This window comes from Pseudomonas sp. SWRI154 (genome assembly GCF_014268645.1).
GTDB classification, from domain to species: domain Bacteria; phylum Pseudomonadota; class Gammaproteobacteria; order Pseudomonadales; family Pseudomonadaceae; genus Aquipseudomonas; species Aquipseudomonas marvdashtae.
In genome coordinates this window covers 1-99,976 of record NZ_JABWQW010000024.1, presented here as the reverse complement: position 1 = coordinate 99,976, position 99,976 = coordinate 1, and the positions used below count along the sequence as shown (strand labels likewise).

Below are 99,976 nucleotides of genomic sequence, written 5' to 3'. Positions count from 1 at the left end.
GGATATAGCGCATAAGAAAAATGCCCGTATCTTGCGATACGGGCATTTTCTTCAACCGACCAACAGATTGCTAGGTTTTCACACAGTCTGAGAAGGCCGTTTTTTTCTATCGCGACAGACTCAACCGCCCAAATAAGCCTCGCGTACTTTCGGGTCGGTCAGCAGCGCTTCACCGGTGCCTTGCATCACCACGCGACCGTTCTCCAGCACATACGCCCGGTCGGCGATCTTCAGCGCCTGGTTGGCGTTCTGCTCCACCAGGAACACCGTCACGCCATCCTTGCGCAGCTGTTCGATGATGTCGAAGATCTGCTGGATGATGATCGGCGCCAGGCCCAGTGAGGGCTCGTCGAGCAACAGCAGCTTGGGCTTGCTCATCAGCGCGCGGCCGATGGCGAGCATTTGCTGTTCGCCACCGGACATGGTGCCGCCGCGCTGGGTAAAACGCTCTTTCAGGCGTGGGAAAAGGTGCAAGACCTTGTCCATCTGTTCCTGGAAATCGCCTTTGTCGGTGAAGAATCCGCCCATGGCGAGGTTTTCTTCCACGGTCAGCCGGGCAAACACGCGACGGCCTTCCGGCACCACGGCGATGCTCTTGCGCATGATCTGCGCCGAGTCCTGGCCCACCAATTCCTCGCCCATGTAGCGGATGCTGCCGCTGTGGGCCTGTGGCGAACCGCAAAGCGTCATCAGCAGGGTGGATTTACCGGCACCGTTGGCGCCGATCAACGTGACGATTTCGCCCTGGCGGACTTCGACGTTGACGCTGTGCAGGGCCTGGATCTTGCCGTAGAAGGTGGAAACGTTTTCGAACTGCAGCATTTACGCTTCCCCCAGGTAGGCTTTGATCACTTCAGGATTATCGCGGATCTGTTCCGGCGTGCCGTCGGCCAGGGGCGTGCCCTGGTTGATCACGACGATGTGGTCGGAAATGCTCATGACCAGCTTCATGTCGTGCTCGATCAACAGCACGGTGACGTTGTGCTCTTCGCGCAGCACACTGATCAACGCCTTCAGGTCTTCGGTTTCCTTCGGGTTCAGGCCGGCCGCCGGTTCGTCGAGCATGAGGATCCGCGGGCGGGTCATCATGCAGCGGGCGATTTCCAGGCGCCGTTGCTGACCGTAGGCCAGGGTCCCGGCGGTACGGTTGGCGAACTCGGTGAGGTTGACCTTGTCCAGCCAGTACTCGGCGTACTCCATGGCCTCGCGTTCGCTCTTGCGGAACGCCGGGGTCTTGAACAGGCCGGCAAAGAAGTTGGTGTTCAAGTGACGGTGCTGGGCGATCAACAAATTCTCGACCGCCGTCATGTCCTTGAACAGCCGCACGTTCTGGAAGGTCCGCACCACGCCCTTGCGAGCAATGTGGTGGCCGGGCAGGCCCTGGATTGGCTCGCCGTCCAACAGGATGGTGCCGCCAGTTGGCTGGTAGAAGCCGGTCAGGCAGTTGAATACGGTGGTCTTGCCCGCGCCGTTCGGCCCGATCAGCGCAACCACTTGTTTTTCCTTGACGGTCAGGGCCACGCCGTTGACCGCCAGCAAGCCGCCGAAGCGCATGCTTAGATTTTCAACCTTGAGTATCTCGCGGCTCATTTGCGCAGCTCCATGTGTGGGCGTTGCATAGGCAGCAGACCTTGAGGACGCCAGATCATCATCAGCACCATCAAGGCGCCGAACATCAACATGCGGTATTCACTGAATTCACGCATCATTTCGGGCAGCAGGATCATCACGATCGCCGCGAGGATCACGCCCAGCTGCGAGCCCATCCCGCCCAGCACCACGATGGCGAGGATGATCGCCGACTCGATGAAGGTGAAGGATTCGGGCGTCACCAGGCCTTGGCGAGCGGCGAAGAAGCTACCGGCGAAACCGGCGAACGCAGCGCCCAGGGTGAAGGCCGACAGCTTGATCACGGTCGGGTTGAGCCCCAGCGCACGGCAGGCGATTTCGTCTTCACGCAGCGCTTCCCACGCACGGCCAATCGGCATGCGCAGCAGGCGGTTGATGACGAACAGCGCGGCCAGGGCCAGCAGCAACGCCACCAGGTAGAGGAAGATCACCTTGTTGATCGAGTTGTATTGCAGGCCGAAGAACTCGTGGAAGGTCTGCAGGCCTTCGGCGGCTTTGCGCTCGAAGGTCAGGCCGAAGAACGTCGGTTTCTCGATGTTGCTGATGCCGTTCGGGCCACCGGTGATGTCGGTCAGGTTACGCAGGAACAGGCGGATGATCTCGCCGAAACCCAGGGTCACGATTGCCAGGTAGTCACCGCGTAAGCGCAGGACCGGGAAGCCCAGCAGGAAACCGAAGGTAGCGGCCATCATCCCGGCAATCGGCAGGCAGATCCAGAAGCTCAGGCCGAAGTAATGGGACAGCAGCGCGTAGCTGTAGGCGCCGACGGCATAGAAACCCACGTAGCCCAAGTCCAGAAGACCGGCCAGGCCTACGACGATGTTCAGGCCGAGGCCGAGCATCACGTAGATCAGGATCAGCGTGGCGATGTCCACCGCACCGCGCGAACCGAAGAACGGCCACACCAATGCCACGACGACCAGGCCCAGGACGATCCAGCGTTGGGTCGACGGTAGGGTCAGGAAGTTGCTGGCCTTGGCCGGGATCACCGGCACGCCGGGAGATGCCTTCCAGGCGGCGCTGATTTGCGTGCTGAACAAGACCCGCAGGAACATCAGGACGGAACACACGGCGATAGTCGCCAGGATGGCCGGGCTGGTGCCGTGCACTTCCAGGTTGATGCCGACGATGGTCAGTTTGAGACCGAGTACCGGGTAGGCCACGGCCCAGACCAGCAGGGCGCTGAAGAGCGCCGATTTGAGATGCCTAGTCATACTTTCTCAACCTCCGGACGGCCCAGGATGCCGGTCGGCCGGAATAACAGAACCAGAACCAACAAGCCGAACGCCACGACGTCCTTGTACTGGTCGCCGAAGATGTCGGCGCCAAAGGCTTCCGCTACGCCCAGCACCAGCCCGCCGAGCATTGCGCCGGGGATGCTGCCGATACCGCCCAGTACCGCGGCGGTGAATGCTTTCAGGCCCACGAGGAAGCCGGCGTTGGGGTTGATCACGCCGTATTGCATGCTCAGCAGCACCGCGGCGATGGCCGCCAGGGCCGCACCGATGACAAAGGTCAACGCGATGATGTTATTGGTGTTGATGCCCAGCAGGTTGGCCATCTTGATGTCCTCGGCACAGGCGCGGCAGGCGCGGCCCAGGCGGGAACGGGAGATGAACAGCGTCAGGCCGAGCATGGCGACCAGGGTCACCACGAACACCACGATTTGCATGTAGGAAATCATCACTTCCTGTGCCCCGCCTGGCCCGATGGCAAAGTTGCCCGGGATCAGGTTGGGAATGGATTTGTCCTTGGAGTCTTGCGAAAGCAGAACCGTGTTCTGCAGGAAGATCGACATGCCGATGGCGGAAATCAGCGGGATCAGACGGTTGCTGCCGCGCAACGGGCGGTAGGCAATCCGTTCGATGCTGTAGCCATAGGAACTGGTCACCACGATGCTCGCGATAAAAGCAGCGGTCATCAACAGCGGGACACTGTCGAGTCCCATCATGGCCAGCCCGGCGATGGCGATGAACGCCACGTAGGAGCCAATCATGTACACCTCGCCGTGGGCGAAGTTGATCATTCCAATGATGCCGTAGACCATCGTATAGCCGATGGCGATCAGGGCATACGTGCTGCCAACGGTCAGGCCGTTAACCAGCTGTTGGAAGAAGTGATAGATGTCAGGCATTACAGCGCTCCTAAAAACCTGATACGCATTTCACTGGTGGAGTCATTTTCCCGCCCGGGCCCCGTGGATCTTCATCCACTTCGAACACGAGGTTTGCCAGCGAACCGCTGATGACGGTTTTGAGATTTTCAGGTGGGGAGACTGGCGGATCACGCCAGCGCGGCCCAATACATTTAAAACAAAGCCCACGGCACGCCGTGGGCTTTATTGGCAGTCAGTCAGGCCAGGCCTTACTGAGGCGAAGCTTCGGTTTTGGATTTGCCGAAATGCCACTCGTAAACCACGAACTTGAAGTCCTTCAGGTCGCCCTTCGCGTCGAAGCTCAAGTCACCGGTTGGGGTCTTGAAGGTGCCGGCGTGGATGGCTTCAGCCACTTTTTCCGGGTCTTCGCTCTTGGTGGAAGTGATGGCCTGGGCGATCACTTGCACAGCCGAGTAGGACGGGAATACGAACGGACCGCTCGGGTCTTCTTTCTTGGCCTTGAACGCGTCAGCCAGGGCGACGTTGGCTGGGTCCTGGTCGAAGGATTTCGGCAGGGTCACCAGCAGGCCTTCGGAAGCTTCCTTGGCGATCTGCGAGATCGAGTCGTTGCCCACGCCTTCCGGCCCCATGAACTTGGCTTTCAGGCCTTTTTCCTGGGCTTGACGCAGGATCAGGCCCAGCTCCGGGTGGTAGCCGCCGTAGTAGACGAAGTCGACGTTGGCTTGCTTGAGCTTGGCGATCATCGAAGAGAAGTCCTTGTCGCCGGCGTTCACGCCTTCGAACACGGCAACCTTGGTGCCTTTCTTCTCAAGGGTGGCTTTTACCGCGCTGGCGATGCCTTCGCCGTACTGCTGCTTGTCGTGCAGGACCGCAACGACTTTCGGCTTGACGTGGTCGGCGATGTAGTTGCCGGCCGCTGGGCCTTGGGCGCTGTCCAGGCCGATGGTGCGGAAGATCATCTTGTAGCCGCGCGCGGTGATGTCCGGGCTGGTGGCGGCCGGGGTGATCATGATCACGCCTTCGTCTTCGTAGATGTCCGACGCTGGCTGGGTGGAGCTGGAGCACAGGTGGCCGACCACGAACTTGACGCCGTCGTTGACCACTTTGTTCGCAACCGCGACCGCTTGTTTCGGATCGCAGGCGTCATCGTATTCAACGGCGACCAGTTGCTTGCCGTTGACGCCACCCTTGGCGTTGATCTGTTCGATGGCCATTTTCGAGCCACTGAACTGCATGTCACCGTATTGGGCTACGGGGCCGGTCTTAGGGCCGGCGATGCCAATCTTGATGGTGTCGGCGGCCAACGAATGGCTGGCAACCCCGGCCAGAACCATAGCGGCAAACAGTTTGGAAATCTGCTTAGTAGCCTTAGTCATAGTGCTCCACTCATGCTGTTGTAATTTTTATAGTCCTGGCGCCGTAGCAGCAGAACCGGGTCAGATATCTTGGATATCCTTGCGGAAAATGCCCCCGGCAACTGTACCGGTACAGTGTAGAGCGCCGATTGTTGGCAAGGGAAGCTGGCGCTTGGGGGCAAAACCCGAAGGTGTCGCTTTATTGAAAGAAAAAGACAGATTGGCGGCGGGGTTGGACCGGTCAAATCGGCAATCCTTGGCTTTGCTGCGCTTTTCAATCGGTACTGCAATTGCAACCGGGTTTTTCTGCCAGACCACCGACGTTATCATTCGCGCCGATTTCTTTTCCGGACAGCTCCCATGAATCAAGAACCTAGCACCCTCTATGCCAAACTGCTTGGTGAAACCGCATCCATCACCTGGAAAGAGCTGGAGCCGTTCTTTGCCAAGGGTGCCCTATTGTGGGTCGATCCGGCACTGGATTTGATCGCCGCCGCCGAGGCCGTCGCCCAGGACGAAGGTACCAAAGTCGCTGCCTGGCTGGCCGCCGACCAGCTCGCCAAGCTGTCTGAAACGCGGGCGCTGGATTTTCTCGAACGCGATCCGCAGCTTTGGGCCGTCGTGGTTTCACCGTGGATTTTGATCCAGGAAAGGGCGTCGAATTGATCGACGCACCAAGTTGGTTCGTGTTTTTGCGCTTGAGAAAGTGTGTACGTGAGTAGCGTGATGACAGCCCGCCGTGGCGAAACGCCACAGGGGAGGGTGACGTATACGTAACGGGAACAGTTTATTGAGCAGCCTTTGGGCTGCTCAATTGTTTCTGAATGCCTCAGTAACTCTTGCCAGTATGGTTATTCAGAGAAATAACCTTGGTCTTGCCGATCCGGTGACGGTAGATCTCGCGCAGGTACTTGATCGACTTCTTCACGCAGTCGCGGGACAGGCGGATGTCATTGATCGAGACAAACTTGTCCTTGTCACTGATCAGCTCGCGGTACTTCTTCTCGTACATCGGCTTGATCGCGTACCAGTTGGTGTCGAGGATCTTCGCCGGGTTCTCGAATTCATTGAGCAACTCATCGATGCGTCCTTCATCGAACTCTTCATTGATGATGAAGTCCAGGATCGAGTTGTCCAGGGTGTCGTCGAAGCGGTACGGGTTGCGGGCGAAGCAGCGCTTGATGAAGGCCACGATCAGCGTCAGGAAGTCGTCCGACAGGCACGGGCTCTTGGCGATCAAGGTGGTCAGCGACAGGTTGGCCGAGGCGCCGATCACCAAGGCGTAACGCTTGAGCGTGGTGTTGGGGAACAGGCTGTTGAGGTGGGTCTTGAGCCGGTTCAGGTCCATGTAGGACAGCTTGTAGTCTTTAGGCAGCGAGACGATCGACACCACCGACGAGCAGTTCTTGAAGAAGTGCAGGTCGTGCAGGGCGGCGGCGTCGTAGCCGGAATTCTTGTATTGCTCCAGCGAGGCCCGGTAGCGCTTGGATTCGATGGGCAGCAGGCTGATGCCTTCGATGGCCTGGGTGACTTTGTTGAAGTGCGGCAGGTCGATGGAGCGGAAGAACAGGTCGTCGATGTTCAGGCGCGGCGGCTCTTTCTCGAATACCTTGAACTTGTCGCCGCTCGGCGCCGGGGTTTCCGGGACCACGGATTCGGCGTAGGCAATCGCCACGGGGCCGGCCAGGCTCATGAACAGGTCGTTGGCGTCCAGGCGAATGGTTTCGCCAATGTCGATGCCGGCGCGACGGAAGTAGTTCTGGTCGTAGTCGGTGGTAACGGCCTGGGCCGTCAGGATGTTGAAGATCTGCTGGGAAATGTACTGGTTGGCGTGTTTTTCCATCGCATTGACATCAATGTTCTGGATGTTGCCGTCATCGCTTTCCTCGGCGTAACGCATGATGTCGTTGGAGATCAGCATCATCGCGTTCCATGGACGGATACGGCCCATGACGCTGGCTTCGCTGCTGTCTTCATTGGCGAAGTTGTAGGAGAAATCCCATTCTTCCGAGAGGTATTTGCACAGCAGGCGTCCGGCGTTGATGTGCAGCGCCTCGGACATTTCACTGCGGTGATCGGAAATGTTCGGCAGCACGCAGATGCCGCTGGTGAAGATCGGCTCGAAGACGAAGGAGTGACCGCTCTTGCTGTCGTGCTCGTCCATCGGCTTGGTGTCGAACGTCTTGTTCATGTACGAGTACTGCTGGGCCAGGCCGAACTCCGAGGCCATGCCCGAACCGGTACCGCCGCCGGCGCTGAAGATCGAGAAATACAGGCGCGACTGGTTGGCCTTGATGCCGCAGCTGTCGATCAGGTACGAGTGGATCATTTTCCAGTCGGGGCTGGAGAAACGCTGGGTGTCCTTGTTCAGGATGATCTTGGCCAGGTACTGGCCGAGGATCGGCGCGTTACCGGCGCCGCCGGCATGGACTTCCGACAGGTCCATGATTTTCATTTTGCTGTAGTCGCGCAGGAAACCGCTTTTCTCACCCTTGCGCGAGAAGCGGATGCGTCCGGCGATGTCCTTGTCCAAGTCACCGAGCATGACCAGCGGTTCTACCAAAAACACCGGTTTGCTGGCCTTGCCATGGCCCAGGCGCAGGTTGCGCATCCATTGTGCGGGGCGATAGCCCTTGTCGCCGTAGTTCTTGTCTTCGGCGTTGAATTCGTTGAGGTAGAACTTGCGGGCGTTATAGACCAACTCCGCGACGTCCAGGGCGATGTTTGAGCCGCAGCGCCCCAGCCCGATCAGGCACACCGACGGGAATTCCTGCTGGCCACGCTCGCTCTCGTCGTCCACCAGGTGGGGCGGGCGGGGGAACACGGCATCGCGCAGACCATCGAGGTTATCGAGGATGCGGTCGGTGTTGGTCTCGGTGAAATACAGGTATTGCTGGGTCGCCAGGGATCGCGAGCTGCTCGAAAGCGTAGTGGCTTCGGGGCCATTGGCGGTCGGGCTCAGGGTCAGATCGGAAACCGCAGTGGCTGTTTTTTTGGAGGTCATTGTGCGCCGTATGCCTGACTGGTCGGTCCGACGACCTCTGTCATCGAACCATCGCGGATGGGAACTCGCGTCCTGACGGTCGCGAATGTCGGCCCAAGCATTCAGGGCTGCAACCTGATTAGCGCTCGGGGGAATCTTTTCCTGATCATCTTGGATCGGCCATCGCGCGGCGTTCTTTAATCAAAAAGAGGCTAAATGATGGCAGCGACGGTGTACGTTCGCTTGCGCTGGTCGATTTCGGCCAGCACTGGCCGCAACTCAGCCAACGGTACCGGACGACTGAGCAGGTAGCCTTGAACCAAATCGCAGCCATGGCGCTCGAGGAAGTCGTATTGCTCGAACGTTTCGACGCCTTCGGTGACGACCCGTAAATGCAGCGTATGGGCCATGATGATAATGGCCTGGACGATGTCCATGTCTTGAATGGCCTGGGGAATGTCTTGAATGAACGAGCGGTCGATCTTCAAGGTGTTCAATGGCAGGCGCCTGAGGTAGGCCAGGGATGAATAACCGGTGCCGAAGTCGTCGATTGACAATGAAACACCGAGGTCGCGAATCTGCTGCAGTAATCCCAGGGTCTTGGAAATGTTGCCCATCAGCGCATTTTCGGTCACTTCCAGCTCGAGCCGCTCTGGCGCCACCCCGCTGACGCGCAAGATGTGTTCGATTTCGTTGGCCAGTTCGCCTCTTGCCAGGTTCAAGGGTGAGCAATTCACGGCGACTGTGAGCGTTTCGCAATTGTGGCGGGACAATTCGCCCAAGTCTTCGCAGGCCTTGCGCAGCACCCAGTTGTCCAGCTCGGCAATCAAGTCATTGGCTTCGGCGATGGCGATGAACTGATCAGGCATCAACAGTCCGTGCACCGGGTGTTGCCAGCGAATCAGTGCTTCAAGTTTCGTGACCCGGCCGAGTTTCAGGTCATAGATCGGTTGGTAATAAAGCATTAGCCCGGTGCCTTCGCGCAGGGCATAGCGCAGTTCCTCCTCGAGTTGCAGCTCCAGCATGGCGCGGATTTTCAGGTCCGCGTTGAAAAAATGCAGCCCGTTACGGCCGCTATCTTTGGACTGGTATAGCGCTAGGTCCGCATTTTTCAGCAGTTCCTCGCAGGTCTTGCCGTCACTCGGAAACAAGCTGACTCCGATGCTGGTAGTCATCACCATGCGTCGTCCGGACAACTCGATGGGATCTTTCATTTTGTGCATGATGCGCTGGGCTATTTGCCGCGCTTCTTCACGGTCGTCAAGGCAAATCAGGAGGCAGAACTCATCGCCTCCGAATCGCGCCACCACGGCTTCGTGGCCGACCACCGAAGCCTTGATATAAGTGGAAAGGACCTTGAGCAGTTCGTCGCCGGCGTCATGCCCGAGACTGTCATTGATGCGCTTGAAGTGATCGATGTCGAGGAACATCACCGCGAGCATGCCGCCTTCGTGAGTCTTCTCAATGAGTTTCTCGGCGAAAATCTGGTTGAAACCGCGACGGTTGATCAGGTCTGTCAAGGGGTCATGGTGGGCCACCTGTTGCAGCGACATGCGTGCTTGATCCAGTTCACTGAGCAGGACGTTGACCCGCTGCAGGTCGTGTTCCTTGCGCTGCAGCATCTTGTTCGCCAGTGCGGCGCCAATGCTGCTGCCGATAATCAGCAGGGTCACCACTGCGATCGTAGACCCCAGTTGCAAGTGATAATTAACGCTGGGCTGCGATTGCAGGCTGCCAACCGGCGATACCAGGCTAAGCGCCGCCATCCCGGTGAAATGCATGCTGACGATGCCAGCGCCAAGCACCAGGCTGGCCATGTATTTGAGCAGTTGGTGAACGATGCCGCTGCCGTCGCGCAAGTGCCTGAAAATCAACAGGGCAGCCAGGCTGGCACCGATGGCGATTATTATGGAAAGGACGAACAGGCCGGGTTGGTAGTAGATCGTTGCGTTCGATCGCAGGGCGGCCATGCCCACGTAATGCATGATCGCGATGCCCAAGCCGATCCAGACTGCGGCCTGTAGGTATTGCCAAAAATTTTGATAAGAACGGCTGAGAGTATGCATTGCCAACCATGAAGCGGTCAGCGCGAATAACAGCGAGAGCAGGGTCGTGGGCAGGTGGTAATGGATATCAATCGGCACCTGGAATGCCAACATACTGATGAAATGCATGGACCAGATGCCGCCCGCCAGACTGCCGGCTCCGACCCAGCGCCAGAGTCGCCGGGAGGCGGGTTTTTCCACGTTTCCGACTCGTTCGGTAATGTCTAGCGTGGCGAAGCTGGCCGTGCAGGCCACCAGATAGGCCAGCACCACCAGAAAGGAGTTATGGGAGCAATCGAGTATGACTTGGCCGCTTTCCGGTAGCCCATCCATGAAACGTAAACCAAGCCACTCCATAGCAATATCCTGTCCGTAAGTAATCCAGGCCTGCGAGCTGCATGTTGGTGGACGACGGCGGTTTCAGCCTTCCACAGAATGCGAGGCTGTCTAATAGCACACTAATGCCAACCTTGTGGATGGGTGTGAGAAAGATGAAAAAGCCATTGTGTGGAGGGCCTTCCTTTCATGGGTGGATATCAGCCCTACGAATAGTTACAGACAGCGCCGGCGGGCATGACTAGATTGTCGGTTCCGGGCTCGAACGCGTTGGCATTGAAGCCCAAAAACAATAAAAAGAGACGGACCCATGCAGAACTCGACCCAAGCGGCGAATGCCTGGCGCATTCTGTTCCTGTTGTTCCTGGCCAACCTGTTCAACTTCTTCGACCGCACCATCCCGGCGATCATCATCGAGCCGATCCGCATGGAATGGAGCCTCAGCGACTTCCAGATCGGCATCATCGGTACCGCTTTCACCATCGTCTACGCCATTGCCGGCTTGCCGTTGGGGCGCATGGCCGATACCGGTTCGCGCAGCAAGCTGATGGGCTGGGGCCTCGCGGCCTGGAGCGGGCTGACGGCGGTCAACGGCCTGGTGGGCAGTTTCTGGGCGTTCCTGGTGGTGCGCATGGGCGTGGGCATCGGTGAAGCCAGTTATGCACCGGCGGCCAACTCGTTGATTGGCGATCTGTTCCCGGCCCACCGCCGGGCTCGGGCGATGGGCATCTTCATGCTCGGCCTGCCGCTGGGCCTGCTGCTGGCGTTCTTCACCATTGGCGCGATGGTCAAGGCGTTCGACAGCTGGCGTGCGCCGTTCTTTATCGCGGCGGTGCCGGGATTGGTGCTGGCGGTGTTCATGTTTTTCATCAAGGAGCCCAAGCGCGGCGCGGCGGAAGCCGTGCAGGTGTCTCAGGAAAAGGTCGATCGGCCGGTTCGCCGGGTGTTGGCGGTCCCTACATTCCTGTGGCTGGTGATGGCGGGGCTGTGTTTCAACTTCGCCACTTATGCCTGCAACTCATTCCTGGTGCCTATGTTGCAGCGTTATTTCCTGATGCCGCTGCATGAGGCCGCCGTGGCGACCGGGATCATGGTCGGCGTGACCGGGTTGTTCGGGTTGACCCTCGGGGGCTGGGTGGCCGACAAGATTCACCAGCGCGTGCCCAACGGTCGCTTGTTGTTCGCGGCGTTCAGCCTGGCTATTTCGACGGTCACCACCGCGTGGGCGCTGCATGCCGGGCGCATCGAAATCGGTGTGTTCGTGGCGGTGTTCAGCGTGGGTTGGCTGTTTGCCTACAACTTCTACACCTGCGTCTACACCGCGATCCAGGACGTCGTCGAACCGCGCCTGCGCGCCACCGCGATGGCCTTGTATTTTGCCGGGCTGTATCTGCTCGGCGGCGGCCTGGGGCCGGTGGTGGTTGGCGGCTTGTCGGACTATTTCGCCCACACCGCCATGGCCGCCGCAGGCGTCGACCAGATGACCGAAGCGTTCAAGGCCATCGGCTTGCATGACGCGATGTACCTGATCCCGGTAGCGCTGTTGTTGACCATGGTGTTCTTGTTCCTGGCGTCTCGCTGCTTCGTGCGTGATGCCAAGCGGATGAAAGAGGGAATGAGCGTGGTGGAGGCGCCGGGGGCCGTGGCGGCGACGGCCTAAAGGGATTTTGGGGCGACGATGCTTTTGTGGCGAGGGAGCTTGCTCCCGCTGGACTGCGCAGCAGGCCCAAAAAATCTGAGTCAGACGGTGAAAGATGGGGCCGCTTCACGGCCCAGCGGGAGCAAGCTCCCTCGCCACGGGTTCAGTGTCGTCTTTGCTACCGAGCCTTCTCTTCGCGCCCACGCAACAGGTGATCAGGCATCGCTACCGCTGCCGCCAACCCCAGCAGTGATATAGCCGCGCTGATCATCAACAAGTGCCGGAACGTTGCCTGCAATTCCTCATGCAAGGCGCCCAAGGTCTGGCCCGGTGCGGCGCTGAGGCCGTCCAGCAGGACGTTGCCGGAGTGCCCTTCGCCTATCAGCGCCGAACCGGCGAGCTGGGCCAGGCCCGCCCCCTGCAGCAGGGCCAGCAGCAAGGCCGACATCAGTGCCACGCCCACTGCCCCGCCGAGGGAACGGAACAGGTTGGTAGTGCTGGTGGCCACGCCGATGTCCCGTTGTTCCACTGAATTCTGCGAGCCCACCAGCGACGTGGGAAATTGCATGCCGGACGCAATGCCGCTGAGCAGCATGAACAGGCCGCTGAGCCAGAATGCATCCGGCGGGGTGAATGCCATGCCGAGGATGGCGAGCGGGAAGAGCAGGGCGCCGCTGAGGATCATCGGTTTGTAGCGACCGGTGATCGAGGTGCGGCGCCCGGCGAAATAGGCGCCCATCGGCAAGCCCATCGCCAGCGGCAGCAGATGCAGCGCGGCGCTGTCGGCACCGGCGCCGGTCACGCTCTGGAAGCGCAATGGCACCAGCACCGTCAACGAGATCGCCTGGAAACTGGTGAAGAACACCGTGCACCAGCACAACACCGCGCTGCGGTTGACGAACAGGTGCATGGGCAGCAACGGCTCCCGGGCACGACGTTCGTGCCAGACGAAACTCCCCAGCACGAGCAGCGCACAAGCCAGCAACCCGAGCACCTGGCGGCTGTGCCAGGCATGGCCCTGGCCGATCTGGGTAATGCCCAGCAGCAGCGCGGTCAGGCCGATGATCAGCAAAACGGTGCCCAGGTAGTCGATGATCGGTGTGCGTTGCGGCACGGGCAGCCCCACCAGGCTGCGGCGGGCCACCCACCACGCGCCCAGGCCCAGCGGCAGGTTGATCCAGAACACCCAGCGCCACGACAGGTACTCGGTCATGTAGCCGCCCAACACCGGCCCGGCGACGCTGGCCACTGCATACATGCTGCTGAAATAACCCTGGTAACGACCCCGCTCCCGGGGTGGGATGATGTCGCCGATGATCGCCTGGCTCACGGAAATCATCCCGCCAGCGCCGATGCCCTGGACGATCCGCGCCAGTACCAGTTGCTCCATGTTTTGCGCCAGGCCGCAGAACAGCGAGGCCACGGTGAACAGACCCATGCCGAACAGCATCAGCGGTCGGCGACCGTACAGATCGCCAAGCTTGCCGTAGATCGGCACCGCAACGGTCATGGCGACCATGTAGCCAGAGATCACCCAGGCCAACAGACTCACATCCTTGAATTGCGCGGAAATGGCCGGCATCGAGACCGCGACGATGGTCTGGTCCAGCGCCCCGAGAAAAATCGCCATCATCAGCGCAACCAGTACGCTGCGGATCACGGGTTGCGGGGCTTGGGACGTGTCGAGCTGAGTCAAGGTGAGACCTGCGGGCATCGCGCCGGGGCGGCGAATGGACGGGAGCCCGCAGTTTAAATCGATAGTCGGCTATTCGATAGCCTCATAAGGAAGACCCACATAATTTTCCGCGATGGTTTTTCGGCCCGCCTCGGAGTCGACGAAATACTCCAGCTCCGCTTCGCTGATGCGCTGGTTGAACGCATCGTCCTCGAAGCGGTGCAGCATCGACGTCATCCACCAGGAGAATCGCTCGGCTTTCCACACGCGCCGCAGGCAGATCGCCGAGTAGCGTTCCAACAGATCGACGCGGCCGTCGCGGTAGACCTTCAGCAGAATGTTGTACAAGGTGCTGACATCACTGGCGGCCAGGTTCAAGCCTTTTGCGCCGGTGGGCGGAACGATGTGAGCGGCGTCGCCCACCAGGAACATCCGCCCGTACTGCATCGGTTCGACGACGAAACTGCGCAGCGGCGCGATGCTTTTCTCGATGGACGGACCGGTCACCAGCGTTTGCGCCAGGTCGGCGGGCAGGCGGTTTTTCAGCTCGGCCCAGAAACGCTCGTCCGGCCAGTCGGCCACTTGCTCTTCGGCGGGCACTTGCAGGTAGTAACGCGTTCGAGTCCGCGAGCGCATGCTGCACAGGGCGAAGCCGCGCTCGTGGCGGGCGTAAACCAGTTCCTCGTGGACCGGCGGGGTGTCGGCGAGAATGCCGAGCCAGCCGAACGGGTAGACACGCTCGAAAACCTTGAGTTTTTCCGTCGGGATCGACTGCCGCGCGACACCGTGGAAACCGTCACAGCCGGCCACGTAGTCGCAGTCCAGGCGCCAGGTTTCCCCGGCGTGTTCGAAGGTCACGAAGGGGCGTTCGGTTTGCAAGTCGTGGGGCTGGGCGTTATCGACTTGATACAGCGTTTGGGCGCCGGATGCCTGGCGGGCGGTCATCAGATCGCGGGTGACTTCGGTCTGGCCGTAGACCATGACGTTCTGGCCGCCGGTCAGGCCCTTGAGATCGATGTGCACGCGCCGGCCGCTGAGCACCAGTTCGAAACCGTCATGGGGCAGGCCCTCGGCGTCCATGCGTTGGCCAACGCCGGCCTGGCGCAGCAGATCGACCATGCCTTGCTCGAGCACGCCGGCGCGGATGCGACCAAGGACGTAGTCGGGTGTCTGGCGTTCAAGTATCAGGGTGTCGATGCCGGCGTTGTGCAACAGCTGCCCGAGCAGCAGTCCAGAGGGGCCGGCGCCGATAATGGCGACTTGGGTCTTGAGTGTTTTCATTGTTGTTATGACTCGCAAGGAGCACGCGACCAGGGTCGGTGTTTATTATTAGTAATCCTGGCCTGCATTTTTCGCTTGCGAACCTGTCAATTGAAGGGGAAAACTGCGCTGATACCTGTACTTTCTGCCAATCGGTGCGATTATCGCCCGTAACCCGAGGCCGAACCTCGTTATGAATAAAACTGAGCTGCCTTCGATCCCGGTGTTCAAGCTTTATGGCGAGAGCCAGGATTGGCCGACGCCGGACCTGCTGCACTGCGAAACCATTTCCTCGCGCAGCAGCGAGCACCAATGGGAAATCAAGCCTCATCGGCATGCCGACCTGTGCCAGTTGCTGTTTGTCTTCAAAGGCCAGGCAGAGCTGGAAATCGAAGGTCAGCGCACCCGCCTCGAGGAGCCAGCCGTGCAGATCCTGCCGCCGCTGTCGGTGCATGGCTTTCGCTTTTCCGAGGATGTGCAAGGCTATGTGGTGACCCTGGCGGCGCCGCTGGTGACGCACCTGCAGGCGCAGCTCGGCCATTCGGTGAATGTCCTGGCCCAGGCCGAAGCCTACCCGGCCGGTGAAAATGCCGATTATCTCAACAGCCTGTTCAGTGCCTTGCAGGCGGAGTACGTCGGCCACCAACCGGCCCGGGAAATGCTGATGCATGCGCTGGTCAGCGTGATCATGGTCTGGGTCAGTCGGCAAGTGATGCACCGGCGCACCTCCAGCCAGCGTCCGCAACGGGCCCGGGAATACCTCAACGGGTTCATTCAGTTGGTGGAAGAAACTTATCGCCAGCACGTCAAGGTAGAGGACCTGGCCCATCGCCTGGGCATCTCGGTGTCACACCTCAACGGCACCTGTCGCGAGCTGGCGGGGCAGCCGGCGTTGCAGATCATGCATGAGCGTCAGTTGCTGGAAGCCAAGCGGCTGCTGACTTATACCGGCATGACCATCTACGAGATCTCCGAGGCGCTCGGCTTTTCTGATCCGACCAACTTCACCCGACTGTTCCGCCGGCGCGTCGGCATCTCGCCCAAGGCCTTCCGCGACCGGCTCAAGACCGACCCGCAGGACGACTGAAACCGCCTCAGCGCAGCGCGTTCAGGGTGGCGTTGTGCGGTATGCAGCGTTCGAAGTTGCAACTGGCGTAATCACGGGGCAATTGCCTGGCCTGCTCGACCCGATAAGCCGCGGTGCCATACAGCGCAAGCGTGGCGGTGCAGGTGACAAAAATGGCGAGGCGTCTTCTTGTTTTGATGTTCATGGCGATGACCTCTGAACGAATACCCGGGGGTACTGTTTTCAGCATAGGTCAGCCGTGGCGGGTTGCCAGTGAGCAAGGTGTTGTGTGTAACCCGATATTCAGGACACTGATGTCTTCAGGGATCCGCAACTCTTCATGTGGCGAGGGAGCTTGCTCCCGCTGGGCTGCGTAGCGGCCCCAAAATCTTGCGGTCGCTGCGCAACCGAGCGGGAGCAAGCTCCCTCGCCACAGGTTCATCTCATGCCAGCAAGCCTGGGCGATTACGCCAAATGCTCAGGCTTCATCGGATCCCCCGGCTTGACGTCCAACTGGTGGCGAACGTCTTCGAACATCTCGTCGTAATACTTGTGCATCGAGCCGATGTTGGCGCTCTTGGGCATGCCGTACTGCTGGGCGATGCGCGTGGCGTGGCGGGCGAAGTCGAAAGCCTGGTCCTTGGCCAGGAAAAACGTCTCGTCCACGCTCTTGTCTTCCACCGTGCCGTGCAGTCGGAATGACATGCCCGTTCCTTCCTCAGGGTCCTGCGCGACTTCGTAGTCGATGCACAGGTTGTAGCTGTAGTCGTCCTTGTTCAGCGCATGGCGCTCTATGTGCAGGTGACCGGGTTCGAACATGGCCATAAGCGTCTCTCCTTCGAAGGCGTGGAGAACGGCAGACACCGCGCCTGCCGCATAAGTTTTGCCTTAACGATAAACAATGCCCGGCGTTGCCGTGCTGATGCGCGTTTGCTCGCGATAGCGCTCGTGCTGTTACCACTGCGGGCGATGAGCGCCCAATTCGGCCGCCGGCAAGGTCCATTGCAGCGGCGTCCCGGTGATCTTCAATGGCACCTGCAAGCGATGGGCGGGTCCCCATGGCGTCTGTTCGACCAACAATCCCTGATCATCGTTGGCCTCGGCTCGCAAGGGACTCGCGTCGCCCGCGCCGCGCTCGATCAACAGCTTCGCCGTGCGCGCCAGCGACAAGCGTGCGCAACCGCCACGGCCATCGACCAAGCGGCGGGAGAGCAATACGATCGCACTGGCTGCCATCAGGTAGCCAGTGCCATGGTCCAGTGCCTGGACGGGGAGCGGCGTCGGTTTGTCGGCCTGTTTCCACACCATGCCGGCCTCGGCGATGCCGCTGCTCATCTGCACCAGGCTGTCGAAGCCACGGCGATGCTGCCATGGCCCGCTCCAGCCGTAGGCGTTGAGGCTGACATCGATCAGCCCAGGCGCCACTTGCCGGCGTTGCTCGACGCCGTAGCCCAGACGCTCCAGCGCGTCGGCGCGATAGCCGTGCAGCAGGACATCGGCGTCTTTGAGCAGCGCCTCGAACACCGCGCGGTCAGCGGATTGATGCAAGTCGAGGCGGGCACACCGTTTGCCGAGGGTGACTTCCGGCACCACGCCGGGTTCGTTCCACGTCGGCGGGTCGATGCGCAGTACATCGGCGCCCAGGCCAGCGAGGAAGCGACTGGCAATCGGGCCGGCCAGTACGCGGGTCAGGTCCAGTACCTTGAGGCCGGCCAATGGCTGGGCGACGGAGCCAAGCCAGGGCTTGAGCGGACCTTGCCCATCGTCGTGCCGGTGGACGAGGGGCTCGGCGTTCACGGCCATGCCCTGTGGATGAGCCTGCCATGCTTGCCAGGATCGCATCTGCGCGGCGCAACCACCGGCGTCGACCACGGCCTGTTCCAGATCCGTCTTGTGCCAACGGACAACTTTGCGCGCCATGTCGGCGCGGTCGGTGCAGGTGCCAAGGACTTTTTCCGCGGCAAGGCGATGGTGCGGTGCATTGGTGTGCAGGCGAATCCAGCCGTCGACGGTGGCATAGTCGCCGGCCACCGGATCCCACATCGGCGGTACGCTCCAGCCGATCGGGCGCAGGGAGGTCGAGAACCAGAACGAGGCCAGGCGCCGGTCGACTTCGAGCGTCGGCAAGCGGCCAGTCTGCTGGCGGATGAGTTCGGCGATCGCTTGACCGGCCGTGGCGATGCTGGCGCTGGCCAGTTCCGTGACAGCGAAGGCCGAGGGCAGGGCGCCGTCGCTTGTGAATGGGATCGGGGTCGAGGGCAAGCCGAGGGCGGCTTGCATGGACATGAGTAGATCTGACATCGAAAGCCCTCCACTACGAGAGGGCGATCATAGTTCAAAACCGCGTTTGAGGTCGTTCGTAGCCCCGCACGAGCAAGCGCCCTGCGTCTGTTAGATGACCGTCAGGCCAATTCTGTCGCATACGCTTGTTCCAACAGCACCGTAAACCGGTTGAAGGCGTCCAGCGCGCCTTTGTCCGCTTCGGCTTCCTGCTGTTCGGTGAAGGGCAGGTTGTCGAGGGTGCGCGTGAAGCTTTTCCAGCCTTCGGCGCGTCCGCCCGCCGGTTCCGCCAGGTGACGGGCGCCAAAGGTTTCATTCATTCCCAAGGCCACGGCGCGCTTGATCAGAAACGCAGCGCCGAGCTTGGATCCTTCGGAAACGAACAGCCAACCGAGGGCTTCGGCCTGGGTCGGTTGTTTTACCGCGCCAGCCACGGGCGCGGGTACTTCGGTGTCCAGGTCGGCGAGATCCGCCTTGGCCGCTTCGGCGCGGCAGCGGGCCGGTAGATCAGGGATCAGGGCGGTCAGTTGCGCGTCGTTGTACAGCGCCACCAGTTCTGATTGGAACAGGTACTGGGCGACGACGAAGCGGGCGTAGCTGGCCTGGGTTTCGAAGGGCGCGTGGGCCTTGACCAACGCATCGAGCTTGCCGTGGGGCTCGTGGGTGATCTGGTTCAAGCGTTGGGAGCGTGAAGCGGGGCGTTGGATGGTCATGTAAATTCCTTCGAGGTGAATACAGTGTGGCGAGGGAGCTTGCTCCCGCTGGACTGCGTAGCAGGCTCCCAGGACTTGCGGCCGCTGCGCAGCCGAGCGGGAGCAAGCTCCCTCGCCACGGGGTCATCTTTTGTCAGGCGACCGATCAGATATCCCAGATCAGATTGACCGCGAAGTTGCGCCCAGGCGCGGTCAGGCGATCGAGGTTGGCCGGGCTCAGCACCGCTGCTTCGCCAACGCTGTCGTAGCCGCGCACGTCATCCCACAACCAGTACTTTTTGTCGGTGAGGTTGTAGAGGCCGCCGCTGACCGTGACGTCCTCGGTAACCTTGTAGTAGCCGCTCAGGTCGAGGATGCCGAAGCCGGGCGTCTTGAACTGGCTGGTCACGCCGTCGGGCGAATTGAAATTGCTGTCGTCGACGCGGTTTTTCTTCTTTACCAGGGTCCAGCTGAGCAAGGTGCCGAACTGTTCCTGGTCGTAGCCAAGCCCGAACACGCCGGTGAGCGGGTTGATGCTGTTGAGCGGTTCGCCGGTGTCGTTGTTGCGGCCATGGAGATAGCTGACCGAACCTTGGGTGTAGAGGCCCTGTGGTGCGCCGAACACGTCCAGGTCGAGGCGTCCCTTGGCCTCGACGCCCTTGATGGTGGCGTGCTTGATGTTATTGCTCTGGAAGGTCAACTGGTCGGCGCCAGGGGTAATGGCGTCTTCGTTGATGAAGTCGCGGTACTTGTTGTAGAACACCGCCACGTCGAACGAGCCCGAATCGAAACGACCGCGTAGGCCGGTCTCATAGCCTTGGCTTTTTTCCGGTTCCAGATCGGGATTGGGCTTCACGCTGTAGCCCACCCCTGCGTTATCGAAACGACCGTACAAGGCCTTGGCGGTCGGGGTGCGGAACCCTTCGGCATACTGGCCGTACCAGGTGTATTGGTCGGTGAGGGCATAGGTCAGGCCGAATTTGGGCGAGACGCGATGCCAGGTCTTGTTGTCGTCGCTGACCGTGCCGCCAGCGGTAGGGGCCACAGTGCGGAGGAACTCATCGGTCAGGTGCGGCTTGAGCCGGGTGTAGTCGTAGCGCAGCGCTGGCGTAAAGGTCCATTTGTCCCAGCTGATCTGGTCCTGGGCGAACAGGCTGTAGGTGTTGATGGTCGGGTCCGGGAAGTCACTGGCTTTTGCCAATACGTCTCGCGTGCTGATTGCGCCGACGGCGGAACAACCCACGCCGACCGCCAGGCACACGCCGTTGCCGCTGCGCGAACCGGTGACCTTTTGTTGCTTGAGGGTAGTGCCGTAGGTCAGCGTGTGATCAATGTCGGCAATTCTGAAAGCCTTGTCCAACTGAGCGTCGAAAACCCACTGCTTTTCTTCATAGAGTGTCTCCCGGGTGCGCAATACCTGGCGGGTGATCGGGAAATAGAATTCGGCGGTGCTCTGGTCGGTCTTGGCGACCTGGTGGTTCAGGCTCCACTTGATACTATCGGCGAACAGGCTATCCAAGGCGAAGCTGTGTTCCAGGCCGAAACGCTCGCGGGTAATGGTGTCGTTGCCGGTGCGCCATTGGTACATGCCGCCGGGCAGGATCGACCCGGGAATGGCCGGTTGGCCGTTGGCGTAGGGGCCGCCGTAGGCGCTCTTCAAGTCGATATCGCGATCATCCTTGTACTTTTCATAGACCAGGGACAGGCGCGCATCATCGCTGTAGTTCCAACCGAGTTTGGCCAGCACGTTGTTGGCGCGCACGTCTTCCGGGTTGGCCGCGGTGCGGTCCAGGCCCGTGCCGTTGTTGCTGCCGTAGGATTCGGTTTCGTGACCGTCGCGCTGGCTGTAGTGGAGCAGGCCATCAAACGGTCCGCTGCGACCGGCGACGGTGCCGGATTTAAGCCAGCTTTCATCGACGGAGCTGTAGCCGGTCTTGAGTCGGGCGCCGACGTCCTTGCCGGGCTTGATGATGTCGTCCGGATCGAGCGTGAAATAACTGACGACGCCACCGATGGCATTGCTGCCATACAGCACCGAGGCCGGCCCGCGCAGGATCTCCACGCGCTTGATGATTTCCGGGTCGACGTAGTTGCGCTGGGTCTTGGCGTAGGGACCGTTGAAAAATCCGCCGGGGACTTCCACGCCATCGATCTGGGTCAGGATCCGATTGCCGTCGATGCCACGGATGTTGTAGCCGCTGATGCCGCCACGCTGGCCCGCGCCGCCCACTGACACACCGGGCTCGTAGCGCACCAGGTCCTTGATGGTATTGACGTTGTTGCGGTCCAGCTCCTGGCGAGCATGAATCGAAACGGTGCTCGGCACGCTGGTGATGTCCTGTTCCTGGCGGGTGGCGCTGATGGTCACCTGCTGCAAGTCCAACACGTTGGCGGCGCTGCGCTTTTCCAGAACGATGTTGTTATTGCCCAGTTTGCGGTAGCTCAGGTTGGTCCCCACCAACAGGAGCTCCAGGGCTTTTTCCGGTGGCAGCGAGCCATTGACGCCTGGCGACGCGACCCCCTCGGCCAATTCGGCGGGCAGCCCAACCTGCCAGCCCGTGACGGCGGTAAAGGCATTCAAGGCCGAGACCAGCGGCTGCCGGGCAATCGAAAACGTGTAGTCGCCCATGTTGCGCGCCGGCGGTTGCTCGGCGTTGGCGGCCAGGGCGGCCGGTGCTATGCCGGCTATCAAGATGGCGGCGGTCAGCAGTGATAGCGTGCTAGGGGCAAGGAATCGGCAAGTAAAGCGAGAGGACATCGATAGTGCTCCGTGTCGCATCTGTTATAGGTGCAGATCGGCATCGAGAGATGCGAATCAATTGCATTGGCTATAACGAGACGAACCAGCGAAGCCTATCGAGTAAAAATAATTCTCATTTAGTTCAAGATCACCAGCGCCGGAAATTCCCTCAGGCGCGCGGAGGTGATGTGGGCCAGGGAGCGCACCACATCGAGGGGTTGATCGAGGCGGTAGTTGCCGGTGACGGCGACGTTAGCCAGCCGGTCGTTGCCGGTGATTATCCAGCCGGGGTAATAGCGCCGCAATTCGGCCAGGACCTGGCTCAGCGGTCGATTCTCGAACACCAGTCGTCCTTGGACCCAGGCCAGGTCGGTGCCGACGTCGAGCCGTGCCGGGCGGTCGAAACCGTTGGGGCCGATGCGGATGCTTTCGCCGGCCGATAGCCGGACATGGGTGTCATAACGGGTTGCCTTCAGGTCGATATCGCCGCGTTGCACCTGGACCTGCGCGACGCCATCCAGGTAACGCACCGCGAATGTGGTATCGCTGACGCTGGCGGTGACCGGGCCGGCGTCCAGCTCCAGCGGCAGGTTGCGGCTGGCTGGCACTTCGAAAAACGCCTCGCCCTTGTACAGTCGGGCCACGTGCCGGTGTTCGTCGAAGGAACTGGAAAAAGCCGAATCAGTGTTGAGCAGGACCCTGGAGCCATCTTCCAGTTGCAGGCGCTGGCGTTCGCCGACCACGGTCAGGTGATCGGCCTGGAATTGCAGCGGCAGGTCGCTGAAATTGAACAATCCCAACAACAGCACGGCAGCCGTGGCCAATGGTTTCCAATGGCTGCGCAGGCGCGACAGTGCGCTGACCTTCGGGCGGTCTTGCAGCTGGCGGGCGCTTTCGATGATTTGCGGGCCGTTCCAGATCGCCTGGGCCCGGGCGAACGCTTCGCCGTGGCGCGGGTCGGCCGCCAGCCAGGCCTGGAACTGTCGCCGCTGTTCCTCGCTGGGGTTATCGAGCAGGATCAGCCAGTCCAGCGCCTGGTCCATGGCATGGGCGGTGTGCCGTGCCTCGGCGGCTTCAGGGGGGCGGGGCGTATCCGTCACGGTGGATTCTCGATGTAAGCGGTGAGCGCTAAGCTACAAGCTGCAAGCCGTAAGCTGCAAGTGGCCTGTACGCAGCTTGAAGCTTGAAGCTCATAGCTGCAGTTGCCCCACACAGATCGCCATGATCAATTTCAGTTCCTTTTGCACGGTACTCAACGACACGCCCAATCGCTCGGCGATGTCCTGGTAGCTATGGCCGTGCAGGCGGCTGAGGATAAAAATCTGCTGCTGGCGCGAGCTCAGCGATTGCAAGCGTACATTCAGTCGCTCAAGCATTTGCTCGGCATGGGCGGCGTCTTCGGCGCTGCTTTGGGGCGCGACGACATTATTCACTACGTCCAACGGAACGTCGTCGAGCACGGTTCGCGACTGGATCCGCCGCGCGCGCAAATGGTCCAACGCCAGGTTGCGGGCGGTCTGGAAGACGAAGGGCTCAAGATGCTCGACCGTGCGTTCGGCCAATGCGCGGGTGACGCGCAGGTAGGTTTCCTGCAGCAGGTCTTCGGCGGTACTCGGGTTGTTGACCATGCGCTCGAGGGTGCGCAGCAGCGGGGTGCGCTGGGCAAGAAAGACGTGGTGAAAGCGCGATTGACTCACGGTAGGGCCCGATCCGATTTGAGTAGATGATAATGCTTATCATCTGCATGGATGGTCAAGCCCAGATTTACCGCGGCAGAGCCGTTGTGGGAGCGCGCTCCCACAATTGGCTCGCCTTGACGTCGCGCTGAGTTACTCGGCGTTACACAAAGCCAGGCAGTTATCGAGCATGCGGTTGGAGAAACCCCATTCGTTGTCATACCAGGCCAATACCTTGAGCAGCTTGCCGCTGGCCTTGGTGTGGTTGGCGTCGAAGATCGACGACAGCGGGTTGTGGTTGAAATCGCTGGAGACCAGCGGCAGGGTGTTGTAGCCGAGGATTTTCGAATGCTGGCTGGCATGGCGCAGCAGTTCGTTGACTTCTTCGGCCGACGCTTCGCGCTTGAGCTGCACGGTCAGGTCCACCAGCGACACGTTGATCACTGGTACACGCACGGCCATGCCGGTCAGTTTGCCAGCTAGTTCCGGCAGCACCAGGCCCACCGCTTCGGCGGCGCCGGTCTTGCTCGGGATCATGTTCTGGGTGGCCGAGCGGGCGCGGTACGGATCGCTGTGATAGACGTCGGTCAGGTTCTGGTCGTTGGTGTAGGCATGGATGGTGGTCATCAGGCCGCTTTCGATGCCCAGCTCGCGGTGCAGCACCTGGGCCACCGGTGCGAGGCAGTTGGTGGTGCACGAAGCGTTGGAAATGATCTGGTGGGACTGGCGCAGGATATCGTGGTTCACGCCATACACCACGGTGGCATCGGCGCCCTTGGCCGGGGCTGAGATGATTACCTTGCGCGCGCCGGCGCTGATATGCGCGGCGGCCTTGGCACGGTCGGTAAACAGACCGGTGCACTCGAACACCACGTCGATTTTCTCGGCGGCCCAAGGCAGTTCGGCCGGGTTGCGGATGGCGCTGACCGAGATGCGGTCGCCATTGACCGTCAGGCTCTCATGGTCGTGCTGTACGTCAGCATCGAAGGTGCCATGGACGGTGTCGAACTTGAGCAGGTGAGCATTGATTGCACTGTCGCCCAAGTCGTTGATGGCGACGATCTGCAAGTCGCGACGGTAGCCTTGGGTATACAGTGCACGGAGGACGTTGCGGCCGATGCGGCCAAAACCATTGATTGCAATTCGAAGAGTCATTAACTGCGCCGCCGTCGATTTGTTGTTGGAATTACAAGATTATTCGCATAAAAATAGAAAACAAGCCTTTTTAGTGGCAATATTTTGTTTTATCTACAACGAGTGACTTGAATCAACTGGTCCGATTGGTCAGAAACCGTTTGTCGCCCAGTCTTTCCTGCGGTGCGCAAGGGGCTTTGGACCAGCATAGACAATCAGGTCGCCATACCCGTTAGCCTGGAGTTCTACACATGCATCCCCGCGTACTTGAGGTCACCGAACGGCTCATCGCCCGCAGTCGCGCTACACGCGAGGCTTACCTTGAACTGATCCGCGGTGCAGCCAGCGACGGTCCGATGCGCGGCAAGTTGCAGTGCGCCAACTTCGCCCACGGCGTGGCCGGCTGCGGCACCGAAGACAAGCATCACTTGCGGATGATGAACGCCGCCAACATCGCCATTGTGTCGTCCTATAACGACATGCTCTCGGCGCACCAGCCCTACGAAACCTTCCCTGAACAAATCAAGAAAGCCCTTCGCGAGATCGGCTCGGTCGGCCAGTTCGCCGGCGGCACGCCCGCCATGTGCGACGGCGTGACCCAAGGCGAAGCGGGGATGGAACTGAGCCTGCCGAGCCGTGAAGTGATCGCGCTGTCCACGGCGGTGGCGCTGTCTCACAACATGTTCGACGGCGCGTTGATGCTCGGTATCTGCGACAAGATCGTCCCGGGCCTGATGATGGGCGCGCTGCGCTTCGGTCACTTGCCGACGATCTTCGTGCCCGGTGGGCCGATGGTCTCGGGTATTTCCAACAAGGAAAAGGCCGACGTGCGCCAGCGCTACGCCGAAGGCAAGGCCACCCGCGAAGAGCTGCTGGAATCGGAGATGAAGTCCTACCACAGCCCCGGCACCTGCACCTTCTACGGCACCGCCAACACCAACCAGTTGTTGATGGAAGTGATGGGCCTGCACCTGCCGGGCGCTTCGTTCGTCAACCCGAACACGCCGCTGCGCGATGCCCTGACCCGCGAAGCGGCGTTCCAGGTGACGCGCCTGACCAAGCAGAGCGGCAACTTCATGCCCATCGGCGAAATCGTCGACGAGCGTTCGCTGGTCAACTCCATCGTCGCGCTCCACGCCACCGGCGGCTCCACCAACCACACCTTGCACATGCCGGCTATCGCCATGGCTGCGGGCATCCAATTGACCTGGCAGGACATGGCCGATCTCTCCGAGGTGGTGCCGACCCTGAGCCACGTCTACCCGAACGGCAAGGCTGACATCAACCACTTCCAGGCGGCGGGCGGCATGTCGTTCCTGATCCGTGAGTTGCTGGAAGCCGGTTTGCTCCACGAAAACGTCAACACCGTGCTCGGTCACGGCCTGAGCCGCTACAGCCAGGAACCGTTCCTGGAAGACGGCGAGCTGGTGTGGCGCGACGGCCCGATTGAAAGCCTCGACGAAAACATCCTGCGCCCGGTGGCCCGGGCCTTCTCGCCGGAAGGCGGGTTGCGGGTGATGGAAGGCAACCTGGGCCGTGGCGTGATGAAAGTCTCGGCCGTGGCCCTGGAAAACCAGATTGTCGAAGCGCCGGCCATGGTCTTCCAGGATCAACAGGACCTGGCCGATGCGTTCAAGGCCGGTTTGCTGGAGAAGGATTTTGTCGCGGTGATGCGCTTCCAGGGCCCGCGCTCCAATGGCATGCCGGAACTGCACAAGATGACGCCGTTCCTCGGCGTGCTGCAGGATCGCGGCTTCAAAGTGGCACTGGTGACCGACGGGCGCATGTCCGGCGCGTCGGGGAAAATCCCGGCGGCGATCCATGTCAGCCCCGAAGCGTATGTCGGTGGCGCGTTGGCTCGGGTGCAGGAGGGCGATATCATCCGCGTCGATGGCGTCAAAGGCACCTTGGAATTGAAGGTGGACGCCGATGAGTTCGCCGCGCGCGAGCCGGCCAAAGGCCTGTTGGGCAACAACATCGGCACCGGTCGCGAGCTGTTCGGTTTCATGCGCATGGCCTTCAGCTCGGCGGAGCAGGGCGCCAGCGCGTTCACTTCTGCCCTGGAGACGCTTAATTGAAACTGGCTTTGGTCGGTGACATCGGTGGGACCAACGCACGTTTCGCGTTGTGGAAGAACCACAACCTGGAAAACATCCAGGTGCTGGCGACGGCGGATTACGCCTGCCCGGAAGATGCCATCAACGTGTATTTGAGTGGCATGGGCATGGCGCCGGGGTCGATTGGCTCGGTTTGCCTGTCGGTGGCCGGCCCAGTGAGCGGCGATGAATTTCGCTTCACCAACAATCATTGGCGACTGAGCAACCTGGCCTTCTGCAAGACCTTGCAGGTGGAGAAGCTGCTGCTGGTCAACGACTTCTCCGCCATGGCCCTGGGCATGACCTGCTTGCGTCCCGATGAATATCGGGTCGTCTGCCAGGGTACGCCCGAGCCGATGCGCCCGGCGGTGGTGATTGGCCCGGGCACCGGGCTGGGCGTCGGCACGCTGCTGGACCTGGGTGAGGGCCGTTTCGCGGCGTTGCCGGGAGAGGGCGGGCATGTCGACCTGCCGATGAGCAGTCCGCGCGAGACTCAGCTCTGGCAACACATCTACAACGAGATCGGCCACGTCAGCGCTGAAACGGCCCTGAGCGGCAGTGGCCTGCCTCGCGTCTATCGGGCGATCTGCGCGGTGGACGGCCATGTGCCGGTGCTCGATACCCCCGAGTCGATCACCGCAGCTGGCCTCGCCGGCGATCCCATCGCTCTGGAAGTGCTCGAGCAATTCTGCCGCTGGCTGGGGCGCGTGGCGGGCAACAACGTATTGACGGTCGGTGGGCGTGGCGGCGTTTACATTGTTGGCGGGGTAGTCCCTCGGTTTGCCGATTTCTTCCTCGAAAGCGGCTTCGCCAAATGCTTCGCCGACAAAGGTTGCATGAGCGATTATTTCAAGGGTATTCCGGTCTGGCTGGTGACCGCGCCGTACTCCGGGCTGATGGGGGCGGGCGTGGCGTTGGAGCAGTCGGCGTCGGCCTCCGTCTGAAATAGGCTACCTGTGGGGGCGGGCTCGCTCGCCTCGCAGGTTGTGGTGTTTGCAGGTTCCGTCCATCAGGCATAATCCGCCCCAACCTAAACAGCAAGGACGATGCCCCGTGAGTTCAGTGAACAAATCGATTTTGTTGGTCGACGACGACCAAGAGATTCGCGAGCTGCTGGACACTTACCTCAGCCGTGCGGGGTTCCAGGTGCGCACCACGCCTGACGGTGCCGGGTTTCGCCAGGCCTTGAACGAGGCGCCGAGCGATCTGGTGATCCTCGACGTGATGCTGCCGGATGAAGACGGCTTCAGCCTCTGCCGCTGGGTTCGCCAGCACCCGCGCCAGGCGCACGTGCCGATCATCATGCTCACCGCCAGTTCCGACGAGGCCGACCGGGTCATTGGGCTGGAGTTGGGGGCCGATGATTACCTGGGTAAACCGTTCAGCCCTCGTGAATTGCAGGCGCGCATCAAGGCGCTGTTGCGCAGGGCGCAGTTCGGCCAGGAACGCACCGGCGGCGAAGTGTTGGCCTTTGACGAGTGGCGCCTGGACATGGTCAGCCATCGGCTGTTCCACGCTGATGGTGAAGAAGTGATTCTGTCCGGCGCCGACTTTGCCCTGCTCAAACTGTTTCTCGACCATCCCCAGGAAATCCTCGACCGCGACACCATCGGCAACGCCACCCGGGGACGTGAGCTCATGCCGCTGGACCGGATTGTCGACATGGCGGTGAGTCGCCTGCGCCAGCGCTTGCGCGACACCGATAAGCCGCCACGATTGATCCGTACGGTGCGTGGCAGCGGTTATCAACTGGCGGCCAGTGTGGTTGCCAGCAATGGTCATTGACGGAATCAAAAAACTGGCAAGGCGAGTGCCCGTGCCGCGCTCGCTGTTGGGGCGCATGCTGCTGCTGACCTTGCTGGTGGTGCTGTTCGCCCAGACGCTGTCCAGCCTGATCTGGGTTTCGCAACTGCGCGCGACCCAGCTCGAAGGCCTGGTTACCAGCGCGCGCAGCCTGGCTCACTCGATGACCGCCACCGTCAGCTACCTGCGTTCGCTGCCGGTGGCGTACCGCCCCTTGGTGCTGGACCAGTTGCGCAGCATGGGCGGTACGCGATTCGTCGTCACGCTCAACGACAAACCGCTGGGCATGGACGTGCTGCCGGTCACGCCGCGCAAGCTGGCTGTGCTCAAGGCCGTGGACGAGGTGCTGCGTCGTTCCCTGGGCAACAACGCCGACATTTCCGTCAAGTTCGTCAGCCCCGAAGACCTGCGGATTTTCAACGGCGGACTCAAGCTCGATGAGTTGCCCCGCTCTTGGGCCCATTACGCCTTGACCCTTGAACCGGTGAACCCGCCGGTGCTGGTCACGCAAATCCAGATGGCACCGGGCGAATGGCTGTACATTGCCTCGCTGCTGCCCGAACCCTATACCAGCCTCGAAGAACAGGACCTGCCCAAGCAACAGGTCGGCTTCATCGTGCTCACCAGCAGCCTGTTGCTGCTGTTCATCGGCTTGCTGGTGCATTGGCAGAGCCGGCCGCTCAAGCGCTTGGCGCGGGCGGCGCGGGACATGTCCCTGGGTGCCGAAGTGGAGCCCGTGGCCGAGGGTGGCGGCAGTGAAGTGGTGGAAGTGGGGCGCGCCTTCAACGCCATGCGCGAGCGCATCAGCCGCTACCTGACCGAGCGCAGCCAGTTGTTCAGCGCGATCTCTCACGATTTACGTACACCGATCACCCGGCTGCGACTGCGGGTCGAGCTGCTGGAGGACGAAAACCTGCAAGCCAAGTTCGGCCGCGACCTGGACGAGTTGGAGCTGCTGGTCAAGGGCGCGCTGCAATGCGTCAAGGACACCGATATCCATGAAAACATCGAGCCGGTGGACCTCAACCATGTGCTCGATTGCCTGGTGGAGCCTTATCTCGCGCCCAACGGCAACGGCCGGGTTACACAGGATGGCCGGGCGCTGGCCCCGTATCCCGGCAAGCCGCTGGCCCTCAAGCGTTGTATCGGCAACCTGATCGACAACGCCTTGAAATACGGGCAGAAGGCCCATCTGCATATCGACGACGACGAAACGGCGTTCGTCCTGCACGTTGACGATGAGGGCCCGGGCGTGCCGGAACAGCGCCTGGAGCAAGTCTTCGAGCCGCACTTTCGCTTGGCCGGGCAACAGCAGGGATATGGCCTGGGGCTGGGCATCGCACGCAATATTGCCCACAGCCATGGCGGCGAAGTGAGCCTGCAAAACCTGCGCGAGGGTGGGTTGCGGGTGACATTGCAATTGCCGCGCAGCCAGGATTAGCCGGGCTGTTTCGACTGATCGTTCCTGCGCAGGGCGTGGGAACGTTCATTATCAATGTCACGGATCGGTGACATAACTCGTCCCTTTCGTTACCTGTCGCTTGCCTTCCCTTGTTTAGACTCCCCGGGTCAGAACAACAAAAAAGGGACCTCGATGGATACCTTCCAACCGGCGTTCAGCAGTTGGCTGAATGCACCTGCCCACCAGCAATGGCTCGCCACCGAAGGCTTGCGCCTGTTGGCGTTCGCCAAGGCCTCGAAACTGCCCGACGGTTTCGGCAATCTGGATGAGCTGGGTCGCCTGCCGGCCAATGCGCGGGCCGAGACCATGAACACCGCGCGCATGACCCACAGCTTCGCCATGGCCCATATCCAGGGCCTGCCGGGGTTCGCCGAGCTGGTGGATCACGGCGTCCAGGCGCTTATGGGGCCGCTGCGCGATGCGGAATATGGCGGCTGGTTCGCTGCGGCCAATCCCGATGAAAACGACCTCGGCAAAGCCGCTTACCTGCATGCCTTCGTCGCCCTGGCCGCCAGCTCCGCGGTGGTGGCCCAGCGTCCCGGCGCCGAAGCATTGCTCAGTGAAGCGGTGCGGGTCATCGACGAGCATTTCTGGTGCGAAGAAGAGGGCGCCCTGCGCGAATCCTTCAACCGAGACTGGAGCGAGGAAGAAGCCTATCGCGGCGCCAACAGCAACATGCACGCCACCGAAGCCTTTCTCGGCTTGGCCGATGCCACCGACGACCCGCGCTGGCTGGCCCGTGCGCTGCACATCGTCGAACGGGTGATCCATGTCCATGCAGCCGCCAACGACCACATGGTCGTGGAACATTTCGACCGCGACTGGCAACCGTTGCGTGAGTACAACCACGACAACCCAGCCGACGGTTTTCGCCCATACGGCACGACGCCTGGGCATGGTTTCGAATGGGCGCGGCTGCTGCTGCACCTTGAAGCCGCGCGGGTTCGGATCGGCATGCTGACGCCGGGCTGGCTGGTCCAGGATGCGCAAAAACTCTTCGAGCAAAACTGCCGCCATGGTTGGGAGATCGATGGTGCGCCGGGCATTGTCTACACCTTGGACTGGGACAACCGTGCCGTGGTCCGCCATCGCCTGCACTGGGTGCATGCCGAAGCGGCAGCGGCGGCCAGTGCCTTGCTCAAACGCACCGACGAGGTCCAATACGAGACCTGGTACCGGCGCTTTTGGGAATTTTGTGACAAACATTTCATCGACCGCTGCAACGGCAGTTGGCACCACGAACTCGACCCGCAAAACCGCCCCAGCGCCGACATCTGGCCGGGCAAACCGGACCTCTATCACGCCTGGCAGGCGGTGCTGATACCTCGCCTCCCGCTGGCGCCCAGCATGGCGTCGGCCCTGGCGCGGTTATCCGCGCCTGCGCCTGTGTAACCATGTCGTGACATACACGCGTCCCTTCGTTACCTGCGAAGGGATATCCCCTGATTAGAATCCATGCAGCGCAAGCACCAGACTTGCATGCATAACAACAAGAAAGGTACTTCTAGATGAATGCGATTTCTCGCCTCGCTACTGTCATTTCTCTTGCTTCCTTGCTTCCCGTCGCAGCATTCCCTGTCAGCGCCCTTGCCGCCGAATCGAAAGGTTCCGTGGAAGTCGTCCATTGGTGGACGTCGGGTGGTGAAAAAGCCGCGGTCGATGTGCTCAAGGCCCAAGTAGAAAAAGACGGCTTTACCTGGAAGGACGGCGCTGTCGCCGGCGGTGGCGGCTCCACTGCCATGACCGTGCTCAAGAGCCGCGCCGTGGCCGGCAACCCTCCGGGCGTAGCCCAGATCAAGGGCCCTGACATCCAGGAGTGGGCGACTACCGGCCTGCTCGACACCGACGTCCTGAAAGATGTCTCCAAGGAAGAAAAGTGGGACAGCCTGCTCGACAAGAAAGTCTCGGACACCGTGAAGTACGAAGGTGACTACGTGGCCGTGCCGGTGAACATCCACCGCGTCAACTGGCTGTGGATCAACCCGGAAGTCTTCAAGAAAGCCGGCATCACCAAGAACCCGACCACCCTTGAAGAATTCTACGCGGCCGGTGACAAGCTCAAGGCCGCGGGCTTCATTCCCCTGGCCCACGGTGGCCAGCCTTGGCAGGACAGCACCGTGTTCGAAGCCGTGGTGCTTTCGGTCATGGGCGCCGATGGCTACAAGAAGGCACTGGTCGACCTGGACAACAAGGCACTGACCGGTCCTGAAATGGTCAAGGCACTGACCGAGCTGAAAAAAGTTGCGACCTACATGGACCCTGATGGCAAGGGCCAGGACTGGAACCTGGAAGCGGCCAAGGTCATCAACGGCAAGGCCGGCATGCAGATCATGGGTGACTGGGCCAAGAGCGAATGGACTGCCGCGAAGAAAGTCGCCGGCAAGGACTACGAATGCGTAGCCTTCCCGGGTACCGACAAGGCCTTCACCTACAACATCGACTCCCTGGCGGTGTTCAAGCAGAAAGACGAAGGCACCGCTGCCGGCCAGAAAGATATCGCCAAGGTCGTGCTGGGTGAAAACTTCCAGAAAGTCTTCAGCATCAACAAAGGCTCGATCCCGGTGCGCAACGACATGCTGGGCGACATGGCCAAGTACGGTTTCGACTCGTGCGCCCAGACCGCTGCCAAGGACTTCCTGGCGGACGCCAAGTCCGGCGGCCTGCAACCAAGCATGGCGCACAACATGGCGACCACGCTGGCGGTACAGGGCGCGTTCTTTGACGTGGTGACGAACTACATCAACGACCCGAAAGCCGACCCTGCCGATGCCGCCAAGAAGCTTGGCGCAGCGGTTCAGTCGGCCAAGTAAGGCAGCTACAAGCTGCAAGCTGCAAGCGTGCACCGGCTTTAGCTTGCAGCTTGCCACTTATAGCTGCACTTAGTCCCTATTCTCTGTTTTGGATTTCCCCATGAGTTCTGTTGCTGTATTCAGCAAGGCCTCGCCGTTCGATGCATTGCAGCGCTGGCTACCAAAACTGGTGCTGGCGCCGAGCATGTTCATCGTGCTGGTGGGCTTCTATGGCTACATCTTGTGGACGTTCGTCCTGTCGTTCACCACGTCGACCTTCCTGCCGACTTACAAGTGGGCGGGCCTGGCGCAATACGCGCGGCTGTGGGACAACGACCGCTGGTGGGTAGCGAGCAAGAACCTCGCGGTCTTCGGCGGCATGTTCATTGGCATCACCCTGGTGATTGGCGTGCTGCTGGCGGTGTTTCTCGACCAGCGTATCCGTCGCGAAGGCTTTATCCGCACCATTTACCTGTACCCGATGGCGCTCTCGATGATCGTCACCGGTACCGCTTGGAAGTGGTTGCTCAACCCGGGCATGGGCCTGGACAAATTGTTGCGCGACTGGGGCTGGGAAGGCTTCCGCCTGGACTGGCTGATCGACCCTGATCGTGTGGTGTACTGCCTGGTGATCGCAGCGGTCTGGCAGGCCTCGGGTTTCATCATGGCGATGTTCCTGGCCGGCCTGCGGGGTGTCGATCAATCGATCATCCGCGCCGCGCAGATCGACGGCGCGAGCATGCCGCGCATCTACTGGAAAGTGGTGCTGCCGAGCCTGCGTCCAGTGTTTTTCAGCGCCGTAATGATCCTGGCGCACATCGCGATCAAGAGCTTCGACCTGGTAGCGGCCATGACGGCCGGTGGACCGGGCTACTCCTCGGACCTGCCCGCCATGTTCATGTATTCCTTCACGTTCAGTCGCGGCCAGATGGGCATGGGCTCGGCCAGTGCCATCCTGATGCTCGGTGCGATTCTCGCAATCATCGTGCCTTATCTGTATTCCGAGCTGAGGGCCAAGCGTCATGACTAGTCTCGCTGCCAAACCCTCCATCAGCCTGAGCCGCATTGCGATCTACGCGGTGCTGATCCTCGCGGTATTGCTTTACCTGGTGCCGCTGGTGGTCATGCTGTTGACCAGCTTCAAGACCCCGGAAGACATCAGCACCGGCAACCTGTTGAGCTGGCCGACCGTGGTCAGTGGTATCGGCTGGGTCAAGGCCTGGGCCACGGTCAATGGCTACTTCTGGAACTCGATCAAGATCACCGTTCCGGCCGTGCTGATCTCCACCGCCATCGGCGCGCTGAACGGCTATGTGTTGTCGATGTGGCGTTTCCGTGGCTCGCAGTTGTTCTTCGGCCTGTTGCTGTTCGGTTGCTTCCTGCCGTTCCAGACCGTGCTGCTGCCGGCCTCGTTCACGCTCGGCAAGATGGGCCTGGCCAGCACCACTACTGGCCTGGTGTTTGTCCACGTGGTCTACGGGCTGGCGTTCACCACGCTGTTTTTCCGTAACTACTACGTGAGCATCCCGGACGCGCTGGTGAAGGCCGCACGCCTGGATGGTGCGGGCTTCTTCACGATCTTCCGGCGGATCATCCTGCCGATGTCGACGCCAATCATCATGGTCTGCCTGATCTGGCAGTTCACCCAGATATGGAACGACTTCCTGTTTGGCGTGGTGTTCTCCAGCGGCGACTCCCAGCCCATTACGGTGGCGCTGAACAACCTGGTCAACACCAGCACCGGGGCCAAGGAATATAACGTGGATATGGCGGCGGCGATGATCGCCGGGTTGCCGACCCTGCTGGTCTATGTGATCGCAGGCAAGTATTTCGTGCGCGGCCTCACGGCTGGCGCGGTCAAGGGGTAATCATGGCTACGCTTGAACTTCGCAATGTAAACAAGACCTATGGCGCGGGCCTGCCCGATACCTTGAAAGACATCCAATTGTCGATCAAGGAAGGTGAGTTCCTGATCCTGGTCGGCCCTTCGGGCTGCGGCAAATCCACCCTGATGAACTGCATCGCCGGCCTCGAGACTATCACCGGCGGCGCGATCATGATCGGCGACCAGGACGTCAGCGGCATGAGCCCCAAGGATCGTGACATCGCCATGGTGTTCCAGTCCTACGCGCTTTACCCGACCATGAGCGTGCGCGAGAACATCGAGTTCGGCCTGAAGATTCGCAAGATGAAGCAGGCGGACATCAACGAAGAAGTCGCGCGTGTTGCCAAGCTGTTGCAGATCGAACACCTGCTAAACCGCAAGCCCGGCCAGCTCTCCGGCGGCCAGCAGCAGCGCGTTGCCATGGGCCGGGCCCTGGCGCGGCGGCCGAAGATCTACCTGTTCGACGAGCCGCTGTCCAACCTCGACGCCAAGCTGCGGGTCGAGATGCGCACCGAAATGAAACTGATGCACCAGCGCCTGAAAACCACCACGGTCTACGTGACTCACGACCAGATCGAAGCCATGACCCTGGGCGATAAGGTGGCGGTAATGAAGGACGGCATCATCCAGCAGTTCGGCACGCCAAAAGACATCTACAACAACCCGGCCAACCTGTTCGTGGCGAGTTTCATCGGTTCTCCACCGATGAACTTCATTCCCCTGCGCCTGCAACGCAAGGACGGTCGCCTGCTGGCTTTGCTCGATAGCGGCCAGGCCCGTTGCGAGTTGCCGATGGGCATGCAAGACGCCGGCCTTGAAGATCGCGAAGTGATCCTGGGCCTGCGCCCGGAGCAGATCGTGCTGGCCGGAAACGAGCCGAACGGTTTGCCGACCATTCGGGCAGAAGTCCAGGTCACCGAGCCCACCGGTCCGGACACCCTGGTGTTCGTCAACCTCAACGACACCAAGGTCTGCTGCCGCCTCGCACCGGACGTTGCGCCAGCGCCGGGCGAAACCCTGACGCTGCAATTCGACCCATCGAAAGTGTTGCTGTTCGATGCCAAGTCTGGCGAGCGCCTGGGCGTGGCGGGCCAGCCACAAGCGCAAGCCCGAACCGACAATGTCGCGCAGTTCAAAGGCCGATGAGTAATAGAAGACGGAGCGGGCTTGCTCGCTCTCGGCAGGAGCCTGCGACGAGTGGGGGACCTCCCGTCGCAATCGTTGTAAACCGCGTTAGATAAAAACAGTTAATAACAATAAAGACGAGGATGTAGGGATGAAGAAGAAGAACAATGCCCAGCTTATCTGCCAGTTGTCAGCCGTTGCGGCGATGATGCTGGCCGGTAGCGCCCATGCGGCCGACGCGTTCAGCGCCGACTCGAAGTGGATGACGGGCGACTGGGGCGGTGAACGGACCAAGCTGATCGAGCAGGGTATCGACATCAAGGCTGACTTCGTCGGTGAGATGGGTGCCAACCTCGACGGCGGCTACAACGATGACAAGACCGCGCGTTGGTCCCAACAGTTTGGCTTGGGCGTAGCCCTCGACCTGGAAAAACTGCTGGGCTGGAATGAAACGGAAGCCAAGATTCAATTCACTCGCCGGGATGGTCGCAACATCTCCAACGACCGTATCGGTGATCCGCGTGCCGGCACCCTCAGCTCCTCCCAGGAAGTCTGGGGTCGCGGGCAGACTACCCGTCTGACCCAGTTGTGGATCAAGCAGAAATACTTCGACAGCAAGCTGGATGTCAAAGCCGGTTACTACGGCGTGGGCGAAGACTTCAACACCTTCCCTTGCGAGTTCCAGAACCTGGCCTTCTGCGGTTCTCAGGCAGGCAACTGGGCCACCGGCATCTGGTACAACTGGCCAATCATGCAGGCGGCGATCCGGTTCAAATACAACATTACGCCTGAGCTGTATGCGCAAATCGGCGCCTACAACCAGAACCCTTCGCAGCTGGAAAACAACAACCGCTACAAGCTCAGCGGCAGCGGCACCCAGGGCACCTTGATTCCGGTCGAATTGGTCTGGTCGCCGAAGATCAACAATTTGCCGGGCGAATACCGTGTCGGTTACTACAAAAGCACCGCCAAGGCTGATGACGTCCGCGAAGACGACAATGGCAATGACGCCGCGACCACCGGCAACGCCTACCGTAGCCACAGCAGCAAGGACGGCTACTGGTTCGTCCTGCAGCAGCAGCTCACCGCCCACAACGGTGACGCTACGCGCGGCCTGAACATCGCGGCCAACGCCACCTTCCATGACAAGGAAACCAACGTCGTCGACAACTACCAGTCGTTGATGTTTGTGTACAAGGGGCCGTTCGATGCGCGTCCTAAAGATGACGTCGGGATCGGTTTCTCGCGCATCCATGTCAACGAAGACGTGAAGAAAAACGCAGAGCTGACCAACGTTGCCAATGGTGTAAGCGACTACGACGATCCGCTGTTCTCGCCGTTGCGCAGCACTGAGTACAACTATGAAATCAACTACGGCTTCCATGTCACCAACTGGCTGACCGTGCGTCCTAACTTGCAATACGTGACTCACCCAGGCGGTGTCGATGAAGTCGATGACGCGCTGGTGGCCGGTCTGAAAATTCAGTCGGTGTTCTAACGCTGTTGCGATAAGCTCCTCTCTATGTGCGCATATTTGCGGACAGCCAAGGCTGTCCGCTTTTTTTTGCGGGGGGCGTTTGGTCGTGCGCAGAACCTGTGGCGAGGGAGCTTGCTCCCGCTGGGTTGCGAAGCGACCCCAAATCCATTCACCGCGGTGCTTCAGCCAGACCGCATTTGTCCGGTTTACGACTGCTTCGCAGCCGAGCGGGAGCAAGCTCCCTCGCCACAAAAGAAGAGTCGTACACAGTTGAATATCGAATGATTTCCAGGACTGCGGCCCATGCATGAGCATCCGCTACAACGCTTTTTCAGATCCTTGCGCGAGCGTCCGGTGTTTGCCTGGGAGCGCTATCAGCAGCGCGACGTATTGGTGATCGATCACCCGTTGTGCCAGGCGGTGTTCAGTCGCCAGGGTGCGCAGTTGCTGCACTTTCAGCCGCGCGGCCAGAAACCCTGGCTGTGGTGCGCGGCCAAGTGGCCACAAGTCGGCGCCATACGGGGTGGCGTCCCGGTGTGCTGGCCGTGGTATGGCCGTCACCCGAGCGAAAATGCCTGGCCGTCCCACGGTTGGGCACGTCTGGTCGACTGGAAGCTGCTGGAGAGCAGCAGCGATCTCGATGGCGTGCACTTGCACTGGCAATTGCAGCTTTGCGACTGGCAAGTCGATCTGTATGCCGACTTGGGCAAGGGTATGGAGCTGCGCTTGAGCACCGAGCATCACGACAGCCTGCCTTGCCAGTTGAGCCAAGCCTTGCATGCCTATTGGCGTATTGGTGACGTCGGCGAGGTAGCGCTGTCTGGGCTCGAAGGCGCGCACGGTTACGACCAGTTGAACCGTGCCGTTTGCCAGCAGGAAGGCGAGTTGCGGGTTGACGGTGGCTGTCAGCGGGTGTTCCAGCATGAGGGAGAATTGCAACTCAAGGATCACGCCTGGCAGCGCGAGTTGTGCATCGATACCGGCGATAGCGCCGACACGGTGGTGTGGCACCCCGGTACCAGGCCATTGCTGGGGGTGAGCTGGGATGAAGTCAGTGAGTTCGTTTGCGTCGAAGCGGCCAGTGGCGGCACCGAGAGCCTATGCCTGGCACCCGGGGAGCAGGCGCATTTGAGTTTGCAGGCGCGGGCGGGAGTTTAGTTCTGGATGACCTTTCCCACGCCCTGCGTGAGAAAGGTCAGGATGGTCAGTTGAACTCATCTCCCACCGGATACCGGCTGGCGTTCAGGCTTTCCTTGATCTTGCGCAGGTGCGGCTGGAAATCCACGCCTCGGCGCAAGGTCATGCCGGTGGCCAGCACGTCCAGTACGGTGAGTTGGATGATGCGTGAAGTCATAGGCATGTAGATGTCGGTGTCTTCCGGCAGCGGAATGTTCAGGCTCAAGGTGCTCGCCTTGGCCAACGGCGAGCCCTCGGCGGTCAGGCCGAGCACCGAAGCGCCGTTCTCTCGGGCGATGCGTGCTACTTCCACCAACTCGCGGGTACGCCCAGTGTAGGAGATGATCACGAACAGCTCGCCGGTATGAGCTACCGACGCGATCATGCGCTGCATCAGCACATCGGCGTGGGCGGTCACCGCCAGGTTGAAGCGAAAAAACTTGTGCTGGGCATCCAGCGCCACGGGGGCCGAGGCGCCGAGGCCGAAGAAGTGGATCTGGCGGGCCTGGATCAGCAGATCCACCGCGCGGCTGATCAAATTGGGATCAAGGGCCTGGCAGGCGCTGTCCAATGAGGCAATGGCACTGCCGAAGATTTTCCGGGTGTAGGCCTCCGGGTTGTCATCGGCTTCCACGGCACGGCTGACATACGCCGCGCCGCTGGCCAGGCTCTGGGCCAGTTGCAGTTTGAGTTCCGGGTAGCCGCTGACACCGAACGAGCGACAGAAACGGTTGACGGTCGGCTCGCTGACCGAAGCCGCCTGGGCGAGGGCGGCGATGCTGAAGCGGGTAGCCTGCTGTGGGTTGAGCAGGATTACTTCGGCCACCTTGCGTTCGGCCTTGTTCAGGTCTTCCAGGCGACTCTGGATTTGCTCCAGTAGATTTCGCACGCGGTCCATACAAGATTCCTAGAGAGACGGGTCTTTGATACGACCCTTTGCGGTGGCCTATCCTACTGATGGCTCCGACGGACCACCACTCGGAATCGGTATTTTTGGAAAATGTTGTGGTTATTACTACATTTTTCCTTGAGTGATACCTTGAAAAAAGGTATTTGTAGCTTAACTTGATAAAAGAACAAACATCATGCATTCGATTACGGTTGAACCGTGCACTTTTGCCTTGTTCGGCGCGCTGGGCGACCTGGCGTTGCGCAAGCTGTTTCCTGCCCTTTATCAGCTCGATGGCGCCGGCCTGCTGCACGAGGACACGCGAATCTTTGCGCTGGCCCGTGAACCCGGCAGCGAGCAGCAGCACTTGGCATTCATCACCACGGAGCTGCGCCGTTATGTCGGCGATAAAGACCTCGACGAAGCCGTGATCGAACGCTTCCTGGGGCGGTTGACTTACCTGCATGTGGATTTTCTCAAGGCTGATGACTACGTTGCGCTCGCTGAGCAGGTCGGCCAGACCCCACAGCAGGTCATCGCCTATTTCGCCACTCCGGCGGCGGTCTACGGTGCTATCTGCGAAAACCTGGCGAAAGTCGGCTTGAGCGAAAATACCCGCGTCGTGCTGGAAAAACCCATCGGCTCGGACCTGGAATCGTCGCGCAAGGTCAACGACGCCGTGGCGCAATTCTTCCCGGAAAACCGCACCTATCGTATCGACCATTACCTGGGCAAAGAGACGGTCCAGAACCTGATCGCGCTGCGGTTCGCCAACAGCCTGTTCGAAACCCAGTGGAACCAGAATTACATTTCCCACGTGGAAATCACTGTGGCCGAGAAGGTCGGTATCGAGGGCCGTTGGGGTTATTTCGACAAGGCCGGCCAGCTGCGCGACATGATCCAGAATCACCTGCTCCAGTTGCTGTGCCTGATCGCCATGGACCCGCCGGCCGACCTGTCCGCTGACAGCATCCGAGACGAGAAGGTCAAGGTGCTCAAGGCCCTGGCGCCGATCAGTCCGGAAGGCTTGACCACCCAAGTGGTGCGCGGCCAGTACATTGCCGGCCACAGCGAGGGCAAGGCCGTCCCGGGTTACCTGGAAGAACCCAATTCCAATACCCAGAGCGACACCGAGACGTTCGTCGCCCTGCGCGCCGACATCCGCAACTGGCGTTGGGCTGGGGTGCCGTTTTACCTGCGCACCGGCAAGCGCATGCCGCAGAAGCTGTCGCAGATTGTCATTCACTTCAAGGAACCGTCCCACTACATCTTCGCCCCCGAGCAGCGCCTGCAGATCAGCAACAAGCTGATCATCCGCCTGCAACCGGACGAGGGGATTTCCTTGCGGGTGATGACCAAGGAGCAAGGCCTGGACAAGGGCATGCAATTGCGCAGCGGTCCGTTGCAACTCAACTTCTCCGACACCTATCGCAGCGCAAGGATTCCCGATGCCTACGAGCGGTTGTTGCTGGAAGTCATGAACGGCAATCAGAACCTGTTTGTCCGTAAAGATGAAATTGAAGCCGCGTGGACGTGGTGTGACCAGTTGATCGCCGGATGGAAGAAGTCTGGCGATGCGCCCAAGCCGTATGCCGCTGGGTCATGGGGGCCGATGAGCTCCATTGCACTGATCACGCGGGATGGGAGGTCATGGTATGGCGATATCTGAATTGAAACTGCCCCGGGGCGTCACTGCCCTGGCGTTCAAGAACCCGGTGCTGTTGGCTGAAAGCCAGGCGCTGAACGTTGCCGAGCAACTGCGCGCGGCGATCGACGGCAATGGCACGGCGACCCTGGTGGTCTCGGGCGGTCGCAGCCCGGTGGCGTTTTTCCAGCACCTGTCCAAGCAAGCGCTGGATTGGTCGAAAGTGGTGGTGAGCCTGGCGGACGAGCGCTGGGTGCCGGTTGAACATGCCGACAGCAATGCCGGTCTGCTCAAGCGGTATCTGCTCCAGGGTCCTGCCGCCAAGGCCCGGTTCCTGAGCCTTTACAGTGCCAGCGCCAACCTGGAAGCGGCAGCCGAACAGGCCGATCGCCTGTTGGCCGAGTTGCCGCCTATCGACGTGCTGGTATTGGGCATGGGCGATGACGGGCACACCGCCTCGTTGTTCCCCGACAGCCCGAACCTGGCCAAGGCCCTGGATGAACAGGGTGCTCGCCGTTGCTGGCCGATGCTCGCACCGACCGTGCCGCACCAGCGCCTGACCATGAGCCGCGCCTTGCTGGCGTCGGCGAAACACAAGGTGCTGGCGATTTCCGGTCAATCGAAATTGACCACCCTGAACGCCGCGGTGGCCGGTGACGACGTCGCAGCAATGCCGATCCGCGCGTTTCTGCAACCTACGTTAGAGATTTACTGGTGCCCATGAACCAAGGATCAGCCGCTATGAAAAACCCATCCCCTACCGTTTCCATGGCGGACAAAGTGACGCTGATTGACAGCCTCTGCGCCAAGGCGCGGATCCTGCCGGTGATAACCATCGCCCGTGAACAAGACATCCTGCCATTGGCCGATGCCTTGGCCGCCGGTGGCCTGACGGCGCTGGAAGTGACCTTGCGTTCGCAGTACGGGCTCAAGGCCATCCAGGTGTTGCGCGAGCAGCGCCCGGAGTTGGTGACCGGCGCTGGCACGGTGCTCGACCGCCATATGCTTGCTGCCGCTGAGGCGGCCGGTTCGCAATTCATCGTGACCCCTGGCATCACCCGAGATCTGCTGGAAGCCAGCGTGCAGAGTCCGATTCCATTGTTGCCGGGGATCAGCAATGCCTCGGGCATCATGGAAGGCTACGGCTTGGGCTATCGCCGCTTCAAGTTGTTCCCGGCCGAAGTCAGCGGCGGCGTTGCCGCTATCAAGGCCTTGGGCGGACCGTTTGGCGAAGTGAAATTCTGCCCGACCGGCGGCGTGAGCCCGGCCAACATCAAAAGCTACATGGCGTTGAAAAACGTGATGTGCGTGGGCGGCAGTTGGATGCTCGATCCGGAGTGGATCAAGAATGGCGACTGGGCCCGTATCCAGGAATGCACCGCCGAGGCGCTGGCGCTGCTGGACTGATTGTCTTACCGAACTTCGTTGGGTGTTCTACGGCTTTACGGTGCGCTTGGTCGGCGCGCCGTTTTTTTTTGCCTGTATTTTTGCCACAACTAGATTCGGCTCAGGTCGGTCAGCGCTCGGGTCAAACGCTCGATATCACGGCCCAAGGTGATCAGCCCCGGCGTAATGCGAATGCACGGCCCAACGCTGGTCTTGCGCACCACGGTAAAAATCCCATAGTCGTCGAGCAGTCGATCGGCCATGGCCTGCTGGTCACTTTGGGCGGTAAACCGCATCGAGGTGATGCCGCAATAAAGACGGCGGTCGTCCGGCGTCATGACCTCGATGCCAGTCACATCGCGCACCGCGCTCACCCACATGTCCCGCAAGTAGCAGAGTCGTGCACCTTTGGCCGATGCGCCACCCAACGCACGGTGTTCTTCAAAGACCAGTGGCAGTGTCAGCAGGGCCGGGATGTTGGGCGTACTGTGTGGTGTGCGTGAGCGTATGTCGGTGGCGGGATAGGTGGCTTCGTCCATGTCCGGGTCGATGTCGGCCAGCCGCTGTGGCGCGATATAGAGAAAGCCCAGGGCCAAGGGGCCGCCAATCCACTTTTGCAAGTTGAACCCGGCGAATTGAATACCGAGTTTCTTCAAGTCGAATTCGATCTGACCCAAGGCGTGAGCGCCATCGAGAATGATGTCGACATCGAATTCCCGAGCCGCCTCGGCAATGGCCTGGACTGGCATTACCAGGCCGGTCAGATGGTTGACATAAGTCAGTGGCATCAGCTTGAGGCGGGGATAACGAATGAAGGTTTCTCGATACGTGCCGACCAGGCTGTCGAAACTGGCGGGGTGCGGGTGGACCAGCTCGATGACCTCCGCCCCGCGTTGGCGGGCCAGCCAGCGCATCGCACTCTTGACCGACTCGTATTCGACATCGCTTATCAAGACCTGGTCGCCAGGCTTGAGACCGTTGTAATTACGAATCAGCGTTTGCAAGGCGTCCACGGCGCTGGTGGCCAGCGCCACGGTAGATGGGGGGACATGGATCAGTTTCGCCACTTGGAGACGAATCGCCTCGCCATGTTCCAGATCAAAATGCTGGCGCACGTACAACGAGTTGCCGCGGTTGACCAATTCGATATTGCGTTGGTACTCCTCGACTACGGTGCGCGACATCTGTGCGAAGTAGCCATTTTCAAGATTGAGCGGCCCGCCGGCATCGACATCGTACCGATCGACAAAGGTTTCCCAGAAGCGTTCATCGTGGGCGCGTAGCGTATTTTCGGGCATGGCGGGCTCAATCAATCAATGGCAGCGGTCAGTGGCGAGGTTTAGGCAAGCCATGTTTAGCCCGCAGTGGGTCCAGCAGGTCTGACAAACCGTTGTGGTCGATCTCCTGCATCAGTGCCAGCAAACCGCCCAGTTCCCCCTTGGGGAAACCCTCTCGGGCGAACCAGTTCAAGTACTGGCCCGGCAGGTCGGCAAGGATTCGACCCTTGTATTTACCGAAGGGCATTTGGCGCGTTACCAGCAGTTCGAGCTTTTCCGGATTCATGGCAATTGTCTTGTTCAGGACCATCGGCAAAATACAGGCATTCTGCATGCAGGCCAAATGACAGATCATGCAAATAACGCGGATACAGATTCTTTGTTCGTATATAACTCATTGAATTTAAATGTATTTTTCTAAAAGCAAAGGCTGGCACGACCGATGCAACATTCGTTGCAGGTTTTTATTCACCAAGCAAAGGAACTGAAAAATGACTGACATCAATAAAGAATCCATTTCTGTCTTGAACGACCTGATCGAGACCAGCAAGGATGGCCAGGAAGGATTCAAGACCTGCGCTGAAGACATCAAGCATCCAGAACTCAAGGCGCTGTTCGTCAAGCGCGCTGCCGATTGCGCGACCGCAGCGGCCGAGCTGCAAGCCGCTGTTCGTTCCCTGGGTGGTGATCCGGAAACGTCTACCAGCGTTGCCGGTGATCTGCATCGTCGCTGGGTGGACGTGAAGTCGATGTTTACCGGCAAAGATGAGGAGGCGGTTCTCAACGAAGCCGAGCGTGGTGAAGACCATGCGCTGAAGGCCTACAAGGAAGCCATCGAGAAGATCAACAAGCACAACCTGGTGGGCATTCGTGATCTGGTGGAACGCCAGTTCCACGGCGTGCAACGCAACCATGATCAAGTCAAGGCCTTGCGTAACCAGGCACGCGCCAGCTGATACTCATGTGTGATGCGAAAAACGCCAGCTTGTCTGGCGTTTTTTTATGAAGGCAATCAGTGGAAATACGCGCAATAGTGTTTGTCGAATCCGTCAACAAACAACGCTGGACTCAGTTAGATAGCTAGCTAATAATTGCGCCACTTAACGCAATGTATTGTTACAACGTTCCCAGAAAAGAGTTTTTCCGTGCCCATCACCTTCCAGGCCCTGTTCGCTCCCGACCGCCTCGCGGTGCAGTTCGCCGTCAAAACCGTCCTCGGTGGTGGCCTGGCGCTGTGGCTGGCGTTGCGCTGGGGTTTGGAGCAGCCGTCCTGGGCTTTGATGACGGCGTTCATCGTCGCCCAGCCGCTGTCCGGAATGGTGGTGCAAAAGGGCTTGGCGCGGTTGGTCGGGACTTTGGTCGGAACGATCATGTCGGTCGTTTTCATGGGGCTGTTTGCCCAGGCACCGTGGTTGTTTTTGCTGGCGCTGGCGTTGTGGCTCGGCGTGTGCACAGCCTGTTCGACGCTGTTGCGCAGCGCCTGGTCGTATTCTTTCGTGCTGGCCGGCTACACGGTGGCGATCATCGCCCTGCCGGCCATTTCCCATCCGCTTGGCGTGTTCGATCAGGCAGTTGCCCGTTGCACCGAGATCAGCCTGGGCATCACCTGCGCCACGGCGGCCAGTGCGTTGCTCTGGCCATTGCGAGTCGAACGGCAACTGGCGGATCAGGCTCGCGCTGCCTGGCAGAGCGGCATGCACGCGGCCCGTGCGACATTGGCCGGCGATGCCCAGGCCCGCAAAGGTTTGCTGGAGATTCTCGGCAAGATCGTCGCGGTGGACGCCCAGCGTGAACACGCTTGGTTCGAAGGCAGCCTGGGTCGCCAGCGCGCTCGGGCCATCAGCGGTTTGAGCCAGAAGCTGCTGATGCTGCTACGTATTGCCCGTTCGGTGCGTCGGCAATGGAAACAGCTTGAGCCGGCGGAAGCTGAAGTGCTCCAGCCCTGGATGACGGAGGTGCAGCAGGCCCTGGACGCGGACAGCGCGACGCTACAGGCGTTGCGGCCTCGGGTTCTGGATGCGTCTCACGATCCCGGCATCAGCTCGGCGCAAAGTTACTGCCTGGCCCGTTTGGCCTTGTTGCTCGACACTGCCCTGGCCGCTTGCGCTGCGCTGTCGGCGGTGCAGGAGGGCAGGGAGGCGGCGGACCCGCCGCGAACCCTGGCGCCGCATCGGGATGTGTCCTTGGCCATGGTATTCGGCGCCCGCAGCGCCTTGGCGTTCTTGACGGTGTCGTGTTTTTGGCTGGCGACGGCCTGGCCCGCCGCGTCGGGTGCGCTGCTGCTCACCTGCGTGGTCTGCAGTCTGTTTGCCAGTCGCGAAAATGGCGCGCAGATCGGCATGAGCTTTTTGCGCGGCATTCTGCTGGCAGTGCCGACAGCGTTTGTGATCGGTGAAATCCTCCTGCCGCAATGGAGCAGTTTCGCGATGCTCTGCATGGCCATGGGCGTGCCGTTGTTCTTCGGCGCGCTGGGCATGGCCAAGCCGCCGCTCTACGCCACGGCCACTTCGTTCTGCCTGCACTTTGTGGTGTTGGTGTCGCCGCTCAACGCCATGAAGTATGACGTCTCGACTTTCTTCAATAACGCCCAGGCCATAATGATCGGCGTAGGTGCGGCGGTGTTGGCGTTCAAGCTGTTGATTTTGCGCAACCCGGCCTGGCACAGCCGTCGGCTGCTGGCCGCGACGCTGGACGATCTGGTGCGCCTGACCCATCGCAACCTGCGCGGGGCCGAGAGCTGGTTCGGCGGACGCATGGCCGACCGTTTGTTGCAACTGGCGCGGCATTATCCCGAACTGCCGGTGCCGGCGCGCAATCGTTGGGATGACGGTTTGTCGGGCCTGGACATTGGCGATGAGTTGCTGCACCTGCGCTTGAGCCTGGCCGTCGCCCAAGTGCCCGAGGTCCCGGCCCAGCGCCGCTATTTCGAAACGCTGGAGCAGGCGCTGGAACGCGGTCCGTCCGGTGGCCAGGCCGAGGCATTGGCCCAGGCGAGCGACGAGTATCTGCAAATGCTGTCGCAGCAGCCCTCCAGCGATGCGCTGAAGTTGGCGCAAGGCGCGGTCGTGCAGTTGCAGAACAGCTGGCGCGCCTGGTGCCGCCAGCACGAACCTCAACGTGGGGAGCACAGCCATGGGCTTGCGTGAGTGGTCGATCGGCGGGGTCTTGCTCAGCCCGTTCCTGATTTATGTGGTGCTGGCCTTGCTGGTGACGGGGGCGCTGCGCCTGCTGCTCAGCCTGGTGCCGGCTGGGCGCTGGATCTGGCATGAGGCGTTGTTCGACTGCGCCCTGTATGTCTGTGTCCTGACTGTCATTACCCTGGTCCTCGGGCCGTTATAAGGAGTTGAACATGCGTACATCCGTACGTGTTGCCGTCACGCTGAGCGTGGTGGCCGTGGCGATCTTCGCCGGGTTTCATTTGTGGCAGTACTACATGCTCACGCCCTGGACCCGGGATGCGCGGATCCGTGCCGACGTGGTGGTGATCGCTCCCGACGTATCGGGTTGGGTGCGCGAGCTCAAGGCCGTGGATAACCAGCAGGTCAAGGCCGGCGACGTATTGCTCAATATCGATCGCGAGCGTTTCGAGGCCGCAGTGGAGAAAGCCAGGGCGGTGGTCCAGACTCGCCAGCAGCAACTGAGCCTGCGCGAACACGAAGCCAGTCGCCGCGCCGCATTGGGTCCACAGGCCATCAGCGCCGAGTTGCGCGAAAACGCCCAGATCAACGCGGGGATTGCCCGTGGTGAACTGCGCGAGGCCCAGGCCGAGGCCAAGGTTGCCGAGCTGAACCTGGCGCGCAGCCAGGTCCTGGCCCCACGTAGCGGCCACATCACCAACCTGCGCCTGGCCGAAGGCAACTATGTGAACGCCGGGCAGCCGGTCATGGCGCTGGTGGATGACTCAACGTTCTATGTGCAGGCCTATTTCGAAGAAACCAAACTGCCGAGGATCCGCGTCGGCGATCCAGTCAAAGTCTGGTTGATGAGCGCCGGCCATGCCCTCGAAGGCCATGTTGAAAGCATCAGCCGAGGCATCACCGACCGCAATACCAACCCCGATGCGCAACTGCTGGCCGAGGTCGAGCCAACGTTCAACTGGGTGCGTCTGGCCCAGCGGATTCCGGTACGAATCAAGCTGGACAAGGTGCCGGAAGGGGTGAGCCTGAGCGCGGGGATGACGGCGAGTGTGCAGGTGCGGGAAGCCCAGCAATAGCCGCTGCGCTGCGAACTCCGTGGTGAGGGAGCAAGCTCCCTCGCCACGGGCATCATGTGCCATCAGCCGATGCTGATTGGCGGCAACGTCGGCAGTGTCACGGTCTGCTGTTTACGCGGGGCGAGAATCTCGGCCTCGCCGTCCACCACCAGTTCATCACGCTGGTTGAACACGCGGGTGGCGATGCGCACGCGAAATTTTGGCAGCTTCTCCAGGATCTCCAGGCGCACGGTCAAGGTGTCGCCGATCTTTACCGGTTTCTGGAAACTCATCTGCTGGCCAATATAAATGGTGCCCGGCCCAGGCAACTCACACGCGACCGCCGCGCTGATCAGCGCACCGCTGAACATGCCATGTGCGATGCGCTCCTTGAACATGCTGGCTGCGGCGAATTCGGCGTCCAGGTGCACCGGGTTGTGATCGCCCGACATCGCGGCGAATAACTGGATGTCGCGCTCTTCGACGGTCTTGCTGTAGCTGGCAGTCTGACCGACTTCGAGGGCTTCGTAAGGGATGTTGGTAACCTGGGTCATGTCTGGATCCTGGACGGGTAGAGGAAAACGCGGCAAAGCTACTCGCTGCGTGGCGGCCGCTTGTGACTCAAGGCCTGGGCAATCCAGGCCAGCACATCGGCCGTCACTTCATCGCGGTTGGTTTCATTGAACAGTTCGTGCCGGGCCTGCGGGTAAATCGTCAATTGCATATGTTGGTTGCCGGCGTCGCGCAAGGCGTCGGCCAGATCCTTCAGACGCTTGCCCTCGCTCACCGGATCACATTCGCCGCCAATCACCAGCAGCGGCAGGCCTGGATCGATCTGCGCGAGATTGGACGCTTTGCTGATCTGCTGCAACCCACCCAGCAGGTCGACCCACAGCTGATTGGTGCAACGAAAGCCGCATAGCGGGTCTCGGACGTATTTGTCCACCTCGGCCGGGTCGCGGCTGAGCCAGTCGAAAGGCGTACGCACGGGTTTGAATTTTTTGTTGAAGCTGCCGAATGACAACCACTCGATCAGCGCGCTACGCCCTGTTGCTCCCTGACGTCGACGCTCGAAGCGGGCGATCAGGCGCGCCGCACGGTAAAGCGCCACGGGTTGGAAGTTCGAACCGCTGAGAATCGCTCCGTGCAGGCTGGCGCTGTGGTGCAGCAGGTAGGCTTGGGCGATGTAGCTGCCCATGCTGTGGCCCAGCAGCAGGATGGGGATATCCGGATGCTGCTGGACGATGTGGTGATTAAGGCTCGCCAGGTCGCCGACGACCTTGGCCCAGCCGTCCTCGTCCGCGAAATGACCGAGGATGGCTTCTTCACCGGTCTTGCCGTGGCCACGCAGGTCCAGCGCATAGACGCCATAACCTTCGGCGCACAGCGCTTGCGCCAGGCGCCCATAGCGGGCGCTGTGTTCGGCCATGCCGTGGGCCAGCATGATCACCGCCGATGGGGCGGTTTCGGGCAACCACTGATTGACGAACAAGCGGCTATGGTCGGTCTCGGTCAGCCAGAGCGTTTGGTGGATCATGGCGGTTCCTTTGCACAAATCAGACGCAGCGTCGCTGCATTGTATAGCGCATCCGCTGCGTCTCGCCTGATCAGCTCTCGGCGAGGCAGGAAGATTCACACAATCTATGACGCAAGTTGCCATATTTGCCTGATTGGCCATAGCTGCTAGTGTCCCATGAGCTCCGCCTGTAAAAGCGATACGCAAGCGGTCCCGGATACGTTCAGGTAAAGAGGACAAAAACAATGCAGCCTGATTTCTGGAATGACAAACGCCCGGCCGGCGTGCCTTCGGACATCGAACACGGTGTCTACAAGTCGGTCGTCGAGGTGTTCGAGCGTTCCTGCAAGAAATTTGCCGACCGTCCGGCGTTCAGCAATATGGGGGTGACGCTCACTTACGCCGAGCTCGAGCGCTACAGCGCGGCCTTTGCCGGTTACCTGCAGGCCCATACCGACCTGGCTCCAGGCGATCGCATCGCGGTACAGATGCCCAACGTCCTGCAATACCCGATCGCCGTTTTCGGTGCGCTGCGCGCCGGGCTGGTGGTGGTCAACACCAACCCGTTGTATACCCCGCGGGAAATGCGCCACCAGTTCAGGGACTCCGGCGCCCGGGCGCTGGTGTACCTGAACATGTTCGGACAGAAAGTCCAGGAAGTGCTGCCTGACACCGACCTGCAATACCTGATCGAGGCGAAGATGGGCGACCTGATGCCCACCGCCAAGGGCTGGTTGGTGAATACGGTGGTGAGCAAGGTCAAGAAAATGGTCCCGGACTATTCGCTGCCCCAAGCCGTTTCTTTCAAGACCGCCCTGCGCCTGGGTCGTGGCCAGGGCATCAAGCCGTTGAACGTGAGCCTCGACGACATCGCCGTGTTGCAATACACCGGCGGCACTACCGGACTGGCGAAAGGCGCGATGCTGACCCACGGCAACCTGGTGGCCAACATGCAGCAGGCCCGGGCCTGCCTGGGGCAGATCGGCGACGACGGCCAGCCGTTGTTGCGCGAAGGCCAGGAAGTCATGATCGCGCCGCTGCCGCTTTACCACATCTATGCATTCACGGCGAACTGCATGTGCATGATGGTCACGGGCAACCACAACGTGTTGATCACCAATCCACGAGACATCGGCGGCTTCATCAAGGAGCTGAAGAACTGGCGGTTTTCCCTGTTGTTGGGGCTTAACACATTGTTCGTGGCGCTGATGGATCACCCGGATTTCAAGACGCTGGATTTCTCCAACCTCAAGGTCACCAACTCAGGTGGTACCGCGTTGGTCAAGGCTACCGCCGAGCGCTGGAAACAGCTCACCGGTTGCAGTATTACCGAAGGGTACGGGCTGACCGAAACCTCGCCAGTGGCCAGTGCCAACCCTTACGGCGGCAAGTCGCGCCTGGGTACGGTGGGTTTGCCGGTGCCGGGAACGCTGATGAAAGTCATCAGCGATGACGGTATCGAGCTGCCTCTTGGTGAGCGCGGAGAGCTGTGCATAAAAGGCCCGCAGATCATGAAGGGCTACTGGAACAAGCCTGAAGCTACCGCCGAAGTGCTGGACAGCGAAGGCTGGTTCAAGTCCGGCGATATCGCGGTGATCGACCCCGATGGATTTGTGCGTATCGTCGACCGCAAGAAGGACATGATCATCGTCTCGGGGTTCAACGTGTACCCCAACGAGATCGAGGACGTGGTGATGGCGCACCCGAAAGTCGCCAGTTGCGCCGTCATCGGCGTGCCGGATGAACGTTCGGGGGAGGCGGTGAAACTGTTCGTGGTGGCGCGTGAGTCGGGCGTCAGCCTTGAAGAGCTCAAGGCGTACTGCAAGGAGAACTTCACGGGGTACAAGATACCCAAGCACATCGTGCTAAGAGAGTCGCTGCCAATGACGCCGGTGGGCAAGATCTTGCGACGGGAGCTGCGCGACATCGCCTGAAGCCAGGGAGGTCCAGTAAAAACCCTGTGGGAGCAAGCGTGCTCCCACAGTGCTTTGAGGGAATTATACAAGACTTAGAATTTTTACTCTAAAAATGACTATTGCATATTCTTGAGTCAAGTTTATGACCGTAGGGGCCGTTTTTGGCTCTAGGCGACCCTTGGCAAAGCTGCTACTCTCGGCGCGCTTTTGTGACTTCTCGGCCTTTATCCAGCCAGATTCACCAACAGACACACACCAATAATAATCGCATCAAATGCGGTGAGAATTCGCGTTGCTGAGGAGTGGGGCTTCCATGATCGAAGACTTTTGGAAGGATAAATACCCAGCTGGGATTGCTGCCGACATCAATCCAGATGAGTATCCGAATATTCAGGCGGTGTTGAAGCAATCCTGCCAACGCTTCGCCGACAAGCCGGCATTCAGCAACCTTGGCAAGACGATCACCTACGGTGAGCTGTACGAGTTGTCCGGTGCCTTTGCCGCTTACTTGCAACAGCATACCGATTTGCAGCCGGGCGATCGAATCGCCGTGCAACTTCCCAACGTCCTCCAATACCCAGTGGCCGTGTTCGGTGCGATTCGTGCCGGGCTGATCGTGGTCAATACCAACCCGCTCTACACCGCGCGGGAAATGGAACATCAATTCAATGATTCCGGTGCCAAGGCGCTGGTGTGCCTGGCAAACATGGCGCACCTGGCCGAGCACGTGGTGCCCAAGACGGGCGTCAAGCACGTCATCGTGACCGAAGTCGCCGATCTTCTGCCGCCGCTCAAGCGTTTGCTGATCAACAGCGCCATCAAGTACGTCAAGAAGATGGTCCCGGCTTATCACTTGCCCAAGGCCATCAAGTTCAACGATGTGCTGAGCAAGGGCCATGGCCAGCCCGTGACCGAAGCCAACCCTGCCAGCGATGAAGTGGCCGTGTTGCAATACACCGGCGGCACCACTGGCGTGGCGAAGGGCGCGATGCTTACCCACCGCAACCTGGTGGCGAACATGCTGCAGTGCAAGGCGCTGATGGGCTCCAACCTCAATGAAGGCTGCGAAGTGCTGATCACGCCGCTGCCGCTTTATCACATCTACGCATTCACCTTCCATTGCATGGCGATGATGCTGATCGGCAACCACAACATCCTGATCAGCAACCCGCGCGACCTGTCGGCGATGGTCAAGGAATTGTCGAAGTGGAAGTTTAGCGGTTTCGTTGGCCTCAACACGTTGTTCGTGGCGCTGTGCAACAACGAAGCTTTCCGCAAGCTGGACTTCTCGGCGCTGAAGGTGACTTTGTCTGGCGGCATGGCCTTGCAATTGGCCGCGGCGGAGCGTTGGAAAGCGGTCACAGGTTGCCCGATCTGCGAAGGCTACGGCATGACCGAGACGAGCCCGGTCGCCACCGTCAACCCGATCCAGCACATTCAGGTTGGCACGATCGGTATTCCGGTGCCGTCGACGCTGTGCAAGGTCATTGATGACGCGGGCGTCGAGCTGCCATTGGGTGAAATCGGCGAATTGTGTGTGAAAGGTCCTCAGGTCATGAAGGGCTATTGGCAGCGCCAGGACGCCACCGACGAGATGCTCGACAGCGATGGCTGGCTCAAGACCGGCGACATCGCTGTGATCCAGCCGGACGGCTACATGCGCATTGTCGATCGCAAGAAAGACATGATCCTGATCTCCGGCTTCAACGTGTACCCCAACGAGTTGGAAGATGTGTTGGCGACCCTGCCGGGTGTGCTGCAATGCGCGGCCATCGGGGTACCGGATGAGAAATCCGGCGAGGCGATCAAGATATTCATCGTTGCGCGCCCGGGTGTCACCCTGACCAAGGAGCAGGTGATGGAGCACATGCGCGCCAATGTCACGGGCTACAAAGTGCCCAAGACCGTGGAATTCCGCGATGCGTTGCCTACCACCAACGTGGGCAAGATCCTGCGTCGCGAATTGCGGGATGAAGAACTGAGAAAGTTGGGGTTGAAGAAGTAAGCCCTCCACCCACAAAAAGCCCCGCTGAGTGCGGGGCTTTTTGTTACAAGGCGATGTCCTCGCGTGGGGCTGCCGTTGTGGCGAGGGAGCTTGCTCCCGCTGGGCTGCGTAGCAGTCCCATCCGGTCCGACTGATACACCGCAAGGGGCCGCTTCGCGTCCAGCGGGAGCAAGTTCCCTCGCCACAGGGACATCGGCGTCCTGGCGATCGGACTACAACCTGAATTGCGCGAAATCCAGGTTGGTGCCACCCGGCCGCATGTCTTGCAGGTAAGAATCCTTGTCGGCACTGAGTTCCAGGCTCAGGGCTGCCTTGCGTTTGCCCTGGTTGCGCACCTCAAGGTTTTCCATTTTTTCGCGAAGGAACACGGTCGGTACCTTCAGATGCAATAACTCGTCGGTGGCCGGCGTGTGCAGCAGCAGGTGAATCCATTCGTATTGCCCAATGGCCAGCCGGGCCACTGGAATGTCGAACCAGAAGATGTTGCGGTTGCGGTTCAGTTCGCTGAAATGACAGTTATTGACGCCTAGGACGGCGCCGCCCAGTTCTTGATTCCTGCGGGCGATGGCCTGCTTTTTATCGAGTTTCATAACGTTCCTACGGGATTGAAGCTTCAGGCCGCAGCCTGAATACGTTGAGCATTCTCGGGGGTGAATCGCCAAACATAAAGCGCAACCTGCATCTGACGATGAAATGCGCCGCGGAAAAAATGAAACTCCCTGCAAACGGCACCGGTCAACGCTTATGTAATGACTTTTCGTACAGTTATTCACAGGAGAGACATCATGGGTAGCACGAGCGATAAAGTGAAGGGCGTTGCCAACGAAGCTGTCGGCAACATCAAGCAAGGCGTCGGCAAGGCCACCGACAATGACCGCATGCGCGCCGAGGGCGTGGTCCAAGAGAAAAAAGGTGAGGCCCAGCAAACCGCGGGCAAGGCCAAGGATGCAGTCAAGAAAGGCGTTGACGAGGCATGACCGGCCTGTAAAAAAGCGATTTGGAACGGCCATCCGCGGGTGGCCGTTATCATGTCGGCTCGAACTGGCACCAGGGAAATTGTTTCAAAGTCGCCAAACAGGTTACTTTTGTCTTGGATAGCAACCCCGTGAGTCGCCAGGCGACCTTCCTTTTTTGCGGCGAAAGGAGACGCACATGATGTTCCCGGCCTTGAAAGGCTTGCCCCTGCACCGCGTGATGATGCGCACGGTGAAGGAATTTCTCGACGACGAAATGTCAACGTACGCCTCCGCTCTGGCTTACCAGATGCTGTTTTCGCTGTTCCCCTTCATCCTGTTCCTGATCGCGCTGATCGGTTTCCTGCACCTGCCGGACTTCTTCTCCTGGTTGCGCCTGCAATCGGAACTGGTTCTTCCGCCCCAGGCCCTGGAACAGGTCAACCCGGTGATCGACCAGCTCCAGCAATCCAAGGGCGGGTTGCTTTCGATCGGTATCGTGATCGCGTTGTGGACCGCCTCGGCCGGTGTGCGGCTGATGATGAGCGCAATGAACGCAGCCTACGATGTGGTCGAGGGGCGTCCGGCCTGGAAGCGCTTCCCGCTGTCGATTTTCTACACCATCGGTATCGCTGGCATGTTGCTGGCCGCCGCGGCGTTGATGGTGCTGGGGCCGCAGGTGATGGGATGGATTGCCGCCCAGGTCGGGCTGGAGGAGTTCATTGTCACCGTCTGGACCCTGGTGCGCTGGCCGATCATCGTGTTTCTGCTAATGGTGGCCGTGGCGCTGATCTATTACGTGATGCCCGACGTCAAGCAGGAGTTTCGCTTCATCACGCCAGGCTCGGTATTGGCCGTGGTGGTCTGGATCATCGCGTCCCTGGGCTTCGCGTTCTACGTCAAGACCTTCGCCGACTACAATGCTATGTATGGCAGTATCGGCGCGATCATCGTCTTGTTGCTGTATTTCTATATTTCTTCAGCGGTGCTGTTACTCGGTGCGGAGATGAATGCGGTGATCGAGCACATGTCCGCCGAGGGCAAGGACAAAGGCGAAAAAAACCCAGACGAGCATAGCCAAAAACAGCATGTGTCCGGTCTTGGTCGCGACCACTCTATCCCTCTCACTCATACTGACGAAGCCCGACCATGATCCGCGAAATCCTGAAGATGGGCGATGAACGCCTGCTGCGCATCGCGCCGCCGGTGCCGGAGGAGATGTTCGACACGCCGGAGTTGTGGCAACTGATCGATGACATGTTCCAGACCATGGAGAGCGTTGGCGGCGTAGGCCTGGCGGCGCCGCAGATCGGTGTCGACCTGCAATTGGTGATCTTCGGCTTCGAGCACAGCGAGCGTTATCCCGACGCAGAGGCCGTGCCGCAGACTATCTTGATCAACCCGCTGATCACGCCGCTGAGTCCGCTGATGGAAGAGGGATACGAAGGCTGCCTGTCGGTACCGGGCCTGCGTGGGGCGGTGGATCGCTACCAACACATCCGCTATGAAGGTTTCGACCCCAAGGGCGAAGCCATCGTGCGCACGGCTTCAGGTTTCCACGCGCGGGTGGTCCAACACGAATGCGATCACCTGATAGGTCGCTTGTACCCATCGCGCATTACCGATTTCAGCAAGTTCGGATTTACCGAAGTGATGTTTCCAGACCTTGACCCAGCGGCCGACGATTGATCGTCAGGGTTCTGCAGGTTCCAGCCCCATTGCAATCATTGGCTTGCTACGCGCGTATCGGCTCAAACGCTCAGCCATGGCGTAAGGCAGTTCGGGGTTGAAGCGGAACCCGCGCCGCTCATAAAAGCCGCGCAGATCCGGATGGCAGAATAACCACACTGGCTCGTCCATGCCGTTCACCGCCTCTCTGATCAACCGCGCCGCGATGCCCTGCGCGCGGTACGCCGGGTCAACAAACAACCCCGTCAGCCAATGCCCACCAGACACCGGTCGCAGGCACAGCGCCGCGATGATCTCATCGCGGCGCGCCACCCAGAGCTGCGCGTCGCGCACGGCTTTCATCGAGGATTGGTGGGCACGATAGAACTTGTTCATCAGCGGCCACAGTGGTTCTTCGAGCTGTGTGTAATGGATTTGTGGCATGGCAGGGGACGTTGGCGACGAGAGGAGGGCGATTATAAAAGAACGCCGGTGCAGCGATAGGTGTATACCTGGCTTACATCACGTATGACTGGAGTAAGTATCATGGCCAAAGGCATGGATTCAAAAAAAGCGGCAAAGAAAAAACCGGCGAAGAGTGCCGATGAAAAACGCGCCGACAAGAAAGCCAAGAAGGTGAATCTGTTCGGTCATTGAACCGCACCTTCCTGGCGGGCTAGAGCTTTGAGGCGGGACTGCAAGGTCCCGCTCAAAACCCGCTGGTGCGATCGTTCAAAGGGCGACGAGGAAAGTATCCAAGGCCGACTCTTTGTCGCTCGTGCGGCTCTGCTGGGTTTTCTCGATCTGGGCAATCGCCGACTTGTCCCGCATGCGCTGGGCGATTTCCTCGCCGACCGCCAATTGCTTCTCGGGCGGCATCGCCTCGTATTCCTCTTCGGTAATGCCCATTTCCTCAAGAATGCTGTCGCGCAGGCGTTGCTCAGGCGTCTTGCTCATGTATTCCTTGAACGCCTCCATGGCAGAGCTGCCAACTTTCCTCGCTTCGTCAGAGGCTGACGTGGCGACCGTTTGCAGTTGTACGCGGGTCTTGGCGAATGCTTCGTCGACCTTGTCGCTGATTGCAGTAGCGGCGTTTACCTGTTGGGTGGCTTGCCGAGAGATGGTCCCTTGGACTTGGGTGCTGCCCTGATTGGCCTGGGCCTGCACATTATCGCGCAGTGCTTGCAGGGCAGCGCTTTGCAGGCCGCTGGCGGCTTCGGCGGTGGGGTCTTCGCCCGGGCGTTTGAGGGGGAGGTTTATCGCTTGTTGTTTCGCACTGACCAACATGTTGGATACCTGTAGGTGATGGCTGAGCGATGGGCAGGAGCATTTCCCATGCCATCGTCGCAACGTCCCGTATTCCAAGGGCTACGGGGAAGATGCGTGCGGCGAAGGCGGCCAGTCCTTGCCGTTCGTCGGCATGGATCGACCGCTTCATGCCAGAACCGCTCAGGTACTTTCGCGAACCTTGAGTTCGAATCCCAGGTCAACCACCGGCTGGGTAATGCGATTGCCAGCCATCAACGTGAGCATCTGTTCAGCGGCGCGGCGGCCAATCGCTTCCCTTGGAGTGTTGATGCTGCTCAAGCGCGGCACCATATGGGCCGAGGCGGGCAGGTCGTTGAAGCCCAGGATCGATACCTGTTCGGGGACCTTGATGCCACAGCGCAACGCCTCGAGCAGGGCGCCGTGGGCCAAGTCGTCGTTGCCGAAGAAAATCGCATCGACGTCCGGGTGGCTGGCCAGCAATTGCAAGAACAATTCACCACCCAGGCCCACCGACGACGGACGCGGCGTCAGTACTTCCAGGTCCGGGTCGTAGCGTTCGGCTTTTTGCAGCGCACGACGGAAACCCTCGCCGCGCAGCAGCGTGCGTTGGTCCAGCTGGGCGCCAATATAGGCCAGGCGCTTGCGACCTCGGGAAATCAAATGCTCGGCGGCGGTCTCGCCGGCCTTGAGCTGGGAAAAACCGACGCAGTTGAGCCCGGCGCCGGGGTCCAATTCCATCATGTACACGCAAGGAATATTGCTGGCCTCGATCATGCGCCGGGCGCTTTCGGTACGGTCGAACCCGGTCAGCAGCAAGCCTCGAGGCTGATACGCCATGTAATTGCGCAGGAGGTCTTCTTCTTCATCTCGGGAATAGTGATAGTTGCCAATCACCACTTCGAAGCCTTTGGGCCGCAGCACGCGATGAATGGCTTCCAGGGTGTCAATGAACAGGAGGTTGGACAACGACGGCACCAGCACTACCACCGAATGGCTCTGGGCCGAGGCCAGTGCGCGGGCGGCGGGGTTGACGACGTAGTTGAGTTCCAGGGCGGCCTGGCGGACCTTGTCCACCAGTTCGGCGGCCACGGTGCTGACGCCACGCAGGGCACGGGAGGCGGTGATCGGACTGACACCGGCCAGGCGTGCGACTTCGTTGAGCGTGGGGCGACCGGTGGTGCGAGTATTCTTATCGTTTTTAGGGGCGGTCATCAGGGTGGCTTGCCAAACAAAAATCAAGGCACTAAGGTAGCGCTGTCTCGGCGCGGCTGCAAATGCGCGAGCAGGGTTTGCCTGATCCCTGTGCGCAAGTGCCGTGGACGTACATGCTGCAACCACAAAAATGACAAGAAGGCGTCGGCAACTTCTGCTTTTGCTGCGGTGTCATAACTGGCAAAGGTAGCGCTGTCTGCGCGCTGAGGTGTTACATGAATAATCCAATCACCGCCCTGGTCATCATGGGCGTTGCCGGTTGCGGCAAGACTTGCGTCAGCCAGGCCCTGTGCCAATTGAGCGGCGCCACCGCCATCGAAGGCGACACGTTCCACCCTGCGGCCAACATCCAGAAGATGAGCGCCGGTATTCCCTTGAACGACGACGACCGTGCCGGCTGGCTCGACAGCCTGTGCGATGAGTTGCGCCGTGTCGACGCCACGGGCGAACGTCCAGTGCTGACCTGCTCGGCCCTCAAGCACAGTTATCGCGAGCGTCTGCGCAGCGCCTTGCCCGGCCTGGGCTTCGTATTCCTTGAACTGACCCCAGAAGTGGCCGCTGACCGCGTTTCCCATCGTCCCGGCCATTTCATGCCGTCGACCCTGATTGACAGCCAGTTCGCCACCCTTGAATCCCCTGTCGGCGAGCCCCTGACCCTGGCTCTGGACGCGTCCAGCCACAGCATCGACGAATTGGCGCGCCAGGCTTACGTCTGGTGGTTGGCCCACGGTTTGAAGCTCGCCGGCTGAGTTTCAAGAAATTTGCGTCAGAAAGATAGCGCTGTCCCGACGGCTTGAAAATAACTGCTTCAATAACAACAACAAATCAGGAGACACCTCCCATGTTCGGCATGTCCCACGAGACGTTCCTACTGCTTGATGCAGTGGTCACGGTGATCGGACTCATCGTCCTTATCACCAAGTTCAAATTCCACCCGTTCATTGCACTGACTATCGCCGCCGCGTTCCTCGGCCTGACGTCGGGCATGCCGACCGGCACCATCATCAAGGCGTTCCAGGACGGCTTCGGTGGCGTGCTCGGTTTTGTCGGCATCATCCTCGCGCTGGGCACGATGCTTGGCAAGATGATGGCCGAGTCGGGCGGGGCCGATCAGATCGCCCAGACCCTGATCCGCGCCTTCGGCAAGGACAAGGTGCAGTGGGCGATGATGTTCGCGGCGTTCCTGGTGGGCATCCCGCTGTTCTTCGAAATCGGCTTCGTGCTGCTGATCCCGCTGGTGTTCATCGTGGCGCGCCGCACCGGCGTGTCGATCATCAAGATCGGTATCCCGTTGCTGGCCGGCCTTTCCGCGGTCCACGGCCTGGTGCCACCGCACCCGGGTCCGTTGTTGGCGATCGGCATCTTTGGCGCTGACATTGGCAAGACCATTCTCTACGGCCTGATCGTCGCGCTGCCGACCGCCATCATTGCCGGGCCGATTTTCGGTACCTTCATTGCCAAGCACATCCCCGGCCATCCGAACCAGGAACTGGTGGATCAACTGGCGCGCGAGACGAACGCCGCCGAGCTGCCAAGCTTCAGCATCACCTTGATCACTGTGTTGTCGCCGGTGTTCCTGATGTTGCTCAAGACCTTCGCTGACGTGGCGCTGCCGGACGGCAACCTGTTCCGCGTCTGGATGGACATGATTGGCCACCCGATCTCGGCGTTGTTGCTGGCGTTGCTGTTGTCGTTGTACACCTTCGGCTACAAGCAAGGCATCGGCTCCAGCCAGATGCTCAAATGGCTGGACGCAAGCCTGGCTCCGACGGCCGCGATCATCCTGATCATCGGTGCCGGTGGCGGCTTCAAGCAGATGTTGGTGACCAGCGGCGTGGGCGATGTGATCGGCCATATGGCGGTCAGCGCGCAGATCTCGCCGATCCTGCTGGCCTGGCTGGTGGCGGCGGTGATTCGTATTGCGACGGGGTCGGCGACGGTGGCAACCATTACCGGTGCCGGGATCGTGGTGCCGGTGGTGGGTATGATGCCAGGCGTGAACCGTGAACTGCTGGTGCTGGCGACCGGTGCTGGCTCGTTGATCCTGTCTCACGTCAACGACGCAGGCTTCTGGCTGGTCAAGCAGTACTTCAACATGACCGTGGCCGAAACCTTCAAGACCTGGACCGCGATGGAAACCATCCTGTCCGTGGTGGGGCTGATCTTTATCCTGCTGTTGTCGCTGGTGATCTAAGCCGCGACTGACAATCTGTGGCAAGGGAGCTTGCTCCCTCGCCACATCAGCGGTTGTTATTGGCTGTCAGGCTTGTTTGCCAGCCAAGCCATCCGCCCGGAACATCCCACGGATCCCGCGCACCGCCTGGCGGATCCGGTCCTGGTTTTCGATCAGCGCGAAGCGCACGTGATCATCGCCATATTCGCCGAATCCCACCCCCGGCGAGACGCAGACCTTGGCTTCAGCCAACAGCTTCTTGGCGAATTCCAGCGAACCGAGGTGGGCATAGGCCTCGGGGATCTTGGCCCAGACATACATCGACGCCTTGGGATTCTCCACCATCCAGCCCAGCTCATGCAGGCCCTTGACCAGCACGTTACGACGTTGGCGGTATTGCTCGGCGATGTCGCGCACGCATTGCTGATCACCTTCAAGGGCGGCGATGGCGGCAACCTGCAGCGGGGTGAAGGTGCCGTAGTCGTGGTAACTCTTGATCCGAGCCAGGGCATTGACCAGTTCCGGGTTACCGACCATGAAGCCGATGCGCCAGCCGGCCATGTTGTAGCTCTTGGACAGGGTGAAGAACTCCACCGCAATGTCTTTCGCGCCGGGCACCTGCATGATCGACGGGGCTTTCCAGCCGTCGTACACGATGTCGGCGTAGGCCAGGTCGTGGATGACCAACACGTCGTATTGCTTGGCCAGGGCGATGACCCGCTCGAAGAAATCCAGCTCCACGCACTGGGCGGTCGGGTTGGACGGGAAGCCCAGGATCATCATCTTCGGCTTTGGAATCGAGCCGCGAATGGCCCGCTCCAACTCATCGAAGAAATCCACGCCAGGCACCAGCGGCACCGAACGCACCTGGGCGCCGGCGATCACCGCGCCGTAGATGTGGATCGGATAACTGGGGTTGGGCACCAACACCGTGTCGCCCTGGTCCAGGGTCGCCAGCATCAGGTGCGCCAAGCCTTCCTTGGAGCCGATGGTGACGATGGCTTCGGTTTCCGGGTCGATGTCTACCTCGTAGCGGTCCTTGTACCAGCGCGAAATGGCGCGGCGCAGGCGCGGGATGCCTTTGGAGGTGGAGTAGCCGTGGGTGTCTTCACGTTGGGCGACGGTGACCAGTTTGTCCACAATGTGCGCAGGTGTGGCGCCGTCGGGGTTACCCATGCTCAAGTCGATGATGTCTTCGCCGCGCCGACGCGCAGCCATCTTCAGCTCGGCAGTGATATTGAATACATACGGGGGGAGTCGATCGATGCGCGCAAAGCGGCGCGGCGAACCTTGTTCGGCCATTGTTGCCTCGAATACGTGAGCGCCCGGAACCGTCCGAGCGACGTCGGCCACTGCGGTGGCCTGCGGCGCAAGATAATAGGGCCGGTGGTAGATTGTCCAGTAGCGGCGCCGAACTATTTTCGACGACACTGTGGCGCTGCTGTGGCGCCATCGAGGCGTCCTGTCGGCGGTTGAAATACGTCTTACCCAATCCTGATGGAACGAATAATGGAATTTTCCAGCGGCTTCCTGCTGAGTCTTTCACTGTGCCTGGACATCGGCGTGGCCAATATCGCGATGATCACCTTGGCGATGCAGCGCGGCTATTTCCAGGGGTTCGCCCTGGGCCTGGGCACCTGCGTGGGGGATTTGATCTACGCGGTCCTGGCGCTGGCGGGGATGACCGTGTTGCTGCAATACGAAACGGTGCGCTGGGTGCTGTGGATCGGCGGCTCGGTGCTGCTGTTGTATTTCGCCGCGAAAATGGTGCATTCGGCGATCTATCACAGCGCGTTGCTGGCCGAGGCCGGCGAGGTCCGGGGCCACTCGCCACGCCAGGAGTTTTTCCGCGGGATCTTCCTGGCCATGTCGTCCCCCAGCGCCATCCTCTGGTTCGCCGCGGTGGGCGGGACGCTCATCGCCCGCTCCGGGGGTGGAACGATGCTCAGCTCGGCGCTGTTCCTGGGCGGATTTCTCTGTGCCGGGCTGCTGTGGAGCGCGGGCTTGTGCCTGGCGGCGACCCAAGGCGGCAAATTGTTGGGCGACAAGTTGCTGCGCTACTCTTATTGGGCATCCGCAGCGATCTTCTGCTATTTCGCGGTCTATGTGGTCGTTTCTGGTTACAACGAGTTTGTAGGAGAGACTACCGCAGTCGTCCTGCCTGGACTTTGACAAGCGAAACGGCCTGGCAATCACGGTTTGGCTTCTATACTGCCAAGCCCGACTTCAAGTTTTCCGGAGTGTTGAAACAATGGAAACGCAAAAACGCGTTAATGCAATCGAGCCGCGCTTTGAACAGGGACGCTTTCAGCTCATCGCCGGTTTCGGCGCGCGTTTTACCCAGGACACCGCCCAGGACATCCCGCTGCTCTGGGAAAAATTCCTGCCTTGGCTCGGTAAGGTGCCAGGTCAGAAAGACGAAGTGACCTACGGGGTGTGTTGCAACCCGGACGGCCAGGGTGGCTTCGAATACATCGCCGGCGTGGAAATCAGTCGGCTCGACGACCTGCCGGAGCAATACCGCTGGATCGAAATCCAGCCCGGGCCCTACGCCGTGTTCGAACACAAAGGACCGCTGAAAAGCCTTCCGGACACCTTCCAATACATTTGGAAAGAATGGTTGCCGCAGTCCGGCCACCAAGCAGCGGACGAACCTGAATTCGAGCGCTACAGCGACGACTTCAATCCCAGGACCGGTGAAGGCACGCTGGAAATCTGGATTCCGCTCAAAGCCATCTGATCGAGGCATACCGGCGGGGATACATCCCCGCTTGGCAACGCTTAGCTTTGTTCTACGCTCCTAGAAGTATGTTTCGCACTGAGCTGATGGCTTTATCGAGGACGGCTTCTTCACTGAGGTCGGTCGTATCGATGCTTATCCAGTTTGCTAAACCACACAGCTCATAACTGGATCGGACCTGATTTTGATAGGTGATGAAGCTGTTAAAACGATCCTCATTGCCACCATCATAGGCGCCACTCTCGCTAAGCCGAAAAGCCCCTTTCCGTTGCGCCGCGCGAGCTGGATCAACGTCCAAGAAAATGACCGCATCCGGAGTTCTGATCGTCGAAAATATGGTCAAAGCTTCTTCTGCCAAATCGGAATTCTTAAGTAAAAAACGAGCCAGATATTTATAGTACCAACCGTCGGCAATGCAACTGATTCCAGCGTTGATTAAGGGAGTAATGGCCGCGTAATCGGTAGCTTGAAACCAAGCAGCTATTAAATTTATCCAATGCCTGTCACCCAGCTGATCCAGCGGGGCATCGTCTGGGTACTCCCAGAGTATTTCGCGAATACGAGACATGTGGAATTCTGTATATCCAGACGTTACCGGTGGTCGGTTCTTGTCTATGTAGCTAAGGCCGGGAAAGGAGTCGAGCATTTTACTATATGTTGCTCTTGCTATCGTAGATTTTCCCGCACCATCAGTGCCTTCAAATGCAATAAACATTGATCGTTCAGTTGAGTTGTTCATGCGAATCCCTTCAGATAGGCTTCAGTGTCCAAGGAGTTGCGGCCACTTCCCTCAATTAATGGTTTGAAGCCCTCCCTCTGGTATATCTCCGACATTTTTTTTCCAAGCGATTTCAAAAAATCTAATGAAGGGCGCTGCCGGCTGGCGTATTGAGAACCGGCATCAGGATGAAACACCGCCACAGCAGGTACTACTCCCATTTCACCGAAGTACTCGATTCCTTCGATAATCGATTCTAATGGCTCCATCCCCGCGACGAACCCAGCGTAAACGTTACCGCGCCCCAACACGTCCACCGCCGCTTCGAAAGCTGCAAGAAAGCGTTCACGAGTGAAATCACGAGATTTTCCGGGACAGACCTTAGAGAATAATTCGGGGTCGAATACTTCCAGGCTCATCGACATATTGTTTCCGACTGTTTTAAAACGCTCGAAAAGGCGGAAGTCTTTAGGAGGCATGGAAATCAAGTGATAATCCAATGTGCTGTTTGCGTCGGTATTTTTTATTCGCTCAAGGAGATCTAAATGTATTGAGTAGCCTTTGTCATAGTTTGGAATTGTGCCGCCGTTTAATAGAACCCTTCGATATCGATTACTCTCCTTGGTAATGGCCATGGCCACAGCCTCACCTGCCAAGCTGCCCTTTATTCGCATCTTGTGATCAGAGAAAACCTTTCTCGCAGAACCTAACGAACAAAACTTACATTCATGGCCGTCATTGAAATAGTAGCAATGGCCTGGCGAGAAAATGCCGAGAGTCGAGTTGCCATATGCGGTTAAATGTTGTTCGCATAGTTCGCCATTGCTCAGGTGCGCTCCATAAAATTCGGGTCTCTTGGGGAATGTGATTTCAATTGTTCTATTTCCTTGTTTGAGAATGGGAGTTTTCTGCTCCAAGATTATCAAGTAATCTGAACTTGGATTGTAGTTGGCTGCAACTATGATTTGTTTGTTTAGAATGAGTTCTTGCGGAGTGCGAATATTTGAACTAACGATGACGCTGTCGCCCGTACCGTAAGCACGTCTTTTTTCAATGTGATCAGTCGCAGCTTTGAAATACTCAAGGAACTCTCGGGAGAAATTTACGCCATGGCATAATATTTCAAGTTTAAGATTGACCATGTCGATTAACATAAGCTATGCCTCTATCATCTAGTTGAATATCATATGATAAGTTCTATTAGTTGTGCGGATGACAACGCGATCAATGTGCCCCTGTCAGTGAGCGATTCTTCTGATGGGGGGAGGGAGTATCTTACTTCTCCTGTGCCGTCAAACATTGCACCACCTGCTTCTTTGAGAATCAATTCTGCCGCGGCAATATCACAGCTACGTTCGTGTCCTGGTGTGCTGACATCAATAAAAGCGTCAAGGATGCCAGCAGCGATCAGGCATATTTCTAACGAGGAACAGGAATAGATGCGGACTTTATTTGCGCTCCATAATAGGTTGTCAATTATTTTTTTCTGGCTGTCTGTGTTGGGGCGGTGAAATGAGATGCGCATATCATCTATATGGCTGACTTTTCGAGTCTTCAATCTTTTTACAATAATGGGTGACTGCAAATAAGCCCCTTCACCTAGTGCTGCGGTAAAAACCACATCTCTCGATATGTCGTAAACCCAGCCGAAAATATAAGAGCTGCCGTGGTAGAGCGCTACGCTGGAAGTATAGGAAGGAAATCCCAGCATGGCGTTGTGTGTGCCATCTAAAGGGTCTATGAGGAGGGAGAAGTCTCCGTGGTTACCAAGTACAATTTCTGAGCTGCTGTCCTCTGAATAGATTGTTATGTGTGTGTCGATATTGGATAAGCTATTTAGCAATATTCTTTGGCACTCTACGTCGTACTCGGTTAGTGTGGTGTTAAAGATATCCTCTAGGTGAGTGCTAGGTAGGCAAATTAGCGTGCCCGCCCAATAGCGACGTAATTCTTTTCTTGCTTCATAAAGGCATTCTTCTAATTGGTAAATGTGTTTTTTACTAAATAGAGGTCTCATGTCGATGGCCCGTTATAAGTTGTTTGTGCCAATGGTTTCTGTCCAGTTTTGAGGCGTGAGTTTTTACTTCGTACAATCGACCTGCATAGACCGCATAGTCGGCGCTCATGAAGGCGCCGAAAGATTTTGGAAATAACGCTAAGGTCTTTATGTTGACTTTGTATCCTAAAGTACTTCTGATTAAGTTTGCTGCTTGTATTAAGCTTCCTCCGGTATAAGATTTGTCTATGATCAGCCAAGATTCATCTGTTAGAGGCGGTGTTGGAAATATGTCTCGGAAGGCATTGTTTCTTGAAAGCATGCCAGCATCGTTTTGTCGATGAATCTCCGAAAAAAAGACATTGCTATCTCCCGTTGCGGCCATATAGCCAAGCGCAAGTGGTAAACCAGCTGATAATAAAAATAATTTGTTGTCCGATATCTGTTCAATTTCGTGCCAAATATCATGGTCTTCATAAATGAATCTAGTATTAAGGGAGCTGCTGCTGTTCCAATGCTCATGCGAGATGTAGCTACTATAGAACGCGCAAAATTTATTGTGAAAATTCAAGGTGGCGTCACTCGTGTTTATGAGTGGCAGGTCTTTATTAATGCCGCGCACCGCTCCTGGCTCATTGGTGGGAAAAATACCTTTGCGTAGGTGCAGGAACGCCTGATTGATAAGTGTTTTTTTATCTCGATTAAACGAGCTTTTGAAGGCCCCGCAATAGCTATTTCTGGCGATAATCCATCACCTCTTACCCTGCAGATTTCTCCATGAGCCCAATTTCGCGTCCATACGTCTAAATAATCCCATATTCGCACAACGGCTTGTTCTGTCATTCCATCGTAGATTCGCTCTAGATTACTGAGGTCACATACCATCTCTTCAGGATGGCGAAGATCGAAAGAAGCTCTTTGAAGGTGGCAGCCGTTCTGTATGGCATGTCGGTAGGTGTAATAATCACTAGTCTTGACACCACTTAATGTCCTCCATGCATGATGTCGGCTAATAATAGTGATGGGGACCGTGTGATGGTCTGATGTGTGTGACGTAGGATTTGCGTGTTTCATAGTTTAACTCGCAATCGTATCAGAGATTTTGGAGGTTGGGCGTTGCTTTATTTGCCGGTGAGGGTAGTGGTGAAATTTGTACGTCAGGCGCCAAGTTAAAAGCAGCATCAAGAGCAATGAGCAAATGACCAAGGCTAAAAATATAGAGTGCACGCTGTCGTCATAAAAAGACAACAGACCAATAGCACAGATAATGCCGACGATGTTTAGCGACGACACTGTTAGCAATGTTGGGACCCAAAAGTCGCCCATGCCTCTTAAAGTCATTCGGGTGATCACGTAAATATATTCGAATGCTAGAAAGGGGATGGAGATCAGAATGTTTTTTTCGATAAGTTTTCTGGTTTCTATGTGAGAGGTGTAAATTATAGAGATATAGTCGTTTAGAAAGTAACAGACCAGTAGTACGGGTGCAATTGTAAATAATCCAAGTTTAAGTCCATGAGTATAGGTTGCGCGCAAAGAGTCGAGGTCTTTTTGGATGTGGTGTCGAGCGCATGCGATTCCTATCGCGTTTCCCATTCCAATTGCGATCATATATACAAAGCTGAGAAAGTTAAGCGAGGCTTGGTACGCTGAAAGGCTGAAGTGATCGAGGTTGTTCGATATGAGGGAGAGCAGAAAAAATAATAGGCTTTCTCCTCCGATGCACAACGCTAGTGGTAGCCCATTTATCAGGTATTTTTTATATTTTCTTACGGGTATATGTCTTGAGTGCTGGAATTCAGGAATATATTTGTGAATTTCTTTATTGAAAAGTACGAGGGCTGCGCCAGCAAAAAGCCATCTTAGGTTGGAATAGATTAGCGTGAATTTTATTAAGTCTATGTCTGCATTGGTCGTTATTAAAATGATACAGGTTAGACAAAAGATGGCGTTTAAAGTCCAGATGTAAATGAGTTCGTATTCTGTTTTTTTAACGGTGGTGAAAAAATTGAAAATAACAATCTGCAAATATGAGGCAGGTAATGAAAGAGAGAGTGTTAGAAGGGCGTGAGCTTGTTCTGAATTGCTTCTGTCGGAGGGGGAGATATAGACGTAAAGCGCTAATCCAATCGCGATCGATATGCCGAGTAGATATGCGAGTCTTAGAGAAATTATTAAGTGCGCCTCGGTCTCATCTGCGTTAAGGTTTGCGGATCCGGCGTCCGCAGTTAGCATTATTGAGAAAATTCCAATTCCAACTACGGTCAGGAAAGAGATATAGGCCCATGCGAGTGATGCATGGCCAAGAGAGTTAACCATGTAGTGGCCAGCAAAGGATAGATAGAGAAGTGGGGCCGTCAGGTCGCCTAGCCTTGATGCTGTTAAAAAAATGGCAGTTCGGGTGACTTCCATCTGGGTCCACCGCTAATTATGTACTACCTAGAAAAGTGGAGCGTTTAACATGGGCTTTGCTTAGTCCCACTCCTTAAGCAAGCTGATCAAGGAGGGCGTCCCTTGTGCTGCGAAATATTTTTTCCTGAAATGGTACTCGCACATTGAAATTCTGTGTTTCGTTTGTTTCCGTTTGTCGAACTCATTGTCTAGCGCTGTGAGAGATTGTTGTGCGGAAGGATAGGGGTGTTTCTTTAAAAGCTGTTCAATGGCTAAGAATAATTGATCCATATATTCAAGTCCCTCTTGTATATAAGATCGACACTCTTTTTCCGTAGTTGCACCTTGGCGGGCTAGAACGAAGAACTTATTTTTTATTTTGTCGAAGCCTTTAACTCTATGCATGTTGGAATAGATCCACTTGTAATGCTTGTTCGTCGTTCCGGCTAAATACGTGAAACTCATGCTGGTCTTCAACAGCATGTCTCGCACGATTTCACAACCCATCCATAAGTTTCCTGACTGCCAGCAGCCCTGGACATCTTGGAAGGCATAGAATACGGGTAGTTTTTCACGGTGAGATACATAGATGTGCTTTTCTATCGGAATTTTTGATTTTAGTTCGTTGAATTTTTCTTGGTTTACAAGTGCATAACCAATTAGGGATCTGTGTATTATATTATTCTCTGTATTGGATAAAATTGGGCCGTAAAGAACCCGTTGGTCGGAGATTATTTCGTTGAAAGCTTTCTCGATATTGGCGATTATTTTGTCAAATTCAGTGAATGTTATGTAGTCGACATCAATGTGGATACTTGTTTCGCCGTAGAAGTCTGTGGTGTTGTGGACTTCCTCCTTCTGTGTTATGTGATGGTAGTCAATGTCAGTTACCAGTGCGTGCCCACTTTCTTTGATGGAATCTGCTTTGGGGCGTTGGTTGCAAAAGACGATGCAGTCAATGTCGGAATGAAGGGTACCAATACCTTCGATTAACGAACCCGAGACGATGAGGGCGCTTGCATCTTCCAAAAAAGCTCGTTTACGCAGGTAATCTTTGGGTATTGAAATTCTTCCATCCAGAACGGAAATTTCATTTTCGTGGATTTTTGAGGATGAAGTTTTTACAAGAGCAGTCATTGGAACTGTCCTTCTGTGTTGCGGCGAAGATGAAGATAAAGGCTCGTTCCAAAAAACGAGTCATTGAAGGAGAGGTATATGGAGGCCTCTTCTAACTAGAATTTATAGTATTGCTCTGAGCAGAGCGTCAATTGCGGGGAGCAAAATCAGAAGTGTCTTACAGACGCTGGTTCCAATAATAAAAAACGTATGGGTGATTGTTGTCGATTCCTTTTGCCTAAAACACCAACCCCATCCGCCGCTCGTAACCGATACGGCCCTTATAGGCCTCGCCGCTGTCCACCCAGCCCAGACTCGCATACAGTCCGATGGCCGAGCGATTATCGGCATCGACCGAAAGCTCCAATGCCTGGATTTCCGGCCATGCCGCGCGGGCCACGGCAGGTAGCGCTCGCAGGCAAGCCTTGCCGTACCCTTTGCCTTGAACCCGATGGTCGACCTGCAAGGCATGCAGAGTGGCACTGTGTTCATCGGCCCATTCGGGCAGCACAGGCGGGCGCTTGAGCAGCAGGAACGCGACGGGCACATCGCCAGCCAGCAATGCGAAACCCTTTACACCCGGTCCGGGCCTGGACAGCAGCGTGTGCAGCGCACCGTGGATATCGCCGGAAAACTTGATCTGGTCAGGGTGGATTTCGATGGCTTCGACCTGTTGCTGTTGCGTCGGGGTCAGGTCTTCATAAGGTACGAGCTGAGCGGTCACGAAAACGTCCGTTGTTTGCCGACAGAATGGGTATTGGATTCTAGCGAAAATTTTTCTTTGGTTTATTTTTGTTTGGCTGTCGATTCACCGTTTCTCCAGACGACTAAGGATGTCTCTAACAAAAACCTGCGGAGAATCACCATGAATACCCAAGCTACCGAAAGCGAAATCCAGACGCTGATCGACACCTATCGCCAGGCGGTCATGGCCAAGGATGTGGAAAAGGTCATGGCACTCTATGACGACAACATCGTCTCGTTCGACGCCATCCAGGCCCTGCAATTCAAGGGCAAGGTCGCCTACCGGGCCCATTGGGAGGCGTGCATGGAAATGTGCCCCGGCCCGCACAAGTTCGATTTCCATCAGGTCCAGATCACGCCGGCCGAGAACATCGCGTTCGCCCATTGGCTGGCCTATTGCGGCGGCACCAACGACAAAGGCGAAGAGCAGGCATGCTGGATGCGTGTGACAGCTTGCTACAAGCGTACGGCCGGCGCGTGGAAGATCGTCCATGAACATTGGTCGGCGCCATTCGACCCGATGGCGGGTACGGCGATATTCGACTTGCAGCCCTGATCGGCTACGGTTTCCTCCTGCCATCTTTGTCGATCGGTTCGATCACGGAGCTTTCCATGAAGTATTTATGCCTGGTGTATAGCAATGAACAGGTCCTGCATGACTCGCCGGACAGTCCACAGGACGCTGAATGCATGGCCTACGCCGAATCGATCCAGGGCAGCGGTCGCATGGTCGCCGCCGAGGCCCTGGAGTCGGTGCAGACCGCCACCACGGTGCGCATGCGCGGCGGCAAGCTGTCGATTACCGACGGCCCGTTCGCCGAAACCAAGGAGCAACTGGCGGGCTTCTACCTGATCGATGCCAAGGACCTCAACGAGGCGATCCAGGTCGCCGGCAACATACCGGCGGCCCGGGTCGGCTGCGTTGAAGTCCGGCCGGTCCGTCAACTCAATCCCTGAACAGCAACCACGAACAGGACGTTATCCATGAGTCTCAAATCCGTATCTTGGGAGTTGCTCGTCGGCCGGCTCGAAATGCTGGTAGCCCAAGGCATGCCCGACTGATGCCGGCCGAGGCGGTCAAGGCACGGGTCGAGCAGGTTTATCGGCAGGACTCGCGGCGGATCCTGGCAACGCTGATTCGCTTGCTGGGCGACTTCGATCTTGCCGAAGAAGCCCTGCACGAAGCGTTCTTCATTGCGGTCGAGCGTTGGCAGCGCGACGGTGTGCCGGACAATCCGCGGGCGTGGCTCGTGTCCGCCGGACGCTTCAAGGCGATTGACAGCCTGCGCCGTCGAGCGCGCTTCGCGGCGTCCCAGCCGATGCTGGTTGCACAGCTCGAAGAGCTGGAACAGTCCGATTGGAGTGATGAGGACGTGGAAGACGATCGCCTGCGGCTGATTTTTACCTGTTGCCATCCGGCCCTGGCGGCTGATGCCCAGGTGCCGTTGACGTTGCGTGAAGTGTGCGACTTGACCACCGAAGAAATTGCCCGTGCCTTTCTCGCCGCGCCGGCGGCCATCGCCCAGCGCATCGTACGGGCCAAGGCGAAGATTCGCGACGCGAAGATTCCCTATCAAGTGCCATCGCGCACCGAACTGCCGGAACGACTCGACAGTGTGTTGCGGGTGATTTACCTGGTGTTCAACGAGGGGTATTCGGCCTCGATGGGCGCCGAATTGACCCGTGAAGATCTCACCCGCGAAGCCATACGCCTCGCGCGTTTGCTGATGGAGTTGTTGCCGGAAGCTGAAGTCATGGGGTTGTTGGCGCTGATGCTATTGCACGAATCGCGACGCCGGGCACGAAGTTCGGTGACGGGTGAACTGATTCTGCTGGATGAGCAGGACCGATCCCTGTGGGATCAAGGGATGATCGCCGAAGGCTGCGCCATGGTGGAGGCCGCGCTTAACACCCGGCGGTTCGGACCCTATTGTCTGCAAGCAGCGATTGCCGCGGTGCACGCTGAAGCGCCCACCGCGCAAGAAACCGACTGGCCGCAGATCGTTGGCCTCTACGATGTGTTATTGCGCGCGATGCCATCGCCAATCATCGAGCTCAACCGCGCGGCTGCCCTGGCCAAGCGCGACGGGCCGCAGGCAGGGTTAAGTCTGGTCGACGGGATTCTCGCAAGGGGTGAGTTACTCGACTATCACCTGGCCCATTCGGCGCGGGCGGAATTCTGTCGGCAGTTGGGGCGGGTGGAGGAGGCGAGAGCGGCTTATCGGCGCGCGCTTGAGCTGACACAGCAATTGCCGGAGCGGCGGTTTATCGAAGCCAGGCTTGCCGGGTTGGGATGATAGTCCAGAGGTATCCGAACCTATTTGTGGCGAGGGAGCTTGCTTCCGCTGGGGCGCGAAGCGGCCCCCGCGGTGTGTCAGTTGAATCAGGAGGGCTGCTGCGCAGCCCAGCGGGAGCAAGCTCCCTCGCCACGGGGTTTTCCTTAGTTTCTGAACTGGCGAACAACAAACAAAAAAGGCGACCCGAACGAAGATCGCCTTTCTCATTCGCCCAACGTTGATCAGAACTCGTGATCAGCGTTGTCCGGGTTCAGGTCGCTGATGCCCAGCTTGCCCGCGGCCTGTTCGATCGAACCGGTCTGCTTGACCAGGGCGGCGATGGCGTCGCGCACGATCTGGTTGCCCGCGGTGTTGCCGGCTGCGATCAACTGGTCGTAGTGCTCACCCTTGTTGGCGTGATCGACCATGACCTGGATCTTGGCTTCGGTGTCGGCGAGGTCGGCCTTGAGCGCGGTGTCAGCGGCCGGATCGGCCTTGGCTACCAGCGACGACAGGCTGGCGCCGGTCATCTTGGTGCCGTCTACGCGGGAGTATTCGCCCAGGTAAACGTTACGGACACCCTTGGCATCGTAGAAATGCGAGTAGTGGGTGTTGTCGCTGAAGCAGTCCTGCTCGTCTTCTGGCGAATTGGCTTCCAGGGACACCTTCATGCGCTCGCCCGCCAGTTCGCCCAGGGACAGGCTGCCCATGCCGAACAGCATTTTGCGCAGGCCGGTTTCGGCCGGCTCGGCTTCCAGGGTGGCGCGGTAGTTGTCGGCCACGTTCGGCTTCCAGTTACCGACCATTTCCTGCAGGTCGTTGACCAGCAACTGGGTCACGGACTTCAGATAGGCACGTCGACGGTCGTTGTGGCCACCGGTGGCGCCTGCGCCTTCCAGGTAATCCGAAGCTGGGCGATTGCCAGCACCAGGGCCGGTGCCGTTGAGGTCCTGGCCCCACAGCAGGAATTCGATGGCGTGGTAGCCCGTTGCGACGTTCGCCTCGGAACCGCCCAGCTCGTTCAGGCTGGCGAGTTTTTCCGGGGTAATGTCTTTGACATCGACCTTGTCTTCGCCGACCTGAACTTCGGTATTGGCGATGATGTTGGCGGTGGCGCCCGGGTTACCCAGGGCATGCTCGTAGGACTTGTCGACATAGTCGATCAGGCCCTCGTCCAGGGGCCATGCGTTCACTTGGCCTTCCCAGTCGTCGATGATGGTGTTGCCGAAGCGGAACACTTCGCTCTGCAGGTAAGGCACGCGGGCGGCGACCCAGGCAGCCTTGGCGGCTTTCAGGGTGTCGGCGTTCGGCTTGGCCAGGAACGCGTCGACGGCGGTTTGCAGGGTTTTCGCGGTGGATTCGGCATCGCTGTAGACGGCATGGACGATGTCGGCATAGTGCGCGACAACAGCCTTGGCGGCGGTTTCGTCGATCTTGCCAGCGGCAGCGGGGGCAGCCGGAGCAGCGGTACTGGCGGCCGGCGTTGGCGCTTGCGGCGCGGCGGCCTTGTCTTTGCCTTCGCCGCAACCGGCGAGGGAAATAGCGATGGCCAACAGACTGGCGGTAGCCAGAGGCATACGAATCATGGCGAACATCCTGCTTCGGTGATGAATGGGACAGGCGCAAGGGTGCGCAAAAGCTGCGACATAATGCGAAAGATTTGCATTATGTGTAAAGGGCTGTGGCTGTAAATATTTCTTATTTAATGATGCAGATCGCCGCGTGTGGGCGGCGTCTGTAGGGATTGTCTCGTTGCCAACTCCTGGAACGGAGCAATGGCAGCGCAAAAGAATCAGACGATGGAGGCCTTGGTGCGCTCCGCCTGCTTCAGATAAAGGCCCAGCTCCCGTGCCGGCAGGGGTTTGCTGTAGTAATACCCCTGACCTTCATGGCAACCCTCGGAAATGATGTAGGCTTCTTGCTCGATCGTCTCGACGCCTTCGGCAATGACCTGCATCCCCAGGCTTTTGCCTAGCTGGATGATGGCCCGGACGATGGTGGCGTCGTCTTCGTCGTCGAGCAGGTCCTGGACGAAGCTCTTGTCGATCTTGATCTTGTCCAGCGGCAGGCTCTTGAGGTAACTCAATGAGGAATAGCCGGTTCCAAAGTCATCGATGGCAATCAGCGCACCGGAACGGCGCAGGCTCAGAAGGTGCTGGGCAGCGGTGGTGATGTCTTCCATCAGGCCGGTCTCGGTGACTTCCAGCTCCAGGCTGCGAGGCGGCAAGCGATACATCTGCAGGAAGTTGTTCACCACCCGCGGCAATTCGGCGTGGTGCAGTTGTACGGTGGACAGGTTGACCGCCATGCGCAAGTCGACGAAGCCTTGGTCGTGCCATTCGCGCAACTGCTTGCAGGCCTGGTCCAGTACCCATTCGCCAATGGCAATGATGGTGCCGTTCTGCTCGGCCAGGGGAATGAACAGGTCTGGCGGCACGAGACCGTGTTCCGGATGATGCCAGCGGATCAAGGCTTCGGTACCCACCACGCGCAAATCGCGATAACTGACCTGTGGCTGGTACACCAGGCTGAACTGCCCGCGGGCCAGCGCCTCGCGCAGGTCCTTTTCCAGTTCGCGACGGCGGCGCATCTCGCTGTCGACGCTGGCGATGTAGAACTGGTAGCGATTGCGCGAGCGGGTCTTGGCCAGCGTCATGGTCTGCTCGGCCTTTTGCAGCAACTTCTCGGTGCTGTCGCCGTCCTCGGGAAACAGGGTGATACCGATGGTTGCCCTTAGGCGGATCTCCTGATCATCCAGCGCGAACGGCGCTTCCAAGTCATCCAGAATGCTCTGGGCCAGTTCGGCGGCCTCGTAAGGTTGCTCGATATCGGCCTGGACCAGGGCGAACTGGTCACCGCCCAACCGGGCCAACGCACCGAGGCGTCCACTGTGAGCCCGCAGCCGATCAGCCAGGGCCAGCAGCAACTGGTCGCCGGTCTGGTAGCTGAACTGTTCATTGATGCTCTTGAAATCATCCAGCCCCACGCAGAGCACCGCCACGCGACGTTGCAGGCGTCCGGCATCCACCAGGATCTTGTCGAGTTGTTGTTGCAGTTGCTGGCGATTGGGCAGGCCAGTCAGGAAGTCGTACTGCGCCATGCGCAACAAGCTGTTCTCGGCTTCGTGGCGTAGATGGGTGTTGCGCTCGATGGAGGCCAGGAGCTGGTTGGCGGTATTGATCCACAGGCCCAGCTCGTTCTTCTCATGGCCTCGCAACTGCGGGATCTTGTGTGCGCTGGGGCGGTCAGGGTTGATTTCGGTCAGGTGCTGGATAATCCGCGACAACGGCTTGGTCAGCAGCCAGTGATAGACCAGGTACAGCACCAGGCCCATGGCGAGGGCGCGCAGCATCCCGGAAATGAAGATGATCACGGAGCTGACAATGAAGCCCTGGCCGTAGGTCGCGGTATCGAGCGTGATGCTCAGGTCGCCGTAATATTCGCTGTAGGGGCCGCGGCCCACCAGTTGCGTGGTAAAGGTTCGTTCCTGGCCAAGGATCAGGTCGGTCAGCCAGCGGCTTTCGGAGCGCTGCAAGGGCCGGGTTTTTTCGGCAAGCATGGTTTCGCGAGGGTGGCCGATGGAGGCCATGCGCACGGCCTCGTCCTGGAACAGCCCTTCGATTACCTGCATGCCCATCTCCCGATCCAGGCTGTAGACCGCCTGGGTAGAAGGATCGCGGAACATATCAAGGATGCGCTGGGCGTCGACAGCCACGGCCCGGTTGGTTTTGTAGGCGTCGAACACGATCTGGGCACAGCTCAAGATCATGCCAACGATCAACGCCGAGAGGAGCACGACCCGGAGCAACTTCACAGACAAGCTGTTTTTAAGTTCCAGCTTCAAAGATGGATTCCTTGTTTCGTGCGGATAGCGTCAAGTTGCCATGAGTATTGGCAATCCTGTGATGTCAGTCAAAGGGACAATCAAACACAAGGGTTTTCGCCTGAAGCCTGGCCGTTATACGGTGTTTACAGAGTTATTACTCTACGACCATTGTTTCGGTTGGAAGGGCCTGCAACTTGAGGCCTGGCGGGATTTTTTGTTGGATTTCAGACGCGAGGTCATGTGCCTGCTGCTGGGAATTGCGGCTGCAAGCTTAAAAAAAAGGCGCTTTGCCCTCTCGGGAAAAGCGCCTTTTTCCTGGCATCAGAGCTTAGGCAGTAAAGGCTTTGCCTTCGAACTGCTCAGCGACGAACTTCCAGTTGACCAGGTTCCAGAACGCTTCGACGTATTTCGGGCGAACGTTGCGGTAGTCGATGTAGTAGGCGTGTTCCCAGACGTCGCAGGTCAGCAGCGGGGTGTCGCCGCTGGTCAGCGGGTTGCCGGCGCCGATGGTGCTGGCCAGGGCCAGGGAACCGTCAGCCTTTTTCACCAGCCAGCCCCAGCCGGAACCGAAGGTGCCGATGGACGTCTTGCTGAATTCTTCCTTGAACTTGTCGAACGAACCGAAGGCAGCGTTGATGGCTTCAGCCAGTGCGCCGGTTGGTTGACCGCCGGCGTCTGGCGCCAGGCAGTTCCAGTAGAAGGTGTGGTTCCAGACCTGAGCGGCGTTGTTGAAGATACCGCCCGAGGAAGTCTTGACGATCTCTTCCAGGGTCTTGCCTTCGAACTCGGTGCCAGGCACCAGGTTGTTCAGGTTCACGACATAGGTGTTGTGGTGCTTGTCGTGGTGGTATTCCAGAGTCTCTTTGGAGATGTGCGGCTGCAGTGCATCGTGAGGATAGGGCAGCGGCGGCAATTCGAAAGCCATGGTGATTCTCCTAATCAGGTCAGTTGCGGTGAGCGCAAGGCCGATCACGGGCGGCCAGACTAGCGCCGGGGAGTTTGTACTCTTTGCGGCGCAGGAGTCGGATCATAGCACCGGGGGTGCGGCATAACCACGCAACAACTGTGTGGAATAGAGGTTCCAGAGCGGTTTGGAATATCAGCCGGAGACGATCAGCTGCATCGCCACGGTGAACATCATCAGTGCCACCAGCAGGTCGAGGATTCGCCAGGTAGCGGGTCGGGCCAGCCAAGGGGCCAGCCACGCGGCGCCCAGCGCCAAGGTGGAAAACCAAAGCAGCGAGGCGCTGGCCGCACCCGCTACATAGGCACCGGGAACGCTTTGCTGGGCGCCGAGGGAGCCGATCAGCAACACCGTGTCGAGATAGACGTGGGGGTTGAGCAGCGTGACCGCCAAGGCGCTGAGCAGCACGGTTCGCAGTGAGCGCGTGACGTGTTTTTCACTGCGCTGCAGGCTCTGTTTCGAACACGCCCGACGCAGCGCCTGGCTGCCGTACCAGAGCAGGAACGCCGCGCCGCCCCATCGTGCGACCGAAAGCAGCAGCGGGCTTTGAGCCAGCAGCGTCGCCAACCCGAACACTCCGGCGGCGACCAATAGCGCATCGCAAGTGATACACAGCGCGGCCACTGGCAGGTGATGCTCACGCCGCAGGCCCTGGGCCAGCACAAAGGCGTTCTGGGCGCCGATCGCCATGATCAATCCAAGCGCTACCAGCAGCCCGTTGACGTAACTTTGCCACATGAATTCTTCCCCTTGAATGTTCGCAATGCTGGTCATTCTCCGTTGCGGGGATGTATAAGGAAAACCAATGTTGCTGATTGCCCATTAGGAATACTGATGTTCGATTACAAACTGCTTTCTGCCTTGGCAGCCGTCGTCGAGCAGGCCGGTTTCGAGCGCGCCGCGCAGGTGCTGGGATTGTCGCAGTCGGCTATCTCCCAGCGGATAAAGCTGCTTGAAGCACGGGTCGGCCAGCCCGTCCTGGTGCGCGTCACGCCGCCGACACCTACCGAAATCGGCCGCCGATTACTCAACCATGTGCAACAGGTCCGGCTACTGGAGCGTGACCTGCAAAGCCTGGTGCCGGCGCTGGATGAGGAAGGGTTGCCGGAGCGCCTGCGGATTGCATTGAACGCGGACAGCCTGGCCACGTGGTGGGCCGGTGCCGTGGGGGCTTTTTGTGCAGAACAGCATCTGTTGCTCGATCTGGTGGTGGAAGACCAGACCGTGGGACTCAAGCGAATGCGCGCCGGCGAAGTAGCGGCCTGTGTCTGCGCAAGCGAACGCCCGGTGGCCGGGGCCCGCAGCGTATTGCTGGGGGCGATGCGCTATCGGGCGCTTGCCTGTCCTGCGTTCATCACCCGTCATTTCCCCGAAGGGGTGCGCGCCGATCAGTTGGCGCGCACGCCGGCCCTGGTATTCGGCCCGGACGATTTCCTGCAGCACCGATACCTGGCGTCCCTCGGCGTCGAAGGCGGTTTCGAGCACCATTTGTGTCCTTCGTCCGAAGGCTTCATTCGCCTCATCGAAGCAGGGCTGGGATGGGGCCTGGTGCCTGAGCTGCAAGCGCGCGAGCAGTTGGAGCGAGGCGAGTTGGTGGAATTGCTGGCAGATAAGCCGATCGACGTTCCGCTGTACTGGCATCATTGGCGCAATGGCGGACAGTTGCTCGGTTTGCTGACCGAACAATTGATCGCAGCGACAAGCAGCACGCTGCAAGCAGTGGGTTGAAGTCGTATGGCTCGCAGCTCTTGGCTTGTAGCTCGAAACTGATTTTTAGGAGCACTACATGAAAATTCTGGTCACCGGCGCAAGTGGCTTCATTGGTGGACGCTTTGCGCGTTTTGCCTTGGAGCAAGGCCTGGATGTTCGGGTTAACGGCCGCCGGGCCGAAAGCGTTGAGCATCTGGTCCGGCGCGGCGCCGAGTTCATCGAGGGTGACCTGATCGACCCGGTGCTGGCCCGTGATTTGTGTCGCGATATCGATGCCGTGGTGCATTGCGCCGGTTCGGTGGGCGTCTGGGGACGCTATCAGGATTTCCACCAGGGCAACGTCCAACTCACCGAAAACATCGTCGAGGCTTGCCTGAAGCAGAAGGTCCGGCGATTGGTGCATCTCTCATCGCCGTCCATTTATTTCGATGGTCGTGACCACCTCGGGTTGACCGAAGAGCAAGTGCCCAAACGCTTCAAGCATCCCTATGCCGCCACCAAATACCTGGCCGAACAGAAGGTCTTCGGCGCCCAGGAGTTCGGCCTGGAAGTGTTGGCCCTGCGGCCGCGTTTCGTCACCGGGGCCGGCGACATGAGCATCTTCCCGCGACTGCTCAAGATGCAGCGCAAGGGGCGGCTGGCCATCGTTGGCAACGGATTGAACAAAGTGGATTTCACCAGCGTACAGAACCTCAACGAAGCGCTGCTCAGCAGCTTGCTGGCCACCGATTCAGCCTTGGGCAAGGCCTACAACATCAGCAACGGAGCGCCGGTCCCGCTGTGGGACGTGGTCAATTACGTGATGCGACAGATGGAGGTCCCACAGGTCAGGCGTTATCGCTCCTACGGGCTGGCCTACAGCGTCGCGGCCATGAATGAAGGTTTCTGCGCGTTGTGGCCGGGCCGCCCCGAGCCGACGCTGTCGCGCCTGGGTATGCAGGTCATGAGCAGGAATTTCACTTTGGACATCGGTCGGGCGCGTCATTATCTCGATTATGATCCGCAGGTCAGTTTATGGGCTGCCCTCGATGAATTTTGCGCCTGGTGGCGCGTCCAAGATGCCCGCTGATCGGTCCGTCATGAACCGAGTGCCCAGTTCGGGGTCAATGGGTGCGGCGGGTGAGGGGGTTATACTCGCTGCACCGAGCCATTACCGGTTTTCCAAAGGTTGAACCCATGCCCATGCGTAACGATGCCGACGACGACTTCGATGATGTACCGAGCCTGCGGATGCGGGCCGACATTCCCGATGACGATGACTTCCCGACCAACCGCGAGCCCCGCGTGCAAGCGCGTCCGGCACCCGCTGCGGCGGCCAAGGTCAAGGCTCCCAGCACTGGGCCGTTGTGGGCATTGGTCGGCGCCCTCCTTTGTGCCCTGGCATTCCTGGCGTGGTGGAGTTTCCAGCAGATCTCATTGATGGAACAACAGCTGGTGGCGACTCAGGAAAGCTTCGCGCGGATCAGTGAGGATGCGGCGGGACGCTTGCAGGACATTTCCGGCAAAGTGGTCGCCGGTCAGTCCAACGTGATGAGCGACAGTGAAGCGTTGAAATTGCAGATCAAACAGTTGGATAACAAGCTGCAGGACCAGGCACGGCAATTCGAAGGCAAGCTGCAAGAACAGTACAAACTCCTGCAAGGCGCGTTCGGTCCCTCTGCCGACCTGGATAAGCAGCTGGCCCAGATGATTGCCCAGGACTCCGAACAGCAGAACGCCTACACCCAGTTGCAAGCAGCCAATACCCAGCTTCAGGCCCAGGTCAAAACGTTGGCGGCTGAGGTATCAACCTTGAAGAACCAGGGCGAGGGCGGCGCGCTGGATGCCCAGCTCAAGAGCATCGGTGCCGACATCACCGCTCTGAAAAGAGCCACCTCGAACTCGGCCATCGAACGCCTGGAACAGGACATGATCGTGCTCAAGAGCCAACAGGAGAATCGTTCGGGCGGCTCTGCTGCGGAGTTCGATGCCTTCCGTGGTCAGGTCACGCGTAACATCAATACCCTGCAATCGCAGATCCAGTACCTGCAACAGCAACTGAGCAACCGGGCCCAGTGAAGCCCTGGAACCTGTGGAAGCAAGCTCGCTTCCACAGGTTTGCGCTTGCCCTCGCAACAATCCCCTGAATACTCCCACATCACCCCGCGCCGTCTACGCTCTTGGAACACCAACAAGAACGAGGGCGCGCGCATGGGATTGATTCGAAAGATGGCCAGGCTGACGGCGTTGCTTTTTCTGGTAACACAGGCCCAGGCCGCCACTCCGGACGATGGCCAGGCTGCCCGGGCACTGCTGGAAAAGGCCCTGGCCTACTATGACGACTACGGCGACTATGCGTTCGCCGCCTTCAGCCGCCAAGGCGAGTTCGTCGACAAGGACCGCTACGTGTTCGTGGTCGACACCCAAGGTGTGATGCTCGCCAGCGGCGGTCCCTCGTCAGCATTGATCGGGCGAGACGTTTCCGAGGTGTTGGGGCCGGATTTGCGCAAGGCTTTCAAGGAAGCACTGAAAACCCCTGAAGCCAGCGGTATTCAGCAGGCTGAGTACCGTTGGCAGAACTGGGCCGACGGCAAGGTCGAGCGCAAGCATGTGTACTTTCAGCGGGTCGGTGAGCGAATCCTCGCGGTCGGCTATTACCTGCCACGGGCCTCTGCCGAACAGGCCAGGGCGCTGCTGGACAAGGCGTCGACCGACTTGTTGAAAAACCAGAAAGCGACGCTGACGGCGATCAACTCCCTCAAGGGCGGCTATCTTCAGGATGACCTGTATGTCTTTGTCGTCGACCTTGATACCCGACGCTATGTCGGTCATGGCACCAACCTGCGCTTGATCAATACTGATTTTGCCAAGGTCAAGGATCCGGCTGGCAAGCCTGTGGGCGAGCCGATATTGGCCATGATTGGTAAGCAGGATGCGGGGGAGTATGAGTATCGCTGGAAGAATCCGGTGACGGGAAAGGTCGAGAACAAGCATGCCTATTTGAAGAAGGCGGGGCATTTGCTGGTGGCGGTGGGGTATTACAGTCCTTGAGGTGGTTTCTGGGTTTCTGGGTTTCTGGGTTTCTGGGTGTATATCCGTTACCGAAGAAACGGATATACACACGAAAAAACCGCTGAAGTCACCCCGCCACCAACACCCGAATCGCCTCCAGCCGCAACGCAGCCTTCTCCAGCATCGCCAGCCCTTGCTCGCGCTGCTGACGCAAAGCCTCCAGCTCGCTATCGCGCACGGTAGGGTTCACCGCTTGCAGCGCGGTCAGACGTGCCAGCTCCTCATCGGTATCGGCTGCAAGGCGACGTTGAGCCTCGGCCACGCGCTCGGCATGGCGCGGGATGATCTTCTCTTCGCCGGCATTGATCCGTGGTGACAGCTGATCACGCTGGGCCTGGATGAACTTGTTGGCGCTGGCGCGGGGCACGCTTTCGAGCTGGTCGTTCAGGGTTTCGAACGAGACGCGGGCCGCCAAGTCGTTGCCGTTGGCATCCAGCAGGCAGCGCAGGGCGGCCGGTGGCAGGTAGCGGCCCAGTTGCAGCGAGCGCGGGGCAACCACTTCGCTGACGTAGAGCAGTTCCAGCAACACGGTGCCGGGCTTGAGTGCCTTGTTCTTGATCAGCGCCACGGCGGTGTTGCCCATGGAGCCGGACAGCACCAGGTCCATGCCGCCTTGCACCATCGGGTGCTCCCAGGTGATGAATTGCATGTCTTCGCGAGACAGCGCCTGGTTGCGGTCGTAAGTGATGGTCACGCCTTCGTCGTCGCCCAGCGGGAAACTGGCGTCGAGCATTTTTTCGCTCGGCTTGAGGATCAGCGCGTTGTCGGAATGGTCCTCGCTGTCGATGCCGAAGGCGTCGAACAGGGTTTCCATGTAGATCGGCAGGGCGAACTGGTCGTCCTGTTCGAATATGGCTTCCACCAATGCGTCACCTTCTCCCGCGCCGCCGGAATTGAGCTCCAGCAGACGATCGCGGCCGGTATGCAGTTCGGCTTCAAGGCGTTCACGCTCGGCGCGCGCCTCGTCGATCAACGTTTGCCACTCGCCGTCATCGGCTTCTTCCAGCAAGGGCAGCAGGCGCGGGCCAAACTGGTGTTGCAAGGCGTTGCCGGTCGGGCAGGTGTTGAGGAACGCATTCAGCGCTTCGTGATACCACTGGAATAACCGCGCCTGCGGGCTGGTTTCCAAATAGGGCACGTGCAGCTCGATCGTGTGTTTCTGGCCAATCCGATCCAGGCGGCCGATGCGCTGTTCCAGCAGGTCCGGGTGCGCCGGCAGGTCGAACAGGACCAGGTGATGGGCAAACTGGAAGTTGCGACCTTCGCTGCCGATTTCCGAGCAGATCAGCACCTGGGCACCAAACTCTTCGTCGGCGAAGTACGCGGCCGCGCGGTCTCGCTCAAGGATGTTCATGCCCTCATGAAACACCGTGGCCGGGATGCCGGAGCGCACGCGCAGGGCGTCTTCCAGGTCCATGGCGGTTTCGGCGTGCGCACAGATCACCAGGACTTTGGTGCGCTTGAGCATTTTCAACTGATCGATCAGCCACTCGACGCGCGGATCGAATTTCCACCAGCGCTCTTCTTCACTGGCGTCCGGCTGGGCCTGGAAGCTGACTTCCGGGTACAGCTCGGCGTGATCGCCCAGCGGCAGTTCAAGATATTCATCCGGGCATGGCAACGGATAGGCGTGCAGCTTGCGCTCCGGGAAGCCCTGTACGGCGGCGCGAGTATTGCGAAACAGCACGCGGCCGGTGCCGTGGCGGTCCAGCAATTCGCGAACCAGGCGGGCGCTGGCTTCGATATCGCCATCGTTGACGGCGGTCAGCAGCGCTTCGCCTTCGTTACCCAGGAAACCATGGATGGTCTTGTGGGCTTCGGGCGATAGGCGACCTTTGTCCAACAGCTCCTGAACGGCCTCGGCCACCGGGCGATAGTTTTCGCTCTCGGCGCGGAAGGCCTTGAGGTCATGGAAACGGTTCGGGTCGAGAAGGCGCAGACGGGCGAAGTGGCTGTCCTGGCCCAATTGCTCCGGGGTTGCGGTCAGCAACAACACACCCGGGATCGTTTCGGCAAGCTGTTCGACCAGCGCGTATTGCGGGCTGACGTGGTCTTCATGCCAGACCAGGTGATGCGCCTCGTCGACGACCATCAAGTCCCAGCCGGCGGCGAACAGCGCGTCCTGGGCTTTCTCATCTTCCACCAGCCACTCCAGCGCCACCAGTGCCAGTTGGGTGTCTTCGAACGGGTTGCTGGCATCGCTTTCGATGAAGCGTTCTTCGTCGAACAGCGCAACCTGCAGGTTGAAGCGTCGGCGCATCTCCACCAGCCATTGGTGCTGGAGGTTTTCTGGCACCAGGATCAGCACGCGGTTGGCGCGGCCGGACAGCAGTTGCCGATGGATGATCAGGCCGGCTTCGATGGTCTTGCCCAGGCCCACTTCGTCCGCCAGCAATACCCGGGGCGCGATGCGGTCGGCCACTTCACGGGCGATGTGCAGTTGGTGGGCGATCGGTTGGGCGCGTACGCCACCCAGGCCCCAGAGCGACGACTGTAACTGCCGGCTGGTGTGTTCCAGCGTGTGGTACCGAAGGGAGAACCAGGCCAATGGGTCGATCTGGCCGGCGAACAGGCGGTCGCTGGCCAGGCGGAACTGGATGAAGTTCGACAGTTGGGTTTCCGGCAGCGTGACGACTTCGTTCTGGCCATTGAGACCGTGATAAACCAACAGCCCATCGACGTCGTCGACTTCGCGCACGGTCATTTTCCAGCCTTCGAAGTGAGTGATCACATCGCCCGGCGAAAACCGTACGCGGGTGAGGGGCGCATTCCGTAGCGCGTACTGGCGGGTGTCGCCAGTGGCCGGATAGAGCACGGTCAACAAGCGGCCGTCCTGTGCCAGAACGGTGCCTAAACCCAGCTCGGCTTCGCTGTCACTGATCCAGCGTTGCCCCGGTTGATACTGCTGCGCCATGCTGCCTGACTCCCGCCGTGAAAAAGCCGGCTATCTTAACGGAATGAGCCGTCAGACCAAAGGATTTACGCACGCATCCCGGCCTCATGTGGGCGTGCCCATCAACCACCCCAAGGGAACTTAAGCGGACTTCGCGATCAAACAAGCTTGTGTGTGGGCAGGGCATAATGCCAACCGGGTCACAAGTTTCAGACCAGCGGTTCAAGCTGCACCCGCCACAGCCGACAACCTGAAGACAGGAGACCTTTATGTTGCCACCCATGCTTCCTCTGAGCGCGGTACCCGTTACCGCGCAACAGGATCCGATCCGCCAGCGACCGGACATACCGCCCGTGGTCCCCGTGCAGGAAAGCTCCAACGAAAGCACCATCGACCTGCATGATCGAGATCCGGAAGAAGCCGCGCTGTTGTTGCGCGAGGAACAACGTCGTCAGCAGGAACGCCAAAGGCGCCGTCGTGAAGCCGATGAAGATCCTGAGGAACACCTGGCTATACCCGGGACGGAACTGAACGCCGATAACACCGTGCCGGTTGTGCCGCTGGTGGAGGGGGAGTCGCGCCAGGGCCTGTGGGTCGATATTCAGATCTGATCCAGGCGAACCGAGCCGACAGGCTGGTCAACTTCGACGACAGCCCGCATCATGGGCGCATCCGCAACTCACGTACGATGCCGACACGCCATGAGCCAAGAAGACAAGCTGGTTGACCTTAGCGCTGAGCGCGCCAAGCGCGTTCACGACCTCAACGAAAAGCGCCTCAATGAAGTCCGCCAGGCGTTCGAGCAGGCGATGCCGTTGGGCAAGCCGAAGAAGAAAAACAAAAGCAAACCTAAAAAGCGCTGAACCCCCTCGATCCATTGATGCAGATCAGTTATTCCCCCTCCTTTTCGCTCAGTCACGAGCGTTATTGACGCCGGTCAATTTTTATCCAGGCCTGATTGGTTACCTTGGCTCCAACGAAACAAGGGCAAGACCAGGAGGCCAGTCATGTTTTTCGATAATGTGGTGTTTGCCGGTGTGTTGACGGTCGGCCTCATGTTCGTGTTTTTCGCAGGTTTTGGATTATTCATCTGGAAAGACGCACACAAGCGCAAGAAGCTGTAGATCTTTCCAGCGACAACGAGCACGCAAGGCATTTTGGGCGACTTCGGTCGCCTTTTTTTTGTGCCGCGATTGTTGGGCTTACAAAACCAATGACATAAAAAAAGGTGCGAACCGCAAGGGACGCACCTTTTTACGTGCCGCTGGCAATCAGCTGCCGATGGCCTTGGAGGCCAGCCAGAACAGTGCGGCAGACAAGGCCACCGTGGCCGGCAGGGTCAAAACCCAGGCCAGCAGGATTGTCTTGACCGTGCCGCCTTGCAGGCCGCTCTTGTTGGCGACCATGGTGCCCGCCACGCCGGAAGACAGTACGTGGGTGGTGGACACCGGAAGGCTGAATATATTTGCCGCGCCGATCATGCAGGCAGTGGTGATCTGGGCGGACATGCCTTGGGCATAGGTCATGCCTTGCTTGCCGATCTTCTCACCGATGGTCAATACCACGCGTTTCCAGCCGACCATGGTGCCCAGGCCGAGTGCCAAGGCGACCGCCAGGATCACCCAGAATGGCGCGTATTCGGTGGTGGCGGTCAGGTCCTTGCGCAGCTTGTTCAGGTCGTCTTTCTCACGCGCCGCCAGCCCAGGCAACTTACCGACTTTTTTCGCCGTGTCGTCGAGGCAGAGCAGGTAGCGACGCACTTCGATGCGGCTTTCCGACGGCAGCGAGTGGTAGTCCGCTACGCCTTTGAGGGTATCGAGCAACGCATTTATCGTCGGTTCGGTCTGCTGCGGGTTGCAACGGAATTTCTCCGGCAGGTCGCCTTCGACGCTTTTGCCCAAGGCCAGGAATTCGCCGAGGGACTCGTTGTTGCGCTTGTAGAACTGGCTCAGGTGCAGGGTCGCGTCGCGAGTACGCTCGATCTGGTAGGTGGTGCTGTTCAAGTCGAGTACGAACTGCGCAGGCACGATACCGATCAATACCAGCATGATCAGGCCGATGCCTTTCTGGCCATCGTTGGAGCCATGGACGAAGCTCACGGCCATGGCGGAAATCACCAGCACCAGGCGGTTCCAGAATGGCGGATGCTTCTTGTCATCGATCTTGCGGCGCTGTTCCGGCGTCTTGTGCATCTTCGACAGCGGACGCCACCATTTCAGGCTGATCAACACCAGGGCCGCGATCAGGAAACCGGCCATCGGCGAGAACACCAGGGAGGCACCGATGTCGATCGCCTTCTGCCAGTTCACGCCGTCGCCCAACGGAATATCGTTGATCAGGGCGTTGGCCAGGCCCACGCCGAGAATCGAGCCGATCAGCGTATGGGAACTGGAGGCCGGAATACCGAAGTACCAAGTGCCCAGGTTCCAGGTGATGGCCGCTGCGAGCAGCGAAAACACCATGGCCAGTCCATGCCCGGTATTCACATTGATCAGCAACTCTACCGGCAGCAAGTGAACGATGGCATACGCCACGCCTACTCCGCCCAGCAGTACGCCGAGAAAATTGAACACCCCGGAAAAGAACACCGCCAGGTGGGGCGGCATGGCTTTGGTGTAGATAACAGTGGCAACCGCGTTAGCGGTGTCATGAAAGCCGTTGATGAACTCGAAGGCGAGGACAAAAGCCAGGGCGAGCAAGAGGCTCACGAGCACCCAAGCATCCAGTCCGCTGAATAAATCGATCATGAAGGTTTTCTGACCCGGTCATAAGGGGGCGCGATTATGCCAGAAAACCGCGTTAATCGATGCATTGCCTGCTCATCGGTAACATTCTTCTACGAAATAACCGCGAGGAAACCTGTCCGGTCCTGGTTAGCCATGAGGAGCGCAACCCTTTGTTTAAAAGGCCAAATGCCCTATGGGCAGGGTTCGCATCAAGATGGAAAGGGAGTAGGAATAGTCGTAAGAAAAATCCAAAGCAGGACCGGCGATCAAGCTCTCCGACCGATGGCGGAAGAGCACTACGGCCCGCTTTTGGCGGGCGCTCGATGCCGGGGGCCGGCCTGGGTGGCGACCGGACACGGTAAGCAAGAACGTCCAGCCCGAGAGTTAACCCTCTTCGGCCTTGAGTTCTTTTTCGATTTTCTGAAGTTCCTGGCTGAAAGCCTGGTCCTGAACGGTGGCGCGTTTACGCCAAGGTTTGCGTTCCGGTTCTGGTTGCGCGGCGTAAGTGGTGATTTCCCCGCCGTAAACTTCCTTGTAACGTTGTTCCTGGCGCTCAAGTTCCGCGCGCAGTTCTTCTTTCGTCACAGTGTTACCTAATGAGTTGAAATTAATCTGGTGATACGCACTGCATGCAGACATGCAGACGGCCACGGCACCAGAGCTGACAGCTGACGTAGCATCAGAGCTTCGGATATTGCCGATACAGGGGAAGCGGTCAAGGGTGCTTCAGGCACCGGCTTTTGGCACAACAGAGACTCACTGTGATGCCGGAGACGGGCAAGCCTATTGGCCAAACCGTCACCGAACGCATTATAGCGGTCTGCCTGAAGAACACTATCAGTAAAAGTTAAACCGTACGTTGCCTTGTGTGAATGGATGTTTGTATGCACTAGTTATGTCAACAGAGTTTCAAGCTGTACCACAAGTTCAATATCGCTCCCTCTGTTCAAGGCAATCGCGGCGCCGTCCTGTAGTTCCATATGCCAGTAAGACTAGGCGAATCAAAAGGAACAAGCCGGGGGGAGGGCGTTGCGATTATCGGTCGGCGGTTCGATAATCGAACGGTCCTGGCGTTAGACCCTTGCCTGTCCGCCGGCAGCCGCTTGTAATAGCCGTTATTCCAGAGGATCCGACATGAACGACCAATTGCGCAACGCCTTCACGTCAGTCGCGCCGCCGATCGTTGCCTCGCCGGCCAAGCGGATCCAGGCCCTCACCGGCGACCCGGATTTCATGACATCGCTGGCCCGAGGGCTGGCCGTGGTCCAGGCTTTCCAGGAGCGCAAGCGGCACTTGACCATCGCCCAGATCAGCCACCGCACCGAAATCCCCCGCGCCGCGGTCAGGCGTTGCCTGCATACCCTGATCAAGCTCGGCTACGCGACCACCGATGGGCGTACTTATTCCTTGTTGCCCAAGGTGCTGACCCTGGGCCATGCCTATCTGTCCTCGACGCCCTTGGCCGTTTCCGCCCAGCCGTACCTGGACCGCATGAGTGAACAACTGCATGAAGCCTGCAACATGGCGACGCTCGAAGGCGACGATATTCTCTACATCGCGCGGTCGGCCACCACCCAGCGGCTGATTTCCGTGGACCTGTCCGTGGGTGGTCGCCTGCCGGCTTATTGCACGTCGATGGGCCGGATATTACTGGCGGCCCTGGATGATGCTTCGCTGCGCGACTACCTGGACCATGCCGACCTGCACGCCAAGACCAGCCGGACATTGCACACGCCCGAGGCGTTGCTCGAATGCTTGCAGGAGGTTCGTCAACAAGGCTGGTGCATCGTCGATCAGGAACTGGAACAAGGCCTGCGCTCGATCGCCGTGCCGGTCTATGACGCTTCGGGTCAGGTTGTAGCTGCGCTGAACGTCAGCACCCACGCCGGGCGGGTCAGCCGCAACGAGCTGGAACAACGATTTTTGCCAGGTTTGCTTGGGGCCAGCCGGGACTTGAGCGCGCAGCTGTTCACTTAAGCTGTTCGATAAACGCACACAGTCGGCTGCGCTGAATTGACGGTGTTTGCCTGGGCTCATTAATGTCGCGCAGCGTCATCTGGCGTTTCTTGCGTGGAATAAAAATAAAATGAACCAGCCCCAGACTTCCGTAGGCACTTGCCTCGATGTGCAGTCCTTTATCAATGCCCAACCCATCTCGCGCTATCAATGGCGAGTGGTGATTCTGTGTTTCCTGATTGTTTTCCTCGACGGCCTCGACACGGCCGCAATGGGTTTCATTGCGCCGGCACTGTCCCAGGATTGGGGGATCGATCGGGCCAGCCTTGGCCCGGTGATGAGTGCGGCGCTGATCGGCATGGTATTCGGCGCATTGGGTTCGGGCCCCTTGGCGGATCGCTTCGGGCGAAAAGTCGTGTTGGTGGGCGCCGTCGTGGTGTTCGGCGGGTTCAGCCTGGCATCGGCGTACAGCACTAATGTCGACCAACTGCTGGTGCTGCGCTTCCTCACAGGCCTGGGCCTGGGCGCCGGGATGCCGAACGCCACCACCTTGTTGTCGGAATACACCCCGGAGCGCAAGAAGTCGCTGTTGGTCACCAGCATGTTCTGCGGCTTCAACCTCGGCATGGCCGGCGGCGGGTTCATCTCGGCCAAGTTGATCCCGGCTTTTGGCTGGCACAGCCTGTTGATGATTGGCGGAGTCTTGCCGCTGATCCTGGCGGTCGTGTTGTTGTTCTGGTTGCCGGAATCGGCGCGTTATCTGGTGGTGCGCAACCGTGGCACCGACAAGGTGCGCAAGACCCTGGCGCCGATTGACCCGCAGACCGTCGCCCAGGCGGCAAGCTTTAGCGTCCCCGAACAGAAGACCGTGAAGGCGCGTAACGTACTCGCGGTGATTTTCTCCGGCACCTACAGCGCCGGCACCTTGTTGCTGTGGCTGACGTATTTCATGGGGCTGGTGATTGTTTATCTGCTGACCAGTTGGCTGCCGACCCTGATGCGCGACAGCGGCGCGAGCATGGAGCAGGCCGCGTTTATCGGCGCGTTGTTCCAGTTTGGCGGCGTGCTGAGCGCAGTGGGGGTCGGTTGGGCGATGGATCGGTTCAATCCGCACAAGGTCATCGGCATTTTCTATCTGATGGCCGGGCTGTTTGCCTACGCGGTAGGGCAGAGCCTGGGCAACATTACCCTGCTCGCGACCTTAGTGCTGGTGGCTGGCATGTGCGTCAACGGCGCTCAGTCGGCGATGCCGTCCCTGGCGGCGCGTTTTTACCCGACCCAGGGCCGGGCCACTGGCGTTTCCTGGATGCTCGGCATCGGCCGGTTCGGCGCGATTCTCGGTGCGTGGATGGGCGCCACGTTGTTGGGGTTGGGCTGGAATTTCGAACAGGTCCTGACCGCATTGGTGATTCCCGCAGCCCTGGCGGCCACGGCGGTGGTGATCAAGGGCATCGTCAGCCATGCGGATGCGACCTGAGTTATCCACCTGCACGAACGCTGAGTCCGCAACTGTGGCGAGGGAAGCACCCTCGCCAAGTTTTGGGGTGATTTCGATTTAAGGAAATATCGATAGCCAAGCAACAATCTGTTCGATAAACGAACACTCAGTCGATTATCGGATTGTTTTGGCATTATTCCGAAGCTTAATCTTCAGGCACTCCGGCGCCGAACCTCGCGCCTTTTTTCTTCATGTCGGTCCACTGGAAAACGGGAGCCTGCCCCATGGCTGAAATCCTTTCGCTGCACGACGCGGTGAAGCAATTCGTCAACGACGGCGATACCGTCGCGCTTGAAGGCTTTACCCATCTGATTCCGACGGCGGCGGGTCATGAAATCATTCGTCAGGGCAAGAAAGACCTGACCTTGGTGCGCATGACCCCGGACCTGATCTACGACCAGTTGATCGGCGCCGGTTGTGCTCGCAAGCTGATTTTTTCCTGGGGCGGCAACCCTGGCGTGGGCTCCCTGCACCGGCTGCGCGATGCGGTCGAGAAGCAATGGCCGCATCCGCTGGAAATCGAGGAGCACAGCCATGCCGACCTGGCCAACGCCTACGTTGCTGGCGCCTCCGGCCTGCCGTTCGCGGTACTTCGGGCCTACGCCGGCTCCGACCTGCCGAAGGTCAATCCGCTGATCAAGAGCGTGACCTGTCCCTTCACCGGTGAAGTGTTGGCCGCTGTGCCTTCGGTGCGCCCGGACATCACCGTGATCCACGCCCAGAAAGCCGACCGCAAGGGCAACGTGCTGCTGTGGGGCATTCTCGGCGTGCAGAAAGAAGCTGCCCTGGCCGCCAAGCGCTGCATCGTCACCGTCGAAGAAATCGTCGATGACCTGAACGCGCCGATGAATGCCTGCGTGCTGCCGACCTGGGCATTGAGCGCCGTCTGCCACGTCCCCGGCGGCGCCCATCCGTCCTACGCTCACGGTTACACCGAGCGTGACAACCGTTTCTACCAAGCGTGGGACCCGATCGCCCGGGACCGTGAGACCTTTACCGCATGGATCAACGAATACATCCACGGCACTCGGGATTTCAGTGAATTCCAGGCCCGGTTGGCAGCCGCTTCGCAGGTGAAACCATGACCTACTCCACCAATGAAATGATGACGGTCGCCGCGGCGCGTCGCTTGAAAAACAATGCCGTGTGTTTCGTTGGCATCGGCCTGCCGTCGAAAGCGGCCAACCTGGCGCGGCTGACCTCGTCCCCTGATGTAGTGCTGATCTACGAGTCCGGCCCGATCGGCGCCAAGCCCAGCGTATTGCCGTTGTCCATCGGCGACGGTGAACTGGCGGAAACCGCGGACACTGTCGTTCCGACCGGTGAGATTTTTCGCTACTGGTTGCAGGGCGGGCGTATCGACGTCGGTTTCCTTGGCGCCGCCCAGGTGGACCGTTTCGGCAATATCAACACCACGGTGGTCGGCGACTACCACCAGCCCAAAGTGCGCCTGCCGGGGGCCGGTGGCGCGCCGGAAATCGCCGGTTCGGCCAAGAGCGTGTTGATCATCCTCAAGCAGTCGGCGCGTTCGTTTGTCGAAAAGCTGGATTTCATCACCTCGGTCGGCCATGGCGAAGGCGGCGATTCGCGCAAGCGTCTTGGCCTGCCGGGCGCCGGCCCGGTGGGCATCATCACCGACTTGTGCATCATGGAGCCGGAAGCCGGCAGCCATGAATTCGTCGTCACCGCGCTGCACCCAGGCGTGACCCGTGAGCAGGTCATCGCGGCCACCGGATGGGCGATCCGTTTCGCCGACCAGGTGCAAACCACCGCCGAGCCGACCGAAGTGGAGCTGCGCGCACTGCGCGACCTGGAAGCTCGTACCGCGGCGGCCCACGGCCAGGCACCGGGAGAAGCCTGATGCGCGACGTGTATATCTGTGATGCGATTCGAACCCCTATCGGGCGGTTTGGCGGCGGTTTGTCCGCTGTGCGTGCCGATGATCTGGCGGCCGTGCCGATCAAGGCATTGATGGAGCGTAATCCGTCGGTGGACTGGAGCGCGGTGGACGAGGTGTTCCTCGGCTGCGCCAACCAGGCCGGCGAAGACAACCGCAACGTGGCGCGCATGGCGCTGCTGCTGGCGGGCCTGCCGCAGAGCATTCCCGGCGTGACCCTCAACCGTCTTTGCGCTTCGGGTATGGACGCCGTCGGCACTGCGTTCCGCGCCATCGCCAGCGGCGAGATGGAACTGGCGATTGCCGGCGGCGTGGAGTCGATGTCCCGCGCGCCGTTCGTGATGGGCAAGGCCGACGCGGCGTTCTCGCGCAACATGAAGCTGGAAGACACCACCATCGGCTGGCGCTTCATCAACCCGTTGATGAAAGCCCAGTACGGCGTGGATGCGATGCCGCAGACCGCCGACAACGTCGCCGATGACTACGCCGTGTCCCGCGCCGACCAGGACGCCTTCGCCTTGCGCAGTCAACAGCGCACGGCGGCAGCCCAAGCGGCAGGCTTTTTCGCCGAAGAAATCGTCCCGGTGCGCATTGCCCATAAGAAAGGCGAAACCGTCGTCGAGCAGGATGAGCATCCTCGCGCGGACACCACGCTGGAAACCTTGAGCAAACTCAAACCGGTCAATGGGCCGGACAAGACAGTCACCGCCGGCAATGCCTCAGGCGTCAACGATGGCGCGGCGGCGATGATCCTGGCGTCGGCCGAAGCGGTGAAGAAACACGGCTTGACCCCTCGGGGTAAAGTGCTCGGCATGGCCAGCGCCGGCGTCGCACCACGGGTGATGGGCATCGGCCCGGTGCCAGCGGTGCGCAAACTGACTGAGCGCCTGGGCCTGGCGGTCGCCGATTTTGATGTGATCGAGCTTAACGAAGCCTTTGCCAGCCAGGGCTTGGCGGTGCTGCGTGATTTGGGGCTGGCGGACGATGCACCGCAGGTCAACCCGAACGGTGGCGCCATTGCCTTGGGCCATCCACTGGGCATGAGCGGGGCGCGCTTGGTCATGACCGCGCTGCACCATTTGGAAAAGACCGGCGGCAAGAAAGGCCTGGCAACCATGTGCGTTGGCGTCGGCCAAGGCCTGGCGCTGGCCATCGAGCGCGTCTGACGGGTCGTCTACTAATAAGAAATCGAGGAATGCTTCATGACTGACAAGCCTGGTTATCGTCGCCCTCAAGCGGGCACCCAGCCGGAGTATCTGCACCCGCCGTACCAGTCCACCAACCTGCGCTCGCCTTCCAAGCCGTTGGTGTATTTGCCTCACTCGCTGTCGGAAATTACCGGGCCGACTGTAGGCGCTGACCGCTTGCAGGAGAAAGATCACGACCTCACCGCCCAACATGCCGGCGAGCCACTGGGTGAGCGGATCATCATTCACGGGCGCGTGCTGGATGAGCACGGCCAGCCGGTGCCGGGCATCCTGGTGGAGATCTGGCAAGCCAACGCCGCCGGTCGCTATAACCATGACCGAGACAACCATGACGCACCGCTGGACCCGAACTTCACCGGCACCGGTCGCACCGTGACCGATGCCGATGGTTGGTATCAGTTTCAGACGATCAAGCCCGGCGCCTATCCGTGGGGTAATCACCCCAACGCCTGGCGCCCGGCGCACATCCATTTCTCACTGTTCGGGCCGAGTATCCTGACGCGCCTGGTCACGCAGATGTATTTCCCTGGTGATCCGTTGCTGGAGTACGACCCGATCTATAACTGCGTGCCGGACACCCGCGCCAAGGAACGCCTGATCGCCAGTTTCGACCTGGAAAAAACCGTCCCCCACTACGCCCTCGGTTATCGCTGGGACATCGTCTTGCGCGGCCGCGAAGCCACGCCGATGGAGAAATAAGATGACGCTCAACGCCACAACATCCCACACCGTCGGCCCGTACTACCACATCGGTCTGACGTGGCTGAACCGCGAAGACCTGACCGACGCCCAGACGCTTGGCCAGCGCGTGGCGATCACCGGGCAGGTGGTCGACGGCAACGAACAGTTCGTCAACGACGCCATGCTGGAAGTCTGGCAGGCCAACGCCGCGGGTAAATATGCTCACCCGGAAGACGACCAGGACAAACCGCTGGACCCGCATTTTGACGGTTTCGGCCGGGTGCCGGTCGATGCCGAAGGGCGTTTCCGTTTCACCACCATCAAGCCGGGCACCGTGCCGGGGTTGGGCGGTACGACCCAGGCACCGCATCTTGTCGTGCTGGTGTTCGCCCGCGGGTTGGTCAAGCATTTGCTGACACGCATCTACTTCGACGATGAGCCGGCCAACGAAGCTGACCCGCTCCTGGCCTGCGTGCCCGAAGAGCGTCGCGGCACAATCATCGCCAAGCCGGATACATCGGGCGTGTACCAATGGAACGTAATTCTCCAGGGTACTGACGCCGAGACAGTGTTCTTCGATTACTGATTGAAAACCCCCGTGGCGAGGGAGCTTGCTCCCGCTGGCTTGCGCAGCAAGCCCATGACAGGCGACGCGGTGTATCAAAGCAGCGCGGAGCCTGGTTTTGCGACTGCTGCGCAGCCGAGCGGGAGCAAGCTCCCTCGCCACGGATGGCCAGACTGTGGAACGGGACTGTTACCAAGTGTGTCTAGACTTGGTCAGTCCCAAACGAGTGAATAACCCATGACCACCCCAATCAGTCACTACACCGGTGAGGAACGCAGCAAGCGCATCTTCGCCATCGTCGGTGCCTCATCCGGCAACCTGGTCGAATGGTTCGACTTCTACGTCTATGCGTTCTGCGCGATTTATTTCGCCCCGGCGTTCTTTCCCTCGGACAACCCGACGGTGCAATTGGTCAACACGGCCGGCGTGTTCGCCGCCGGCTTCCTGATGCGACCCATTGGCGGTTGGATCTTTGGTCGAGTGGCGGACCGTCACGGGCGCAAGAATTCGATGATGATCTCGGTGATGATGATGTGCTTCGGCTCGTTGCTCATCGCCTGCCTGCCGACCTACAAGGACATCGGCGTCTGGGCACCGGTGCTGCTGTTGTTCGCCCGTTTGTTGCAAGGCCTGTCGGTGGGCGGCGAATACGGCACCACCGCCACCTACATGAGCGAAGTCGCCCTCAAGGGCCAACGCGGCTTTTTCGCCTCGTTCCAGTACGTGACGCTGATCGGCGGGCAACTATTGGCGGTGTCGCTGGTGGTGGTCCTGCAACAATTTCTCAGCGAAGAAGAGTTGCGCGCCTATGGCTGGCGGATCCCATTCGTGGTGGGCGCCGCGGCCGCATTGATTTCCCTGTTCCTGCGGCGCTCGCTGAAGGAAACCAGCAGTAAGGAAATGCGCGAAAACAAGGACGCCGGCAGCATTACGGCGCTGTTTCGCGACCACAAGGCCGCGTTTATTACCGTACTGGGCTACACCGCTGGCGGGTCGCTGATTTTCTATACCTTCACCACCTACATGCAGAAATACCTGGTGAACACCGCCGGCCTGCACGCCAAGACCGCCAGCTACATCATGACCGGTGCTCTGTTCCTTTATATGTGCATGCAGCCGCTGTTCGGCATGCTGGCGGACAAGATCGGTCGACGCAATTCCATGCTCTGGTTCGGCGGCTTGGGTGCCTTGTGTACCGTGCCGATCCTGTTGACCCTAAAAAGCATCAGCAGCCCGTTCCTGGCGTTTGTCCTGATTACGTTGGCCCTGGCGATCGTCAGTTTCTATACCTCCATCAGCGGCCTGGTGAAAGCCGAAATGTTTCCACCGCAAGTGCGGGCACTGGGAGTAGGGTTGGCTTACGCGGTGGCCAATGCGATTTTTGGTGGATCGGCCGAATACGTCGCCTTGAGCCTGAAGGCCCAGGGCATGGAGAACGCCTTTTATTGGTATGTCACGGTGATGATGGTGGTGGCGTTCCTGTTCAGCCTGCGCCTGCCCAAGCAGCCGGCGTATTTGCACCATGACCTTTGACTCATCGCGCCAGCCAGTGGGCCCGCGCATTAAGGACTGTCTATGAGCGAACGACCGGGCAATCAGCTGTTCGATGCCTATTTCACCGCCCGCGACATGCGCGAGGTGTTCTGCGATGCGGGGCGGGTCCAGGCGATGCTGGATGTCGAGGCGGCACTGGCGCGGGCCGAGGCGCGGGTAGGGTTGATTCCCCAAGACGCAGTGGCGCCGATCGAGAACGCCTGTCGCGCCCAACTGTACGATTTTTCGCAGTTGAGCGAAGCAATCGCCAGCGCTGGCAACTCGGCAATCCCGCTGGTCAAGGCGCTGGGCAAGCGCATCGCCGCCCAGAGCGCCGAGGCTGAGCGCTACGTACACTTGGGCGCCACCAGCCAGGATGTGATGGACAGCGGGCTGGTACTGCAATTGCGCCAGGCGTTGGGCTTGATCGAGGACGAGTTGGCGCAACTGGCCGCCACCCTGGCCCGACAAGCCGAACGCTACGCCGCCACACCGCTGGCCGGGCGCACCTGGTTGCAACACGCAACCCCGGTGACCCTGGGCATGAAGATCGCCGGTTGGCTGGGAGCGATCACCCGCAGTCGCCAACGCTTGCGAGAACTCAAGCCGCGCTTGCTGGTGCTGCAATTTGGCGGCGCCTCCGGGACGCTCGCCGCGTTGGGTGAGCAGGCGCTGCCGGTCGCCGAAGCCTTGGCCGCCGAACTGCAACTGAACCTGCCGGAGCAGCCGTGGCATACCCAGCGCGATCGTTTGGTGGAGTTCGGCGCGGTGCTGGGCTTGATCGCCGGCAGCCTGGGCAAGTTGGGGCGCGACGTCAGCCTGTTGATGCAGACCGAGGCTGGCGAAGCGTTCGAACCTTCGGCGCCGGGCAAGGGCGGTTCGTCCACCATGCCCCACAAGCGCAACCCGGTGGGCGCGGCCGTGTTGATTGGCGCGGCGACGCGGGTACCAGGCCTGGTGTCGACATTGTTCAGCGCCATGCCCCAAGAGCACGAACGTAGCCTGGGCCTGTGGCACGCTGAATGGGAAACCCTGCCGGAAATCTGCTGCCTGGTGTCCGGTGCCCTGCAACAGGCGCGGCTGCTGGCCGAAGGGCTGGAAGTGGATGCGACGCGTATGGCCCGCAACCTGGAACTGACCCAAGGGCTGGTGCTGGCCGAAGCGGTGAGCATCGTCCTGGCCCGGTGTGTCGGGCGCGACACGGCGCATCATTTGCTTGAGCAATGCTGCAAGCGAGCCGTGGCCGAGCAGCGACATTTGCGTGATGTGCTGGCGGATGAACCCCAAGTTACTGCGCAGTTGTCCGCGAGCGAACTCGATCAATTGCTCGACCCGGCTCATTACCTCGGCCAAGCCCAGACCTGGGTCGCCCGAGCGGTGGCCGAACACCTTGCCTTGAATGCCTGATAGGAGATTGTTGTGGGATTGGTCAAACTCGCCGAGGGCGAACTGAACTATTGTTTTGATGAGCGGCGATTGGACGGGCCACAAGACGCCCCGGTGCTGGTGCTCTCCAACTCCCTGGGCACCGACCTGCACATGTGGGACGAGCAGGTCCCGGCCTTCAGCGAACACTTTCGCGTGCTGCGTTTCGACACCCGTGGCCACGGCCAGTCGCTGGTCACCGAAGGTCCCTACAGCATCGAACAGTTGGGCCGCGATGTGTTGGCGATGCTCGATCAGTTGAACATCGACAAGGCGCATTTCTGTGGCTTGTCCATGGGTGGCTTGATCGGCCAGTGGCTAGGGATCAATGCCGGCGAGCGCCTGCACAAATTGGTGGTGTGCAACACCGCCGCCAAGATCGGCGACCCGTCGGTGTGGAACCCGCGCATCGAAACCGTACTGCGCGATGGCAAGGCCGCGATGGTGGCCTTGCGTGATGCGTCGATTGCCCGTTGGTTCACGCCTGATTTTGCCGAGTCCCATCCGGACAAGGCCAAGAAAATCACCGACATGCTCGCCGCGACGTCGCCTCAGGGCTACGCGGCCAACTGTGCCGCCGTGCGCGATGCCGATTTCCGCGAGCAGTTGTCTGCGATTCGCGTGCCGCTGTTGGTGATCGCCGGCACTGAAGATGCGGTGACACCGCCGTCGGGTGGGCACTTTATCCAAGAGCGGGTCAGTGGCGCCGAGTACGCCGAATTCCATGCCGCGCACCTGTCCAACGTCCAGGCCGGCGCGGCGTTCAGTGCGCGGGTCGTGGATTTCCTGATTGATTCTGGCCGTGCCTGAGGAGTTTTTTGTGGACGAGAAACAACGTTACGACGAAGGCATGCAAGTACGCCGCGCGGTACTGGGCGATGCCCACGTCGATCGCAGCCTTGATGCCCTGACTGAATTCAACAGCGAATTCCAGGAAATGATCACCCGCCACGCCTGGGGCGACATCTGGACCCGCCCGGGCCTACCGCGTCATACCCGTAGCCTGATCACCATCGCCATGTTGATCGGCATGAACCGCAACGAGGAACTCAAGCTGCACCTGCGCGCCGCCGCCAACAACGGCGTGAGCCGCAGCGAGATCAAGGAAGTGATCATGCAGAGCGCCATCTACTGTGGCATCCCGGCGGCCAATGCGACTTTTCACTTGGCCGAGTCGGTTTGGGATGAGTTGGGCGTGGAATCGCGCGGTTGAGACATACCCTGTGCGAGCGGGCTTGCTCGCGATAGCGATGGGTCAGTTGGCATCGGCACCCTCTGACCCACCCCTTTGGCTTACAACAAGCTGATCGGATAGCTGACGATCAAGCGGTTCTCATCGAACTCATTGACGTTGAAATCCCGGCGCATCGTCGAGTTACGCCATTTCACGTTGAGGCTCTTGAGCGCGCCGCTCTGCACGGTGTAGGCCAATTCACTTTCACGGCCCCATTCCTTGCCATCGTCGACCGTGGCGGTGTGCACGTTGTCGCCGCTGATGTAGCGGTTCATCAGGGTCAGGCCC

94 protein-coding genes are annotated in these 99,976 nt (G+C 59.4%); 51 read left to right on the top strand and 43 right to left on the bottom strand.

All coding sequences use genetic code 11. The annotated features are described in order from the left end of the window. Positions 1-120: 120 nt before the first annotated feature. The 6 genes from HU806_RS20060 to HU806_RS20035 form a co-directional block, all read right to left on the bottom strand. Positions 121-822, bottom strand: coding sequence for an ABC transporter ATP-binding protein (locus HU806_RS20060; protein ID WP_186613630.1), 702 nt, complete (start codon positions 820-822; stop codon positions 121-123). Next, a complete protein-coding gene (livG, locus tag HU806_RS20055) occupies positions 823-1,590 on the bottom strand; it encodes a high-affinity branched-chain amino acid ABC transporter ATP-binding protein LivG (protein ID WP_186613628.1) in 768 nt (255 codons plus the stop codon). After that, the gene (locus HU806_RS20050) at positions 1,587-2,843 is read right to left on the bottom strand and encodes a high-affinity branched-chain amino acid ABC transporter permease LivM (RefSeq protein ID WP_186613626.1); all 1,257 of its coding nucleotides are present in this window, start codon (positions 2,841-2,843) and stop codon (positions 1,587-1,589) included. Before HU806_RS20050 ends, livG begins: the two co-directional genes overlap by 4 nt. Further along, positions 2,840-3,763: a high-affinity branched-chain amino acid ABC transporter permease LivH gene (livH, locus tag HU806_RS20045; protein ID WP_186613624.1), complete on the bottom strand. Its 924-nt coding sequence runs from the start codon at positions 3,761-3,763 to the stop codon at positions 2,840-2,842. Before livH ends, HU806_RS20050 begins: the two co-directional genes overlap by 4 nt. Before the next feature lie 230 nt (positions 3,764-3,993). Beyond that, on the bottom strand, positions 3,994-5,121 hold the full coding sequence (locus tag HU806_RS20040; RefSeq protein ID WP_186613622.1) for a branched-chain amino acid ABC transporter substrate-binding protein: 1,128 nt from the start codon (positions 5,119-5,121) through the stop codon (positions 3,994-3,996). 60 nt (positions 5,122-5,181) lie between these two features. Further along, complete coding sequence (locus HU806_RS20035; RefSeq protein WP_186613621.1) at positions 5,182-5,430, bottom strand: hypothetical protein; 249 nt, start codon at positions 5,428-5,430, stop codon at positions 5,182-5,184. A 30-nt stretch (positions 5,431-5,460) separates the two neighbouring features. Here HU806_RS20035 and HU806_RS20030 point away from each other — a divergent pair, with 30 nt between their 5' ends. Next, positions 5,461-5,766, top strand: coding sequence for a DUF2288 domain-containing protein (locus HU806_RS20030; RefSeq protein WP_186613619.1), 306 nt, complete (start codon positions 5,461-5,463; stop codon positions 5,764-5,766). A gap of 163 nt (positions 5,767-5,929) precedes the next feature. Here HU806_RS20030 and HU806_RS20025 read toward each other — a convergent pair whose 3' ends face one another. Further along, the gene (locus tag HU806_RS20025; protein WP_186613617.1) at positions 5,930-8,104 is read right to left on the bottom strand and encodes a hypothetical protein; all 2,175 of its coding nucleotides are present in this window, start codon (positions 8,102-8,104) and stop codon (positions 5,930-5,932) included. 191 nt (positions 8,105-8,295) lie between these two features. Next, entirely contained in the window at positions 8,296-10,485 is a 2,190-nt protein-coding gene (locus tag HU806_RS20020; protein WP_186613615.1) for a putative bifunctional diguanylate cyclase/phosphodiesterase, read from the bottom strand. A gap of 289 nt (positions 10,486-10,774) precedes the next feature. On the opposite strand from HU806_RS20020, the gene HU806_RS20015 reads away from it, so the two are divergent. Further along, the gene (locus HU806_RS20015) at positions 10,775-12,124 is read left to right on the top strand and encodes a spinster family MFS transporter (RefSeq protein ID WP_186613613.1); all 1,350 of its coding nucleotides are present in this window, start codon (positions 10,775-10,777) and stop codon (positions 12,122-12,124) included. Positions 12,125-12,281: 157 nt separating this feature from the next. Here the strand turns inward: HU806_RS20015 and HU806_RS20010 are convergent, their stop codons facing one another. Next, positions 12,282-13,817 carry an MDR family MFS transporter gene (locus tag HU806_RS20010; RefSeq protein WP_527251159.1) on the bottom strand — a complete coding sequence of 512 codons (1,536 nt, stop codon included), beginning with the start codon at positions 13,815-13,817 and terminating at the stop codon, positions 12,282-12,284. A 51-nt stretch (positions 13,818-13,868) separates the two neighbouring features. Further along, complete coding sequence (gene pobA, locus HU806_RS20005) at positions 13,869-15,059, bottom strand: 4-hydroxybenzoate 3-monooxygenase (protein WP_186613609.1); 1,191 nt, start codon at positions 15,057-15,059, stop codon at positions 13,869-13,871. Positions 15,060-15,231: 172 nt separating this feature from the next. Between pobA and HU806_RS20000 the strand changes: the two genes are divergently transcribed. After that, positions 15,232-16,125, top strand: a complete 894-nt coding sequence (locus HU806_RS20000) for a helix-turn-helix domain-containing protein (protein WP_186613607.1) — start codon at positions 15,232-15,234, stop codon at positions 16,123-16,125. A 7-nt stretch (positions 16,126-16,132) separates the two neighbouring features. On the opposite strand, the gene HU806_RS19995 is transcribed toward HU806_RS20000, so the two are convergent. From HU806_RS19995 to gap, 8 genes are all read right to left on the bottom strand, one after another. Next, entirely contained in the window at positions 16,133-16,309 is a 177-nt protein-coding gene (locus HU806_RS19995; protein ID WP_186613605.1) for a hypothetical protein, read from the bottom strand. A 260-nt stretch (positions 16,310-16,569) separates the two neighbouring features. Continuing rightward, positions 16,570-16,929 (bottom strand): DUF5064 family protein, encoded by a 360-nt coding sequence (locus HU806_RS19990; protein WP_186613603.1) that lies wholly within the window; start codon positions 16,927-16,929, stop codon positions 16,570-16,572. 129 nt (positions 16,930-17,058) lie between these two features. Then, positions 17,059-18,405 (bottom strand): CoA transferase, encoded by a 1,347-nt coding sequence (locus HU806_RS19985; RefSeq protein ID WP_186613601.1) that lies wholly within the window; start codon positions 18,403-18,405, stop codon positions 17,059-17,061. Positions 18,406-18,506: 101 nt separating this feature from the next. After that, positions 18,507-19,097: a biliverdin-producing heme oxygenase gene (locus HU806_RS19980; protein ID WP_186613599.1), complete on the bottom strand. Its 591-nt coding sequence runs from the start codon at positions 19,095-19,097 to the stop codon at positions 18,507-18,509. A gap of 145 nt (positions 19,098-19,242) precedes the next feature. Next, positions 19,243-21,834: a TonB-dependent receptor gene (locus HU806_RS19975; RefSeq protein ID WP_186613597.1), complete on the bottom strand. Its 2,592-nt coding sequence runs from the start codon at positions 21,832-21,834 to the stop codon at positions 19,243-19,245. Between the two features lie 119 nt (positions 21,835-21,953). After that, positions 21,954-22,916: a FecR domain-containing protein gene (locus HU806_RS19970; protein ID WP_186613595.1), complete on the bottom strand. Its 963-nt coding sequence runs from the start codon at positions 22,914-22,916 to the stop codon at positions 21,954-21,956. Positions 22,917-23,006: 90 nt separating this feature from the next. Next, complete coding sequence (locus HU806_RS19965) at positions 23,007-23,513, bottom strand: sigma-70 family RNA polymerase sigma factor (RefSeq protein ID WP_186613593.1); 507 nt, start codon at positions 23,511-23,513, stop codon at positions 23,007-23,009. A gap of 132 nt (positions 23,514-23,645) precedes the next feature. After that, positions 23,646-24,647 (bottom strand): type I glyceraldehyde-3-phosphate dehydrogenase, encoded by a 1,002-nt coding sequence (gene gap, locus HU806_RS19960; protein ID WP_003184623.1) that lies wholly within the window; start codon positions 24,645-24,647, stop codon positions 23,646-23,648. A 230-nt stretch (positions 24,648-24,877) separates the two neighbouring features. Here gap and edd point away from each other — a divergent pair, with 230 nt between their 5' ends. The 11 genes from edd to HU806_RS19905 all read left to right on the top strand — a co-directional run bounded on the left by edd (position 24,878) and on the right by HU806_RS19905 (position 38,421). Continuing rightward, positions 24,878-26,704 (top strand): phosphogluconate dehydratase, encoded by a 1,827-nt coding sequence (gene edd, locus HU806_RS19955; protein WP_186613591.1) that lies wholly within the window; start codon positions 24,878-24,880, stop codon positions 26,702-26,704. Continuing rightward, the gene (locus HU806_RS19950) at positions 26,701-27,666 is read left to right on the top strand and encodes a glucokinase (protein ID WP_186613589.1); all 966 of its coding nucleotides are present in this window, start codon (positions 26,701-26,703) and stop codon (positions 27,664-27,666) included. The genes edd and HU806_RS19950 overlap by 4 nt, the downstream gene beginning before the upstream one ends. A 109-nt stretch (positions 27,667-27,775) precedes the next feature. Further along, positions 27,776-28,507, top strand: coding sequence for a response regulator (locus HU806_RS19945; protein ID WP_186613587.1), 732 nt, complete (start codon positions 27,776-27,778; stop codon positions 28,505-28,507). After that, positions 28,497-29,966, top strand: coding sequence for an ATP-binding protein (locus HU806_RS19940; RefSeq protein WP_186613585.1), 1,470 nt, complete (start codon positions 28,497-28,499; stop codon positions 29,964-29,966). Before HU806_RS19945 ends, HU806_RS19940 begins: the two co-directional genes overlap by 11 nt. Before the next feature lie 153 nt (positions 29,967-30,119). Continuing rightward, positions 30,120-31,379 (top strand): D-mannose isomerase, encoded by a 1,260-nt coding sequence (locus HU806_RS19935; RefSeq protein ID WP_186613583.1) that lies wholly within the window; start codon positions 30,120-30,122, stop codon positions 31,377-31,379. Between the two features lie 116 nt (positions 31,380-31,495). Then, on the top strand, positions 31,496-32,797 hold the full coding sequence (locus tag HU806_RS19930) for an ABC transporter substrate-binding protein (protein ID WP_186613581.1): 1,302 nt from the start codon (positions 31,496-31,498) through the stop codon (positions 32,795-32,797). 100 nt (positions 32,798-32,897) lie between these two features. Continuing rightward, positions 32,898-33,806, top strand: a complete 909-nt coding sequence (locus HU806_RS19925; protein WP_030139360.1) for a carbohydrate ABC transporter permease — start codon at positions 32,898-32,900, stop codon at positions 33,804-33,806. Continuing rightward, positions 33,799-34,644 (top strand): carbohydrate ABC transporter permease, encoded by an 846-nt coding sequence (locus HU806_RS19920; RefSeq protein ID WP_030139359.1) that lies wholly within the window; start codon positions 33,799-33,801, stop codon positions 34,642-34,644. The genes HU806_RS19925 and HU806_RS19920 overlap by 8 nt, the downstream gene beginning before the upstream one ends. A gap of 2 nt (positions 34,645-34,646) precedes the next feature. Beyond that, a complete protein-coding gene (locus HU806_RS19915) occupies positions 34,647-35,807 on the top strand; it encodes an ABC transporter ATP-binding protein (RefSeq protein ID WP_186613579.1) in 1,161 nt (386 codons plus the stop codon). A gap of 130 nt (positions 35,808-35,937) precedes the next feature. Next, positions 35,938-37,284: a carbohydrate porin gene (locus HU806_RS19910; protein WP_186613577.1), complete on the top strand. Its 1,347-nt coding sequence runs from the start codon at positions 35,938-35,940 to the stop codon at positions 37,282-37,284. 282 nt (positions 37,285-37,566) lie between these two features. Further along, complete coding sequence (locus tag HU806_RS19905; protein WP_186613575.1) at positions 37,567-38,421, top strand: D-hexose-6-phosphate mutarotase; 855 nt, start codon at positions 37,567-37,569, stop codon at positions 38,419-38,421. Positions 38,422-38,467: 46 nt separating this feature from the next. On the opposite strand, the gene HU806_RS19900 is transcribed toward HU806_RS19905, so the two are convergent. Continuing rightward, complete coding sequence (locus HU806_RS19900) at positions 38,468-39,328, bottom strand: MurR/RpiR family transcriptional regulator (protein WP_171061416.1); 861 nt, start codon at positions 39,326-39,328, stop codon at positions 38,468-38,470. Between the two features lie 196 nt (positions 39,329-39,524). On the opposite strand from HU806_RS19900, the gene zwf reads away from it, so the two are divergent. Genes zwf through HU806_RS19885 form a run of 3 tightly spaced genes read left to right on the top strand, consistent with a single transcriptional unit; the run spans position 39,525 to position 42,380 of the window. After that, complete coding sequence (gene zwf, locus HU806_RS19895; protein WP_186613573.1) at positions 39,525-40,997, top strand: glucose-6-phosphate dehydrogenase; 1,473 nt, start codon at positions 39,525-39,527, stop codon at positions 40,995-40,997. Then, a complete protein-coding gene (pgl, locus tag HU806_RS19890; protein ID WP_186613571.1) occupies positions 40,984-41,697 on the top strand; it encodes a 6-phosphogluconolactonase in 714 nt (237 codons plus the stop codon). Before zwf ends, pgl begins: the two co-directional genes overlap by 14 nt. Before the next feature lie 17 nt (positions 41,698-41,714). Next, positions 41,715-42,380 (top strand): bifunctional 4-hydroxy-2-oxoglutarate aldolase/2-dehydro-3-deoxy-phosphogluconate aldolase, encoded by a 666-nt coding sequence (locus HU806_RS19885; RefSeq protein ID WP_186613569.1) that lies wholly within the window; start codon positions 41,715-41,717, stop codon positions 42,378-42,380. Positions 42,381-42,469: 89 nt separating this feature from the next. Here the strand turns inward: HU806_RS19885 and HU806_RS19880 are convergent, their stop codons facing one another. Both HU806_RS19880 and HU806_RS19875 read right to left on the bottom strand, forming a co-directional pair. Then, positions 42,470-43,657, bottom strand: coding sequence for an aminotransferase class V-fold PLP-dependent enzyme (locus tag HU806_RS19880; protein WP_186613567.1), 1,188 nt, complete (start codon positions 43,655-43,657; stop codon positions 42,470-42,472). 28 nt (positions 43,658-43,685) lie between these two features. Beyond that, positions 43,686-43,922, bottom strand: coding sequence for a DUF3820 family protein (locus HU806_RS19875; RefSeq protein ID WP_053119117.1), 237 nt, complete (start codon positions 43,920-43,922; stop codon positions 43,686-43,688). A 205-nt stretch (positions 43,923-44,127) separates the two neighbouring features. On the opposite strand from HU806_RS19875, the gene HU806_RS19870 reads away from it, so the two are divergent. From HU806_RS19870 to HU806_RS19855, 4 genes are all read left to right on the top strand, one after another. Beyond that, entirely contained in the window at positions 44,128-44,592 is a 465-nt protein-coding gene (locus HU806_RS19870) for a PA2169 family four-helix-bundle protein (RefSeq protein ID WP_186613565.1), read from the top strand. Between the two features lie 189 nt (positions 44,593-44,781). Beyond that, entirely contained in the window at positions 44,782-46,782 is a 2,001-nt protein-coding gene (locus HU806_RS19865; RefSeq protein ID WP_186613563.1) for an FUSC family protein, read from the top strand. After that, positions 46,769-46,975: a DUF1656 domain-containing protein gene (locus HU806_RS19860; protein WP_024781186.1), complete on the top strand. Its 207-nt coding sequence runs from the start codon at positions 46,769-46,771 to the stop codon at positions 46,973-46,975. Before HU806_RS19865 ends, HU806_RS19860 begins: the two co-directional genes overlap by 14 nt. A gap of 10 nt (positions 46,976-46,985) precedes the next feature. Beyond that, entirely contained in the window at positions 46,986-47,849 is an 864-nt protein-coding gene (locus tag HU806_RS19855; RefSeq protein ID WP_186613561.1) for an efflux RND transporter periplasmic adaptor subunit, read from the top strand. A 62-nt stretch (positions 47,850-47,911) separates the two neighbouring features. Here the strand turns inward: HU806_RS19855 and HU806_RS19850 are convergent, their stop codons facing one another. Together HU806_RS19850 and HU806_RS19845 are read right to left on the bottom strand one after the other, a co-directional pair. Beyond that, positions 47,912-48,382: a MaoC family dehydratase gene (locus HU806_RS19850; protein ID WP_093099066.1), complete on the bottom strand. Its 471-nt coding sequence runs from the start codon at positions 48,380-48,382 to the stop codon at positions 47,912-47,914. Positions 48,383-48,420: 38 nt separating this feature from the next. Further along, positions 48,421-49,365, bottom strand: coding sequence for an alpha/beta hydrolase (locus HU806_RS19845; protein WP_186613559.1), 945 nt, complete (start codon positions 49,363-49,365; stop codon positions 48,421-48,423). A gap of 224 nt (positions 49,366-49,589) precedes the next feature. Here HU806_RS19845 and fadD2 point away from each other — a divergent pair, with 224 nt between their 5' ends. Both fadD2 and fadD1 read left to right on the top strand, forming a co-directional pair. Then, the gene (fadD2, locus tag HU806_RS19840) at positions 49,590-51,278 is read left to right on the top strand and encodes a long-chain-fatty-acid--CoA ligase FadD2 (protein ID WP_186613557.1); all 1,689 of its coding nucleotides are present in this window, start codon (positions 49,590-49,592) and stop codon (positions 51,276-51,278) included. Between the two features lie 295 nt (positions 51,279-51,573). After that, positions 51,574-53,265 (top strand): long-chain-fatty-acid--CoA ligase FadD1, encoded by a 1,692-nt coding sequence (gene fadD1 / locus HU806_RS19835; RefSeq protein ID WP_186613555.1) that lies wholly within the window; start codon positions 51,574-51,576, stop codon positions 53,263-53,265. 212 nt (positions 53,266-53,477) lie between these two features. Here fadD1 and HU806_RS19830 read toward each other — a convergent pair whose 3' ends face one another. Then, complete coding sequence (locus tag HU806_RS19830; RefSeq protein ID WP_186613553.1) at positions 53,478-53,855, bottom strand: hypothetical protein; 378 nt, start codon at positions 53,853-53,855, stop codon at positions 53,478-53,480. 195 nt (positions 53,856-54,050) lie between these two features. Here HU806_RS19830 and HU806_RS19825 point away from each other — a divergent pair, with 195 nt between their 5' ends. The 3 genes from HU806_RS19825 (at position 54,051) to def (ending at position 55,907) form a co-directional block, all read left to right on the top strand. After that, positions 54,051-54,242, top strand: coding sequence for a CsbD family protein (locus tag HU806_RS19825; RefSeq protein WP_186613551.1), 192 nt, complete (start codon positions 54,051-54,053; stop codon positions 54,240-54,242). A gap of 175 nt (positions 54,243-54,417) precedes the next feature. Further along, entirely contained in the window at positions 54,418-55,371 is a 954-nt protein-coding gene (locus HU806_RS19820) for a YihY/virulence factor BrkB family protein (protein WP_186613549.1), read from the top strand. Then, the gene (gene def, locus HU806_RS19815; protein WP_186613547.1) at positions 55,368-55,907 is read left to right on the top strand and encodes a peptide deformylase; all 540 of its coding nucleotides are present in this window, start codon (positions 55,368-55,370) and stop codon (positions 55,905-55,907) included. The genes HU806_RS19820 and def overlap by 4 nt, the downstream gene beginning before the upstream one ends. A 3-nt stretch (positions 55,908-55,910) precedes the next feature. Here the strand turns inward: def and HU806_RS19810 are convergent, their stop codons facing one another. The 3 genes from HU806_RS19810 to gntR all read right to left on the bottom strand — a co-directional run bounded on the left by HU806_RS19810 (position 55,911) and on the right by gntR (position 58,367). Then, positions 55,911-56,330, bottom strand: coding sequence for a GNAT family N-acetyltransferase (locus HU806_RS19810; protein WP_186613545.1), 420 nt, complete (start codon positions 56,328-56,330; stop codon positions 55,911-55,913). 288 nt (positions 56,331-56,618) lie between these two features. Beyond that, complete coding sequence (locus HU806_RS19805) at positions 56,619-57,173, bottom strand: hypothetical protein (protein ID WP_186613543.1); 555 nt, start codon at positions 57,171-57,173, stop codon at positions 56,619-56,621. 162 nt (positions 57,174-57,335) lie between these two features. Then, entirely contained in the window at positions 57,336-58,367 is a 1,032-nt protein-coding gene (gene gntR, locus HU806_RS19800; protein ID WP_186613541.1) for an HTH-type transcriptional regulator GntR, read from the bottom strand. A 215-nt stretch (positions 58,368-58,582) separates the two neighbouring features. Between gntR and HU806_RS19795 the strand changes: the two genes are divergently transcribed. Both HU806_RS19795 and HU806_RS19790 read left to right on the top strand, forming a co-directional pair. Then, positions 58,583-59,116, top strand: coding sequence for a gluconokinase (locus HU806_RS19795; RefSeq protein ID WP_186613539.1), 534 nt, complete (start codon positions 58,583-58,585; stop codon positions 59,114-59,116). A gap of 92 nt (positions 59,117-59,208) precedes the next feature. After that, on the top strand, positions 59,209-60,561 hold the full coding sequence (locus HU806_RS19790; protein ID WP_053182604.1) for a GntP family permease: 1,353 nt from the start codon (positions 59,209-59,211) through the stop codon (positions 60,559-60,561). A gap of 66 nt (positions 60,562-60,627) precedes the next feature. Here the strand turns inward: HU806_RS19790 and alaC are convergent, their stop codons facing one another. Next, positions 60,628-61,842, bottom strand: coding sequence for an alanine transaminase (gene alaC / locus HU806_RS19785; protein ID WP_186613537.1), 1,215 nt, complete (start codon positions 61,840-61,842; stop codon positions 60,628-60,630). Between the two features lie 207 nt (positions 61,843-62,049). On the opposite strand from alaC, the gene HU806_RS19780 reads away from it, so the two are divergent. Next, positions 62,050-62,712: a LysE family translocator gene (locus HU806_RS19780; RefSeq protein ID WP_186613535.1), complete on the top strand. Its 663-nt coding sequence runs from the start codon at positions 62,050-62,052 to the stop codon at positions 62,710-62,712. A gap of 79 nt (positions 62,713-62,791) precedes the next feature. Continuing rightward, positions 62,792-63,280, top strand: coding sequence for a GyrI-like domain-containing protein (locus HU806_RS19775; protein WP_186613533.1), 489 nt, complete (start codon positions 62,792-62,794; stop codon positions 63,278-63,280). A 52-nt stretch (positions 63,281-63,332) separates the two neighbouring features. On the opposite strand, the gene HU806_RS19770 is transcribed toward HU806_RS19775, so the two are convergent. From HU806_RS19770 to HU806_RS19740, 7 genes are all read right to left on the bottom strand, one after another. Further along, positions 63,333-64,019 carry a dTMP kinase gene (locus tag HU806_RS19770; protein ID WP_186613531.1) on the bottom strand — a complete coding sequence of 229 codons (687 nt, stop codon included), beginning with the start codon at positions 64,017-64,019 and terminating at the stop codon, positions 63,333-63,335. Continuing rightward, the gene (locus HU806_RS19765; protein WP_186613529.1) at positions 64,016-65,152 is read right to left on the bottom strand and encodes a radical SAM protein; all 1,137 of its coding nucleotides are present in this window, start codon (positions 65,150-65,152) and stop codon (positions 64,016-64,018) included. Before HU806_RS19765 ends, HU806_RS19770 begins: the two co-directional genes overlap by 4 nt. A gap of 29 nt (positions 65,153-65,181) precedes the next feature. Continuing rightward, positions 65,182-66,015 carry an inositol monophosphatase family protein gene (locus HU806_RS19760; protein WP_186613527.1) on the bottom strand — a complete coding sequence of 278 codons (834 nt, stop codon included), beginning with the start codon at positions 66,013-66,015 and terminating at the stop codon, positions 65,182-65,184. Continuing rightward, a complete protein-coding gene (locus tag HU806_RS26535; protein ID WP_238350204.1) occupies positions 65,999-66,616 on the bottom strand; it encodes a hypothetical protein in 618 nt (205 codons plus the stop codon). Before HU806_RS26535 ends, HU806_RS19760 begins: the two co-directional genes overlap by 17 nt. 455 nt (positions 66,617-67,071) lie before the next feature. Continuing rightward, on the bottom strand, positions 67,072-68,406 hold the full coding sequence (locus HU806_RS19750) for an MATE family efflux transporter (RefSeq protein WP_186613526.1): 1,335 nt from the start codon (positions 68,404-68,406) through the stop codon (positions 67,072-67,074). Between the two features lie 60 nt (positions 68,407-68,466). Then, positions 68,467-69,522 carry a hypothetical protein gene (locus tag HU806_RS19745; RefSeq protein WP_186613524.1) on the bottom strand — a complete coding sequence of 352 codons (1,056 nt, stop codon included), beginning with the start codon at positions 69,520-69,522 and terminating at the stop codon, positions 68,467-68,469. A gap of 217 nt (positions 69,523-69,739) precedes the next feature. Beyond that, positions 69,740-70,225, bottom strand: a complete 486-nt coding sequence (locus tag HU806_RS19740; RefSeq protein ID WP_186613522.1) for a GNAT family N-acetyltransferase — start codon at positions 70,223-70,225, stop codon at positions 69,740-69,742. 141 nt (positions 70,226-70,366) lie between these two features. Between HU806_RS19740 and HU806_RS19735 the strand changes: the two genes are divergently transcribed. The 3 genes from HU806_RS19735 (at position 70,367) to HU806_RS19725 (ending at position 72,542) form a co-directional block, all read left to right on the top strand. Next, positions 70,367-70,801, top strand: a complete 435-nt coding sequence (locus tag HU806_RS19735) for a YybH family protein (protein WP_186613520.1) — start codon at positions 70,367-70,369, stop codon at positions 70,799-70,801. A 56-nt stretch (positions 70,802-70,857) separates the two neighbouring features. Next, the gene (locus tag HU806_RS19730) at positions 70,858-71,202 is read left to right on the top strand and encodes a YciI family protein (RefSeq protein ID WP_186613518.1); all 345 of its coding nucleotides are present in this window, start codon (positions 70,858-70,860) and stop codon (positions 71,200-71,202) included. 104 nt (positions 71,203-71,306) lie between these two features. Then, positions 71,307-72,542, top strand: coding sequence for an RNA polymerase sigma factor (locus tag HU806_RS19725; RefSeq protein ID WP_186613516.1), 1,236 nt, complete (start codon positions 71,307-71,309; stop codon positions 72,540-72,542). Between the two features lie 221 nt (positions 72,543-72,763). Here the strand turns inward: HU806_RS19725 and HU806_RS19720 are convergent, their stop codons facing one another. The 4 genes from HU806_RS19720 to HU806_RS19705 all read right to left on the bottom strand — a co-directional run bounded on the left by HU806_RS19720 (position 72,764) and on the right by HU806_RS19705 (position 78,049). Next, positions 72,764-74,107: an imelysin family protein gene (locus HU806_RS19720; RefSeq protein WP_186613514.1), complete on the bottom strand. Its 1,344-nt coding sequence runs from the start codon at positions 74,105-74,107 to the stop codon at positions 72,764-72,766. A gap of 206 nt (positions 74,108-74,313) precedes the next feature. Then, positions 74,314-76,365, bottom strand: coding sequence for a putative bifunctional diguanylate cyclase/phosphodiesterase (locus tag HU806_RS19715; protein WP_186613512.1), 2,052 nt, complete (start codon positions 76,363-76,365; stop codon positions 74,314-74,316). Between the two features lie 310 nt (positions 76,366-76,675). Continuing rightward, positions 76,676-77,272: a superoxide dismutase gene (locus HU806_RS19710; RefSeq protein ID WP_186613510.1), complete on the bottom strand. Its 597-nt coding sequence runs from the start codon at positions 77,270-77,272 to the stop codon at positions 76,676-76,678. Between the two features lie 174 nt (positions 77,273-77,446). Further along, the gene (locus HU806_RS19705) at positions 77,447-78,049 is read right to left on the bottom strand and encodes a LysE/ArgO family amino acid transporter (protein WP_186613508.1); all 603 of its coding nucleotides are present in this window, start codon (positions 78,047-78,049) and stop codon (positions 77,447-77,449) included. A 90-nt stretch (positions 78,050-78,139) separates the two neighbouring features. Between HU806_RS19705 and HU806_RS19700 the strand changes: the two genes are divergently transcribed. The 4 genes from HU806_RS19700 to HU806_RS19685 all read left to right on the top strand — a co-directional run bounded on the left by HU806_RS19700 (position 78,140) and on the right by HU806_RS19685 (position 82,051). After that, positions 78,140-79,039 carry an ArgP/LysG family DNA-binding transcriptional regulator gene (locus HU806_RS19700; RefSeq protein WP_186613634.1) on the top strand — a complete coding sequence of 300 codons (900 nt, stop codon included), beginning with the start codon at positions 78,140-78,142 and terminating at the stop codon, positions 79,037-79,039. Positions 79,040-79,097: 58 nt separating this feature from the next. Beyond that, positions 79,098-80,090, top strand: a complete 993-nt coding sequence (locus HU806_RS19695) for an NAD-dependent epimerase/dehydratase family protein (RefSeq protein WP_186613506.1) — start codon at positions 79,098-79,100, stop codon at positions 80,088-80,090. Positions 80,091-80,197: 107 nt separating this feature from the next. Then, positions 80,198-81,079 carry an ATPase gene (locus tag HU806_RS19690; RefSeq protein WP_186613504.1) on the top strand — a complete coding sequence of 294 codons (882 nt, stop codon included), beginning with the start codon at positions 80,198-80,200 and terminating at the stop codon, positions 81,077-81,079. 150 nt (positions 81,080-81,229) lie between these two features. After that, positions 81,230-82,051, top strand: coding sequence for a cache domain-containing protein (locus tag HU806_RS19685; protein ID WP_527251160.1), 822 nt, complete (start codon positions 81,230-81,232; stop codon positions 82,049-82,051). 88 nt (positions 82,052-82,139) lie between these two features. On the opposite strand, the gene rapA is transcribed toward HU806_RS19685, so the two are convergent. Further along, positions 82,140-84,986 carry an RNA polymerase-associated protein RapA gene (rapA, locus tag HU806_RS19680; RefSeq protein WP_186613501.1) on the bottom strand — a complete coding sequence of 949 codons (2,847 nt, stop codon included), beginning with the start codon at positions 84,984-84,986 and terminating at the stop codon, positions 82,140-82,142. 248 nt (positions 84,987-85,234) lie between these two features. Between rapA and HU806_RS19675 the strand changes: the two genes are divergently transcribed. From HU806_RS19675 to ccoM, 3 genes are all read left to right on the top strand, one after another. After that, positions 85,235-85,576 (top strand): aspartate-semialdehyde dehydrogenase, encoded by a 342-nt coding sequence (locus HU806_RS19675; RefSeq protein WP_186613499.1) that lies wholly within the window; start codon positions 85,235-85,237, stop codon positions 85,574-85,576. A gap of 90 nt (positions 85,577-85,666) precedes the next feature. After that, positions 85,667-85,828 (top strand): hypothetical protein, encoded by a 162-nt coding sequence (locus HU806_RS19670; RefSeq protein WP_186613497.1) that lies wholly within the window; start codon positions 85,667-85,669, stop codon positions 85,826-85,828. Between the two features lie 144 nt (positions 85,829-85,972). Continuing rightward, the gene (gene ccoM / locus HU806_RS26705) at positions 85,973-86,089 is read left to right on the top strand and encodes a cytochrome c oxidase subunit CcoM (RefSeq protein WP_276568887.1); all 117 of its coding nucleotides are present in this window, start codon (positions 85,973-85,975) and stop codon (positions 86,087-86,089) included. 147 nt (positions 86,090-86,236) lie between these two features. Here the strand turns inward: ccoM and HU806_RS19665 are convergent, their stop codons facing one another. Together HU806_RS19665 and HU806_RS19660 are read right to left on the bottom strand one after the other, a co-directional pair. Then, positions 86,237-87,712, bottom strand: a complete 1,476-nt coding sequence (locus HU806_RS19665; RefSeq protein ID WP_186613496.1) for an inorganic phosphate transporter — start codon at positions 87,710-87,712, stop codon at positions 86,237-86,239. Between the two features lie 363 nt (positions 87,713-88,075). Then, positions 88,076-88,276: a hypothetical protein gene (locus tag HU806_RS19660; RefSeq protein WP_186613494.1), complete on the bottom strand. Its 201-nt coding sequence runs from the start codon at positions 88,274-88,276 to the stop codon at positions 88,076-88,078. A 549-nt stretch (positions 88,277-88,825) separates the two neighbouring features. Here HU806_RS19660 and pcaR point away from each other — a divergent pair. The 11 genes from pcaR (at position 88,826) to pcaC (ending at position 99,667) form a co-directional block, all read left to right on the top strand. Then, positions 88,826-89,668, top strand: coding sequence for a pca regulon transcriptional regulator PcaR (pcaR, locus tag HU806_RS19655; protein ID WP_186613492.1), 843 nt, complete (start codon positions 88,826-88,828; stop codon positions 89,666-89,668). Between the two features lie 109 nt (positions 89,669-89,777). Then, positions 89,778-91,124, top strand: a complete 1,347-nt coding sequence (gene pcaK / locus HU806_RS19650; RefSeq protein ID WP_186613490.1) for a 4-hydroxybenzoate transporter PcaK — start codon at positions 89,778-89,780, stop codon at positions 91,122-91,124. A 245-nt stretch (positions 91,125-91,369) separates the two neighbouring features. Then, positions 91,370-92,230 carry a CoA transferase subunit A gene (locus HU806_RS19645; protein ID WP_072409760.1) on the top strand — a complete coding sequence of 287 codons (861 nt, stop codon included), beginning with the start codon at positions 91,370-91,372 and terminating at the stop codon, positions 92,228-92,230. Then, entirely contained in the window at positions 92,227-93,006 is a 780-nt protein-coding gene (locus HU806_RS19640) for a CoA-transferase subunit beta (RefSeq protein WP_186613488.1), read from the top strand. The genes HU806_RS19645 and HU806_RS19640 overlap by 4 nt, the downstream gene beginning before the upstream one ends. Further along, entirely contained in the window at positions 93,003-94,208 is a 1,206-nt protein-coding gene (gene pcaF / locus HU806_RS19635) for a 3-oxoadipyl-CoA thiolase (RefSeq protein ID WP_186613632.1), read from the top strand. Before HU806_RS19640 ends, pcaF begins: the two co-directional genes overlap by 4 nt. Before the next feature lie 36 nt (positions 94,209-94,244). After that, positions 94,245-94,949 carry a protocatechuate 3,4-dioxygenase subunit beta gene (gene pcaH, locus HU806_RS19630; RefSeq protein ID WP_186613486.1) on the top strand — a complete coding sequence of 235 codons (705 nt, stop codon included), beginning with the start codon at positions 94,245-94,247 and terminating at the stop codon, positions 94,947-94,949. A 1-nt stretch (position 94,950) separates the two neighbouring features. Then, entirely contained in the window at positions 94,951-95,517 is a 567-nt protein-coding gene (gene pcaG / locus HU806_RS19625; protein ID WP_186613484.1) for a protocatechuate 3,4-dioxygenase subunit alpha, read from the top strand. A 216-nt stretch (positions 95,518-95,733) separates the two neighbouring features. Beyond that, on the top strand, positions 95,734-97,029 hold the full coding sequence (locus HU806_RS19620) for an MFS family transporter (protein ID WP_186613482.1): 1,296 nt from the start codon (positions 95,734-95,736) through the stop codon (positions 97,027-97,029). A gap of 42 nt (positions 97,030-97,071) precedes the next feature. Then, positions 97,072-98,436 (top strand): 3-carboxy-cis,cis-muconate cycloisomerase, encoded by a 1,365-nt coding sequence (locus tag HU806_RS19615; protein ID WP_186613480.1) that lies wholly within the window; start codon positions 97,072-97,074, stop codon positions 98,434-98,436. Positions 98,437-98,448: 12 nt separating this feature from the next. Beyond that, positions 98,449-99,264 (top strand): 3-oxoadipate enol-lactonase, encoded by an 816-nt coding sequence (pcaD, locus tag HU806_RS19610; protein WP_186613478.1) that lies wholly within the window; start codon positions 98,449-98,451, stop codon positions 99,262-99,264. Between the two features lie 10 nt (positions 99,265-99,274). Continuing rightward, complete coding sequence (gene pcaC / locus HU806_RS19605; RefSeq protein ID WP_186613476.1) at positions 99,275-99,667, top strand: 4-carboxymuconolactone decarboxylase; 393 nt, start codon at positions 99,275-99,277, stop codon at positions 99,665-99,667. Positions 99,668-99,747: 80 nt separating this feature from the next. Here pcaC and HU806_RS19600 read toward each other — a convergent pair. Further along, positions 99,748-99,976 (bottom strand): OprD family outer membrane porin (locus HU806_RS19600; RefSeq protein WP_186613474.1); only part of this gene is annotated, 229 nt, incomplete at its 5' end.

Excerpts from the sequence above, each read along its gene's own strand:
- pcaK (WP_186613490.1), top strand. The coding sequence starts at position 89,778 with ATGAACCAGCCCCAGACTTCCGTAGGCACTTGCCTCGATGTGCAGTCC.
- HU806_RS19725 (WP_186613516.1), top strand. The coding sequence starts at position 71,307 with ATGCCGGCCGAGGCGGTCAAGGCACGGGTCGAGCAGGTTTATCGGCAG.
- HU806_RS19855 (WP_186613561.1), top strand. The coding sequence starts at position 46,986 with ATGCGTACATCCGTACGTGTTGCCGTCACGCTGAGCGTGGTGGCCGTG.
- HU806_RS19820 (WP_186613549.1), top strand. The coding sequence starts at position 54,418 with ATGATGTTCCCGGCCTTGAAAGGCTTGCCCCTGCACCGCGTGATGATG.
- HU806_RS19905 (WP_186613575.1), top strand. The coding sequence starts at position 37,567 with ATGCATGAGCATCCGCTACAACGCTTTTTCAGATCCTTGCGCGAGCGT.
- HU806_RS19760 (WP_186613527.1), bottom strand. The coding sequence starts at position 66,015 with ATGAGACCTCTATTTAGTAAAAAACACATTTACCAATTAGAAGAATGC.
- HU806_RS19935 (WP_186613583.1), top strand. The coding sequence starts at position 30,120 with ATGGATACCTTCCAACCGGCGTTCAGCAGTTGGCTGAATGCACCTGCC.
- HU806_RS19875 (WP_053119117.1), bottom strand. The coding sequence starts at position 43,922 with ATGAATCCGGAAAAGCTCGAACTGCTGGTAACGCGCCAAATGCCCTTC.
- HU806_RS19910 (WP_186613577.1), top strand. The coding sequence starts at position 35,938 with ATGAAGAAGAAGAACAATGCCCAGCTTATCTGCCAGTTGTCAGCCGTT.
- HU806_RS20020 (WP_186613615.1), bottom strand. The coding sequence starts at position 10,485 with ATGGAGTGGCTTGGTTTACGTTTCATGGATGGGCTACCGGAAAGCGGC.
- HU806_RS19870 (WP_186613565.1), top strand. The coding sequence starts at position 44,128 with ATGACTGACATCAATAAAGAATCCATTTCTGTCTTGAACGACCTGATC.
- pgl (WP_186613571.1), top strand. The coding sequence starts at position 40,984 with ATGGCGATATCTGAATTGAAACTGCCCCGGGGCGTCACTGCCCTGGCG.
- HU806_RS19930 (WP_186613581.1), top strand. The coding sequence starts at position 31,496 with ATGAATGCGATTTCTCGCCTCGCTACTGTCATTTCTCTTGCTTCCTTG.
- HU806_RS19640 (WP_186613488.1), top strand. The coding sequence starts at position 92,227 with ATGACCTACTCCACCAATGAAATGATGACGGTCGCCGCGGCGCGTCGC.
- fadD1 (WP_186613555.1), top strand. The coding sequence starts at position 51,574 with ATGATCGAAGACTTTTGGAAGGATAAATACCCAGCTGGGATTGCTGCC.
- HU806_RS20000 (WP_186613607.1), top strand. The coding sequence starts at position 15,232 with ATGAATAAAACTGAGCTGCCTTCGATCCCGGTGTTCAAGCTTTATGGC.
- HU806_RS19695 (WP_186613506.1), top strand. The coding sequence starts at position 79,098 with ATGAAAATTCTGGTCACCGGCGCAAGTGGCTTCATTGGTGGACGCTTT.
- HU806_RS19750 (WP_186613526.1), bottom strand. The coding sequence starts at position 68,406 with ATGGAAGTCACCCGAACTGCCATTTTTTTAACAGCATCAAGGCTAGGC.
- HU806_RS19990 (WP_186613603.1), bottom strand. The coding sequence starts at position 16,929 with ATGGCCATGTTCGAACCCGGTCACCTGCACATAGAGCGCCATGCGCTG.
- HU806_RS19705 (WP_186613508.1), bottom strand. The coding sequence starts at position 78,049 with ATGTGGCAAAGTTACGTCAACGGGCTGCTGGTAGCGCTTGGATTGATC.
- HU806_RS19925 (WP_030139360.1), top strand. The coding sequence starts at position 32,898 with ATGAGTTCTGTTGCTGTATTCAGCAAGGCCTCGCCGTTCGATGCATTG.
- HU806_RS19615 (WP_186613480.1), top strand. The coding sequence starts at position 97,072 with ATGAGCGAACGACCGGGCAATCAGCTGTTCGATGCCTATTTCACCGCC.
- HU806_RS19675 (WP_186613499.1), top strand. The coding sequence starts at position 85,235 with ATGTTGCCACCCATGCTTCCTCTGAGCGCGGTACCCGTTACCGCGCAA.
- HU806_RS19770 (WP_186613531.1), bottom strand. The coding sequence starts at position 64,019 with ATGAACAACTCAACTGAACGATCAATGTTTATTGCATTTGAAGGCACT.
- HU806_RS19915 (WP_186613579.1), top strand. The coding sequence starts at position 34,647 with ATGGCTACGCTTGAACTTCGCAATGTAAACAAGACCTATGGCGCGGGC.
- HU806_RS20025 (WP_186613617.1), bottom strand. The coding sequence starts at position 8,104 with ATGACCTCCAAAAAAACAGCCACTGCGGTTTCCGATCTGACCCTGAGC.
- HU806_RS19975 (WP_186613597.1), bottom strand. The coding sequence starts at position 21,834 with ATGTCCTCTCGCTTTACTTGCCGATTCCTTGCCCCTAGCACGCTATCA.
- gntR (WP_186613541.1), bottom strand. The coding sequence starts at position 58,367 with ATGACCGCCCCTAAAAACGATAAGAATACTCGCACCACCGGTCGCCCC.
- HU806_RS19720 (WP_186613514.1), bottom strand. The coding sequence starts at position 74,107 with ATGATTCGTATGCCTCTGGCTACCGCCAGTCTGTTGGCCATCGCTATT.
- HU806_RS19850 (WP_093099066.1), bottom strand. The coding sequence starts at position 48,382 with ATGACCCAGGTTACCAACATCCCTTACGAAGCCCTCGAAGTCGGTCAG.
- HU806_RS19665 (WP_186613496.1), bottom strand. The coding sequence starts at position 87,712 with ATGATCGATTTATTCAGCGGACTGGATGCTTGGGTGCTCGTGAGCCTC.
- HU806_RS20035 (WP_186613621.1), bottom strand. The coding sequence starts at position 5,430 with ATGATAACGTCGGTGGTCTGGCAGAAAAACCCGGTTGCAATTGCAGTA.
- pcaG (WP_186613484.1), top strand. The coding sequence starts at position 94,951 with ATGACGCTCAACGCCACAACATCCCACACCGTCGGCCCGTACTACCAC.
- pobA (WP_186613609.1), bottom strand. The coding sequence starts at position 15,059 with ATGAAAACACTCAAGACCCAAGTCGCCATTATCGGCGCCGGCCCCTCT.
- HU806_RS19860 (WP_024781186.1), top strand. The coding sequence starts at position 46,769 with ATGGGCTTGCGTGAGTGGTCGATCGGCGGGGTCTTGCTCAGCCCGTTC.
- HU806_RS19690 (WP_186613504.1), top strand. The coding sequence starts at position 80,198 with ATGCCCATGCGTAACGATGCCGACGACGACTTCGATGATGTACCGAGC.
- HU806_RS19710 (WP_186613510.1), bottom strand. The coding sequence starts at position 77,272 with ATGGCTTTCGAATTGCCGCCGCTGCCCTATCCTCACGATGCACTGCAG.
- pcaH (WP_186613486.1), top strand. The coding sequence starts at position 94,245 with ATGACTGACAAGCCTGGTTATCGTCGCCCTCAAGCGGGCACCCAGCCG.
- HU806_RS19765 (WP_186613529.1), bottom strand. The coding sequence starts at position 65,152 with ATGTTAATCGACATGGTCAATCTTAAACTTGAAATATTATGCCATGGC.
- HU806_RS19775 (WP_186613533.1), top strand. The coding sequence starts at position 62,792 with ATGGAAACGCAAAAACGCGTTAATGCAATCGAGCCGCGCTTTGAACAG.
- HU806_RS20050 (WP_186613626.1), bottom strand. The coding sequence starts at position 2,843 with ATGACTAGGCATCTCAAATCGGCGCTCTTCAGCGCCCTGCTGGTCTGG.
- HU806_RS20040 (WP_186613622.1), bottom strand. The coding sequence starts at position 5,121 with ATGACTAAGGCTACTAAGCAGATTTCCAAACTGTTTGCCGCTATGGTT.
- HU806_RS20015 (WP_186613613.1), top strand. The coding sequence starts at position 10,775 with ATGCAGAACTCGACCCAAGCGGCGAATGCCTGGCGCATTCTGTTCCTG.
- HU806_RS19620 (WP_186613482.1), top strand. The coding sequence starts at position 95,734 with ATGACCACCCCAATCAGTCACTACACCGGTGAGGAACGCAGCAAGCGC.
- HU806_RS19810 (WP_186613545.1), bottom strand. The coding sequence starts at position 56,330 with ATGCCACAAATCCATTACACACAGCTCGAAGAACCACTGTGGCCGCTG.
- livG (WP_186613628.1), bottom strand. The coding sequence starts at position 1,590 with ATGAGCCGCGAGATACTCAAGGTTGAAAATCTAAGCATGCGCTTCGGC.
- HU806_RS19880 (WP_186613567.1), bottom strand. The coding sequence starts at position 43,657 with ATGCCCGAAAATACGCTACGCGCCCACGATGAACGCTTCTGGGAAACC.
- HU806_RS19985 (WP_186613601.1), bottom strand. The coding sequence starts at position 18,405 with ATGTCAGATCTACTCATGTCCATGCAAGCCGCCCTCGGCTTGCCCTCG.
- ccoM (WP_276568887.1), top strand. The coding sequence starts at position 85,973 with ATGTTTTTCGATAATGTGGTGTTTGCCGGTGTGTTGACGGTCGGCCTC.
- HU806_RS19920 (WP_030139359.1), top strand. The coding sequence starts at position 33,799 with ATGACTAGTCTCGCTGCCAAACCCTCCATCAGCCTGAGCCGCATTGCG.
- HU806_RS20030 (WP_186613619.1), top strand. The coding sequence starts at position 5,461 with ATGAATCAAGAACCTAGCACCCTCTATGCCAAACTGCTTGGTGAAACC.
- HU806_RS19795 (WP_186613539.1), top strand. The coding sequence starts at position 58,583 with ATGAATAATCCAATCACCGCCCTGGTCATCATGGGCGTTGCCGGTTGC.
- HU806_RS20010 (WP_527251159.1), bottom strand. The coding sequence starts at position 13,817 with ATGCCCGCAGGTCTCACCTTGACTCAGCTCGACACGTCCCAAGCCCCG.
- HU806_RS19995 (WP_186613605.1), bottom strand. The coding sequence starts at position 16,309 with ATGAACATCAAAACAAGAAGACGCCTCGCCATTTTTGTCACCTGCACC.
- fadD2 (WP_186613557.1), top strand. The coding sequence starts at position 49,590 with ATGCAGCCTGATTTCTGGAATGACAAACGCCCGGCCGGCGTGCCTTCG.
- edd (WP_186613591.1), top strand. The coding sequence starts at position 24,878 with ATGCATCCCCGCGTACTTGAGGTCACCGAACGGCTCATCGCCCGCAGT.
- livH (WP_186613624.1), bottom strand. The coding sequence starts at position 3,763 with ATGCCTGACATCTATCACTTCTTCCAACAGCTGGTTAACGGCCTGACC.
- HU806_RS19980 (WP_186613599.1), bottom strand. The coding sequence starts at position 19,097 with ATGACCATCCAACGCCCCGCTTCACGCTCCCAACGCTTGAACCAGATC.
- gap (WP_003184623.1), bottom strand. The coding sequence starts at position 24,647 with ATGACTCTTCGAATTGCAATCAATGGTTTTGGCCGCATCGGCCGCAAC.
- HU806_RS19845 (WP_186613559.1), bottom strand. The coding sequence starts at position 49,365 with ATGATCCACCAAACGCTCTGGCTGACCGAGACCGACCATAGCCGCTTG.
- HU806_RS19745 (WP_186613524.1), bottom strand. The coding sequence starts at position 69,522 with ATGACTGCTCTTGTAAAAACTTCATCCTCAAAAATCCACGAAAATGAA.
- HU806_RS19645 (WP_072409760.1), top strand. The coding sequence starts at position 91,370 with ATGGCTGAAATCCTTTCGCTGCACGACGCGGTGAAGCAATTCGTCAAC.
- def (WP_186613547.1), top strand. The coding sequence starts at position 55,368 with ATGATCCGCGAAATCCTGAAGATGGGCGATGAACGCCTGCTGCGCATC.
- alaC (WP_186613537.1), bottom strand. The coding sequence starts at position 61,842 with ATGGCCGAACAAGGTTCGCCGCGCCGCTTTGCGCGCATCGATCGACTC.
- HU806_RS19730 (WP_186613518.1), top strand. The coding sequence starts at position 70,858 with ATGAAGTATTTATGCCTGGTGTATAGCAATGAACAGGTCCTGCATGAC.
- HU806_RS19780 (WP_186613535.1), top strand. The coding sequence starts at position 62,050 with ATGGAATTTTCCAGCGGCTTCCTGCTGAGTCTTTCACTGTGCCTGGAC.
- HU806_RS20060 (WP_186613630.1), bottom strand. The coding sequence starts at position 822 with ATGCTGCAGTTCGAAAACGTTTCCACCTTCTACGGCAAGATCCAGGCC.
- HU806_RS19885 (WP_186613569.1), top strand. The coding sequence starts at position 41,715 with ATGAAAAACCCATCCCCTACCGTTTCCATGGCGGACAAAGTGACGCTG.
- zwf (WP_186613573.1), top strand. The coding sequence starts at position 39,525 with ATGCATTCGATTACGGTTGAACCGTGCACTTTTGCCTTGTTCGGCGCG.
- HU806_RS19790 (WP_053182604.1), top strand. The coding sequence starts at position 59,209 with ATGTTCGGCATGTCCCACGAGACGTTCCTACTGCTTGATGCAGTGGTC.
- HU806_RS19940 (WP_186613585.1), top strand. The coding sequence starts at position 28,497 with ATGGTCATTGACGGAATCAAAAAACTGGCAAGGCGAGTGCCCGTGCCG.
- HU806_RS19670 (WP_186613497.1), top strand. The coding sequence starts at position 85,667 with ATGAGCCAAGAAGACAAGCTGGTTGACCTTAGCGCTGAGCGCGCCAAG.
- HU806_RS19830 (WP_186613553.1), bottom strand. The coding sequence starts at position 53,855 with ATGAAACTCGATAAAAAGCAGGCCATCGCCCGCAGGAATCAAGAACTG.
- rapA (WP_186613501.1), bottom strand. The coding sequence starts at position 84,986 with ATGGCGCAGCAGTATCAACCGGGGCAACGCTGGATCAGTGACAGCGAA.
- HU806_RS19825 (WP_186613551.1), top strand. The coding sequence starts at position 54,051 with ATGGGTAGCACGAGCGATAAAGTGAAGGGCGTTGCCAACGAAGCTGTC.
- HU806_RS19805 (WP_186613543.1), bottom strand. The coding sequence starts at position 57,173 with ATGTTGGTCAGTGCGAAACAACAAGCGATAAACCTCCCCCTCAAACGC.
- HU806_RS19685 (WP_527251160.1), top strand. The coding sequence starts at position 81,230 with ATGGCCAGGCTGACGGCGTTGCTTTTTCTGGTAACACAGGCCCAGGCC.
- pcaR (WP_186613492.1), top strand. The coding sequence starts at position 88,826 with ATGAACGACCAATTGCGCAACGCCTTCACGTCAGTCGCGCCGCCGATC.
- HU806_RS19735 (WP_186613520.1), top strand. The coding sequence starts at position 70,367 with ATGAATACCCAAGCTACCGAAAGCGAAATCCAGACGCTGATCGACACC.